At 62.5% G+C, this 115,343-nt stretch carries 76 protein-coding genes (2 of these 76 running past the window's edge); 41 read left to right on the top strand and 35 right to left on the bottom strand.

Annotated features, from left to right (window positions below; translation table 11 throughout):
- A protein-coding gene (gene groL, locus J2X24_RS02555) for a chaperonin GroEL (RefSeq protein ID WP_209716098.1) crosses the window boundary here: on the bottom strand, positions 1 to 884 show its 5' portion. 763 nt of this gene lie to the left of the window's left edge; 884 of the gene's 1,647 nt are visible here — the first part of the coding sequence; the start codon lies at positions 882 to 884; its stop codon lies off the left edge, out of view.
- Positions 885 to 916: 32 nt separating this feature from the next.
- Positions 917 to 1,204: a co-chaperone GroES gene (gene groES, locus J2X24_RS02550; RefSeq protein ID WP_192621960.1), complete on the bottom strand. Its 288-nt coding sequence runs from the start codon at positions 1,202 to 1,204 to the stop codon at positions 917 to 919.
- A 350-nt stretch (positions 1,205 to 1,554) separates the two neighbouring features.
- Between groES and J2X24_RS02545 the strand changes: the two genes are divergently transcribed.
- The gene (locus J2X24_RS02545) at positions 1,555 to 2,673 is read left to right on the top strand and encodes a hypothetical protein (protein ID WP_209716095.1); all 1,119 of its coding nucleotides are present in this window, start codon (positions 1,555 to 1,557) and stop codon (positions 2,671 to 2,673) included.
- On the opposite strand, the gene J2X24_RS02540 is transcribed toward J2X24_RS02545, so the two are convergent.
- Entirely contained in the window at positions 2,660 to 3,517 is an 858-nt protein-coding gene (locus tag J2X24_RS02540) for an endonuclease/exonuclease/phosphatase family protein (RefSeq protein ID WP_209716092.1), read from the bottom strand. The two genes, J2X24_RS02545 and J2X24_RS02540, sit on opposite strands and share 14 nt — an antisense overlap.
- Before the next feature lie 253 nt (positions 3,518 to 3,770).
- Here J2X24_RS02540 and J2X24_RS02535 point away from each other — a divergent pair, with 253 nt between their 5' ends.
- From J2X24_RS02535 to J2X24_RS02510, 6 genes are all read left to right on the top strand, one after another.
- Complete coding sequence (locus J2X24_RS02535; protein WP_209716089.1) at positions 3,771 to 4,361, top strand: gluconate 2-dehydrogenase subunit 3 family protein; 591 nt, start codon at positions 3,771 to 3,773, stop codon at positions 4,359 to 4,361.
- A gap of 106 nt (positions 4,362 to 4,467) precedes the next feature.
- A complete protein-coding gene (locus tag J2X24_RS02530; RefSeq protein WP_209716086.1) occupies positions 4,468 to 6,162 on the top strand; it encodes a GMC oxidoreductase in 1,695 nt (564 codons plus the stop codon).
- A gap of 156 nt (positions 6,163 to 6,318) precedes the next feature.
- The gene (locus J2X24_RS02525) at positions 6,319 to 7,143 is read left to right on the top strand and encodes a sugar phosphate isomerase/epimerase family protein (protein WP_209716083.1); all 825 of its coding nucleotides are present in this window, start codon (positions 6,319 to 6,321) and stop codon (positions 7,141 to 7,143) included.
- A gap of 60 nt (positions 7,144 to 7,203) precedes the next feature.
- Entirely contained in the window at positions 7,204 to 8,913 is a 1,710-nt protein-coding gene (locus J2X24_RS02520) for a GMC family oxidoreductase (protein ID WP_209716081.1), read from the top strand.
- Entirely contained in the window at positions 8,910 to 9,611 is a 702-nt protein-coding gene (locus J2X24_RS02515) for a gluconate 2-dehydrogenase subunit 3 family protein (RefSeq protein WP_209716078.1), read from the top strand. Before J2X24_RS02520 ends, J2X24_RS02515 begins: the two co-directional genes overlap by 4 nt.
- 116 nt (positions 9,612 to 9,727) lie before the next feature.
- Positions 9,728 to 10,408 (top strand): 3-keto-disaccharide hydrolase, encoded by a 681-nt coding sequence (locus J2X24_RS02510; protein ID WP_209716075.1) that lies wholly within the window; start codon positions 9,728 to 9,730, stop codon positions 10,406 to 10,408.
- Here J2X24_RS02510 and J2X24_RS02505 read toward each other — a convergent pair.
- Complete coding sequence (locus tag J2X24_RS02505; RefSeq protein WP_209716072.1) at positions 10,405 to 11,268, bottom strand: DMT family transporter; 864 nt, start codon at positions 11,266 to 11,268, stop codon at positions 10,405 to 10,407. The two genes, J2X24_RS02510 and J2X24_RS02505, sit on opposite strands and share 4 nt — an antisense overlap.
- Before the next feature lie 647 nt (positions 11,269 to 11,915).
- Here J2X24_RS02505 and J2X24_RS02500 point away from each other — a divergent pair.
- The 4 genes from J2X24_RS02500 (at position 11,916) to J2X24_RS02485 (ending at position 18,617) form a co-directional block, all read left to right on the top strand.
- On the top strand, positions 11,916 to 15,167 hold the full coding sequence (locus J2X24_RS02500) for a TonB-dependent receptor (RefSeq protein WP_209716070.1): 3,252 nt from the start codon (positions 11,916 to 11,918) through the stop codon (positions 15,165 to 15,167).
- Positions 15,168 to 15,349: 182 nt separating this feature from the next.
- The gene (locus J2X24_RS02495; RefSeq protein WP_209716067.1) at positions 15,350 to 16,075 is read left to right on the top strand and encodes a SapC family protein; all 726 of its coding nucleotides are present in this window, start codon (positions 15,350 to 15,352) and stop codon (positions 16,073 to 16,075) included.
- A gap of 17 nt (positions 16,076 to 16,092) precedes the next feature.
- On the top strand, positions 16,093 to 17,124 hold the full coding sequence (locus J2X24_RS02490; RefSeq protein WP_209716064.1) for a cupin-like domain-containing protein: 1,032 nt from the start codon (positions 16,093 to 16,095) through the stop codon (positions 17,122 to 17,124).
- Positions 17,125 to 17,138: 14 nt separating this feature from the next.
- Positions 17,139 to 18,617, top strand: coding sequence for a tryptophan halogenase family protein (locus tag J2X24_RS02485; protein ID WP_209716061.1), 1,479 nt, complete (start codon positions 17,139 to 17,141; stop codon positions 18,615 to 18,617).
- Positions 18,618 to 18,715: 98 nt separating this feature from the next.
- Here J2X24_RS02485 and J2X24_RS02480 read toward each other — a convergent pair whose 3' ends face one another.
- Both J2X24_RS02480 and J2X24_RS02475 read right to left on the bottom strand, forming a co-directional pair.
- A complete protein-coding gene (locus J2X24_RS02480) occupies positions 18,716 to 20,788 on the bottom strand; it encodes a putative bifunctional diguanylate cyclase/phosphodiesterase (protein WP_209716059.1) in 2,073 nt (690 codons plus the stop codon).
- A gap of 18 nt (positions 20,789 to 20,806) precedes the next feature.
- Positions 20,807 to 23,053, bottom strand: coding sequence for an ATP-binding protein (locus J2X24_RS02475; protein WP_209716056.1), 2,247 nt, complete (start codon positions 23,051 to 23,053; stop codon positions 20,807 to 20,809).
- A gap of 252 nt (positions 23,054 to 23,305) precedes the next feature.
- Between J2X24_RS02475 and J2X24_RS02470 the strand changes: the two genes are divergently transcribed.
- Positions 23,306 to 24,193 (top strand): hypothetical protein, encoded by an 888-nt coding sequence (locus J2X24_RS02470; protein ID WP_209716052.1) that lies wholly within the window; start codon positions 23,306 to 23,308, stop codon positions 24,191 to 24,193.
- On the opposite strand, the gene J2X24_RS02465 is transcribed toward J2X24_RS02470, so the two are convergent.
- The 3 genes from J2X24_RS02465 to J2X24_RS02455 all read right to left on the bottom strand — a co-directional run bounded on the left by J2X24_RS02465 (position 24,190) and on the right by J2X24_RS02455 (position 27,995).
- Entirely contained in the window at positions 24,190 to 24,621 is a 432-nt protein-coding gene (locus J2X24_RS02465) for a hypothetical protein (protein ID WP_245344372.1), read from the bottom strand. The two genes, J2X24_RS02470 and J2X24_RS02465, sit on opposite strands and share 4 nt — an antisense overlap.
- An 88-nt stretch (positions 24,622 to 24,709) precedes the next feature.
- Complete coding sequence (locus J2X24_RS02460; RefSeq protein ID WP_209716049.1) at positions 24,710 to 26,248, bottom strand: glycoside hydrolase family 28 protein; 1,539 nt, start codon at positions 26,246 to 26,248, stop codon at positions 24,710 to 24,712.
- A 298-nt stretch (positions 26,249 to 26,546) separates the two neighbouring features.
- Positions 26,547 to 27,995 (bottom strand): Gfo/Idh/MocA family protein, encoded by a 1,449-nt coding sequence (locus J2X24_RS02455; protein ID WP_209716047.1) that lies wholly within the window; start codon positions 27,993 to 27,995, stop codon positions 26,547 to 26,549.
- A 113-nt stretch (positions 27,996 to 28,108) separates the two neighbouring features.
- Here J2X24_RS02455 and J2X24_RS02450 point away from each other — a divergent pair, with 113 nt between their 5' ends.
- From J2X24_RS02450 to J2X24_RS02430, 5 genes are all read left to right on the top strand, one after another.
- Positions 28,109 to 29,641 carry a glycoside hydrolase family 43 protein gene (locus tag J2X24_RS02450; RefSeq protein ID WP_245344371.1) on the top strand — a complete coding sequence of 511 codons (1,533 nt, stop codon included), beginning with the start codon at positions 28,109 to 28,111 and terminating at the stop codon, positions 29,639 to 29,641.
- Positions 29,638 to 31,191 carry an MGH1-like glycoside hydrolase domain-containing protein gene (locus J2X24_RS02445; RefSeq protein WP_209716040.1) on the top strand — a complete coding sequence of 518 codons (1,554 nt, stop codon included), beginning with the start codon at positions 29,638 to 29,640 and terminating at the stop codon, positions 31,189 to 31,191. Before J2X24_RS02450 ends, J2X24_RS02445 begins: the two co-directional genes overlap by 4 nt.
- Before the next feature lie 83 nt (positions 31,192 to 31,274).
- Positions 31,275 to 32,963 (top strand): methyl-accepting chemotaxis protein, encoded by a 1,689-nt coding sequence (locus tag J2X24_RS02440; RefSeq protein ID WP_209716037.1) that lies wholly within the window; start codon positions 31,275 to 31,277, stop codon positions 32,961 to 32,963.
- Between the two features lie 88 nt (positions 32,964 to 33,051).
- Positions 33,052 to 33,405, top strand: a complete 354-nt coding sequence (locus tag J2X24_RS02435) for a DUF2147 domain-containing protein (RefSeq protein ID WP_209716034.1) — start codon at positions 33,052 to 33,054, stop codon at positions 33,403 to 33,405.
- Positions 33,406 to 33,453: 48 nt separating this feature from the next.
- The gene (locus tag J2X24_RS02430; RefSeq protein WP_209716031.1) at positions 33,454 to 33,900 is read left to right on the top strand and encodes a response regulator; all 447 of its coding nucleotides are present in this window, start codon (positions 33,454 to 33,456) and stop codon (positions 33,898 to 33,900) included.
- Positions 33,901 to 34,083: 183 nt separating this feature from the next.
- Here the strand turns inward: J2X24_RS02430 and J2X24_RS02425 are convergent, their stop codons facing one another.
- From J2X24_RS02425 to gntR, 6 genes are all read right to left on the bottom strand, one after another.
- On the bottom strand, positions 34,084 to 36,408 hold the full coding sequence (locus J2X24_RS02425; RefSeq protein WP_209716028.1) for a glycoside hydrolase family 88 protein: 2,325 nt from the start codon (positions 36,406 to 36,408) through the stop codon (positions 34,084 to 34,086).
- Positions 36,409 to 36,520: 112 nt separating this feature from the next.
- Complete coding sequence (locus tag J2X24_RS02420) at positions 36,521 to 38,356, bottom strand: hypothetical protein (protein ID WP_209716025.1); 1,836 nt, start codon at positions 38,354 to 38,356, stop codon at positions 36,521 to 36,523.
- Between the two features lies 1 nt (position 38,357).
- On the bottom strand, positions 38,358 to 39,599 hold the full coding sequence (locus J2X24_RS02415; protein ID WP_209716022.1) for an alginate lyase family protein: 1,242 nt from the start codon (positions 39,597 to 39,599) through the stop codon (positions 38,358 to 38,360).
- Positions 39,600 to 39,778: 179 nt separating this feature from the next.
- Positions 39,779 to 42,880: a TonB-dependent receptor gene (locus J2X24_RS02410; protein ID WP_209716019.1), complete on the bottom strand. Its 3,102-nt coding sequence runs from the start codon at positions 42,878 to 42,880 to the stop codon at positions 39,779 to 39,781.
- A gap of 617 nt (positions 42,881 to 43,497) precedes the next feature.
- The gene (locus J2X24_RS02405; protein ID WP_209716016.1) at positions 43,498 to 44,055 is read right to left on the bottom strand and encodes a gluconokinase; all 558 of its coding nucleotides are present in this window, start codon (positions 44,053 to 44,055) and stop codon (positions 43,498 to 43,500) included.
- A 576-nt stretch (positions 44,056 to 44,631) separates the two neighbouring features.
- A complete protein-coding gene (gntR, locus tag J2X24_RS02400; protein WP_245344370.1) occupies positions 44,632 to 45,669 on the bottom strand; it encodes an HTH-type transcriptional regulator GntR in 1,038 nt (345 codons plus the stop codon).
- A 370-nt stretch (positions 45,670 to 46,039) separates the two neighbouring features.
- On the opposite strand from gntR, the gene J2X24_RS02395 reads away from it, so the two are divergent.
- Positions 46,040 to 49,042: a glycosyl hydrolase family 28-related protein gene (locus J2X24_RS02395; RefSeq protein ID WP_209716013.1), complete on the top strand. Its 3,003-nt coding sequence runs from the start codon at positions 46,040 to 46,042 to the stop codon at positions 49,040 to 49,042.
- A gap of 8 nt (positions 49,043 to 49,050) precedes the next feature.
- On the top strand, positions 49,051 to 49,821 hold the full coding sequence (locus tag J2X24_RS02390; protein ID WP_209716010.1) for a ThuA domain-containing protein: 771 nt from the start codon (positions 49,051 to 49,053) through the stop codon (positions 49,819 to 49,821).
- A 152-nt stretch (positions 49,822 to 49,973) separates the two neighbouring features.
- Here J2X24_RS02390 and J2X24_RS02385 read toward each other — a convergent pair whose 3' ends face one another.
- From J2X24_RS02385 to J2X24_RS02375, 3 genes are read right to left on the bottom strand one after another with little or no spacing between them, the layout of a single operon-like run.
- The gene (locus J2X24_RS02385; protein WP_209716007.1) at positions 49,974 to 50,735 is read right to left on the bottom strand and encodes an SDR family NAD(P)-dependent oxidoreductase; all 762 of its coding nucleotides are present in this window, start codon (positions 50,733 to 50,735) and stop codon (positions 49,974 to 49,976) included.
- Positions 50,736 to 50,743: 8 nt separating this feature from the next.
- Positions 50,744 to 51,943: a hypothetical protein gene (locus J2X24_RS02380; RefSeq protein WP_209716004.1), complete on the bottom strand. Its 1,200-nt coding sequence runs from the start codon at positions 51,941 to 51,943 to the stop codon at positions 50,744 to 50,746.
- A 3-nt stretch (positions 51,944 to 51,946) separates the two neighbouring features.
- Entirely contained in the window at positions 51,947 to 54,325 is a 2,379-nt protein-coding gene (locus tag J2X24_RS02375) for a glycoside hydrolase family 2 protein (RefSeq protein ID WP_209716001.1), read from the bottom strand.
- Between the two features lie 482 nt (positions 54,326 to 54,807).
- Here J2X24_RS02375 and J2X24_RS02370 point away from each other — a divergent pair, with 482 nt between their 5' ends.
- From J2X24_RS02370 to J2X24_RS02350, 5 genes are all read left to right on the top strand, one after another.
- Entirely contained in the window at positions 54,808 to 56,193 is a 1,386-nt protein-coding gene (locus J2X24_RS02370; RefSeq protein WP_209715998.1) for a glycoside hydrolase family 88/105 protein, read from the top strand.
- Between the two features lie 102 nt (positions 56,194 to 56,295).
- Complete coding sequence (yghU, locus tag J2X24_RS02365; RefSeq protein WP_209715996.1) at positions 56,296 to 57,168, top strand: glutathione-dependent disulfide-bond oxidoreductase; 873 nt, start codon at positions 56,296 to 56,298, stop codon at positions 57,166 to 57,168.
- 266 nt (positions 57,169 to 57,434) lie between these two features.
- A complete protein-coding gene (locus J2X24_RS02360) occupies positions 57,435 to 58,451 on the top strand; it encodes a methionine ABC transporter ATP-binding protein (protein WP_209715993.1) in 1,017 nt (338 codons plus the stop codon).
- Positions 58,448 to 59,119, top strand: coding sequence for a methionine ABC transporter permease (locus tag J2X24_RS02355; RefSeq protein WP_209715990.1), 672 nt, complete (start codon positions 58,448 to 58,450; stop codon positions 59,117 to 59,119). The genes J2X24_RS02360 and J2X24_RS02355 overlap by 4 nt, the downstream gene beginning before the upstream one ends.
- Before the next feature lie 9 nt (positions 59,120 to 59,128).
- Positions 59,129 to 59,926 carry a MetQ/NlpA family ABC transporter substrate-binding protein gene (locus tag J2X24_RS02350; RefSeq protein ID WP_209715987.1) on the top strand — a complete coding sequence of 266 codons (798 nt, stop codon included), beginning with the start codon at positions 59,129 to 59,131 and terminating at the stop codon, positions 59,924 to 59,926.
- Positions 59,927 to 59,935: 9 nt separating this feature from the next.
- Here the strand turns inward: J2X24_RS02350 and J2X24_RS02345 are convergent, their stop codons facing one another.
- From J2X24_RS02345 to J2X24_RS02320, 6 genes are all read right to left on the bottom strand, one after another.
- Positions 59,936 to 61,876: a glycoside hydrolase family 84 protein gene (locus J2X24_RS02345; RefSeq protein WP_245344369.1), complete on the bottom strand. Its 1,941-nt coding sequence runs from the start codon at positions 61,874 to 61,876 to the stop codon at positions 59,936 to 59,938.
- A 76-nt stretch (positions 61,877 to 61,952) separates the two neighbouring features.
- Entirely contained in the window at positions 61,953 to 63,458 is a 1,506-nt protein-coding gene (locus tag J2X24_RS02340; protein WP_209715980.1) for a tryptophan halogenase family protein, read from the bottom strand.
- 3 nt (positions 63,459 to 63,461) lie between these two features.
- Positions 63,462 to 63,863 (bottom strand): protein-export chaperone SecB, encoded by a 402-nt coding sequence (gene secB, locus J2X24_RS02335; RefSeq protein WP_209715977.1) that lies wholly within the window; start codon positions 63,861 to 63,863, stop codon positions 63,462 to 63,464.
- 9 nt (positions 63,864 to 63,872) lie between these two features.
- On the bottom strand, positions 63,873 to 64,481 hold the full coding sequence (locus J2X24_RS02330; RefSeq protein WP_209715974.1) for an aspartyl/asparaginyl beta-hydroxylase domain-containing protein: 609 nt from the start codon (positions 64,479 to 64,481) through the stop codon (positions 63,873 to 63,875).
- Between the two features lie 95 nt (positions 64,482 to 64,576).
- A complete protein-coding gene (locus J2X24_RS02325; RefSeq protein WP_209715971.1) occupies positions 64,577 to 65,272 on the bottom strand; it encodes a hypothetical protein in 696 nt (231 codons plus the stop codon).
- Between the two features lie 10 nt (positions 65,273 to 65,282).
- A complete protein-coding gene (locus tag J2X24_RS02320) occupies positions 65,283 to 66,863 on the bottom strand; it encodes a tetratricopeptide repeat-containing sulfotransferase family protein (protein ID WP_209715968.1) in 1,581 nt (526 codons plus the stop codon).
- Between the two features lie 509 nt (positions 66,864 to 67,372).
- On the opposite strand from J2X24_RS02320, the gene J2X24_RS02315 reads away from it, so the two are divergent.
- From J2X24_RS02315 to J2X24_RS02280, 8 genes are all read left to right on the top strand, one after another.
- Positions 67,373 to 70,186 (top strand): TonB-dependent receptor, encoded by a 2,814-nt coding sequence (locus J2X24_RS02315; RefSeq protein WP_209715965.1) that lies wholly within the window; start codon positions 67,373 to 67,375, stop codon positions 70,184 to 70,186.
- A gap of 404 nt (positions 70,187 to 70,590) precedes the next feature.
- On the top strand, positions 70,591 to 72,237 hold the full coding sequence (locus J2X24_RS02310; protein WP_245344368.1) for an alpha-L-fucosidase: 1,647 nt from the start codon (positions 70,591 to 70,593) through the stop codon (positions 72,235 to 72,237).
- Between the two features lie 124 nt (positions 72,238 to 72,361).
- Positions 72,362 to 75,001, top strand: a complete 2,640-nt coding sequence (locus J2X24_RS02305; protein ID WP_209715962.1) for a beta-mannosidase — start codon at positions 72,362 to 72,364, stop codon at positions 74,999 to 75,001.
- Positions 75,001 to 77,574, top strand: a complete 2,574-nt coding sequence (locus J2X24_RS02300; protein ID WP_209715960.1) for a glycoside hydrolase family 3 C-terminal domain-containing protein — start codon at positions 75,001 to 75,003, stop codon at positions 77,572 to 77,574. The genes J2X24_RS02305 and J2X24_RS02300 overlap by 1 nt, the downstream gene beginning before the upstream one ends.
- A gap of 11 nt (positions 77,575 to 77,585) precedes the next feature.
- Positions 77,586 to 79,436, top strand: a complete 1,851-nt coding sequence (locus J2X24_RS02295) for a glycoside hydrolase family 35 protein (protein WP_209715957.1) — start codon at positions 77,586 to 77,588, stop codon at positions 79,434 to 79,436.
- 8 nt (positions 79,437 to 79,444) lie between these two features.
- Positions 79,445 to 80,875 carry a glycoside hydrolase family 125 protein gene (locus J2X24_RS02290; RefSeq protein WP_209715954.1) on the top strand — a complete coding sequence of 477 codons (1,431 nt, stop codon included), beginning with the start codon at positions 79,445 to 79,447 and terminating at the stop codon, positions 80,873 to 80,875.
- Positions 80,876 to 80,882: 7 nt separating this feature from the next.
- Entirely contained in the window at positions 80,883 to 83,177 is a 2,295-nt protein-coding gene (locus J2X24_RS02285) for a GH92 family glycosyl hydrolase (protein ID WP_209715951.1), read from the top strand.
- Between the two features lie 13 nt (positions 83,178 to 83,190).
- Positions 83,191 to 84,204, top strand: a complete 1,014-nt coding sequence (locus J2X24_RS02280; RefSeq protein ID WP_209715948.1) for a glycosylasparaginase — start codon at positions 83,191 to 83,193, stop codon at positions 84,202 to 84,204.
- 158 nt (positions 84,205 to 84,362) lie between these two features.
- Here J2X24_RS02280 and J2X24_RS02275 read toward each other — a convergent pair whose 3' ends face one another.
- The 6 genes from J2X24_RS02275 to J2X24_RS02250 all read right to left on the bottom strand — a co-directional run bounded on the left by J2X24_RS02275 (position 84,363) and on the right by J2X24_RS02250 (position 92,067).
- The gene (locus tag J2X24_RS02275) at positions 84,363 to 86,537 is read right to left on the bottom strand and encodes an endo-beta-N-acetylglucosaminidase (RefSeq protein WP_209715944.1); all 2,175 of its coding nucleotides are present in this window, start codon (positions 86,535 to 86,537) and stop codon (positions 84,363 to 84,365) included.
- Between the two features lie 12 nt (positions 86,538 to 86,549).
- Positions 86,550 to 88,640 carry an alpha-L-fucosidase gene (locus J2X24_RS02270; RefSeq protein WP_245344367.1) on the bottom strand — a complete coding sequence of 697 codons (2,091 nt, stop codon included), beginning with the start codon at positions 88,638 to 88,640 and terminating at the stop codon, positions 86,550 to 86,552.
- A gap of 107 nt (positions 88,641 to 88,747) precedes the next feature.
- Positions 88,748 to 89,488, bottom strand: coding sequence for a GntR family transcriptional regulator (locus J2X24_RS02265; RefSeq protein WP_209715938.1), 741 nt, complete (start codon positions 89,486 to 89,488; stop codon positions 88,748 to 88,750).
- A 162-nt stretch (positions 89,489 to 89,650) separates the two neighbouring features.
- On the bottom strand, positions 89,651 to 90,382 hold the full coding sequence (locus tag J2X24_RS02260) for a GntR family transcriptional regulator (RefSeq protein WP_209715935.1): 732 nt from the start codon (positions 90,380 to 90,382) through the stop codon (positions 89,651 to 89,653).
- A 15-nt stretch (positions 90,383 to 90,397) separates the two neighbouring features.
- Positions 90,398 to 91,159, bottom strand: a complete 762-nt coding sequence (locus J2X24_RS02255) for a copper homeostasis protein CutC (RefSeq protein ID WP_209715932.1) — start codon at positions 91,157 to 91,159, stop codon at positions 90,398 to 90,400.
- On the bottom strand, positions 91,156 to 92,067 hold the full coding sequence (locus J2X24_RS02250; RefSeq protein ID WP_209715929.1) for a glucosamine kinase nucleotide-binding domain-containing protein: 912 nt from the start codon (positions 92,065 to 92,067) through the stop codon (positions 91,156 to 91,158). The genes J2X24_RS02255 and J2X24_RS02250 overlap by 4 nt, the downstream gene beginning before the upstream one ends.
- Positions 92,068 to 92,372: 305 nt before the next feature.
- Between J2X24_RS02250 and J2X24_RS02245 the strand changes: the two genes are divergently transcribed.
- Entirely contained in the window at positions 92,373 to 93,482 is a 1,110-nt protein-coding gene (locus tag J2X24_RS02245; RefSeq protein WP_209715926.1) for a LacI family DNA-binding transcriptional regulator, read from the top strand.
- On the opposite strand, the gene J2X24_RS02240 is transcribed toward J2X24_RS02245, so the two are convergent.
- The 3 genes from J2X24_RS02240 to J2X24_RS02230 are packed head-to-tail and all read right to left on the bottom strand — an operon-like array spanning position 93,444 to position 96,879.
- The gene (locus J2X24_RS02240; protein WP_209715924.1) at positions 93,444 to 94,382 is read right to left on the bottom strand and encodes an ROK family protein; all 939 of its coding nucleotides are present in this window, start codon (positions 94,380 to 94,382) and stop codon (positions 93,444 to 93,446) included. The two genes, J2X24_RS02245 and J2X24_RS02240, sit on opposite strands and share 39 nt — an antisense overlap.
- Positions 94,382 to 95,566 (bottom strand): glycoside hydrolase family 88 protein, encoded by a 1,185-nt coding sequence (locus J2X24_RS02235; RefSeq protein ID WP_209715922.1) that lies wholly within the window; start codon positions 95,564 to 95,566, stop codon positions 94,382 to 94,384. The genes J2X24_RS02240 and J2X24_RS02235 overlap by 1 nt, the downstream gene beginning before the upstream one ends.
- 11 nt (positions 95,567 to 95,577) lie before the next feature.
- Positions 95,578 to 96,879 carry an oligosaccharide MFS transporter gene (locus J2X24_RS02230; RefSeq protein WP_245344366.1) on the bottom strand — a complete coding sequence of 434 codons (1,302 nt, stop codon included), beginning with the start codon at positions 96,877 to 96,879 and terminating at the stop codon, positions 95,578 to 95,580.
- A gap of 222 nt (positions 96,880 to 97,101) precedes the next feature.
- On the opposite strand from J2X24_RS02230, the gene J2X24_RS02225 reads away from it, so the two are divergent.
- Genes J2X24_RS02225 through J2X24_RS02210 form a run of 4 tightly spaced genes read left to right on the top strand, consistent with a single transcriptional unit; the run spans position 97,102 to position 102,030 of the window.
- Positions 97,102 to 97,242: a hypothetical protein gene (locus tag J2X24_RS02225; RefSeq protein ID WP_209715919.1), complete on the top strand. Its 141-nt coding sequence runs from the start codon at positions 97,102 to 97,104 to the stop codon at positions 97,240 to 97,242.
- A complete protein-coding gene (locus tag J2X24_RS02220) occupies positions 97,226 to 99,178 on the top strand; it encodes a glycoside hydrolase family 97 protein (protein ID WP_209715916.1) in 1,953 nt (650 codons plus the stop codon). Before J2X24_RS02225 ends, J2X24_RS02220 begins: the two co-directional genes overlap by 17 nt.
- A gap of 3 nt (positions 99,179 to 99,181) precedes the next feature.
- Positions 99,182 to 100,927: a glycoside hydrolase family 43 protein gene (locus tag J2X24_RS02215; protein ID WP_245344365.1), complete on the top strand. Its 1,746-nt coding sequence runs from the start codon at positions 99,182 to 99,184 to the stop codon at positions 100,925 to 100,927.
- 41 nt (positions 100,928 to 100,968) lie between these two features.
- Positions 100,969 to 102,030, top strand: a complete 1,062-nt coding sequence (locus tag J2X24_RS02210; RefSeq protein ID WP_245344364.1) for a LacI family DNA-binding transcriptional regulator — start codon at positions 100,969 to 100,971, stop codon at positions 102,028 to 102,030.
- Positions 102,031 to 102,188: 158 nt separating this feature from the next.
- On the opposite strand, the gene J2X24_RS02205 is transcribed toward J2X24_RS02210, so the two are convergent.
- A complete protein-coding gene (locus tag J2X24_RS02205) occupies positions 102,189 to 103,655 on the bottom strand; it encodes a glycoside hydrolase family protein (RefSeq protein ID WP_209715911.1) in 1,467 nt (488 codons plus the stop codon).
- A gap of 529 nt (positions 103,656 to 104,184) precedes the next feature.
- On the opposite strand from J2X24_RS02205, the gene J2X24_RS02200 reads away from it, so the two are divergent.
- The gene (locus J2X24_RS02200; RefSeq protein ID WP_245344363.1) at positions 104,185 to 107,106 is read left to right on the top strand and encodes a TonB-dependent receptor; all 2,922 of its coding nucleotides are present in this window, start codon (positions 104,185 to 104,187) and stop codon (positions 107,104 to 107,106) included.
- Between the two features lie 232 nt (positions 107,107 to 107,338).
- A complete protein-coding gene (locus J2X24_RS02195) occupies positions 107,339 to 108,733 on the top strand; it encodes a DUF2264 domain-containing protein (protein WP_209715908.1) in 1,395 nt (464 codons plus the stop codon).
- 212 nt (positions 108,734 to 108,945) lie between these two features.
- Here the strand turns inward: J2X24_RS02195 and J2X24_RS02190 are convergent, their stop codons facing one another.
- Positions 108,946 to 111,273, bottom strand: coding sequence for a hypothetical protein (locus tag J2X24_RS02190; protein WP_209715905.1), 2,328 nt, complete (start codon positions 111,271 to 111,273; stop codon positions 108,946 to 108,948).
- Positions 111,274 to 111,665: 392 nt separating this feature from the next.
- Here J2X24_RS02190 and J2X24_RS02185 point away from each other — a divergent pair, with 392 nt between their 5' ends.
- Positions 111,666 to 112,535: an alpha/beta hydrolase family protein gene (locus J2X24_RS02185; protein ID WP_209715902.1), complete on the top strand. Its 870-nt coding sequence runs from the start codon at positions 111,666 to 111,668 to the stop codon at positions 112,533 to 112,535.
- Positions 112,536 to 112,901: 366 nt separating this feature from the next.
- Positions 112,902 to 115,343, top strand: the 5' portion of a protein-coding gene (locus tag J2X24_RS02180) for a TonB-dependent receptor plug domain-containing protein (RefSeq protein ID WP_209715898.1). It continues 423 nt past the right edge of the window; only the first 2,442 of its 2,865 coding nucleotides appear in the window; it begins with the start codon at positions 112,902 to 112,904; its stop codon lies beyond the right edge, outside the window.

Below are 115,343 nucleotides of genomic sequence, written 5' to 3'. Positions count from 1 at the left end.
AGGACGGCGATGTCTTCCAGCATGGCCTTGCGGCGGTCGCCGAAGCCAGGGGCCTTGACGGCGGCGACGCGCAGGCCGCCACGCAGACGGTTGACGACCAGGGTCGCCAGGGCTTCGCCTTCGACGTCCTCGGCGATGATCAGGAGCGGACGGCCCGACTGGACGACGGCTTCCAGGATCGGCAGCATGGGCTGCAGCGACGAGATCTTCTTGTCGAACACCAGGATGTACGGGTCTTCGAGGACCGCTTCCATCTTGTCCGGGTTGGTGATGAAGTACGGCGACAGGTAGCCGCGGTCGAACTGCATGCCTTCGACGACGTCCAGCTCGGTTTCGGCGGTCTTGGCTTCTTCGACGGTGATGACACCTTCGTTGCCGACCTTTTCCATGGCGCGGGCGATCATTTCACCGACTTCGGTGTCGCCATTGGCCGAGATGGTGCCGACCTGGGCGATTTCCGCGTTGGTCGTGACCTTCTTCGACGAGGCCTTGATCTGCTCGACGACGACGCCGACAGCCTTGTCGATGCCGCGCTTCAGGTCCATCGGGTTGCGGCCCGAGGCAACCGACTTCAGGCCTTCGACGGCGATGGCCTGCGCCAGGACCGTGGCGGTCGTGGTGCCGTCACCGGCCTTGTCGTTGGTCTTCGAGGCGACTTCGCGGATCAGCTGGGCGCCCAGGTTTTCGAACTTGTCCGAAAGTTCGATTTCCTTGGCGACCGAGACGCCGTCCTTGGTCGAACGCGGGGCGCCGAAGGACTTTTCCAGGATGACGTTGCGGCCCTTGGGGCCCAGAGTGACCTTCACCGCATTGGCGAGGATGTTGACGCCGCGCAGGATCTTGTCGCGCGCGTCCGAAGCAAACAGTACGTCTTTAGCAGCCATTGTTCGTGACTCCTTTATGGAAATTCAAAAGATTAGGATACGATGCCGAGGATGTCGGATTCTTTCAGGATCAGCAGGTCTTCGCCGTTCAGCTTGACCTCGGTGCCGCCCCACTTGCCGAACAGGATACGGTCGCCGGCCTTGACGTCGAGCGCGACTTGCTCGCCCTTGTCGTTACGGGCGCCGGGGCCAACGGCGACGACTTCGCCTTCCTGCGGCTTTTCCTTGGCGGTGTCCGGAATGATGATGCCGCCCTTGGTCTTGGCTTCTTCTTCAACACGCTTGACCAGGACGCGGTCGCCTAACGGGCGAAAGCTCATGGGATATCCTCCAGATGAAAGTGTAAGTGTGTTAGCACTCGATTGGTGTGAGTGCTAACGGCGCGCTTGAGGTAGTCGCGAGGTCAATTTGTGTCAAGAAGGCGTAAGTGGAATTTTTTGTGAAAGCGATCTTACGAACTGAAATATTGCTGTTCCAAATAATCACATACCATACCGTCCTTTTTTGAAATGGTAGCGCTTTGTTTACCACGTTTCGGCTAACGCAGTCAGAGCAATCGTTTTCTGTGATCACATCGTGGTTGTGGCGGATGACGTTCAGGGGGCAGGACATTGACACGTTCTAGGTTTATTGACGGCGCCGATAGCGTTCAGAGCGCAAGACCGATGTCATGCTGATGGCGTCCAAGTCCAAGCGCGATTTTCGCAACCTGGCCAATATCACCGAAACGGCCTCGACCAGCCGCATCCTCAACCTGGCGCATGTCCACAGCCAGAGCGCCAGTGACCCGGACTACGGCATCAAGCCCTTCTTCAGGAATGGCAAGCTGAACAAGGCGGTGCTGATCAAGCACACCCTGCGTCCGAACGAGCTGGAGCTGTTCCAGAAGCCGCGCCGCTCGGCGACCAAGATCATCATGCCGTTCGACCCCAACGACCTGCGGCTGGGCGGCGAGGCCTTCTTCATCAATCAATACGGCTACGACCGCAGCATCCGCGCGCTGCTATCGACATCGGACGGCCAGGGCCAGACGGATATGGAGACCCTGGCGGTGCTGGACACCCTGCCGTCGCTGGACCCGTTCCTGCTGCGGGAATCGCTGGCGCGCAAGGGCATCCAGCCGGCGGCCTGTTACCTGCGCATCTCGGCCAACGACATTTCCAGCATGATCACCTTCGCCAACCAGGAAATCGAGCGGCTGATCAATATCGCCTACCAGGACGGCGCCAAGGCGGCATCGATGCGTTTTACCGGCAAGATCCTGTCGGACAGCCTGGACAAGGAGCTGGAGCCGCTGAAGGCGACCCTGCGCTTGAGCCCAAGCCAGTTCGCCGACGGCATTTTTTCGTGGCGCGGGTTTCTCTATTTCAAATGGCGCCACCTCGACCTGCAGTCGGAACTGCGTGCGGTCATCGACGGCCTGGCGAAATACCAGCCGATCGGGCTGATCGACGCCGAGGTGAAGGAACTGCTGACCACCGTCCGGCCGCGCCTGGCCAAGCGTATCCTGACGGCGCTTGGCAATGTCGGCAACATCCTGCATCACTATGACGCCTCATATGCGGCGCTGATCGAAGGCCATGATCCGGGACCGTTCCGCCAGTTCCTGCTCGATGGACCAAAGATGTTCTTCGAACTGGGTGAGCACGTCGGCATACTGACGCACATCGCGTCCTTCTGGTCGTACCGGATGAGCGGCGGCCCTGCGCGGCGGCTGACGCCGCTCGACTATGCCGACACCCTGCTCGACTTCGACGAAAGCCTGTCCTGCGTCTTTATCGGGGATTAGGTAAAGCCAGGTCCGCCACGACCGGGAAGTGATCCGAGATGACCTTGCCGTCGAACGAGTCGGTGAGGACGCCATATCGGATCACGACTGTGTCGCGGCTGACGAAGATGTGGTCGATGGCGTCGCCGGATTTCGCGATGTCGAAGCCGTTGAATGTGCCCCTCGGTCCGAACGCGGTTTTGGCGAGTGTGTGGGCATCGGCCAGCTTCAGGCCCTTGTCGTCGGTCAGGACGCGATAGGGTGCGCTGTCCGGGCCGCTGTTGAAATCACCCAGAACGACGATATCGGCCTTTGGCCAGATGGGCGTGGCTTCGATCTGCTTGGCGCATTTCTCACGCGCGACGGCGCCGATATGATCGAAGTGGGCGTTGCGTACGTCCAGCAGCCGGCCGGATGCTTTCTCACGCAGGATCAGCCGCGTAAGGGTGCGCGGCAGGTTGGCGTCGTAATCCTTGCTGGGGACATTGGGCGTCTTCGAACACCAGGTGGTCTCCGCCTTGACCAGGTCGAAGCGGTCGGTGCGGTAAAGCACCGTCGTGGTTTCGCCCTCGGCCTCGCCGTCATCGCGCCCAACGCCGTAGCGGCCATAGCCCGGAAGATCCGCCACCAGCGCATCGACCATGGGCAGCAGGGCTTCCTGAAGGCCGATAATGTCCGGTGCAAGGAAGGCGATCTGGCGCGCCATGTGGGGGCGGCGTTCCGGCCACGGCGGCACGTCGGACGGATTGTCGTAGCGGATATTGTAGCTCATTACGCGCAAAGGGTCCGCTTTGGCGGTTTCGGCGGCGGCGGGCAGGGCAAGCGCGAGCAAGGCGGCAAAGGCGAGAACAGGCTGACGAATCATGGCGGACCTCCGGAACTTGGCGGTTGTTTAGCAGAGGCGTGATGACGCTATTATGGCGGCCTGGACCACATCGCGGCAACCCGCTGGCGCCGCGGCGACATCGATGACCTTAGGCGCGTCATGGTCTTGTGGCTACGAAGAATCCATGCTTGTATGCCGCCGGGCGCGGGGGAGACGCGTCCCCACAAAATGGACGGGCTCCGGGACGCCCGCCGATAAATGCGTGCAAACAAGCGAGGAAGCGGCCCGCGATATGTCCTTTGATACAACCCCACAGGGGGACTCCCTGCATCTGAACCGGCGCGGCCTGCTGGGCGTCGCCGCCTTTGTTACCCTTTTCGGTTCCGCCCTGATCGCTCCCCTGGCGCGTGCCGCCGAAGCGGATGCGACCGGCCTGACCGGTGGTTTTGCGCCATCGCGAAAAGTTCTCAATCCGGCGCAGCGCGCCGTCCTTGAGGCCGCCAGTGAGCGCATTGTGCCCACGACCGATACGCCGGGCGCCATCGCCGCCGGCGTCCCCGACTACATCGAAATGATGCTGGTGGATTTTTTCACTGCGCCGGAACGCGATAGTTTCATCAAGGGGCTGGATGCGCTTGCCGCCCACAGCGCCGGTTTCGCCAAGGCCAAGCCGGCGGATCAGGACGCTGCCCTGACCGCGCTGATGACCGGCAAGGTGACGGCGGCGCCGGCCGATTTCTGGGCGTCGCTGCGCCAGATGGTTCTGACCGGCTATTATACTTCGGAAACCGGCGTCACGATCGAGCGGTCCTACCTGCCGGTGCCCGGCGAATATGACGGCCACTACCCTTACGCCAAGGTCGGCCGCATTTTTGCGGGCTGATATTTCATCGTATCGCCAGCCCGGGCCGTTGTCGCCGGGCGCATGGCTGTAAATTGTAATCGAATACAAAGCTCGCGCAGACGAGCTTCCCCGGAGGTTAAAGACTATGGCTCAGGCCGGAACATATGATTTCGATGCGATCGTCATCGGATCGGGAATCAGCGGCGGGTGGGCCGCCAAGGAACTGACCGAAAAGGGCCTGAAGGTCCTGATGCTCGACCGCGGCCGCATGGTCGAACACGGCGACTACCCTTACGACGGCAAGGGCGCATGGGAGATGCCCTATCGTGGCCGGGTGCCTAAGGAACTCGTCGCCAGCGACTATTTCCAGAGCCGTTTCGGCGGGGCTGATGGCTCCGACCGCATCCAGTACTTCAACAATGACCGCCTCAACCCGTACGCCTACGAAGACTCGAAAGCCTATCGCTGGGTAAGGCCGGCGATCTTCGGCGGCAAGTCGATCACCTGGGGCCGGGTGTCTTTACGCTGGAACGCCGTCGACTTCGAGGCCAACAAGAAGGACGGCTACGGTAATGACTGGCCGGTGCGTTACGAAGACATCGCGCCGTGGTATTCCTACGTGGAAAAGTGGGCGGGCATCGCCGGTTCGAAGGAAGGCCTGGACGAACTGCCCGATGGTGAATTCCAGCCGCCGCACCCGATGAACATCGCCGAGGAATGGGTCAAGCCGCGCTTCGAAGCCGCCAATCCCGGCCGCAAGCTGATCCATATCCGCAACGCCAACATGACCGAGGACAAGCCGGAGCAGGGGCGGACGCGCTGCCAGAACCGGTCGCAGTGCGCGCGCGGATGCTCGTTTGGCGCCTATTTCTCGACCCAGGCCTCGACCCTGCCGGCGGCGATGGCAACAGGCAACCTGACCGTCATGCCGGACTCGGTGGTGACCAGCCTTGAATACGACGAGAAAGCCAAGCGCGTCACCGGCGTGCGCGTCGTCGATGCCAATACAAAGGTCGGCAAGGTTTATCGTTCGCGCATCGTCTTTGTCTGCGCCTCGTCGAATTCGTCGGTCCACCTGCTGCTCAATTCGCGCGCCGAAGGCCGCTCGGACAGCTTCGCCAACCGGTCGGGGACGCTCGGCCGCTACGTCATGGACCACATCTTCCGCGTCTCGGTCGGAGGCCAGGTTCCAGGCTTTGAGGACACAATCGAATATGGCCGTCGTCCGGGCGGCATCTATGTGCCGCGCTTCCGCAATCTCGGCCGCGCCGGCGAAGAAGAGGTCGGTTACCTGCGCGGCTTCGGCTATCAGGGCGGCGCTGGTCGCGGTCCGGCTGATCCGGGCGGCTTCGGCGCCCAGATGAAGGACGGCATGCGCAAGTACGGTCCGTGGAACTTCGGCATGACGGCCTTTGGCGAATGCCTGCCGTACAAGGACAATACCCTGACCCTGCATCCGACCAAGGTCGACCGCTATGGCGTGCCGCAGCTCATCTTCAACGTGACCTTCCGCGAAAACGAGCACAAGATGATGGCCGACGCGCTGGAGACCGGCAAGAAGATGCTGACGGCGGCGGGCCTCAAGAACGTCTACGGCAACCAGGACGTCCATGTGCCCGGCGACGCCATCCATGAAATGGGCGGGGCGCGCATGGGCAACGATCCGAACGATTCGGTCGTCAACAAGTGGAGCCAGCTGCATGATGCGCCGAATGTCTTTGTCACCGACGGCGCGCAGATGGCCTCGACCTCCTGTGTCAATCCGTCGCTCACCTTCATGGCCTTTACGGCCCGCGCCGCCGACTATGCCGCCAAGCAGTTCAAGGCGGGTGTGATTTAATTATCCCCCCTCTCCCCGTTTACGGGGAGAGGGCCGGGGTGAGGGGCCTCTTTCCGCGCGTGTGGAAGGTTCCATTGCCCCTCATCCGGTTCGCTCAATCGCGAACCACCTTCTCCCCGTAAAACGGGGAGAAGGGAATCAGAAAGGAACTTCACAATGACCGTTCGACTCTCCCGCCGCCATTTCTTCGCAGGCGCAGCCGCCCTGTCCGCCGTTGGAATGGGCGGCGCTGCCTTCGCCGGCCTCGGCGGCAAGCCGTTCAAAAAGATCGGCGTCCAGCTCTACACCGTCCGCGATGCCTTGAACGCCGACCCGGCCGGCACGCTGGCCAAGGTGCGTGCCATTGGCTTCGACGAGGTCGAAACCGCCGGCATGGCCGGCAAGTCCGCCAAGGAATTCCGCGCCTTGCTGGACGGCGCCGGGCTGACCTGCGCGTCGGGCCATGTCGGCTATGCCGACTGGTTCAATCGCCCCGAAGCCGCGCTCGACGACATGGCGGCGCTGGGCGCGAAATACGCCGTCCTGGCCTGGCTTGAGGGCGACCAGCGCAAGGAATGGGTCGCGCTGGGCAAGAAGATGAATCACTGGGGCGAGCTGTGCAAGGCGCGCGGGATGACCATGGCCTATCACAACCATGACTTCGAGTTCCAGAACACGCCGGAGGGCCTGCCCTTCCACCTGCTGCTGGAACACACCGATCCGAAGCTCGTGGCGTTCGAACTCGACTGCTATTGGGCCAGCTTCGCCGGCCACGATCCCGTCCATGTCCTGCACGAGCACGGCGACCGCATCCGGCTGCTGCACGTCAAGGACAAGGGCGCTGACGGCAAGATGACGCCGGTCGGCCAGGGCACGATCCCGTGGGCCAAGGTCTTCGAAGCGGGCAAGAAGGCGGGCGTGACCAATATCTTCGTCGAGCACGACAACCCAGCCGATCCGTTCGCCAGCATCACGGCCAGCATCAAGTACCTGAAGGGCTAAGAGACGGTCAGCGCAATAAAGGCCCATAAAAACAACCGGGTCAGTGAGGAAAAGGGGAATATGGCCGCGTCAACATTAAACGCAGACGTCATCATCGTGGGTTCGGGCGCAGGGGGCGGCATGACCGCCTACGCCCTGACCCGGGCGGGTATCCGCTGCTTGGTGCTCGAGGCAGGGCGTAATTACGACCCCGCGACCGAAATCAACATGCTGGGCCAGGAGCACGAGGCGCCGCTGCGCGGCCAGGGCACGACGGACAAGCCATTCGGCTTCTACGACGCCACGATCGACGGCGGCTGGCGCGTGCCGGGGGAGCCTTATTCGGTCGCCAAGGATACAAAGTTCGAATGGTGGCGGGCGCGGATGCTGGGCGGACGCACCAATCACTGGGCGCGTCACGTGCCGCGCTTCGGCCCCTATGATTTCAAGCCCTTTTCGCGCGACGGCCTGGGTGTCGACTGGCCGATCTCTTATGACGACGTTGCCCCCTGGTACGACAAGACCGAAGAGGTCGTCGGCATCTGGGGCGCGCCGAACGGGCTGGAAAACCATCCCGACTCGCCGCCGGGCATCGCCCATACGCCGCCCAAGCCGCGCGCCTACGAGCTGCTGATCAAGGCGGCCGCCGGCGAACTGGGCATTCCGGTCGTGCCATCGCGCTATGCGATCCTGACTAAGGACAAGCCGGACAAGGTCGCGCCGCGCAGCGCCTGCTATTATGCCAGCCCGTGCGGACGCGGCTGCAATATCGGCGCGGCCTTCCAGACGACGACCTCGCTGCTGCCCATGGCGATGGCGACGGGACGGCTCAAGATCGTCACTAATGCCATGGTCTCGAAAGTCCTGATGAAGGGCAAGGACCGGGCCGAGGGCGTCGAATATATCGACAAGACGACCGGCCAGACCCATCAGGTGCGCGCCAAGGCCGTCGTGCTGGCCGCCAGCGCGTGCGAGACCTCGCGCCTGCTGCTCAATTCGCGCAATGCCGACTATCCCAACGGGCTGGCCAATTCGTCGGGCCAGGTCGGACGCAACCTGGTCGACACGGTCGGCGGTGGTGTCTCGGGCTTTATCCCCGGGCTGGAAGGCCGGCCGGTCTATAATGAGGAAGGCGCCGACCAGGCGCACATGTACATTCCCTGGTGGCTCTATAAGGAGCAGGCCGAGGGCAAGCTCGACTTCGCGCGCGGCTATCATTACGAAATCGGTGGTGGCTTCCGCGTGCCGGGGCCCTGGACCGGCGGCGCCGACCTGCCCAATGTCAATGGCGCGGATCTGCGCGCCGCGCTCAGGCGCAAGATGGGCAGCCGCGTCAGCCTGACTGTTCGTGGCGAGATGATCCCGAACAAGGACTGCTATGCCGAGATCGACCCCAGCCTGAAGGACAAGTGGGGCATCCCCGTCCTGAAATATCACTGGAAGTGGTCCAGCCAGGAAATCAACATGGTCCGGCACGGCATGGTGACGGCGCGCGCCATCATCCGCCGCATGGGCGGGACCGTCTACAAGCCCGAGGAGACGGCCGAGGAAAATATCAAGGACGGCGGCGTCATCATCCACGAAGGCGGCACGGCGCGCATGGGGGCCGATCCGAAGACCTCGGTGCTCGACCAATGGCAACAGTGCTGGGACGTGCCGAACCTGCTGGTGACCGACGGTGCGATGCTGGCGTCCAATCCGCACAAGAACCCGACGCTGACCATCATGGCGCTGGCCTGGCGCGCCAGTGAAAATCTGGCCGCCAAGCTGAAGGGAGGGGCCTTCGCATGACCCTCACACCCACACGCAGGCACACCCTGCAATGGATGTTTGCCGGTCTGGCCGCCGTGCCGGCTCTGCCGCAACTGGCCATGGCGGCCGATGGCGTCACGGGCGCACTGGACCCCAGGATCGCCTGGCCGAACCTGGAGCTGCCGGTCAATGCCTCGCTTGGCTACGGCACCGATCCGAACCTGATGGAGCCGTCAGCGCCGTGGACTTTGATCCTCAGCGCGCGGCAAAAGGCGGTGCTGAACCTGATCGGCGACATCGTCCTGCCGCGTGAAGGCGAGGACCCAGGCGCCGGTGAACTGATGATCGCCGACTTCATCGATGAGTGGGTCAGCGCGCCTTACGAAGGCCAGGCGTGGGACCGGGGGCTGGTCATGAACCTCCTGGCCTGGCTCGACCTGCATGCCCGCGGCTTGTCGGGCAAGGACTTCCTCGATGCCGGCAAGCCCGTCCAGGACCTGATCGTCGCCGAACTGATGCGCGATCCGGTGCCGCAACACCTGTTCCAGGCGTCTTCGGCCTTCCACCGCCTGCGCGGCCTGATTGTCGGCGGCTACTGCACGACGCCGGAAGGCAAGGCCGCCATCGGCTATATCGGCAATACGCCCATCATCGGCGAATGGCCTGGACCGACCGACGAGGCCATGGCGCACCTGCGGGGCTTGCTGAAAGATCTGAAATTGCCGGTGACGGTTTAGATCGGAATGATTTTAGATGGAAGCAATCATCCCGATCTAAGTTTTTGCTTTGTCGCGATATTTATGGCGAAAACCGCTTCACACTTTTCGCCATATCGCTCTGGAGGAGGTCAGAAATGACGACACGACGTTCGATGATCCTGATGGGTGCGGCGGCGCTGCTGGCCGCGCCAGTGGTGGCTTGCGCGGCCGAAGCGCCCTGGACGCCCTTGTTCAACGGCAAGGACCTCAGCGGCTGGCGGCTCTACAAGGGCGGCGCGGCAGGTGACGGCTGGGCGGTCGAGGACGGGGCGCTTACGCTCAAACACGCCGGTGGCGGCAATATCGTCACCGAGGCCGAATATGGCGACTTCGAGCTGGAATTCGACTGGAAGATTTCGAAGAACGGCAACAGCGGCGTCATGTACTTCGTCCGTGAATTGCCGCAGGCGGCCCAGCCGTACCATACCGGGCCGGAATACCAGGTGCTCGACAATGCCGGCCATGCCGATGGCAAGATCCCCTCACACACGGCCGGCGCCATATACGACCTGGTCACGCCGTCAACGGACGCCTCAAAGCCCGTGGGCGAATGGAACCACGCACGGATCGTAGTGAAGCGCGGTCACATCGAACATTGGCTGAACGGCAAGAAGGTCGCCGAGTCGTCCTACGGCGACGCGAAATGGAAGGCGCTCGTCGCCGGGTCGAAGTTCAAAGCCATGCCCGACTTCGCCACCGAACCGATGGGGCGCATCTGCCTCCAGGACCACGGCGACCCGGTCTGGTATCGCAATATTCGCATTCGCAAGCTCTAACCCTGCGAGAGGTGAAGCGTCGCCACGCCGGCCACGACGCAGGCGACGCCAATCCAGCCCGCGCGGCTGACCTTTTCGCGCGTGAACAGCCAGGCCAGCACGACAGTGATCGCGCTGGCCGCGGCGCTGAGCGCGGTCGCAACGGCGATCGATCCGCCTGCCTGGCCGAAGGCGAGCGCCAGATAGCCCCCACAAGCCAGAAGCGCCGAGGCGAAGACCAGGGCCGTGTCCTTCAGGCTGGTCATGCGCACGGATTGCCTGCGCACCAAGGCCAGCAATGCCACGACCAAGGTCGCGAACAGATAGTGGATCCAGATCGTTCCCACCGCGCCGAAGACCGGCACGGAATATTTGCCCTGCAACCAATAGGCGATGCCGTAGAACAGGGCCGAACCGCTCGCGGCCAGCCAACCGGAATGCTTTGACTGCGCCTTGTCCTTGCCGTCTGGCGATGGCGAGGCCGCCAGGACCGCGCCCACGCCGGCCAGGGCGAGTCCAGCGCCGGCGGCCGGGGTCAGGTCTTCGCCCGTAACGAACGAGAGCATGGCGCCGACAGCGCCGTAACAGGCCATGACGGGCGCGACGACCGCGACCCGGCCTTTGGCAAGTCCGTGATAAAGGCAGGCGGTGCCGGCCATGACCATCAGGCTGGAGCCGAGCAGGATGAGCCACTGCAGGGGCGGGACGCTCAACCGCACCGGGTGCACGAAGACAGCCAGCGTCAGGAGCACGGCCATCAACGCCTGTCCCCATAGCATGGTGCGCAGTACGCCGGTTTCCTTGTTCGCGAAGCGCGCGACCAGATTGGTCACACCGTAGAGCAGGGCAGAGGCTGCTCCGAACAGGATGGCTTCGTTCATCGATACGCCTCAAATTGACTTGGTGAGGCGGTACAATGTGGCAGCGCCCGGCCATACAATCTCCAGGTTGACACATAAAAACACCATGCAGGCGAAAGACTCGCCCTATAAAGAAATCTTTAACACCCTTGGCGGGAATATCGTTTCGTCCGTTACCGCTCACTGCGTCACAAATGTAACAGATACCGAAAGTGTGAATGCATGCGCCTCAGAGCCGATAAATGGGAATTGACAGCGCAGTCATTTCGCCTTATCCCAATAATAACAATGGTACCGCTCTCAAAGCAGGTATCGTAAAAACGAAGACAGAACTACCCGCCGTGAAGATGCGGGATTGAAATATAAAATTTGGGAGACGAAATCAAAATGGAGACCTTTGCGGACTTTTGACCTTATTAGTTCTGGAAGCGAAAGCTCCCATTAAGAATTGATAGCGCTAACATCGGTAATTCGCGGCATGCGTCCGCGAATTGTGTTGGCTGTTCCGTCTGCAATACTGGTTGAGACTCAATCCAAATTTTAAAAAAGCTTCGCCCGCCTACGAGTGGGATGAGGATGTGCGCATCGTCGCGGCTTGCCTACAAAGGCAGGATAAAAAGCGGCCGGGCGAGCGCGCTGGTAAAACAGAGAAATGGGAGACAGATCCAATGACTACTGTATCGCGTAGCAAATTGAAGGGCGCCGTGCGCGGCGCCTTCCTGGGCGGCGTATCCACGCTCGCCCTTGTCGCCATGGCCGGCACGGCTATGGCCCAGGACGCCCCCGCCGCCCCGGCAGCGGATTCGGACGTCGTCGTCGTCACCGGCGTTCGCGGCTCGCTGCAACGTTCGATGAACATCAAGAAGAACGCCACCGGCGTCGTCGACGCCATCTCGGCGGAAGACATCGGCAAGTATCCGGACACCAACCTGGCCGAGTCGGTCCAGCGCATTCCCGGCGTCTCGATCGACCGCGTCAACGGCGAAGGCTCGAAGGTCACGGTGCGCGGCTTCGGCCCCGGCTTTAACCTGGTGACCCTGAACGGCCGCGTCATGCCGACCGCCTCGATCGACCTGATCGGTACCGGCAACGCCTTCGCGGGCGGCGGTTCGCGTAACTTCGACTTCTCGAACATCGCTGCTGACAGCGTTTCGGGCTTCGAAGTCTACAAGACCGGCAAGGCCCACGTCGCTTCGGGCGGCATCGGCGCGACGCTGAACATCAAGACCCTGCGTCCGATCGGTAAGTCCGGTTCGACCGGCGTTCTCGGCATCAAGGCCCTGCACGCCGACAACCTGGTCGACGGCAAGGACTGGACCCCGGAAGTCACCGGCGCCTACAGCTGGACCAATGACTCGAAGACCTTCGGTCTGTCGCTGTTCGGCCAGTACACTGAGCGTGACAACGCCACGCGTCAGGCGACCCAGAACAACTGGAACCTCGACACCCGCGCCCAGTTCTATGATCCCAACAGCGGCCGCCTGCGCTATGCCGCCGACAAGACAACCCTGCTGACGCAGATCACCAATGCACCGCCGGCCGGTTCGCTGGTCGCCTATCCGAACGACAGCCGTTACGCCCTGTCGCAGACGCACAACCAGCGCACCAATATCGGCGCGACGGCGCAATTCCGTCCGGCCGAAAACTGGCTTCTGACGGTCGACGCCCTCTATGTCGAAAACAAGGGTACGGAAGAGCGCGCCGAGCAGACCAACTGGTTCAACCGTCCCTTCGACCAGATCAAGTTCGAGCAGGGTGAATCGGGCATCTACAACGCCCTGTACCTTCAGGAAAACCTGAACGGCACCAAGGACATCGGCTTCGAACAGCAATACCTCGGCCAGAAGAACACGCTGCAGTCCATCGGCTTCAACGCCCGCTGGGACATGAGCGACAAGGCCACCCTGACCTTCGACGTCCACAGCTCCGAAGGCAAGGCGACGCCGGATCTTTCGAACGGCACGTCGTCCGTCATGATGTCGATCGGTGCACCGGTCGTGAAGGACCACTCGGTCGACTTCACCAGCGGCATTCCGGTGCAGAAGTACACCGTATGGGACGGCAATCCGGTTTACCGGACCAACTCTGCCGGTCTGCTCGTCAACTCGGCTAACGTCGCCATCGTCGATGCCAACGGCAACTACCTGGCTGGCTTCTCGGCGGCGGACCGCGTCATCGCCAGCTATCGCGGCAACAACAACGGCAAGATGGACGTGGGTGACCTGGGCAGCCAGGTTGCGCGCACGGCGACCAACAGCCAGCAGCACAAGGTCGATCAGGTCAAGGTTGACTTCAGCTATGACTTCGACGGCGAAAGCCGCTTCGACGCCGGCGTTGATTTCAGCAAGGCCAGCATGACCACCACCACGGGCAGCACCTACCAAGCGCTGGGTGACTGGGGCATCGGCAATCCGGGCGACATCGCCCAGTACGCGCCGGGCCTGGTCGAGACCTACGACCTGGGCAGCCTGTTCGAAGACTTCGATGTCGGCCAGGCGGACATCGCCTTCCGCGGTAATGCTTTGGACATCTATCAGGCCATGGCGGCGTCATCGCTGTACAACGCAACGATCCCGACGGCGGCCATGACGTCGAACACCGTCGAAGAGCAGATCATGGCGGCCTATGGCCAGTTCACCATGAAGGGCGACTTCCTCGGCCGCCGCGCCACGGTCGTTGCCGGCCTGCGCTACGAAAAGACCGACATCACCGCTTCGGCGCTGCAAAGCACGCCGATCGCCATCCGCTGGACGGCCGACAACGACTTCACCGTCGACAGCAGCTCAGCGACTGTCGCTCAGGAATACAAGTCGGACTACAGCAACTGGCTGCCCAGCCTCGACATCTCGTGGGAAGCCATGGATGACGTGATCGTGCGCGCCTCGTTCTCCAAGACGATCGCTCGTGCGGCCTACGGCAACCTGTACGCCACGACCGCTCCGGGCACGCCGCCGCGTCCGACCGCCAACGGCACCAATCCGACCGCGACCCGCGGCAACCCGGCCCTGCTGCCGCTGGAATCGTCGAACGTCGACTTCTCGGCTGAATGGTACTACGGCCGCGACAGCTACGTCTCGCTCGGCTTCTACAACAAGGACGTGAACAACTTCGTCGGCACCGGCCGCATCCAGGCGAACCCGTTCGGCCTGCGTGACCCGTCGTCGGGCGCAGCCGGTTCGCGTTCGGGCATCGCCAAGGACATCCTGGCTGGCATCAACCAGTCGACGACCGACGTGAACCTGTTCACGATGACGGCGCTGTACGACCACTACCTGAAGACCGGCAGCAGCGACGCCACGGCCCGCAACCAGGCTCGCTCTGACTACCAAGCCAACCTGGATGGCTCCGGCAACCTGAACCAGACCTATGTCGACCAGGTGCTGAAGGCCTATGACCTGGTGGCCGACGCCAACGATCCGCTGTTCGTGTTCGAGACCAATATCCCGGTCAACAACAAGACGGCCAACCTGCACGGCTTTGAAGCTGCCTTCCAGCACTTCTTCGGCGATACGGGCTTCGGCGTCTCGGGCAGCATGACGACGGTCAACGGTGATATCGGTTTCGACAATTCGGCGCCTTCGGGCACGCAGCAATTCCCGCTGCTCGGCCTGTCGAACACCTATAACATCACGGCCATCTACGATAAGGGCAACTGGTCGGGCCGCGTCTCCTACAACTGGCGCGACGAGTTCATCTCGGCGACCAACGTAGGCGCTCAGGGTGACCCGCAGTACACCGAAGCGTTCGGCACGATCGACGCCTCGCTGAACTACCAGATCACGGATAACCTCCAGGCGACCTTCGAAGGCCTGAACCTCAACAAGGCGCACATCCGTATCTTTGGTCGCGACAAGACCAACATCTACTTCGCCCAGGAACTTGACTCGCGTTACCAACTGGGTCTGCGTTACAAGTTCTAATCTTTCGTGACGGCTCTGGCCGTAACGGGAAAAGGCCGCGGCTTCAACCGCGGCCTTTTTCTTACCCGCGTGTTTGACACGCGAGCCGCGATGACGTCAGGTATGGTCGTCGTGGTTCGGATTGTTGTTTAACCCGAAAACCGTGTACGGGTTTTGGCGTATTACTCCCAAGGATTACATGCATGACCCAGGTCGTTCTGCTGGATAATGTCGAGCACCATGATTTGCGGCTGATCACGCGTTTTGCGCCGGACCTTGGCGACCGGGTGAATCTGGTTCTGGTCGTCCCGACCGAATTTGCCGAGGTGCAACGCGAATACCCAATTCTGTTCCGCCGCTCGGAAAACGGCACTTTCCAGGCCTTCGCTTTGCTGGGGTTCGAAAAGGACGAAAATCTTTACCTCGACGACAATGGCTGGCATGCCCAGTATATTCCCGCCATGCAGGCGCGCGGTCCGTTCCGCATCGGGTTCCGCCAGCAGGATGGCCAGGGTGGCCGAGGCGAACCGATGATCATGGTCGATCTCGATCATCCGCGCATCAGCCGCACCGAAGGTGATCCGCTGTTCCTGCCGCACGGCGGCAACGCGCCGGCCTTCGAGCGCGCCGTCGAGACCCTGCGCACCCTGCATTCGGGAGTCGAGGCCAGCGATGCCATGTTCGCCGTTTTCGCGGAGGCGGGGCTGCTGGCGCCGGTCGAAATCAATATCCAGTTCGACGAAACGGCGCGCTACACGCTTCCCGACTTCTTTGCGATCAGCGAGGAGGCCTTGTCGCAGCTTGACGGTGAAACCCTGCAAAGACTGAACCAGTCGGGCTTTCTGACCCTGGCCTACTGCGCTCTCCTGTCGAAGGGCAACCTGGCGCGGCTGATCGATCTCAAGGCCAGGCGGCGCCAGAATCTGTAGTCCCGGACCGTCGTTCAATGCCTCTTACTTCACGAACCGTGCGGACTTTTGACGGCACGCCACCGGATCAGGTGCCGTTCGACCAATTGATGGCCGAGCAGCAGCCTACCGTCCTGAAAGGCGTGGCGCGTGACTGGCCGTTGGTACGCGAAGGCCTTGCGTCGCCGGCCTCGGCCATGGCCTATCTCAAGGGCTTCTATCAGGGGCGCCCTGTCGCCGCCTTTACGGGCGAACCAGAGATCAAGGGGCGTTTTTTCTACAATGATGACGTAACGGCGCTGAACTTCCGGGCGGAGCGCGCCCGGCTCGATGAGGTGCTCGATCAACTGGCGGCGCACCTCGACGATCCGGCGGCGCCGTCCCTCTATATCGGCTCAACCGATCTCGATCTTTATCTTCCAGGTTTGCGTGCGCAAAACAGCCTTGTCCTGAACCACCCGATGTTCACGGCGCAGCCCTATCTGGCCAGCATCTGGATCGGCAACCGGACCACGGCGACGGCGCATCACGACATGTCGCACAATATCGCCGTCTGCGTCGCCGGACGGAGACGTTTCACCCTGTTCCCGCCGGAGCAGGTCCATAACCTCTATCCGGGACCGCTCGATCCGACGCCAGGCGGCCAGGTCGTCAGCATGGTCGATTTCCGCGACCCGGACTATGACCGCTATCCGCGTTTTCGCGACGCCGTGGCCAATGCCGAGGTCGCGGATCTTGAGCCGGGGGATGTGCTCTTCTATCCCGCCCTGTGGTGGCACCATGTCGAGGCGCTGGAAGCCTTCAACATCCTGGTGAACTACTGGTGGAACACGGCGCCGGCCTATATGGACACGCCACAGAACACGCTTTTGCACGCCATACTGTCATTGCGCGACCGCCCTGAGGCAGAGAAGCAGGCGTGGCGGGCCATGTTCGACTACTATATTTTCGGTCCCGCCGGTCAGGCCGGGGCGCATCTGCCCGAACAGGCGCGCGGCCTGCTGGGGCCACTCGACGACATGAAGGCACGCAGGCTTCGCGCCATGCTGCTCAACAAGCTGAACAGATAACCGGGGAATTCGACGTGAGCGGACAGGCCGTAAGGAAGGTGGTCATTGCCGGCGGCGGGACGGCCGGCTGGTGCGCGGCAGCGGCGTTGAGCAAGCTTCTGGGCCCGTTGCTCGATATCACGCTCGTCGAATCCGAAGAGATCGGCATCGTCGGCGTCGGCGAGGCGACCATCCCGACCTGCCGGACCTTCCATCACCTGCTCGGTATCGACGAGCGCGAGTTCCTGCGCGCGACCAATGGTACCTTCAAGCTGGCCATCGCCTTCGAGGACTGGGCGCGCAAGGGCGACCGTTATATCCATTCGTTTGGCGAGATGGGCAAGTCGTCGTGGATGGCGCCCTTCCACCACCTCTGGCTCCAGGCACGCGCGGAAGGCGTCGCCGGTCCTATCGGCGAATACGGTTTCGAATACCAGGCGGCCGAAGCCGGCAAGTTCCAGACCGGCGAAAACGCCAGGATCAACTATGCCTACCACTTCGATGCCGGACTTTACGGCCGGTTCCTGCGCGGCATCAGCGAAAAGGCCGGCGTCAAACGTGTCGAAGGCCGTATAGAAACCGTCGCGCAGGACCCGGAGAGCGGCTTCATTACGGAACTGGTGCTGCAATCGGGGGAGAGGATCGCAGGCGACCTGTTCATCGACTGCACCGGCTTCCACGGCCTGCTGATCGAAAAGACGCTCAAGACAGGGTACGAGGACTGGAGCCGCTGGTTGCCGACCAATCGGGCCGTGGCGGTCCAGACCGAATCTCACGGGGCATTGACGCCCTATACCCGCGCCGCGGCGCACGATGCCGGCTGGCGCTGGCGTATTCCGCTGCAGAACCGGGTTGGCAACGGCCTGGTCTATTGCAGCGACTACCTGTCGGACGATGCGGCGCGCGACCGCCTGTTGTCGCTGGTTGACGCCCCGGCCCTGATCGAGCCGCGCCTGATCCGCTATCAGACCGGCCGCCGGCTGAAGTCGTGGAACAGGAACTGCGTGACGCTTGGGCTGTCGAGCGGCTTTATCGAGCCGCTGGAATCGACCAGCATCCACCTGTTCCAGATCGGCGTGACGCGGCTGATCCAGCTGTTCCCGCTGGCCGGCATCACGGACGCCCTTGTCGATCATTACAATGCCCTGTCGCGCAACGAACTGGAAAAGGTGCGCGATTTCGTCATCCTGCATTATGCGCTCAATGAGCGCGAAGAGCCCTTCTGGCGCGACCGGCGCGGGATGACGCTTCCGGACACGCTTATCGAACGCATCGCCCTGTTCACCGAAAGCGGCATCGCCTACCAGGCGCCGGACGACCTGTTCCGCGTCGATTCCTGGGTACAGGTCATGCTGGGGCAGCGGCTGGAACCGAAACGCTGGCACCCCGTCGGCCAGATGATGGGCCGCGACCAGATGGCGGCGGCGCTGGGTAACCTCAAAGGCGGCATTGCCCGCGCGGTGGCGGGCATGCCGACCCATGAGGATTTTATTCGGCAGTATTGCGCGGTCTGATTTCTCGAGCGATATGCCAAAAAGTGTGCAGCGGTTTTTGGCTAAATATCGCGACCAAACAAAAACTTAGATCGGCATGATGTTTCCATCATACCGATCTAAGCCGCTTTCACGCCAACCGTCTTGCCCAGCAGGGCCGGGACCTCGCCGGCGGGAATAGCGCGGCTAAGCAGGAAGCCCTGGATGCCGGGGCAGCGTTCCTCGCGCAGGTGGTCGAGCTGTTCCTCGGTCTCGACGCCTTCGGCGACGCAATCGAGGTCGAGCTGGCGCGCCAGGTCGAGGATGCTGTGGACGATCGCGGCCGTCGAGTTGTCGTTCATCATGTCGCGCACGAAGCTGCGGTCGATCTTGATGCGGTCGAGCGGGAAGCGCTTCAGATAGCTCAGCGACGACCAGCCGGTGCCGAAGTCGTCGAGCGACAGCTTCACACCCATGGCCTTCAGGTCGTGCATAATGCGCATGGTCGCTTCGGTATCGTCGAGCGTCAGGCTCTCGGTCAGCTCCAGTTCCAGCCATTCCGGCTTAAGGCCGGTATCGTCCAGCGCCTCGCGCACCGTGCGAATAATGTCGCCACGATAGAACTGCTGGGCCGACAGGTTGACGGCCATGCGAAGCGGCGGCAGGCCCTGGGTCTGCCACGCCACGTTCTGGGCGCAGGCCGTGCGCAGCACCCAGCGGCCAACCTCGACCATCTTGCCGTGTTCTTCCAGAAGCGGAATGAACAGGCCGGGCGGGACCGTGCCTTCCGACGGATGCTGCCAGCGGATCAGGGCTTCGACACCGGTGATGCGCGACTTGTCGAGCGAATATTGCGGTTGGTAATGCAGGACGAATTCGCCGCGTTCGCAGGCGCCATGCAGGTCGTTCGACAGGGTGTGCCAGCGTTCGGCCGCCATGCTGAGGTCGCGGGTGAACAGGCGATAAGTGCCGCGGCCCTTCTTCTTGGCCTGATACATGGCGGTGTCAGCGGCCTGGAGCAGGGCGGCCGGGTTGTCGCCGTCGCCCGGATACATCGCGATGCCGATGCTGGTGCCGATGCGCAAGTGATGGCCCTGAATGACTGCGGAGGGTTGCAGGACCTCGAGGATGCGCTGCGCCAGGCCTTCAGCGTCGGCGACGTCGGTCAGGCCTGAGGCCGCGATGACGAACTCGTCGCCGCCGAGGCGCGCCGGGGTGTCGGTTTCACGCAGCACGCTGCGGATGCGCCTGGAGACCTCCTCCAGCAGGCCGTCGCCGACGAGATGGCCCAGGCTGTCATTGATGTGCTTGAAATGGTCGAGGTCGAGCAGCAGCAGGGCGACCTGGGTCTGGTCGCGGCGGGCGTGCGCCATCGCCTGGTTGAGGCGATCGAGCAGGAGGGTGCGGTTGGGCAGGCCGGTCAGGGCGTCGTGCAGGGCCAGGTAGCGCACGCGCGCCTCGGCCTCCTTGCGCGCCAGGACGTCGCGGAAGGTGCATTGCGCCAGCAGACGCGTGCCGGCGCGGTAGGTGGTGCCGACGACCTCGACGCTGACAGCCGTGCCGTCGGCCTTCTCCCATGACCATTCTTCCCACTTCATCTGGCCGGTGGCGCGCAACGCATCGACCATGGCCGTGCCGCCGCTTAAGCGTTCGAGGATGGCGACGTCTTCCACGCGGCGGCCACGGACCTCGGATGAACGGACGTCCAGCATCTGAGCGCACTGGCTGTTCAGGTCGTGGACCGTGCCCTCTTCGCAGTCGAGAACCAGTATGCCGTCGCCGGCGGTTTCGAACAGGCGGCGGTGGCGCAGTTCGGAGTCGCGCAACCCCTGCTGCGCTTCGCGCAGGGCCAGGTGGGTGCGGACGCGCGCCAGCAGTTCCTCGACCTGGAATGGCTTTGAGACATAGTCGACGCCGCCGGCGCCGAAGGCCTTGACCTTGCTGTCGACGTCGGTCAGCGCGGTCATGAAGATGACCGGGACGTCGCGCATATGGTCCTGCTGTTTCAGCCGCCTGCAGGTCTCGAAGCCGTCGAGGTCCGGCATCATGATGTCGAGCAGGACGAGGTCGGGCTGGACGTAACCGATGCGTTCAAGCGCTTCCAGGCCACCCAGAGCAACGAGGACTTCGTAGCCGTGGATTTCGAGATGGTCGACCAGGACGCCCAGATTGAGCGGATTGTCGTCGACAACAAGAATGCGTTGCTGAGTCATGTCTTTACTCCCCGCCGGTTAAGCGGCGGTCCTCTGGTAGGCGTACTGTTCGATCAACCGCAGGACGGCTGGTGATTGGTAGGTGGCGGTCAGGGCGTCGAGGCGCCCGGCAAAGGCTTCGTATTGCGGGCTCATGGCGATAATTCCGGGCAGTTCCTTGCGGATGGCGCGCAGATTGCCGGCGCGCGCCAGATCCAGCAGGCGGTCGAGCACGTCGGCTGGCGGCGCGACCATGGCGGCCTCGGTCTGGCTGGCGGGGGCGACTGCGTCCGCGTCCCCGGCCGACAGCAGGTCCGCGATGCAGGCGGTCAGCTGGTCGAGATCGACCGGTTTGGCCAGCAGGCGGTTGGCGCCCGCCGACAGGGCGGCGGCCTCCGCGTCCTGCGACGGGTTGGCGGTTATGATGATAACCGGGATGGCGGCGGTGGCGGGACGGGCGCGCAGGCGGGTGACGGCTTCCAGCCCGCCCATGACCGGCATTTCCACGTCCATGAGGATAATGTCCGGGCGGTGCGCGGTGGCGCGCTCGATGGCCTCGCAGCCATTGACCGCTTCGGAGATGCGGAAGCCCAGGGCCGATAGCGACGTTTTCAGCAAAGTGCGGTTGGCTTCGACGTCCTCGACGATCAGGACGTCGTAGCGCGCGCCGTCGATGGCGACCGGTGCGCGTGTCTGGGAAGCGTCGTCACCGTCGTCGGCGCAGGCAAGCGGGAAGGGGGCTTCGACGCGGAAGCGGCTGCCTTCGCCGGGCCGGCTTTCGACGGTGATTTCGCCCTGCATCATGGTGACGATCTGGTGTGTGATGGCCAGGCCCAGCCCGGTGCCACTGCTGCGGTCGATGGCGTTGCCGGCCTGTTCGAACGGGCGGAAGATGCGGCCGATCTGCGCTTCGGGGATGCCGATGCCGGTGTCCTGGACGTCAAAACGCAGGCGCGCCGCGCCGTCGCCGCAGGCAACAACAGAGACATCGAGCCTGACCATGCCATGGGTGGTGAATTTGATGGCGTTACCCAAAAGGTTGATCAGCACCTGACGGACGCGCTTCTGGTCGGCGACGACGTTATCAGGCACATCAGCAGCGATGGTCACCGCGAAGGTCAGGCCTTTCTCCTCAGCCCGCAGGCGGACCATCTGGCCGACGGTCTGGACGCAGGCCCGGATGTCGAAGGCGGCGGGCAGCAGTTCCAGCTTGCCCGCCTCGACCTTGGCAATATCCAGGATGTCGGTGATCATGGTCAGCAGGTGTTCGCCCGAATGATGGATCGTCCGGACGGCCGCCATCTGCTGGTCGGTCAGCGTGCTGACCTTCAGCAACTGGGCGTAACCCAGTATGGCGTTCAGGGGCGTACGCAGCTCGTGGCTCATATTGGCCAGAAACTGGGACTTGGCGGCACTGGCGGCTTCGGCGGCGGCATGGGCGCGGGCCAGCACGGCCTTTTCCTCGGCCAGGCGCAGGCGGCGGGCTTCATAGCCGCGGCGCAGGTCCAGAAAGCGGAAAACCAGGAAGCCGCCGGTCAGGACCAGCCAGACCCCGAGGATGATCAGGTACCATTGGGCCGTCGACAGCGAGGCGCCGCTGAAGGTGATGCGTTCGACAGAGGCATTGAAATGGCCAATGGCGATGTTGTTGCCCGATACCAGTTCGACGGCCAGGACTTCGGACAGGTCGGTATCGACGTTCTCCTTGGTCAGCTTGTGCCTTTGCAGCCACCAGGTTTCCGGAATGAGCTGGCCTTCCGACAACGCGATCTCGTTCATGCCGTTGACGACGTCGAACTCGGCCATGAGCGGCATGGTCTGGTCATCGACCTTGCCGGTCAGCGATTTCGGCAGGCGGGTCTTTACGACGATCCGCATGCTGTCGCCGACGCCGGCATAGGTCATGCGTATATGGAGCTTCTGGGCATAAGACAGGTCCTTGCCCTTGCCGTTCTGAACCAGGCTCATCCCGTAGCCGCAGAAGGGGTAGGGCGCGCCGGGCTTCAGGTCGCAACCCCATTTCAGCGGGCGCTGCATATCCGTCTTGATGTCCGTCTTGCCGTTTTCGCCGTCGTCGGCGTAGGTGTAGGGATAGAAGACCTGGGTCGGAACGCGGCCGTCCTTGGGGGTAAAGATCAGCTCTTTATTGGTAACGGCGCCCTGGCCCAGCACGGCCGCGAAGGTCAGCGCCAGCAGCATGAAGATGACCGCTTCGACCCTGAGATGGCTGTAGTGCAACCAGCCGCCGGCCGGACGCGATGGCGCGGGACAGAGGCCGTCTGACATTGGCGAGACGGAGGGCGATTTTTTCGCTTCCGTGGTCCGGGGTGAACGCGTGTACAAATGATCCTGCTCGGCTAAGCGGCAATGCCTTCTGGCATAAGGGCTTACCTCGGTGATAACATTGAATATTTAGCAAATGATTAGTGTCGCAATTATCGGTTACATGCTGCCCGGAACGCATGAATTCCGTTTGTTATTTGTTTACCATTGACAATTCCGGCGGCTGTTCTTCAATGCGTGCCGTGGGAGGGGACCATGACCACACGCCTGACGTCCTTGATCGAAGCCGCGGCCGGCCTGGCCATCGATCCGTTGATCGCCAACGGCGCCTACAGCGCAGCCGTGACGATCCTCTGCGCCGTCGTCGCTGTGGCGCTGACCGTGATCCTGGCCTGCCTCATCATTCCTGTGCGCCCTTACGTCGCCGTCGATCCTGTGCCGGGTCGCAAGCTCAAGGGACCGGGCCCCTTTTTTCCGGCGCTGGCGACACCGCAGGGCCGTCTTCAGGCCGATGGCGTCGACACCATCGGCAAGCTTGACGTGTCGCGGCTGGTCGCCGACAGGTTCAACCGCGGCCACGCCAATAAATACCTGGTTGTTGACCTGAACGAGGCTGAGGCGCAAGGCCGGGCACTGATCTATGTGCAAAACGCGGTCTATGTGTATCCTAAGGAATTCTCGCCCGACCGCACCTATCGTGTCCAGATCAGCCACCCCAGGACCGGGATCTTCGCGCTCAACCTGCGCATCCGCCCGCGCATCACCGCCAGCCGCTTTGACGCGCCCGATGGCAACGGCCCTTATCTGAAAGTCGCCTTCAGCGCTGAAGCGGTTGCGAAGTACCATATCCTCAACGAGATCATCGATGAGGTCTGTGATATCCGTTTTGACGAAGCCCTATCGCCGGCCCAGACGGCCTGGTTGGCGCTGCGCGGCATCCACCCCGAAGCCGACATCAATATTGGCGCCCTGTTCGTCCTGATCGGCGTGCCGGTGACGCTGATCAGCACCTTCCTGTGCAAGTGGCTCGACCGGGTGAATCCGGACATGCTGATCACAGGAGGGATTTACCTGGCCTCGTCACTGACCGCCCTGCTGGTTGTGTACCTCATTCGCCGCCGGGCGGTGATCGGCAAGCGCTAATGCGCCATCTCGATGTCCTTGCGCGCTGACACCGAGGTGATGATAAAGCCCGCGACCGTTTCCATCAGCACCATGGCGGTCAGCAGGAAGAAGGTCGAAGTCGCAAACGCCCGCAGCAAAAGGAACTCGACCAGGCATGCGATAAACAGAAACATGTTGAGCACGTGCTTGGCCAGCACGTCATTGGCTGAGCGGCTGGATGCGATGACGCCGAAGAAAAGCGCGATGAGCGCGACCAGCAGGATGATGTCGCTGGTCTGGAACAGCCACTGTCCGCCTGAGGCGGGCATCGGGATCTGGCCGACCGGGCTGCGCAAAGAGGTGCTGACCGTGCTGGACGCCGTCGAAAACCCGCCCGTGCCCATGACCAGCAGATTGTAGATGATGACCGGAATGGCCAGCAGCGGAAATGATCTGAGGATGGACATTGCGCACTCCTGAGCGGTGTTCGGCGCAGTTTGGAAAACGCCCGCCAAGGATGCAATGTGGCTGTCCGGGATGTCTGTAAAGGGAGGGTTAGCCCTCGGTCTTGTTCACACACAGGTTTTGTACCGTCGTCAGCACAAACTCCGGGCGCGGGTCCGGGATGACGGGCGTGACCTTGTAATTGACCAGGGTCAGGCTGTTCACATGCCGCGCCCACAGCCCGTAGGCCGGGGCATCGCCGCCGATAGGCTCACCCGTCGCGTCCTTTCCCACTCCGCCAAAGTGTTTGTCGATCATGTGAGCGTCGGGGTAGGCGCCGCGGAGGTCAGGGATTTGATCCTCCGTCAGCCAGTGCGACGATGCGCGCTGGCCAAGGCTGACGTCACGCAAGGCGATGTCTTCGATCGGCTGTTCGGGCACGCTGAGGAAGTAGGAGCCGCGCGCGCCGTTGTCATTGCCCGTGATCCTGTCGAAGACGATACGGCGTAAGCGTCCGATGGCGGGTTTTGGCTGTTCCGGCCGGACACGCCCGCGGTTTTCCAGGCGCAGGAAGAAAGGGCTTTTGGCGCGGACGATATTGATGTCGTGGGCCAGCAGGTTTTCAACGCGGCCGCCATCGACCATCTCCCACGAAAAGCCGGAGTCGGCATCGACCGTCTTGATGCGGCGCATCTCTTCGGAAATGCCGCCGATTTCGCAGTGGCGGACCAGGACGTTGCGGAAGACGCTCTGGCTGTCGGTGCCGTACTTGATGGCGTTGCACGAGGTGTAGAAGACGTTGTTTTCGATCAGCACATTTTCGGTTGGCGTCTGGGCGGCGCCTTTGAAGCATAGTGCGTCGTCGCCGGAGCTGACATAACAATGGCGGACAATGACATTGCGGCAGCCATCGATATCGATGCCGTCATTGTTGAAATTGGCCTGGTTTTCGACGCGCAGGCGTTCGATCAGGAGATCGTCGCAGTTGAGGTAGTTCTGCATCCAGCACGGCGAATCCTTGAGACTCAGTTGCGAGATATGGACCTGCCGGCAGTCGATGATGCGGATGAGGAAGGGCCGACCGGGCGTGCCGTGGATGGTCTCGTCGCCCTTGAAATTGTGGCCGCGCCCGTCGATCTCGCCTTCGCCGCTGAGCGCGATATTGGTCAGCCCTTCGCCGAAGATCAGCGACTGGTTCATGCCCATATTGCTGTCCATGACGGTCGGGCGCTTAGCGACGCGTTCCGGCCAGTCCCTGAGGTCGAGGCTGGCGACCAGACGCGCGCCCTTGGCGATCTCAATGCGGATATGGTCGCGCAGATCGAGGGTGCCAGAGACATAGTCGCCCTTGGCCAGGCGGACCGTGCCGCCGCCTTGGGCCGCCGCGGCGTCGATCGCTGCCTGAATGGCTTTGGTTGCTAAGCCCTTGCCGGTATAACCGTGCGCTTCGGGCGTCACAACGCGGTCGGGGCCGCTCCATGGCTTCAGGCGCTTGGTCAAGTCAACGGCCATCTGGTCGAGATCGCGGCGCAGGTCATCGGCCCATTTCGGCCAGCCGGCAGGGCAGGTCTGCGCCTGTGCGACGTTGGCCATTCCCAACGATGCCGTTAAGCCGATACCGAATACGCGACGTGAGACTTGTCCGGACATGTGATCTCCCTCGCGCCGTTATGATTGACGTTTTGACAGGCGCAGGTCACGGTAGCGGTATCAATTATGCGCGACCAGAGTGGATTGTCACTGAGCATTTTTTACAAAATCCATAGCGGATTTTGGATGAGACACGCGTCTAACTTTCTTAGTGGTCGCATGCTTGGTTCGAAGAACCGGTATCCACTTTTTCGAAGCATGCTCCGCAATTGGCCCGACGCTCCCCCGCCGGCCCCTTCGATCTGAGCCTTCGCAGGAGCGCCGTCCCATGTCCGCGCCTTTATCCCGACGCGCAGTTCTATGCCTTGCGCACCGGCATGGGCACCGGCTGGTCGCCGCCGGGCATGGCCGGCCAGTCCGGGCTTTGCAGGCCCGTGACCAGGCTGTCGATCTTGACCGGCTGACCGGTCTCGAAGCAGCGATTGGCGGCCACGCCGATCAGGATAGATGCTGCGCCGCCGCGTTCGTCCGCCGCCCGCTTGAGCGGATCGGCCGGCGCCGCCGGATTGAACAGGTCGTTGAGCATCACCGCGTCGCCGCCGCCATGGCTGCCCGCGCCGCTGCGCAAAGGAATGTCCTGGGCGGTGCCACGCAGCGGAATAACGCGCAAGATCCCACGTTCGGTCTCGCTCTGGGCGTTGCCGGACCCCGCCGTCGTCGCCTGTTCATTGAGCGAGTGTTCCAGCCGGCCCTTGGTGCCGTTGAAGGCAATGTTATAGCCTTCCCAGGCGTTGAAGGCGTTGAGGCTGTAGCTCAGGGTCGCGCCCTTGGCGTAGCTGACGACGACATTCATCGTGTCTTCGATATTGATCTCTGGGCGCCACACGCACTGGTCGCGGAAATAGCCGTCGTACTTTTCATTTTCGAGATAGAGCGCCTTCAGGCCGGCATCCTTGGTCAAGTCGAGTTCAAACGTACACGCTGCCTTTTCCGGGCAGGTATGGCAGCGCTCGTGCGGACCGGAAAGGCCCAGGCGCCTGGCCATCTGCGGCGTATAGAAGTCGCGTTTGCCGACGGCCGAGACGGCGACCGGCATGTCGGACAGCCACCAGTTGACCAGGTCGAAATGGTGGGTCGATTTGTGGACCATCAGTCCGCCCGAAATCGCCTTGTTGGAATGCCAGCGGCGGAAATAGTCGGCGCCGTGGACGGTGTTGAGCAGCCACTGGAAATCGACCGACAGGATGTCGCCGATGACACCGCTCATCAGCAGTTCCTTGATCTGGGTGCGGAACGGCGAATAGCGGTAGTTGAAGGTGACGCGGATATGGCGGCCGCTCTTCTTAACGGCATCGAGAATGGCCTGGGCCTTGGCGGCGTCGGTGGTCATTGGCTTTTCGGTGATGACGTCCAGGCCCGCATTGAGCGCTTTCAGGATATAGTCAACGTGATAGGCGTCGGGCGTGGTGACGATGACGGCGTCGGGCTTGGTTTCCCGGACCATTTTGTCGAAGTCGGCGGCGGGATAGGCTTTCGGGACAGGCGCGCCGGCCCTGGTGGCGCGGCCGGCGACATAGTTCATGCGGCCCGGATTGGTGTCGCACATGGCGACGATGCGGTTATGATCCTTGTGCTCGCCCCAGATGGCGTCCTGGAACATGCGCGATCGGCTGCCGCAGCCGATGATCGCATAGGCCTTGCGCGTGTCGGCGGCACGGGCTTTCGGCGTGGCGGCTATGGCGATGCCGGCGGTGGCACCCGCCAGAATGCTGCGGCGGCCGAGATTTGGTCCGGTCGGTTCGGTCATGTCTCTTCCCTGTATTATATGTTTTATCGGAGGTTCGAATGAATACCACACCGCGCGTAGGGTCAATATCGCCTCTGGCGATAATTGCGGCTGCAATGCTTTGCGTGGCACCGATGGGCGCGATGGCTATGGCGGGCGAGCGAACGTACCAGAATCCGGTATTATATGCCGACTATTCGGACCCCGATGTCATTCGCGTCGGCAAGAGCTATTACATGGTCGCTTCGACCTTTCACTGGTCGCCGGGCATACCGGTGCTGAAGTCGGACGATCTGGTCCATTGGAAAATCATCGGCCATGTCCTGCCGAAATTGCCGTTCGCGCCGGAATACGACATGCCGGGGCCCTATGAGCTGGATGACACCAAGTCGAAGCCTGTCACGGGCACCAAGTACGCTTCGGGTGTCTGGGCGCCGTCGATCCGCCACCACGACGGCAGGTTCTGGGTCTATTGGGCGACGCCGGACGAAGGCGTCTATATGTCGACGGCCACCGATCCTGCCGGCCCATGGGCGGCACCGGTGCATGTGATTGCTGAAGCAAAGCTGGAAGACCCTTGCCCCTTTTGGGATGAGGACGGTCAGGCGTGGCTGGTCCACGGCAAGGTCGGGGCGGGGCCGCTTGTGCTCCATAAGATGAGTTGGGACGGCACCAGGGTACTTGACGAAGGTAAGGTGATCGCCGAGGACAAGGTGCGGCTGCCCATCCTGGAAGGGCCCAAGTTTTATAAGCGCAACGGCTGGTACTACATCTTCGCGCCGATCGGCGGTGTCGGCACGGGACCGCAGGCTGTGGGCCGCGCGCGCAGCGTCGAAGGGCCTTACGAGTGGAAGGATGTGCTGGTTCCCGGTAATGGGCTGAAAGGGCCGCATCAAGGCGGCTATGTTGAAACACCGTCCGGCGAGGGCTGGTTCCTGCATTTCAACTCGACCGAAGCCTTTGGCCGCATCGTCCATATGCAGCCGGTCAAATGGGTCGATGACTGGCCGATCATGGGCGATAACACCCAGCCTGTGTTGACGCATAAGGCGCCCGATACCGGCGCGTGGAAACCCAAGGACCAGTTGCAGGACAGCGATGAATTCAGCGGCAAGATGCTGGGCCTGCAATGGGCGTGGAATCACAATCCGGACAATAGCCGTTGGTCGCTGAGCGCGCGGCCGGGATGGATGCGGCTGAAGGCGGGCGCGGCCGAGCACCTGACGACATCGCGCAATACGCTGACGCAGATCCTGCAGGGGCCGCGGATGCAGGCCCATACGCGGCTAGATGTTTCCGGGCTGGTGGACGGGCAACGCGCGGGTCTGACACTGTTTGGCGTCAGGCCGGTGTGGATCGGTGTGGTGAAGGACGGCGGCGTGACGCGCGTGACCTTTGCTTCGGCGGGCGTCGAGATGCCGGGGCCGGAGGTGATGGGTAAGACGCTCGATCTCCAGGCCGAGGTGACGTCGGATCAGATGGTTCGGTTCAGCTATAGCGCTGATGGCAAGACGTTTGCGGCGCTGGGCGAACCCGTCCTGTTGTCGAAGTTTTCGTGGTGGAAGGGCTCGCGGCCGGGCCTGTTCACCTATGTCAAGGCAGCGCCTGGGACGCAGGTGTCAGGCCATGTCGATGCCGACTTCTTCCGCGTAAAGGTGACACGATGAACCGCCGGGAATTTTTGGCCGCCAGCGCGGCAATGGCCATTGCGCCGGTCGCCGTGGCGCTGACCGGCAATGCGCCGTCCTACACGACCCAGGACGTCAAATGGCAGGCGGCCTATGACAAGGCCTTGGCGGTCCTGCACAAGAACGTCCAGGTCATGCCGCGTTACGCGAAGCCGGTGCTGATTGAAGGCGCCGACTATGCCGGTATCTGGATGGAGTGCGGCCCGCACGAAGCCCTGGTCTACCGCAAGTTCCGGCCCGATGTGGCGCGCAATTCGCACGAGGTCTTTTTTGAGCTGCAACGCATGGACGGGCAACTGCCGTGCAATAACAAGGTGACCGAGACGGGCTTTGGCCAGATCCAGATGGTCGTGCCGATCGCGGCTACGGCGTGGGAACTGGCGCGGGCGACCGGCGACGAAGCCTTGCTGGCGCACGCCTATAGCGCCTGTTCGGCCTGGGATGCGTGGCTGCTGAAATACCGCAATACGCGCGGTACCGGCCTGACCGAAGGCTTTTGCACCTACGACACCGGCCACGACAACAGCCCGCGTTGGAACGGCATTCCGCCGCAGTGCCCGAACAAGGACGCCAAGGCCTTTGTGCCGGGTCTGGGCGTGCCGCGCCTGTCGCCGGACCTGTCGGCCACGACCTATGGCGCGCGGTTGGCGCTGGCGGAGATGGCGAAAGCCCTGGGCAAAAGCGGGGAGGCCGATCGCTGGGCGGAAAGCGCCGATAAGATGCGGCAACTGATCCTGTCGAAGCTCTATGCCGCAGAAGATGCGGCCTTCTACGATCTGGACGCCAATGACAGGTTTGTCCGCATTCGCGGCGATATCCTGACGCGGGTGTGCAGCGAGCATGTGCCGGATCAGGCGCTATTCGATGAGCTGTGGACGCGGCAGATCCATAACCCCAAGGCCTTCTGGACCGCGTATCCCTTGCCGTCGATCGCGGCGGATGATCCGGCCTTTGTGCGGCCGATTCCGAAGAATTCATGGGGCGGGCCATCGCAGGCCCTGACGGCGCTGCGCGCGCCGCGCTGGATGGACCACTACGGCCGCTCGGCCGAGTTCAGCCATATGATGACGCGGTGGTGCGAAGCCATCATCAACGACATGACCTTCCGCCAGCAGATCGATCCGGTCGACGGCACCTTCACCAAACAGGGCGACGAGCCCGACTACTCGCCGGCGGCCCTGGTCATGATGGACTATAGCTGGCGGCTGGCAGGCGTGACGGAGGAGGCCGACGCGCTCCACTGGAACGTCCGGCCGGGCCACAGGGCGTCGATGGGCGCGCGCTTCCGCCTGCCGCTCGATGGCGGCGGTACGGCCGAAATGACCTATGACGCCAGGGGCGCGAGTCTGAGCCTGCGCGGCAAACAGATCGCACAGGTCAAGGGCACGGCGCGGCTGATCACCGCCAAGGACGGTCGGCCTTTGGCGCTGCTCGGTATTGCTGAAAGCCCGCAGACGGTGACGCTCGCGCTCGATGGCCGGCCACGGCGAAAGGTGACGTTGAAAGCCAACGAGCGGCTCGCGCCTTAAGCATTTGCATACCAATATCGTTAACACTCGCCCCCGCGCGTCATGCGCCAAGAACATATTCTTAAAGACCGCAGGGGAGTGCCATGCTGAAGCTTTCACACATATCCGTCGCGCGAAAACTTCAGCTGATTCTCGCCATGGCGCTGATTGCCTTTGTTGCCGTTTCGGCCGTGTCGCTGATGGATTATCGCGGCGTCATGCTGCGCGACCGTATGGACAAAACGAGGAATGTCGTCGAAGTCGCCGGCAGCGTTATCCGCGCCCAGCATGAACGTTTCAAGCGCGGCGAGATCGGCGAGGACGAGGCCAAGGCCGCTGCCGTCGCCCAGGTGAAGGCGCTGCGATACGAGGGCGAGAACTATTTCTGGATCATCGACGACAAGGCCAACATGATCATGCATCCGTTCAAGCCTGAGCTTGACGGCACGGATGCCTCCGAGATCAAGGACCCCAAGGGCGTCAAACTCTTCTCCGAAATGACCCAGGCCGTGGCCAGCGGCCGCGACGGCTTTGTGCGCTATTGGTGGCCCAAGCCCGGAATGGACAAGACCAAGCCGACGGCGAAAATCTCCTACGTGTCTCGTATCCCGGAATGGGGCTGGATCGTCGGTTCCGGCATCTATATCGACGACGTCAATACCGCCTTCCTGGCGCAACTGACGAAGTTCGGCGCCATAGGGTTCTTTACGCTTCTGGCGCTGGGCGGCGTCAGCTGGGTCATTGCGCGCGACATCCGCCTGCCGCTGGGCCAACTGACGCGCGGCCTGTCGGCCCTGGCCGATGGCAGGGAACTGCCGTCGCTGGGCGATGAACGCCGCGACGAAATCGGCGACATGACGCGCTCTCTGCTAAACCTCAATGACCGGTTGACCGCCGCTCGCCGCCTCGAGGAGTCGCAGAGCGCGGACGCCCTGGCAAAGGTCGAGCAGAAGGGCCGCCTGGAGGCTGAGATCAATGCCTTCCGCGATACGGTCGGCGACATCATGGGTCGTCTGGGCGGCGCGACCGAAGACCTGAAGCTTGCCTCGGATGACATGAACCACATCGTCGCTTCGGTGCATGACAAGGCACAGACCGTGTCCGCCGCCACCGGCGAGACCTCGGGCAGCGTCCAGACGGTCGCCGCCGCCGCCGAGGAAATGTCGGCTTCGATCCGCGAGATCGCCAGCCAGACGGGCTCGTGCTCGATTGCCATTCGTGACGTCGTCGCCCAGATGGAACGCGCCTCGACGACTTCGCACAAGCTGGAGGAGGCGACCAAGCGCATCGTCGAAATCGTCGACCTGATCCAGAGCATCACCGGCCAGATCAATCTGCTGGCGCTGAACGCCACGATCGAATCGGCGCGTGCGGGCGATGCCGGCAAGGGCTTCGCGGTCGTCGCCAATGAGGTCAAGCAACTGGCGACCGCGACCGGCCGCGCCACCAGCGAGATCACCATCAATATCGACAATATCCGCGAAGTGTCGGCGGATGTCATCCAGGTGCTGAACACCATCTCCAAGGGCGTCGATACGGTCGATGCCATCGCCGTCAGCATCTCTTCGGCCGTCGAAGAACAGAGCGTCGTCACTGCCGAGATCGCGGCCAATATGAACGCCGCTTATCGCAATACCGACCGTGTCAGCAACGATATCGGGGACATGAACCGGGCCTCGGACGACGCCACGGTTTCCGCGCAGAAGACGGCGTCGTCGGCGCACATCCTGTCCGACCAGACCGAAAACCTGAAGCGTGAAATCCTGACCTTCCTGGACCGGGTGTCCGCCTGAGGCCTGGTGACGATCATTATTTTGCCGGCTTTTATCCTTAGGCAACCGACTGCGTTTAGGATGCAGTTGAAGCCGTACGGGGAATGTTATGCGTAAGCTATGTGTGGCCGCCATAATGGCCGGAGTGTTCGCAAGTGGCGCGGCTTTGGCGGCCGACGGCGTGCATGGGCTGTGGAAGACCAAGGACGGAGTCACGGCCGAGATCACGCCGTGCGACCAGGGATCGTGCATTACGTTGAAGACCGGACGCTTCGCCGGGCGTAAGATCGGCTATCTGAAGCCCGCCAATAACCGGCTGGAAGGCCGCATTACCGATCCTTCGGACAACAAGACCTATGACGGCCACGCGAAGGTCGCCGGCGACACGCTGAGGCTTACGGGGTGCGTCATGAAAATACTTTGCCAGACGCAGGTCTGGACACGTCTGCCGCCGCGCGGTTAGGTACGGATCGGTGTTGGGTGGCGCTTTTGCTTGATGGGAGTGGCGGGTATGAAGGAAGACGGGCGCCTCAGAATTCTGCTTATCGAGGACAATCCCGGCGACGCCGTGCTGTTTCGCCGGGCCCTGGGCAAGCAGAACGACCGTATCGAAATCGTCCACGTCGAAACGGGCGAGGCAGCGGTCGCAACGCTCGAAAATCCTGACGCGGGACCTTACGACCTGATCTTTCTGGACCTGAACCTGCCAACCATCAGCGGCATGGACGTCCTGAAAAACCTCAAGGCCGAGATTACCCTGCGCGCGATGCCCGTCGTCATTCTCTCAAGTTCGCAGGACAGGCGCGACATCAATGCCGCTTATCAGAACTTCGCCAGCGTCTATCTGGTGAAGCCCAACGATATCGCGGGCTATGACAAGCTGGCCCGCTTCATCGATGAGTGCTGGTTTGGTATGGCGGCGATGCCGGACCTCCAGGACGATGCCTTGAGATTTTAGAGCGATATGGCGAAAAGTGTAAGCGGTTTTCGCCTTAAATATCGCGACAGAACAAAACGGCAAAGACAGGCGGCCTATGGGACCGCCTGCCGTGCTTATACCCTACAATGTGACAGGTTTGCGAAAAGTGCCGGGCGCCATGCGAACCTGGGAATGTGTGGCGTCCCCGCACCGTTCAGGCGCCTATTTCTTCTTCGCGGCTGTGACCACGCGCGCCGGCTTGTTCAGCCCGTCGAGCGTTGCGGTGATGTATGACTTGAAGCCGGCCAGGTCGCGAACGCCGCTATTGTCCTGTGCCCAGGTGGCGGCATAGGCGTACTTGATTTTCGACGCGTCCTTGAACGTCACATACAGCGTCTGGCCGTCGTCATTGAAGCGCGAGGCGACGGCGTCTTCCGGATAGAAGAGCACCATGCCGAGATCGTCGCCGGCCAGGCTCTGCTTGCCCCATGACGCGACATAGCCCCACTTGCCCGACGGGGCGTCGGACTTCAGCACCGTGACGTCCTTGTGGTGGACGATGCCGGCGGCCATGGGTCCGGAATTGCCGGTGGCCCTGGCGTCGACATAGGTCAGGGCCGAACCCGAGCGGATTTCGTAGTTGGCGGTCAGCGTCGCCTTGCCGTCATTGAAGCCCTTGGTTTCGACGATGGCGCCGGCCGTCACCGGCCCGTGTACATTGGCTTCGGCGGTGATCTTGCCCTTGCCGAGTTGTGTCGCCTTGCCGTTACGGACCTCGCCGATACTGCCCATGCCGAGGCTCTGGTTGACCTGGAGCACGTCCTGGCCCCAGTCGGCCATCTTATGATAGTCGTCCGCCCCCTGACCGATCGTCTGCAGGATTGGGCGCGGCAGCTTCTTACCGTATATGTCGCCGGCATAGCGCTCGTCGAGATAGAGGCGATAGGCGGCCTTGTCGGACTCCCAGCCAATGCCCTCATAGGCGATCAAGCCGTCATGAATAAAGTGGTCGGCCGGGACTTCGTACTTGTGGCGCAGGTAGTAGACGCCGCCCTTCAGCACAGTGTTGTCGAGCTTGCCGCCTTCCTGGACGTTGAGAATGGCCTGGGTCTGGCGCGGCAACGGCGCCTGGACGGGCAGGAAGGACACGCTTGCGGTCTGGCGGGCCTTCAGCGGCAGGGCGAATTCGATCGCCTTGGTGGCCGGATCGAACTGGGCCGCGTAGGTCTTGCCGCCGCTGATGACCGACCAGCCGCCGGTGCTCTTGCCGGAGTGGCCGAGCGTGGCCACCGGCACGCTGACAAAGGCGGCGGGCTGGTCGAAGGCGGATGGGTTCTCGACGCTGACCGTGGTCTTGAGCGCCGCGATGGGCGTCAGCTTCATGTCTGCGATGGCCGTGGCCGCCAACAGAAACGCGCCGACGCCGTAAAAATGCGTCTGGCTGTATTCGACGGCGTCCGGGCGGTCGCTGACCGGCTGGACATAACCCAGCTTGCCGTCGGGATGCACAGAGCGCACCAGCGCCGTCCAGCCCCTGCGCAGGGTCGGCTCATAGGTGGCGCGATCGAGAATGCCTTCATTGATGCCCCAGGCGAAGCCATAGGTATAGAAGCCGGTGCCGCTCGATTCCGGCAGGGCCGTTGCCGGATCGCTGAGCAGGGACGGCGACCAATAGCCGTCCTCCTTCTGGATGCTGGCCAGTTTCGCCGCCATCTCCTTGAAGACCTGGATAAAGCGCGGCCGGTCGGGGTCATTCTTTGGCAGTTGCGGAATGATCAGCGCCAGGCCGGCGAACACCCAGCCGTCGCCGCGTGACCAGAAGACCTTCTTGCCGTTGATATCGCGGCGGTCGAAAAAGCGGCTGTCGCGGTAATAGAGGTGCTCGTCCTTATCGTAGAGATAGTCGTGCGCCGCCCAGTATTCTTTCTTGGCAAATGAGAGATATTTCGGATCACCGGTCAGGCGCGACAGCTCCATCCACGCCGGCGGCGACATGAAGAGGGCGTCGCACCAGCACCAGCGCTTGTCGCAGGCCACGCCCTTGGGGCCATAGTCGCTGTGCGCCAGATCGACGCCTGACGGCGCGGCCAGGATGTCGTCGAAGCGTTTGCGGACATTGGCGATCGATTCAGGCCCGGCGCCGTTTTGCGAAGCCCACAGGTAGGACTGGCCGATGACATGGTCGTCGGCGTGGTAGACGCGGTCGCCCAGGGCCCAGCCATTGGCTTCACCGCGCGCCAGGATCGCCTGCTTGAACTGTGGCGATGCGCTGTGATCAGCCAGCTTGGTCAGGCCGACGAACAGCGCGCCCTGTTCCCAGCTTTTAGGGCCGGGATAGCCGCGCGCCGCATTGGGCGTCAACCCTGCCGCCAGGGTCGCCAGCTGCCAGTCGCCGACCTTTTCGGCCAGGGCGATGACCTCGGCGGAACTCCACGGCACGGGCGCGGCGGACGGTACGGACTGCACGGGCGTGGGTGCGGCGGCAATGGCGGCGGGCGCGGCGGCGGCCAGGCTGAGGCCAGCGAGGAGCAGGGCTTTGAAGGTCATGGTTTCCTCTCGTTTTTTGTATTGATATCGCGGATCGCCAAGCTGTCCATAGCCATGTGCGCCGGTTATCCGTAATTATTATCGGAACGGCGTATCATATATTGATGATGTGTCAATCGTAGGTAAGGGTCCAGCTGACCGTTAGCGGCGCGGACAACGGCTTTGCCGTGATCGTGCATTTCAGCGTCGAGGCAAACGCGCCCTCGGGTGTCTGATAGGCGCGATCATTGACGGTCTTCAGTTCGCAGGCTGGAAAGCCGGTCACGGAAAAGGATCGCGCCGCGCCCGGGCCATAGGTGACGACCCATGCCTTGCCCTTGCGCTTGAGCGTGCCGGTCGAGAAGCTGGCGAATTCCATATCTATGCTCTGGACGTCGAGGGTTTGCGCAGGCGTCAGAATATCGGTGCGAGTGATGGCTTTCGCTTCGAACCTGTAGGCGGTCTTGACCTTAAGCCGGGCGTCGGGTTGCGGCTTGGACTGTCCCAGGCGGTCGCTCTCGGTCTGATGCCAGGCGACGGTCTTGCCAATGACCTTGACGTTGCGGAAATAAGCCAGTGGCGCCAGTTTCGTCCCATCCCTCAGCGTCACGTGCGGCGCCAGTTGCGGGAGACCGGAATCGGCGACGGCCGCCACCAGTCCGGGCGAAAACGGAACCGGGAAGTAGGGCGAGTTCATATGCTGGCCCTGGCCACCATTAATCAGCGCCAGACCGAACATGCGGTCACCGTCGCGGCGTGTGATGAGGGCGCGGTCGTAGTCGCCGCGCGCAAACCAGGTTGTGGTCAGTTCGGGCTGCGCCCGCCGCCACGCCTTCAGGTCGGTCGTCGGCGGGCGGTCCTTGTAACCCAGCTCATTCCACAGGGCATTGGTGTAGAAATACTGCTGGGCCAGGCTGAGGTTCTCGCCCAGAATCCGGTGCTTGCCGCGATAAGCGTCCGTGCGCCGGCCCTTGTCCCACAGATTGACCGACCCGGTATCGGCATCGACCCAGAAGCGCATATATTTGTCGGCCGAGACGGAAGAATAGGTGTAGGCCGCGTCCATCTCTTCCGGCGTCAGCACGCCCATCTTGGCGGCTATGGCCAGGACCTCGACGAGCGACGTATCGCCATAGGCGCCGATGCTGCGGCCATATTCAAAGCCGTCGCCCTGGGCGTTCAACCGCGCCAGAACCAGTTTCGCGGAGCCGCGCAGCCAGTCGCGGACCTGCTGCGGCGGTGTCATGCCAAGCTTGATATGGTGGTGGGCGATCTCGGCGATTAGCAGCACGCTGTAACGGTCAAAGCGGCCGTCGCCTTCGGTCTCATCGGCAAAGCCCGATTCCGAAAAGGTGCGATAGTGACCGAGCACCTTGGTGACCAGCGCGTCCTTGCCCGTGGCGTCTTCCCAGCCGAGTTGCTGGCGCAGGCCGGCGATCGAAAAGGCGACGCCGTAATAGTTGTTGGGCAGGTCGATCAGCGACAGGTCCGGCCGCACAAAGCTGCGCCAGTCGAGCTTGGTCTTCAATTTTTCCAGAGTTTCGGAATCAACGCATTGCTCCAGCAGGCCGGCGTCCTTCAGCTGCTTGAGCGCCGAGATGTAGTAGTAGATGCCCCAGGTCTCGACCTTGTCGTGGATCGTCAGGCGCGATAGTTCGCGGAAGCCTTGCATGTACTGGCCAAAGCGCGGATCGTTGCGCGGAGTGGTCACAATAAGCCACGCCATGCCGTTGGCGATCTTGCCGGACAGGAACTTGTCGCCCCCAGAATCCTTGGAAGCATCGAAGACGCGTTGGCCGTCGATGACCAGGTCGCGTTTTTCCGAAATCAGCTTGACCAGCAGGGCTTCGGTCTGCGGCACCATACGGGTGGTGACGGTGTCGTTGAAAGCCGGCGTCGCAGCAAATGCGGGCGCGGCGAGCACAAACGGCGCGGCTGCGGCGGCAGCCTGCCAGGTTTTCAGAAACATCTTAGCGGGCCTTGCTGGGGAGGGGCGGCGTGAACAGGTTGGTGCGGGCGGCGGCGTGCCTGTCGCGATAGAGCATCGCTTTTTCGCTTAAACGCGGATCGTTATAGCCACGGGCAGCCCGCAGAAGCGCGTCATAGAGATCCTGAGTGTTCATATCGATCTCCTGCCACGTCCAGTCCTTTTCGCGACCGGCGTAGGATGCGGCGAACGCCGTGGCGGACTTCAGCCCGCGGCCGTCGGCGTCCTGCCACGACCACAGGTCAACGCCGACGCATTCGCCAAGGGTGGCGAGATCATAGGCGGCGTGCAGCGTCCACATGGCGTAGTGAAACGACCGCGTCCGCGCCAGTTCGCGCGGGAGCGTGCCATCGGGCATGAACTGGACCTTGATGCGCTTTTCCGTAAAAGCGGAAATAACGCTTTTGGCGATGTCGGGCTTGCCGGCGAACAGGGCGAATTGGGCGACCTGAAGGTCGTACCAGATGGCGTGGTTGTTGATCGTCTCCCCCTCGGCAATGCCGTTCTTCGAGGTTTGCAGCCAGGTGACATAGTCGCCGAACCATTGGCGCAACCCGGTCAATTCGGAGGATGATAGCGCCCCTGATGGCTCGATCAGGCCGATGGCTTCGATGACGGTCAGGAACTGGGCGCTGTCGATAATGCCGTAGGGCCGGCCGGGGGTTGCGCCCGGCACGCCTTGCGCGAACTCCAGATGCGGGTTCATGCGCGTTTCGGGCGCCAGAAACCAGGTGCGTAAGGTCAGCGCTGCGCGCTCGGCATAGCGCTTGTCGCCGGTATAGTAATAGGCAAGCCCAAGGCTCTCGACGGCTGAGCCCATGGCGCCCAGCCGGCTGCGGTCAAAGGCTTCGGTAGCACGTTCCGGGTTCACCTCGCCGTCGCGGTTGACATAGGGCATGCCATCGGGCTTGGACGGATCGGGCCAGAAATAGGGCGCTATGCTCATATAGTCATGTTTGTCGCCGCTGGGGGGCGTGCGAGTCTTGTCGGTGACGCTCCACGGGCCGCGCGTAAGCGAGCGGTCGGCATCAAGGATGAGCTTGGTATAGGCCGGATTGGCCTGGATGTGCGCGCGGCTTTGTACCAACGCGTCGGCCCTCCAGGTAAAGGTGCGGCGGCCGTTGAACGTGGCGCTGTAGCCCTTGGCGGCATCGCATTTGGGGGCCGAAAGGGCGGGAGAGCTTCCCAAGGCCAGTGCCAGGGTTAGATACAGGGCATTACGCATGGTTGATCACCTGCTGAGGATTCTGATTTTAGCAGGAAGCGTTCACTCACCCTATACCTCCCCAGCAAGCTGGGGAGGTATGAAACAAACAACGCTCCCGGCTGAAATCAGAAGAAAAAGGACGGAGCGGCTATGAAGAACCGCTCCGCCAGTACGGGGAGGTTTAAGCCCCGCTGCGCTTAGAAGCTGGCGCGCAGCGTGACCTGGTAGGTGCGGCCGTCATAGTCGATACGGCGCGGTAGCATGGGGTCGACTTCGTATTCCGACCGCGTGGCGTCGGTCAGATTGAAGGCGTCGACCGACACGGAAACCCTGTCGGTGAGGTTGTAGGAGGCCGAAGCGTCGAGCTGGCTGCGCGCCTTGACGGTGCGGGCGTCGCCGACGAAGCTGTTGCCGGCGGCCAGGTCGTAGTCGCCGCGGTGGTTGAACACCAGGCGAACGCCAAACTTCTTGGTTTCGTAGTAACCGATCAGGTTGAAGTTCTCCTTCGACACGCTGGGCAAGGTGATAGGGTTGCCGGCATTGTCGACACCGTCGATCGTGGTGTGCGAGTAGTTAAAGGCGCCGCCGAAATCCTTCCAGAAACCCGGAAGGAAATCGAGGTTCTGCTGGACGGTGAACTCAAGCCCGCGCACGGTCATCGGGTTCTGGTTGGTGCGGCCGCTGACATTGACGATGGCGTTCTTGGTCGCCCCGCCGGCGCCTACAAAGGTGTTGGAGCTCTTGCACTGGGGCGAGCCGGCGCTGTTGTCGATGGTAAGCGTCCCCAGGCCAAAGTCGATGCCGTTGATCAGGCCGTCCGACGGACACAGGATGTTCTGGTCGGTGATCGGCCCGATGTAGCCCTCGATCGACTTTTGATAGAGCGCCATCGCGACCATGCCGCCCGGGCGGTTGTACCATTCAATCGACAGGTCGAGCGAGTCCGAGGTGTAAGGCTTGAGGTCGGTGGCGCCGATGGTGACCGTATAGACCGGATCGACCGGCGGGGTCAGCACTTCCGGCGCCTGGACGAAGGTGATCGGCACGATGTCGCGCGGTTGCGGGCGGACATAGGTCGAATAGGCGGCGAAGCGAACGACGATGTCGTCGGTCATGTCGGCGGCGACGATCAGCGACGGCAGGACATAATCATACTCCTGCTTGTAATTACGCGTCGTCATCGAGTGGTTGACCGGCGCAGGCAGGGCGGCAAGCGCGCTCGTGCAGTTCTTGCAGTCCAGGGCGACGATGTCGTTCTTCGTGCCTTCATAGCGCAGGCCGAAGGTGCCGCGCAGCGGAACCGAGCCGATCGTCGTCGCGAACTTGGTCATGACATAGGCCGAGGTGATGTCGGCGGCGCTGGTGAAGTTGTTGTTCCAGTAGTTGCCGTCCCAGTAGTTGTTGACCAGGCCATAGGGAGTCAGGAAAACGCCGGTCGCCGGATCGATCTTGAACTGGTCGGGCAGGCCGTTGGGGTTGGCGGTCGTACGCGGATCGGTATTGACCGGCGTGATGGCGGCCAGCGTCCGTTCGATGTCGATATCCATCCAGTTCTTCGAATAGCCTGGCGCCTGGCCACCGAAGAAGTCGTCGGCATAGGACAATTGATGCGCCATGTCCGGCGTGATGTTCTGGGTGTTGGTGCCCAGTGCGGTGTTGCGCGAACCGGTCGATTGGAACTCACGGTGTTCGAAGCGCAGGCCGAACTGCACGCTGGTCAGGAAACTATCTTCCTTGAAGAAGCGTTCGGCGTCGAGCTGCAGGGCGTTGAGTTCGTTGGTCGCCATGCCGTTGGTGCCGGTGACGCCGAAACGGTGGCCGGCAACGGTCGCCGCCTGGCCCGGCATGCGCGCGCCGGCCTGGGTCGGGGCCGTTGCTGACGCTGGAATACCATAGCCGCCGGTCGGGATATGGGTGGCCAGTGGCGTGTTCAGCACCGCCGTATAGTTCGACAGGTCGTCGCCGCCCAGATCGACCGAGGTGGTGATGCCGTTCAGGCCGCTTTGGTTGCGGAACGGGTTCTGGACGATATCGAGCTCGATCTGATTCGACAGGGCTTCGGCTTTGGACAGGGTCAGGTTGCCCGACACGCGCCAGGCTTCGTTGCGGAACTCGACGCTGGGGTTGATGGCCCAGGTTTTATTGTTGGCCGGCTCGGAGCGGATCGAATCGAAAGTGTTGATGTTCTCGGCGCTGAAGCTGTTGACATAGGCGCGCGGCCCGTTCGACGTCTCGACGATATAGGGCGTGCCGATCGATGTAATCTTGGCGACGGCGGAAGTGGCGGTCAGCGCTGTGTTGGTGCCCTGGCCCGGTCCGGCGTCGATATAGCGCAGGTGGTTGGTCGCTTCTTCCAGGTTACGCTCGGTATAGAAGGCGTTCATGCCGACCTTCCAGTTGTCGGCCGGCTTCCATTCGAAGCCGCCGGCGCCGGACAGGAGCGTGCCGGAGTTGAACTTGACTAGCTGGCGCGTCTGCGACGGGTAATAGACCCCGCCCGGATACTGCGCCATCAGGGCGGCGAACTGCGGGTTGGCCGTGGTGTTGGTCGCCGACCAGGCGGCTTGGTTGCCGTACTGGATGGCGCCGATGCGGTTGGCCCACGAATTGACGGTGATGGTGTCGCGGCGGAATTTCTCGTCCTTGAAGGCGACGACGCCAAAGACGGCAAAGTCGCTCGAGAACTTCTTGTTATAGCCGATGGTGGCCAGCGGGCTGCCGAGATCGCCGAGCGAATTGTATTCATAGGACAGCTTGACGAAGCCGCCGGTCTTGCGCGCCAGGGCCGGGGCGATCCGCAGGTCGATATTGCCCGACAGGCCGCCCGCCAGGTCGGCCGAGGTCGGCGACTTGATGACGGTGATCGAGGTGAAGATGTCCGACGCAAAGGCACCCAGCGGCGTCGAGCCGTTCAGGATCGGGTCGGCGAAGGCGCCGCCATTCAGCGTCGTGCGCGCAAAGGTGCCGGGCAGGCCTCGCAGTGAGATGGTGGCGTTGCGGCTGTCGGCTTCGCGATTGATCTGGATGCCGGGGATGCGCTGGACGGCTTCGCCGACGTTCAGGTCGGGAAAGCGGCCGAGGCCGTCCGACGAAATGCTGTCCGAGATCTGGATGGTATCGCGCTTGGTCTTGACGGCGTCAGCGTAGGATTTGCGGAAGCCCGTGACGACGACCACGTCGTCTGCGGGTGGCGCGGCGTCCTGCGCAAAGGCCGGGGCTGCGCAGGCCAGGGCCAGAAGGCTGACCGATGCCAGGCCGTGATAGCGCTTCGGGCATCGCTTGATAGCGAAATGTCTCATATTGGTGTCTCCCTGCTTTCATTTTCGGACGCCTGCTACCGGTGTCATGACAAGTTTGACAAATTGGTCAGGCATCTTATGGGGCAGCCATATCGCAGATCAGCCACATGGTCCAGATATGGCAACGAAAAATCCCATATTTTGACCTTCTGGTCAGACATCTGTACCCAAATAGTCACAAATTCGAACCGATCGTTTCGATATTTGGAACGATCTTGAAATTGTATGATTTTGCCTGTGGAAACGCTTCCATTCGAGAAATGTCAGGCCGCACAATATGCCGCAAGGGAAGCCTGTTTGAGCGAAGCGCGTTGATAATGTTAAGGTGCTTGTTGGCGTCCGGCGCGAACCTGAAAAATGGAAGCGCTTTTGTGGACAGCAATCGGCCTTTCAACCAAGACTTTATTGGTAAGGCCATTATTCGAAGAAATGCCGGTTGTTTGGCCATGATTTGGGCCCCAACAGGTGCCGTTTCGCGGGCACATGAAATACCAATATGAGACCTATAGTCTACGAGACGGGATGTGATTTTGCGCCATGTACTTTGAATGCGGCAGCCATGCGCGGTCGGCTGGCAACCGGTGCCAGGGCATGTATCGTGGCTTTTTCGGCGGATATCAGACCGTGCGTAACCGCACTTCGCTCAGGATGTTATGGACGACGGCGTCCGGATTGTCGCTGCCGGGCACGGAGATCACCGGCTCGTCGTCGTCGGGCGGTTCGAAGGTCAGAAGCTGGCTGTCGAGCAGGCCGGGCGGCATGTAGTGATTTTCGCGGGCAGCCATGCGGTGAGCGATCATAGCCGGGTTCACCAGCGGGTGGACGAACAGCAGGGGGGCGCGCGACATGCGGACCAGATAGTCGCGATAGGTGCGCCTCAGCGCCGAGCACGACACGACGCAGCCCGATTGCGCCCCATCATTGATGACGCCGGCGATCCGTTCCAGCCACGGCCAGCGGTCGTCGTCGGTCAGCGGAATGCCCGCGCGCATCTTGGCGACATTTTCCGCCGAATGCAGGTCGTCGCCTTCATGAAAGCGGCACCCCATGGCCGCGGCCAGTCGCAAGCCGATGGTGGTCTTGCCGGTGCCGCTGACACCCATCACGACCAGGGCCAGCCGCGCGCCGGATTCCGTGGGTGCGGGGATGCCGTAAGATATTTCGGGGCTGGGCATGGCGCTTCCGTGACGCGAAAATGGAGCTCAGAAAAAAAAGACGTTCCCGACACCCAGGGATGAGTTCACTGTCGGGAACGCTAAGGTTTTGGCAGGCCGTCAGTTGGGGAGACAACTGACGCCAGTCGGCCTTGCGGAGCGGGTGCAACTTCTCTGTCCGCCGGGGTCTGGAAGGGTAAGCGTGTCTCTTGCAATACGGGCGATCCGGCATGTCGCGGAAGGTCAGATTGGCGTCGCTCGGGTCGTTTCTTTCGCCGCGGCGCCAGCGGCTGCGTCCATCTGTGCCGTGATCGAGTTCCCTGCAAAGTCCCTTAATTCGTCTTTGATGTACCTTTCAGCTGAATGACAGCGCTAACATTGCAGGTTCTGACTGTTTACGGGTTGTTAGAGTCGATGTGATCGACAAATGAGCACCAAGTTCCTTTAATTACTTATTCATTGCCTGCCACAGCGATCGCAGATGGTGCCTGCGATAAATCGAGTGATGACAGCGCTAACATAAGGAAACATGATAATCAAGCCAGAATGAAGTTCCGGTTCAAGCCGATTTATCAGGTCGCATGGCCGGTTGGCGGCTCAGGCGCTCTCACGCAACTTGAGTTCAAAGCCTAAATCCAGGTGTTGCTTAGGAAGCGCGCGGCCTTCGAGCAGGGCCATCAGCATGTTGGCCGACTGGGCGCCGACCTCGTAGCGGGGCGTGGCGACCGATGTCAGCGCTGGCACGGTGCAGGCGGACGATGGCACGTCGTTGAAGCCGCCAATGGCCAGTTGCGCCGGCACGGAGATGCCGCGGCGCTGGCATTCGAACAGCCCGCCTTGAGCCAGGTCGTCGTTACAGAAAAAGACGGCGTCGGTGTCGGGTGCCTGACGCAGCAGGCGGTTGAGCAATATGCCGCCCAGTTCAGTGGAGGAGGGGTCGGGCACCAGCAGTTCACGATGCGGCTGATAGAGGCCGGCCTTGACCAGGGTGTCGCGATAGCCGCGGCTACGCGCCAGGGTGCGCGAATCCATCTGCGAGCCGATAAAGGCGATCCGCGTCCGCCCCGAGGCGATCAGGTGCTCGGTCATGGCTTCGGCGGCCGCTTCCTGCGAAAAGCCCACGCTGTACAGATCGTCCTGGTCGGAAAGCTCCATCATGTGGACGACCGGTATCTTGAGCTGTTCGATCAGTCGCCGCGTCGATTCGCGATAGTTGAGACCGGTCAGCAGGATGCCGTCGGGGTCGAAGGCCAGATAGGCGCGGACCAGGGCATCCTCTTCTTCGGAGGAATAGTTGGTGACGCCCAGCAGCATGTGATAGCCCTTGGGACGCAGGACTTTTTCGATGCCGTCCAGGGTTTCGACGAACACCATGTTGCGTAAAGAGGGCACCAGGACGACGATGTTCATCGATCGCGCCGAGGCAAGCGCGCTGGCGGCACGGTTTGAGACATAGCCCATGTCGTAGGCGATGCGCTGGATGCGTTCGCGCACATCGGGCGCGACCTTGCCGGGATAGCGGAACGACCGCGACACCGTAATGGTCGAGACGCCGGCCTTCTGGGCGACGTCCTCAAGCGTAACACGCCCGGTACTGGAGGCTCTGGCCTTGGGGCTTGTCGCGCTCTTGATCAAAAGTCACTCCGTAGTCGGTCATTCCAAGGATAGCGCTAACAGAGTCTGTGCTCTGTGCAGTTGCTGAAACCGGCCTGGCCGAATCAGCATGATGCGAAGCGCGAATACGCGATATAATCTGATCTAGAAGGCTAAATAGTGGGTTATGTCAATTCATCGTCTGTTAAATGGGCACCTGCCGCTGTATTGCTGAGCGCTCGCATTTAGATATCGTATACTCAGGCTAATAGTCATATAAATATGTAATATCGGTATTGCGACCATTCGGCGATCCGAGGCAGGTCTATATGGCTAAATTGGTATAACCACGGTTTCCAAGTCTGAAATTTTATGTTAGCGCTGTCATCAAAGATAAAATGGGAGGATACCAATGCGAGTGCTGCTGACCGCCACCGTGTGCGCGTTTCTGTCCGTCATTCTGCCGGGAGAGGCGAGCACCGCCGCACCGAAACCGGCCTCTCAGTCGGCCTACGAGATCGCCCCCGACGATCCCCGCGCCATCCGCGTCCAAGGCAGGGGCGACGGTATTGCCGATGACACTGCGGCCATCCAGGCGGCGATCGATCAGGCCAAGGGCGGCGGTATCGTCTTTCTGCCTTCGGGCCGATATCGTCTGACGCGCAGCCTTAATGTCTGGCCGGCGGTGCGCATCTTCGGCGTCGGCCCCAAGCGCCCGGTCTTTGTCCTGGCGGACAATACGCCGGGCTTCCAGACCGGCGTCGCCTCGATGATCGTCTTTACCGGCGACGACCAGTACAATGTCGGCAAGGTGCCGGTACCGGTCGCCAGCTTTGTGCCATACAGCGAAACCATTCGCGACGCCAATTCCTCGACCTTCTATTCGGCGATGAGCAATGTCGATTTCGAGATCGGCCAGGGCAATCCCGCGGCGACGGCCGTGCGTTTCCGCATGGCGCAGCATGCCTTCTTGAGCCACATCGACTTTCATCTCGGCTCCGCGCTGGCCGGCATCTATCAGGCCGGCAATGAGGGCGACAATCTGCGCTTTTTCGGTGGCCGCTATGGCATCCTGACCGAAAAGACCTCGCCGGCCTGGCAGTACACCCTGCTCGATTCCGAATTCGACGGCCAGTCCGAAGCGGCCATTCGCGAGCACGAGGTCGACCTGACCCTGGTCAATGTCAAAATCCGCAACACGAAGACAGGCATCGAGATCGACGAGGGATATAGCGACTCTCTCTGGGGCAAGGATGTCCGCTTCGAGAACCTGTCGAACGCCGCAGTCGTCATCAGCAATGAGGACAGCGTCTTTACCCAGGTCGGCTTCGACAATGCTCAGGCCAAGGGCGTGCAGGTCTTCGCCCGGTTTCGCGAAAGCGGCAAGACGGTAGCGGGCAGCGGGCCGGCCTATATCGTCAAAAGCTTCACCCATGGCCTGACCCTCCCGGCTTTAGGAGCCACCGGGACGTTCGAAACGCGCGTCGACGCCAAGGCAGTCGCAAAGTTGCCCGCCGCCCGCCCGCCGGCGCTCAAGCTGCTGCCGGCGGTCAAGCAGTGGAAGAGCGCCCGTGACCTGGGCGCCAAGGGGGACGGGATCGCGGATGACACGGCAGCCCTTCAGGCGGCGATTGACAAAAACCGTGTCGTCTACCTGCCGGCCGGCCATTATCGCGTCAGCGATACCCTGCGCCTGCGGCCGGACAGCGTGCTGATCGCGCTGCATCCCAGCCTGACGCAAATCTATCTCGAAGACAGCACGCCGAACTATCTCGGTGTCGGCGGCCTTAAGCCGATGATCGAAAGCGCCAGGGGCGGGAATGCCATTCTGTTCGGCTTTGGCCTTTATACCGGCGGATACAATCCGCGCGCCTCGGCTCTCGTCTGGATGGCCGGCGTGGATTCGATGGTCAATGACGTCAAGATCCAGGGCGGATCGGGTACGCGCCTGGGCCACGGCAAGCGTATGGACATGTCCGACCCCAAGAACCGCTGGGACGGTCAATACCCCAGCATCTGGGTCAAGGACGGCGGCGGCGGTACATTCAATGCAGTCTGGACGCCCAACACCTTCTCGCAGGCCGGTCTATACGTCACCAACACCAAGACGCCCGGCTATGTCTACCAGATGTCGGCCGAGCACCACGTGCGCGCCGAGATCGTCCTCGACGGCGTCGAAAACTGGGAGTTCCTGGCGCCGCAGACCGAGCAGGAGGTGCGTGATGGCCTCGACGCCCTGTCGACCGAGATCCGCAACTCGCGCAACATCCTGTTCGCCAACTATCACGGCTATCGCGTGACGCGGTCGCTGAAGCCGGCTTACGCCGCGGTCAAGCTTTATAACGCCTCCGACATTCGCTTCCGCAATGTCCACGTCAACGCCGAAAGCGGCTATGCCACCTGCGACGACGCCGGCTGCACGACCTATCTGCGCGCCAGCAAGTTTCCGTTCGAGAACGCTATTGTCGATGTCAATAGCAAGGCCGAGGTCCGCGAGCGCGAATTCGCCGTGCTCGACGTGCCCGCGACACCCAAGGTGGTCCAGCCCGACACGTCAGCGGTCAAAAAAATCGAAGGCGGCTTCTATTCGATCTCGGGGGCGGCGACAGCTGCCGACGGTACGCTCTACTTCGTCGAGCGCCAGTTCCACCGCATCTACAGCTGGTCGGCCAAGTCGGGCCTGTCGATCGTCCGCGACGCGCCGCTCGATCCCGTCAACCTGGCCGTGGCGGACAATGGCGACATACTTGTCCTGTCGTCGGAAGGTCCCGCCGGCAATGTCTACAGCTTCAACCCCAAGGTGGCGGGCTTCGACATGGCGCTGGTGGCGAAGACGCCGGTGGCGGCGCGCAAGGATGCCCGGACACTCCTGCCAGGCAATTTCTGGAACAATGGCGAGTTCCGCGACCAGCTCGATCCGAAAACTCTTCGGTTCGCGACCCTGGCGGAACTCTTCGCCAGGGACGTCCAGACGGCCAAGACGCACGAATATGTATCAAAGGATGGCAGCCTGGTCCTGCCGGCCTTCCGCATGCTGCAGCAGGGGCCGACAAACCACTTGGGCTGGCGCTGGTCCGATACGCTCCAGACCTATGGCTTTACGGGCGGCAAGATCGGCGAGCGCATTGTCTTCACGAATGGCTCGGAGAACAAGACCTATAGCGGCGTGGTCGCCGAAGGCGGCGCCTTGAGCGACCTCAAGGTCATCGCCAATCGCGGCGGCGAAAGCGCGGTCCTTGGTCCCGACGGCAAGCTCTATGTCGCCAATGGCCAGGTCTTTATTTATGACAGTGAAGGCAAGGAAGTCGGCCGGATCGATACGCCGGAACGGCCTCTGCAGCTGATCTTCGGCGGTCCGGATATGCGGACCCTGTTTATCCTCAGCCACCACGGCCTTTACGCGATCGAGCGATAGGAAGTTACATGCGACGTTTGGTAGTGATGCTTGTGGCGGTGCTGGCCGTCGTGTTCCCGTCAGCCGGTTGGGCGGAGAACCAGTTCAAGCTGCTGGTCCTCGCCATGCCCTCCAAGTATCACTACGAATATATCCCGATCGCGCGTGACAGCATGGAAAAGATGGCCAAGTTGCACGCCTTCGAGGTCGTGTGGACCAACAGGCCGGAGGACCTTGAGAAGGATATGGGGCAGTACGCGGCGGTCATGCTGCTGAATACGCCGATCGAGGACCTGAGCCCCGCCCAGCGCGGCGGCTTTGAGACCTATATGCGTTCGGGCGGCAATGCGATGGTGGTGCACCGTGCGGCCATCGCCCTGCCGGCGAACAGCTGGCCGTGGTACGAAAAGCTGGTCGGCCGGACCGTCGGCGTCCATCCCATGTTGCAGACGGGCGTCGTCACGGTCGTCGACAAAACCTTTCCGGCGACCTATGGCGTGCCTGAGCGCTGGCTGTGGAGCGACGAGTTCTACACCACGACCAATCCCCACAATGTGAAGATCCACACGGTGCTGGGCGTTGATGAAGACAGCTACGATCCGACCAAGATCTGGCCGGGCCAAACCGTCAAGCCGATGGGTAAGGACCATCCGATCGCCTGGTATCATGCTTACGAAAAGGGTCGCGTCTTCGTCACCACGCTTGGGCACAATGGCGAAATGTACCGCGACCCGCAGTATCTGAGCCATATCTTTGGCGGCGTCTACTGGACGGTCACCGGACGGATGGCGGCACCGTAAGTCCCCCTTCCGTCATTTGCTCCGCAAATGCCACCTTCCCCGTAAACGGGGAAGGAATTGATTAAGCTCATTTTCGTTTCCTTCCCCGTTTACGGGGAAGGTGGCAGCGAGCCTATGCGAGCTGACGGAAGGGGGACCTTACGGTGCCTGGCCTAAGGCATATATTGCCCACCATTGATATGGATGATCTGGCCGGTGATGTAGCCGCTCATCTGCTCCGAAGCGAGGTAGAGCAGGGTGCCGGTGCAGTCGTCGGGCGTGCCGACACGCTTGAGCTGGGTGGCGTTCTTCATGGCTTCCATGCGGTCGGCCGGCGTGGCCGCGTGGAAGGGCGTTTCGATGACGCCAGGCGCGATGGCATTGACGCGGATGCCGCGTCCGGCCAGGTCGCGCGCCATGTGACGTGTCAGGTTATGAATATAGGCCTTGGCGCAGGCATAGTGGCCCGAACCCGGCCCACCGCCGTCATTGCCGGCGATCGAGCCGACATTGATGATAGTGCCGCCGCCCTGGGTTTCGATCAGCGGCACGGCGGCTTGAGAGGCGTTGATAACCGAGCGGACATTGAGGTTCATGACGTTGTCGTAGAGTGCGTCGTCGATCTCCATGAAGGGTTTGCGGCCGCACAGCGAACCGGCATTGTTGACCAGGATGTCGAGCTTGCCCAAGGCCGTGGCGGCCTCGGCGACCATCTGGGACGCCGTCTTCGGATCGGTCAGGTCGGCCTGAATGAGCGCCGCCTTGCCGCCGAGATCGGTGATGGCCTGTACGACCTCGCGGGCGCCGTCCGCGTTGGCGCCATAGTGGACGGCGACCGCCGCGCCGTGCCTGGCGAAACCGATCGCCGCCGCGGCGCCGATACCGGAGGAGGCGCCGGTAACCAGCACGGCCTTGTCTTTGAGGTCGGTAAGCATTGAGATCCTTAGTTTATTGGAATGACGATCAGCGACAGCTTCTTGCCCTCGGTCAGGAGGCCGGACTGGACGAGCAGGCGCGTATTATCGGCGCTGAAGCTGGGGTGCAGGTGGTCGGGCTTCATGAAGTGGCCGGTCGACAGCAGCTTGCGTTCGCCGCTTGCGCGGTCGATCAGGTAGAGGTCGCCGTTGAAGGTGTCGCCGGCGGCGTAGCGGCCGTCATAGGTCACGCCATTGTGCCAGAAGCTGCGTGCCTTGGACTTGAACGGCACCTGGCCCAAATTTTCGATGTCGCCGGTGCGCAGGTCGATGACCATGATGCCGGTTGCCCGCTGCGACAGTTTTGGCGTGTGGCCCAGGAGGTTGAAGATGACGTGGTCAGCGTCGGCGAACTGTTCGTGGGTCACCCAGTCGTCGGGCGATTCCCGGAAAACTTCGCGATTGCCGGTACCGTCGGCATTGACGATCCACATGCGTTGCGGCGCGTCTCCGCCTGTTTCCCAGCAGTAGAGGATTTCGCCGGGCTTGAACGGATTGGCCTGGACGTGGCCCATGCGGAACTCGGACTTTATGACGGTCCGCGTCTTGCCGGTGGCGATGTCCATGGCAAGAATCCCGCCCGGCACCTGCGGCACGGGGCCGCCTTGCGCGCGCGGCGGCGCCTTTTGCTGGTCGAAGCCGAAATAGGCGGTCTTTTCATCGGCATCGAGGGTAAAGCCGCCGGCATTGATGAAGCCATCCGGCAGCTTGCCGTGGCTGGTCTCATAGCCTTCGGCCTTCAGCTTGCCGGCTTTTGAATCGGCCAGCAGCGCCGTCAGGTCGATCGACTTCAGCACCGGGGTGTCGCCCTTGCGCAGGTAGAAGACGCGGTTCGACAGCCGCGCGACATTGATCGAGCCGATATCGACGCCCGGGCCGTCGGTCAGTTGTACGATGTCACCCGTCGTCTCATTGACGGCAAAGATCTGCGGTGATCCGGCCCGTTCCCCGGAACGGAAGACGATATTGACGCCGTCCTTGGCCCACTGGGGATGGGTCGGGTAGATCTTAGCGTCTCCGACCGCGCCCGAGGTCAGCAGCGTCAGCGGTCGGCCGGTGACCGCGTCGGCGATGACGCGCTTTTCGGACGGATAGCGCTTGCCGACCTCGGCCAGGGCGGGCGTGGCAAGGGCCGCGATCATGGCGGCGATCAGGAGTGCGGAACGCATGGTCTACTCCTTTACGTCGATCGTGGCGGTCGCGGGTGTCAGGCCTTCGCCAGTTACCTTGACCTTGATCGCGCCCTTGCTGTCAATAGCGCGGACCATGACCAGCGCGCGGCCGTTCCAGGCATTGCGAACCGGCGACGAAAAGACGGTTGAATCTGTTGGCGAACCATTGTCGAAGGCCGCCAACTGGCCCGCGCCCTCGACCGACACGGTCAGCTTGTGAGCGGCATCGGGCACGCGCACGCCTTTGGCATCGACGACCTGGACGCGTATATAGCCCACATGGTCGAAGCCGCGCGCGATGCTCTTCTGCTCGGCCTCGAGGCGGACGGCAGCGGGCTTGCCGGCGGTCTTCAGCTCGTCCTGCGTCACCACCTTGCCCGACGCGTCATAACCGACGACGCGGATCATGCCCGGCGCATAGTGCACATCGTACTTGATGGCGCTGTCGTCGGCGTTCTTCGGCTTCCTGCCCAGCGACTTGCCGTTGAGGAACAGCTCGACCTCAGGCGTATTGGCGACGATCTCGACCTTCTCGGTGTGCGCCGCCTGGTCCGCCGGCGTCCAGTCATTGAGCACGCCCGGGCCCTTGGGTTGCGGCATGGCGATGCCGACCATGGTCGGCAGCTCGGACGTATCGATGACTTCCGTCACGCGGCGGCCGATCCTGGCGACGGGTGTTTCAGCCCACCACGAGGCGCGCTCCCAGCCGATTGGCTTGACGGCGTCGGTGCGGTCGACCAGGCCCGACGGGTTGGAGATGAATGGCCAGCCGGCGCGGTCGGCCTCACCCAGGTAGTCGGCGCCGGTCCACAGGAACATGCCGGCATAGGGGGCGTAGTCGCGCACCGGCAGCCAGTTCGCGCGGTTCTTGCCGTTCTCGGTGCCGATGATCTTGCGGGTCGGCTTATCCTTGTGCGCCTGGGTCAGCTCGTTTTCGCGATAGTTCTGGCCGACCACGTCCAGCATGTCGGCCAGGCCGTTCTTGTAGTCGCCTGATGTGTTGGGCCGGAACAGCGCCATGGTCACGGGGCGCGACGGGTCTTCGGTGTTGAAGATGGGCTTGAGGCGCGCGATGATCGATTTGGCGACGACGGGGTAGGGTGTGTCGTGGATCTCATTGCCGATCGACCAGATGACGACCGACGGGTGGTTGCGGTCGCGCTTGACGAAGTCGCGGGCGTCGATCGACGACCAGTCGGTGAAGAACAGATGGTAGTCGTAAGGATTCTTGGCGACCGTCCACATGTCGAAGGCTTCGTTCATGACGACGATGCCCAGCTTGTCGCACAGGTCAAGAAATTCCGGGCTGAATGGGTGATGGGCGGTGCGGATGGCGTTCACGCCCAGCGCTTGCAAGCCCTTCAGGCGGCGCTCATAGAAACTCAGCGGCACGGCCATGCCGAAGGCGCCGCCGTCGGCGTGGATGGCGGTGCCCTTCAGCTTGACGTTCCTGCCATTGATCCAGAAGCCGGTGTCGGCGCGGAATTCGATCTGGCGCACGCCGAAGGTCGCCGTGTCGGTTTCCAGCGTTTCGCCCCCAGAACCGCTAGAATTGTCCGATACGATCTTGAGGCTGGCCGTATAAAGATTGCCCTGGCCGATATCCCAGAGCTTTGGATTGTTGATGGCGCCCTCGGCCGACAGCTTGACGGACCGGCCGGCGGGCAGGGTAAGCGTGCCGCCCTTGAATGTGCCCGCGGGCTTGCCGTCCGGGCCGGTCAGGCTGACTTCGATGTGCGCGGTTTTTTCCGACGTCGTGCGATTGATGATGGCGCTTTCGACCTTCACTGTGGCGTTGTTGGCATCGATCTTCGGCGTCGTGACATAGGTGCCGTGACCGTCGACATGGACGTCGCCGGTGACGATCAGCCGGACATGGCGATAGATGCCGCCGCCGGCGTACCAGCGTGAAGCCGGCTGGGCAGTGGTGTCGGCACGCACGGAAATGACATTGTCGCCGTCCCACTTCAGGTGGTCGGTGATCTCATAGCGGACGCTGGAATAGCCGTTGGGGCGGTGGCCGACGTGCATGCCGTTGATCCACACGCCGCCGCGATCCATGACGCCGTCCAGCTCAATGAAGACACGTTTGCCCTTGTCGGCGGCGGGCAGGGTGAAGCTCTTGCGGTACCAGGCAACGCCGGTCGGCAGCCAGCCACCCGAGCCTGTGGCCGGGGCGTACTGATCGAAGGGGCCCGCTATCGACCAATCGTGCGGCAGGTCGACCTTCTGCCAGTCGGCCATGGGCGTGGCGACCTGTTCAGCGCCGGCAATATCGCCCTTGGCGAAGGTCCAGCCAGCGTCGAAATTGCGCGCCTCGCCGGCGGCCGCCGGAAGGCCCGCCAAAAGCGCCGCCATTCCGACAATGGAAACGGCCATTCTGTAATGAGATTTCATGTTCCGCCCTGCTTTTAATGCCCGTTATTGAAACGCGCGGCGGGGAAGCTTCCGTCGAACGCGCCTGCTTGGTCATGAGTAAAAATCAATATCAATCATGTCAACAGTTTGTTTTTCGATTTGTAATCGGTAACAGGGGGCGTTTTATTCGGTATTGTCCGACATAATAAGCATTTTGCGTCACGCTTGATCAAAAGGTTGCAAGTTTGGCATATCGCTGTCATACATGAAAAATTGTACGATATTTGCGCATGATGGCTTGGCATATCGTTCCGAATTTAATATGATTAAGATCAATTATCGGAACGATTTGGTCCGTTTGCGCTTTCGCGTTTGAGTTCTTAACTCCCCGTTTGGAACTCACGACTGGCCGTCCCTCCTGAAGACCGGAGGGGCGGCCCTTTTTCCTGCGTGCTGTGTAATCATCCAGTGGACGCCCGATCCGCATGGGAGAGGAAACGAAAATGAGACGCCAATTCTGCTTGTCCCTGGCGGTCGCCGTCATGCTTGCCGCTCCTGCGACTGACATCTCCGCTGCCGCGCCCGCGACCGAGGCGCCGAAAACGCCGGCGGTCCGGCCGGATGCCATCCCCGATCGCGAGGAGACCCTAAGCATTCTCAGGCGCTCGGCATCGGCGGAGGTCGCAAGGCTGAAAGGCATCGAGGACGGCGCCGCGCCGCGCCGCTTTGGCGTCAGCACCAACTGGATTTCGGCGACCTTCTTCGTCGGCGCCATGAAGCTGACGCAAACGACCGATGCGCCGGACGTGCTGGACTATGGTCTCAGCACCGCCCGTCGCTTCAACTACGGCCATCAGGGCGACGGCGCACCGGTCCACCTGATCAATGCCGACGATCAGGCGATCGGCGATCTCTATCAGGCGATCTATCTGCATACCGGCTCGCCCGGCACCTTGCTGCCTTTGAAACAGCGTCTCGACTACACGCTGCCCTATCTGACCCTGTCGCCGCAGCCGAAAAAGCTGGTCTGGTGGTGGTGCGACAGCCTGTTCATGGCGCCGCCGGTCCTGGCGCGCATGTCGGCCATCACCGGCGATCCCAAATATATCCAGGCCATGGACGTCCAATGGTGGCGCACCTATGAGCGTCTCTACGACACCGAGCAGCATCTCTATGCCCGCGACGAGCGCTTCATCGAGCGCCGGTCGCCCAACGGGAAGAAGATCTTCTGGGCGCGCGGCGAAGGCTGGGTGCTGGCCGGTCTTGCCCGCGTGCTGGAGGTCATGCCCGAGGACTTCCCGACGCGGCCGCGCTACATCGCCCTATACCGTGAGATGGCGGCAAGGATCGCCTCATTGCAGCAGGCCGACGGCCTGTGGCGCTCAAGCCTGCTCGACCCGGACGCCTTTCCCGAACCGGAAACCTCTGGGACCGCGTTTTACACCTACGCTCTGGCCTTCGGCATCAACCACGGCATTCTGGAGCGCGACAAGTACCTACCGCACGTCCTGAAGGGCTGGGCCGGCTTGAACCAGTACGTCCTGCCAAGCGGCATACTGGGGCAGGTCCAGTCGGCCGGCGACCAGCCCGTGCCGACCCGGCGCGAGACGACGGCGCTTTACGCCAGCGGCGGTTTCCTGCTGGCTGGCCTCGAAGTCGCCAATCTCGGCCGGCCGGTGTCGGCCCTGCCGATCAAGCTGCCGGAACCCGCCCAACTGCAATATCACGCCAGCGACATGCGGCCGACCGTCATACCCGCCAACGCGACGCCGGAGCAGCTTAAGGAGCTTGCCCGCCGTGAAGCCGAGCGCGAGGCGGTCAAGCTTCTGGCCTTCGACCCGATGGTCGACGATCCCGCTTATATCTCCCCCGTGGCCGCGAAGCGCTAAAGTAACGGAAAAAATGCGCTGGTGCCCGCTTGGCTAACCTTGCTGGTGGGCGGCGCGTGACCATATCTGTGCTTCCACATGTTACATATTGGAGAACACGTCATGGCCGACAGCGATCCCGCCAACAATCAACCCGCCGGCTATGTGCCGCCCAGCGTCTGGCAGTGGGACAAGGGCAATGGCGGCCAGTTCGCCAATATCAACCGGCCGATTTCCGGTGCGACGTCCGACAAGGACCTGCCGGTCGGCAAGCATCCGCTGCAACTCTATTCGATGGGGACGCCCAACGGCATCAAGGTCACTATCCTGCTCGAGGAATTGCTGGCGGCAGGTTATTCCGGGGCTGAATACGATGCCTGGCTGATCAAGATCGGCGACGGCGACCAGTTCGGCTCGGGCTTCGTGTCGGTCAATCCGAACTCCAAGATCCCGGCCATGCTCGACCGTTCGACCGATCCGCAAACCCGGTTGTTCGAAAGCGGTTCGATCCTTTTCTATCTCGCTGAAAAGTTCGGCGCCTTCCTGCCGACCGAGCACTACAAGCGCGCGGAGACCATGAACTGGCTGATGTGGCAGATGGGCTCGGCACCGTTTGTCGGCGGCGGCTTCGGGCATTTCTACGCCTATGCGCCGTTCAAGATCGAATATGCGATCAACCGCTACGCTATGGAAACCAAGCGCCAGCTGCATGTGCTGGATACCCAGCTCGGCAAGACGGAATTCGTTGCCGGTGACGACTACACCATTGCCGACATGGCCATCTATCCCTGGTACGGCGGCATCGTGAACAACGCCTATTCGGCGGCTGAGTTCCTGTCGGCCGGCGACTATGCCAATATCCGCCGCTGGATGGATCAACTCGAAGCCCGGACCGGCGTAAAGCGTGGGCGTCTGGTCAACCGCGCCGCCGATGGCCTGGCCGAGCGCCACGACGCCAGCGATTTCGATCGTCTGCTGGCGCCTGCTGCCGGATAACGTGCGAAAAAAAGACCGCCGTCGGGGGATCGACGGCGGTCAGTCACAACCTCTGGGATGAGGCAACGGGAAGAAAGCCATGAAGCTTCATAATTCCTATAAAATTTGTGTTGATTTAGCACAAGTCAGAAATATCCAATCATCCCTATAGAATGGCTTCATTGGCTGAGCGGAGGCCCGTCATCTGCCGCGAAAAGCCGACCGCTTTTATTTGAATTTATGCGACAGGTGTTGCGGGACGGCGCGGCACGGGCTATGCGCAGGGGATGGTTTCTATTGGATCGACCTTGTCCGCCATTTCGTTCGACCACGTTGGTAAGCAGTTCAACGCCTCTGGCCGCGCGCAGGCGGCGCTGAGCGACGTCACCCTGGACATCGTGCCGGGCGAGGTGTTCGGCATCGTCGGCGCCTCTGGTTCCGGCAAGTCGACCCTGGTGCGGCTGATCAACCGGCTGGAGCGCCCGACTTCGGGCCGCGTGCGGGTCGGCGGCCAGGATCTTGCCGGGCTGAACGCGCGCCAGCTGTCGGACCTGCGCCACAAGCTGGGCATGATCTTTCAGCAATTCGGCCTCTTGTCGTCCAAGACCGCCCGGCAGAATGTGTTGTTCGCCTTGCAACTGGCCAAGCCAAGGCTCGACGTCGCTGACCATGCTCGCGTCGACGACCTGCTGGCGCGCGTGGGTCTCAGCGATCATGCGCACAAATATCCGGCCCAGTTGTCCGGCGGCCAGAAGCAGCGCGTCGCTATTGCCCGGGCGCTCGCCAATTCACCCGACATCCTGTTGTGCGACGAGCCGACCAGCGCGCTCGATCCGGAGGCGACGCAGGGCGTGCTCGACCTGCTGGCGGAGCTCAACCGCGACCTGAAGCTGACCGTCGTCCTTGTAACGCACGAGATGGACGTGGTGCGCCGGATCTGTGACCGCGTCGCGGTGCTCGATCACGGCCGCCTGGTCGAGGCGGGGCCGGTGTCACAGGTCCTGTTCCGTCCGCAAAGCGAGGCGGCGAAGGCCTTGATCGCGCCGTTGATCCCTAACATCCCGCCATCGGCCGGCGCACAACCGCGCCTGCGCCTGACCTATTTCGGCGACATCGTCACCAGCGATGCCTTGAGCGCGGCCACACAAGGGCTGGACGTTCGCTTCAGCATCGTCGCTGGCCAGGTGTCGGCGCTGAAAGACACGCCCTATGGCCAGCTGGTCGTCGAGCTGGAAGGGCCGGGGCGGGCCGCGGCGCTGGAGCGGCTGGCGGCGCGTGGCGTAAGCGTGGAGACAATCGCATGAACACAGCGGATTTCTTCCAGAACATCGACGGCGTCGAAATCGCCCTGGCCAGCTGGGAAACCGTGGCCATGCTCTTCGGTTCGCTGCTGTTCAGCGTCGCCCTGGGCCTGCCGCTCGGCGTCTGGCTGTTCGTAACATCGCCGCGCGGCCTGTCGCCCAACCGCGTGCTTTATGGCCTGCTCAGCCTGGTCGTGAACGTGCTGAGGTCGATCCCGTTCGTCATCCTGTTCATCCTGCTGATCCCGGTGACACTGGCGCTCGTCGGCACGTCGCTGGGCGTGCGCGGCGCCATTCCGCCCCTGGTCCTGGGGGCGGCGCCCTTCTTCGCGCGGCTGGTCGAAACCGCCTTGCGCGAAGTCGACCGTTCGGTCATCGAGGCGACCCAGGCACTGGGCGCCAGCAACCGCCAGATCGTCCTCAAGGCGCTTTTGCCCGAGGCCATGCCGGGCCTGATCGCGGCCGTGACGGTGACCGCTATCGCCCTCGTGTCCTACACGGCCATGGCCGGCGTGGTCGGCGCCGGGGGCCTGGGTGACCTGGCCGTGCGCTATGGCTATCAAAGATTCCAGACCGACGTCATGGTCGTCACCGTGGCCTTGATCGTCATTCTTGTTCAGGCGCTGCAGATGGGCGGCGACGCGCTGGTGGCGCGGTTTCACAAACGATAGGAGGGTCGTATGACCTCACGCCGTCTCTTCCTGCTGTCCGCCCTGGCGGTCACCGCCTGCGCCAAGCCCGAAACCAAGGGTAACGTGCTGACGGTCGCGGCCACCGCCGTGCCGCACGCCGAGATCCTGAAGGCCATCACACCGGACCTGAAGGCGCAGGGCATCGATCTTCAGGTGAAGATCTTTAACGACTACGTCCAGCCGAACCTGCAGGTCGACCAGAAGCTGATCGACGCCAACTATTTCCAGACCCTGCCTTATCTCGAAGCTTTCAATAAAGAGCGCGGCACGAAGCTGGTGACGGTCGCCGGCGTCCATGTCGAACCGTTTGGCGCCTATTCGAAGAAGGTCAAGACCATTGCCGAATTGAAGAACGGCGCGGTCATTGCCCTGCCGAACGATCCGACCAATACCGGTCGCGCCCTGATCCTGCTGCACAAGAACGGCCTGATTACCTTGAAGGATCCGAACAATATCGCCGCGACGCCCAAGGACATCGCCGCCAATGCCAAGCGCTTCGTCTTCAAGGAACTGGAATCGCCGTCCCTGCCGCGCGTGCTGCCTGAGGTCGACCTGGCCCTGATCAACACCAATTACGCGCTCGACGCCAAGCTCAACCCACAATCGGACGCGCTGATCATCGAAGGTCCGGATAGCCCGTACCTCAACTATCTGGTGGCGCGTCCGGACAATAAGGACGATCCGCGCATCAAGGCGCTGGCGGCCGCCCTGACCTCACAGAAGGCGCGCGACTTCATCGCCGCCACCTACAGGGGCGCGGTGATCGCCGCGGCCCCGCTCGGTTAGAAATAAGAATCAAGGCTGCCGGACGTAGACCAGGGACGGCGCTTCACGGATGAAGGTATCGAGGACGCCATCGGCGACCTTGACCGGCCCGTCGACCCGGACGGCGCCCGGGATCGAATTTATGGCTTCGGCGCGCCGGGCCAGGGTCTCGGCCTCGGCAAAGAGACGGGTTGCGGTGGCGTCACTGTCATCCAGGGCTGCGCGCAGGCCGCTGACCGTCAGGGCGAGGGCGCGTCCCCACAGCTCGGTCGCGTCGAGCCAGGGTTTGGCTTCGGCGGCAAAGCCCGGGACGACCACGCCCGCTCGGATCAGGTCGGGCGCAGCCGCCAGATCGTCGGCCTCAGCCGCGAGCCTTGCCAGCGCTTCGTCGCGCTCAGCCGCGGCCCCGACCGCCAGCGCGTCGCGGGTGTGGTCGATCAGCGCTTTCAGACGCGGGGCCTGGGCCTGCCAGGGATGCGTGCCGAAGGTCGGAGCCAGATGCTGGGTGTCGAAGAAGGTGAGCAGCGCCGCCGTCACCCGGGGATCGCCGCCCGCCAGATACCGCGCCGAGGCGTTCCAGGTACGTTCGGCGTTGTAGTCCTTGTCGTTCCATGCAAAGGCGACCAGGCCCATGACGGCTGGCCGGCTGGCAGCCTCCTGGTTCATCGGATTGGAGACGATGCCGCTCAGTTCCGCCGACAGGCCGCCCTCGCGGCGGTCATAGGGCGCCAGCAGCAGGCGGCCAGCCGATTCCTTGTAGTCGTTGACCGGATAATTGTCCCACAGCAGCGTCTTGCGGCCGAACGCCTTGGTTGCATTGGCCGCGTCCTTGACCGAGATCGACGGCGGCACGACGTCGGTGCCCGTCCACTGCACGGCGACGCGTGGGTCGAGCTCAGCGCGCAAGGTCGCCTTGTACGGGCTTTCGGTGGTGTTGTAATATTCCGTCGGCACCATCATCAGCGAGCCGCGGTCATTGGCGGCAACCAGATCGGCCTGGACTGCGTTGAGCAGCTTCGCCTGGGCGCTGGCCGCAGCCTTTTCGCTGGGCGCGCCGAAGGCGGCCTCGTCACCCGCGCAGTTCCACTTGGTGTACTCGATATCGTCGAGCGCGACGTAGAAACCGCGCACGCCGATGCCGCGCAGGGTCCTGAACTTGCGGCGGATGGCTTCGAGGTCGGCCGGGTCCGAATAGCAGATGGTCGGCCCCGGCGAGAGGGCATAGACGAAATTGACGTGGTGGCGATTGGCGATCTCGACCAAGCCGCCCAAGCCTTTCAATGTTTCGGCGGGATAGTCCTCGCGCCATTTGTCGCGCGCGAAGACCTCGTCCTTCGGGCTGTAGATGTAGGTGTTGGCCTTCATACCGGCCAGGAAGGTGATGTGGTCGGCGCGTTCGGTCATCGACCATGGCTTGCCATAGAAGCCTTCGATCGTGCCGCGCACCGGCATGGCCGGGTGGTCGGCGACCGTGATGGCGGGCAGGGCGCCGTCGCCGACGATCTGGCGCAGGGTCTGGGCGGCATAAAAGACGCCGTCAGGGTCCTTTCCGGCCAGTACGATCAGCGCGCCGCTATCGACGGCCGCGGTGGCGAGCACATAACCCTCGTCCTGTGCCGGCGCGACTGCCTGGGCGCGGGCCAGGGCGCTGGCCAGCACCGGCGTATCGCCGGCACCGAGCACAACGTAGGTTGCGTCAAGCGACACCGGCAGGCGGTTGGCGGTCCGAAAGTGCTCGACGCCCGCCCGGGTCAATATCTGGCGTATCAGCGCTTCGGTTCCGATGTCGGGCTTGCCGGCCTGGACAAGCACGACGGTCTTGCCGAGCGCCAGATCCTTGCCGGTCAGTTTCGCGGCCACGGGCGTGGGAAAGATGGCGGGCAATGTCCCGGCGCCGGCGGGCGCCGCAAGCGACACAGCGGCGCACGACAACAGCGTCAGGAGGCCACAGATTACCGGGGATGCGCGCATGAAGGGCCTCATTGTCCGTTGTAAAGGTTATAACCACTTCTATATTTTTAATACCAATTGGACGCAAGCCGATAAACTAATAACGGAGACTCTCAAGGACCTGACGGTGCGTCGGCATCGTGTCCACGGCGTGCCGGATGGCGGCCGCCAGCCTTCGTAGAGTGTCATCGACGGCGGCCGTTTCGTGGATGTCGGACAAGGGGTCATATCCTGTCGGCAGGACATTCTGGCCGATCAGGACGGCTAACCAGCTCGCCGGCTGGAACAACTCGCCGGGCGCAAGGACGATACGCGAACTGCTGCGGAAATGGTCCATCTTGCAGGCCAGGCTGTCCGGCACATCCATGAACCTGCAGTACTTCCAGAAGGCGGAATCTTCGCGATCCGTCGCCTTGTAATGCAAGATGATGAAGTCGCGGATAGACTGGTACTGGGTCTCCATCACGCGATTGTACTGCGCGCTCAGCAGCGGATTGAAGGTCCGGTCGGGCCAGTAATCCAGCAGTTTGACGAGGCCGGAATGGATCAGGTGGATGCTGGTCGATTCCAGCGGTTCGAGAAATCCCGACGACAGGCCAATCGCCACGACATTCCGGTTCCAGCTCAGCTTGCGGCGGCCCGTCTGGAAGCGCAGGAACTTCGGCTCGGCCAGCGGCTTTTGGTCGAGCGTCTCAAGAAGCAGGTCTCCAGCCTCATCGTCGCCCATGAAACCTGATGAAAAGACATGGCCATTGCCGATGCGGTGCTGGAGCGGAATGCGCCACTGCCAGCCGGCCGAATGGGCGGTCGAGCGCGTATAGGGCGTTATCGATGGGGCGCTTTCGCTGGGGACAAAGCCAGCGCGGTCGCAGGGCAGCCAGTGGCTCCAGTCCTCGTAACCGCTGCCCAGCGTCTTTTCGATCAGCAGGCCTGACAGGCCGGAACAGTCGATGAAGAATTCGCCATCGACCGTCTGGCCGTCCTCCAGATGCAGGCTGGTGACATGGCCGCTATCCGCGTCTTGTCCGACGTGGCCGATCTTGCCTTCCACCCGGCGGACGCCGCGCGCTTCGGCGTAACGACGCAAAAAGGCGGCGTATAGCCCGGCGTCGAAATGATAGGCATAGGCCAGCTCGGACAGCAGTGAGCCGTCGCGCGGCGGGATATTGAACCGGTCGGCCCTGGCCGCCATGGCATTCAGCGAATAGGTCTCGAAGTTTTCGGTGTGCCCTTCCAGGCGCCGGCGCGTCAGATAGTGTTCGAAGCCTGTGCGGCCGATCGGCTTGCCGATATTGCCGAAGGGGTGGATGTAGCTTGTCCCGACCTTGCCCCAGTTGACGAACTCGATCCCCAGCTTGAATGTCGCCTGGGTGGCGGCGATGAAGTCGCGTTCGTGCACCTCCAGCAGACGGTTGAAGCGCCGGATGGCGGGGATGGTCGCTTCGCCGACGCCGATCGTGCCGATCGCGTCGGATTCGACCAAAGTCACGTCGACCAGCTTGCCCTTGAATGTCTGCGACAGCAGCGCAGCCGCCATCCAGCCGGCGGTGCCGCCGCCGACGATCACGACCTTCAGCTTCGGTCCCTCATGCCCCGGCAGCATGAATTACCGCCCCAGCTGGGCTTCGAAATCGATCGGGTCGATGATCAGCGGCGGGAAGCGGCCCTTCATCAGGACATTGTCGATGGCTTCGCGGGCATAGGGCAGCAGAACCTCAGGGCACAGGGCGCCGACGATCCGGTCATAGGCCGGCCCGGACGTTTCGGCGATCTGGAAGATGCCCGCCTGGATGGCCTCGATCATGAAGGCCGTGCGGCCGGCGCTGGTGGCGATGATCGACATCGTCAGGACGACCTCGGTCAGGTTGCCCGGAATGGCCTCGTGCTGGGTCTTCATGTCGACCTTGATCTGGGGCTGCCATTCCTGGGTGAAGATGGCGGCGCCCGATGGCGCCTGAAAGGACAGGTCCTTCAGATAGATCTGGCGGATGTGAAAGGGTCTGGGCACGATGAAACCTCAGGCGGTGATGGGGCCGTCGAGATCGAAAACCGTCTCTCCAGGCTGGACATAGTCAAGTATCAGGTGGACGCGGCCTTCCGTCCCGTCATTGCGGACGGAATGGGTACGGCGGTTGTTGATCTCCCACAACTGGCCTTCGGGCATGTGGAACCGCAACTGGCCGACGCAAAACAGGCTGTACGGATTGGAGATGACGGGCAGGTGAATCCTGTGGCAGCGCTTGAGCGACTCGCCCTCGTCGATGTGCGGCTTGATCTCAGCCCCGGCGGGCAGCCGGGTCAGGATGGCGCGGATGAAGTAGCCGGGGCCGTGCTGCTCGGCGACGCGGCGCTGGCGAAGGGTCTGGAGATAGAACTGACGGATATGCGCCATGACCGGCTCAAGCATCGGCTGGAAGACGGCAAAGGCCGCGTGATGCGTCGGGTCGGTGTGGCGGAAATCAGAGTCGGCGATCAGCTTGATCGTCTGGGTGCTGGCGTGGGCATTAAACGCCTTTTGCCGGCTGCCGTCGGCATTCCACGCATCGTCACCCAGCGCGGCGACGGCCGATTTTAACGCGGCGATGTCGAACTGGCCCAGTTGCTGGGCGTCATAGGCGAAATTCATGGAAACGACCGCACCCCGCAGCGTATTCTGTAAAAGCTACACATATGTAGATACCAATGTCCATTTAAATCATAACCTTTGCGCCTGGCAGGATATCAGGCGTCGCCAAAACAGTAGCCGTAGGCGGCGATCACGCTGCCATCCATTTCGGCGACCAAGGCCCGCGTTTCCGGCGTGTAATAGGACGGATAGGCGTCGTGCCGGCTGGTATTCAGGTCGGGCGTCGCCTTCAGGAACCGGTGCATGCGTATGGTTTCGGACGCACCGAGCCCTAGCGGAGCCTCCGCCAGCGACTGCCGAAGCGTTTCCGTCCGCAGGACCAGGGGCGCCGCCGCACCGGCATACAGACGGTCGTGCAAGAAACTGTAGAAGCCAAGCCCGCTGCCAGAGATCCTGGCAATGCACGACCGGGTGAGGTTGAGGCCATAATTGACGAAGCTTTCCGGGAAGGCGTCCGACAATTGCCGGATGCGCTCAGGGTTGCTTTCCAGCGTCACCAGGTTGCGGATCGTCGTGGCGAAATCGGCGGTGCCGCCATCGCTGCAGATGAGAAAGAGCGGATTGGGCCGTTCCTGGCCCTGCTGGAAATGATACCAGGAGACGTAGTAGGCCCAGGGATTACGCACCGTGCCCACGACGGGCAGCGTCCTCAGCGACTCGGGGATCTGGTTGTAGGGCAGGTGATAGCCGATCCGCCGGGCCGAGGGCACGCAGGTCATCAGCATCTGGTTGACATAGGTGCCGCCGGACTTGTGCAGGTGCAGGAAGACGAAGGTGTCGCAGACGATCATGGCGGCCCGGTCAGGTCACAAAGCCGAGTTCGCGCAGGCGCGCGTGCAATGGCGCCAGCTGCGCCTCGTACTTCTTCCACGCGCCCACGCCCTGGCCATTGATCGGATTGCGTACCTGGACGGCGCTGGCGGTGGAGACGCCGCCCTTGGCCTCGTGCGGCTTCAAGCAGCCCTCTTCGAACGGCAGGCCGCACGCGGCGACCAGACGGCGGATTTCACTTTCGGGATCCTGGATCAGGCCTTCGAGCGAGATCCGCACCAGGCCGTCGCCGAGAACATCCTGCCAGTGGGCCATGAGGTCGCGGAAGTGGCGATAGTGTTCCGCCAGGTCGTCCTGCGCATAGGACCAGCCATAGGCGCCGGTGAACAGGACCTTATAGCAGCCGAACAGGGCGTCCATCGGGTTGCGGTCGAGCGCGATAATCGTCGCATCGGGAAAGGCGCGTTTGATCAGGCCGGCATATTCGTGGTTGGACGGCAGCTTGTCGATAACATAGGGGCTGCCGTCGTGGAGGAAGGCGGTCTCGCGCGTGTAGGCTTCGGCGATAGTGAGCGGATCGAGCGCCACCGCCGCTTCGATGACGCCGGGCGCCAGGCGCCGCGCGCCGGGGACATTGGCCAGGCGGTGGGTGACGATGCCGAAGGTCTTCAGTTCGCCTAGGGCCTGGACCTGGCTGTGAGCGGCCAGGATGCGTTCGACCAGGGTCGTGCCTGACCGCGGCAGGCCGACGATAAAGATGCGTTTCGGACCGCTGCGGGGGCGGGTGTCGGGTTGGGCGCTGAACGCTTCGGCGGGGAGGTGCTTGCGCCAGGCGGCCACGGTCTCGGCCTCTTCCTCCGCCGACCAGGCTTCGATCTTGCGCCCCAGTTCGGCGCCGACGGTCAGGCAGTCCCAGGCGGCGTCAAGTTGGCCGATGTCGTCATACTCTTTATACAGTGTATAGGCGACGCGGCACGCTTCGAGGCTGGAATGGCACGCCAGGCCTTCCAGAATGGCGATGTGATTGTCGCCGGCCGTCCAGCGCCGCAGGTTGGCCAGGTTGTAATAGGCGGCGATCGGCGGAGTGGGGGACAGGGCGATCGCCTTGTTGAAGGCGGCTTCGGCCTGCGCGATATCGCCCAGGGTCCGCCAGGCGCTGCCGAGATTGTACCACGACTCGGCGTGGTTCGGATCGATGCCGGTGGCCTTGAGCGCGCAGGCCAGGGCGTCGTCGTGCAGCCCGCCGTGCGTAAAGGTATAACTGACGCGGACCAGGCTCGGCACGTCGTTCAGTCCGATGGCGACGGCGTCTTTGGCACAGGCGATGGCTTCGGCCATGCGCCCCTCGCTGACCAGCGGCTTGCCGCGCAGCGCCAGCATCTGGGCGCGCGTAGCCGAGTTGCGCGGCGCGCAGTCGGCAGCCTTCTGAAAGGCGGCTTCCGCATCCGCCATCTGGTCGAGGGCACAAGCGGCCGTTCCCCGCAGCCACCAGCCTTCGGCCGATGTCGGATGAGTCGCGGTGGCGATTTTCGCGGCATTAAGGGCGGCAGGCATGTCCGAACGCCGCATCGCCTCGTGGGCCGTCCGGATCGCAGTCGTCAGGCCTGCCATCCGGCACTCCACTCTCTAAACAGTTTCACGCTTTGGCAGCCCTGTTGTCCTGTGCCAAGAACGTCATTCGCGTTCACGGCCCTAAGAATGTTATGACATCTTTTGGCCGTGTCAACAGGCCCTGCACTGCCTCTGCGGCAGGTTTTTCCGGCCGCCAGAGTGACAAGGAAGCAACAGCGTCAGGCTTCTCTGCATTAGGACCAAATTGTGGTGGAACTCCCTGCCAACGAAGGGCCCCTTAAGGTAATATTCTGTTTTGTAATACTTTTTTATTTTGTGTGCCCAGTTTGAAAGGTCATGACATCGCTGTCTGTTGGTATTAGGTGCCAGTGAAATATGACATGATCTTAAAACTTACAATTTGACGTTTTTGGTTTTTTATATGTACAAAATATTTCAGCAGTGGATGCGGTTATGAGTCCAATGGTCTTATCATTGGTGCTGTGAACACGGGCAGCTGCCACAACAAACGGGATGCAGCCCTTATGAGGGCATGTGGAGATTAGGGAATGAGAACAAAAACAAAGGCATTGATCACGACGGCTCTCGCCGGGGCCCTGATTGCGGGCAGCGTGTATGCGCAGGACGCCGCCACCACCGCTACCACCACTGGCGACGCTTCGTCTGACGAAGTGGTCGTCGTCGGCGTCCGCAAGAGCCTGCAGAAATCGCTGACGACCAAGCGCCGGGCGTCGGCGCATATTGATGTCATCACGGCGGAAGACGTCAGCAAGTTCCCGGATGTCAACGTCGCGGAATCGCTGTCACGCCTGCCGGGCATCACGGTCGACCGTTCCGGCGGCGGCGAAGGCGAGCATATCGCCATCAACGGCATCAACTCGCGCCTGATCAACGTCACGCTCAACGGCAACCCGATGGCCACGGCAAATTCGGGCGCCAACAACCAGGATACGGGCCGCAGCTTTAACCTCTCCAACCTGGCGCCGGAACTGATCGGCGACGTTCAGGTTTTCAAGACCACCGAAGCGCGCCTGGATGAAGGCGGCATCGGCGGCACGATCATCGTCAATTCGCGCAAGCCTTTGTCGCTGCCGGCCAACACCCTGTCGCTCAGCTTCAACTACAACCAGAACCAGCGTAACAAGGAAAGCGATCCGCGCTATTCTTTGTTCTACTCGACCAAGGACGACAGCGGCCGCTTCGGGATGCTGTTCAACTATTCCTATAACAAGGCGGTCCTGGGCTCGGGCTCGGTTTCGACGGCCTATCAGGACGTCTGTAACGCCTCGCGCTGGGGCGGCTGTACGTCGGGCGCGTTTACGACCCCGGCTTCGCTGCCGACCGTTTCCAGCGGCCCGGCCCTGAAGCCCGGCATGCTGGTCCCGCAATATCTGTGGCTGCAGTCGTCGATGCAGAACCGCGAGCGTCAGACCGGCCAGCTCGCCTTCCAGTACCGTCCGAACGAGGATCTGGAATTCAACCTGACGGGCACGACGATCCAGAGCGACTATTCCAGCTATGCGCAAACCTTCCAGACCGACCTGAGCGTCAACTGGAACGAAGGCGAAGCCTGGGATGCCCGCACCAGCGGCGGCACCGTCATCAACCCGACCAAGATGACGTCCGTAACGACCAACGAATCGGGCGTTACCGGCGGCACCGGCCGCGTCGCGATCCGCATGGACGAGTACTACAAGAAGTCGAACCTCACGACGGACACGATCAACCTCGAAACGCGCTGGACTCCGGGTGACTGGGACTTCATCGCCAATATCGGTACGTCGAAGGCCATCGGCGGCGTGCAGCCGGAATACTTCCTGAGCTTCTATGGCAATACATCGGCGACCTGGGCTATTACTCAGGACGGCGCGACGCTGAACCTGGCGACCCCCGCGACCAACCCGGCCATTTTCAAGACTCGCCGCCAGGGCCAGCAGGCCGGCTTCGTGAAGACGGCGGAATCGCTCGACCAGTACGACTACATCAAGCTGGACGCCAAGCGTTACGTCCAGTGGGGTCCTGTCACCGAGCTGCTCTTCGGCTTCAAGCACCAGAAGCACATCAGCGAAAACACGCCGCACTTCTTCAACACGACCTTCCTGCAAACCGGCTCGATGTCGGACTTCGACACCTACATCAGCGACCCGGTTCTGGTCGACGGTCTGGGCTCCGAAGGTGACCTGAAGTCGTTCGTCGCCATGACCCAGCAGGCCGTGATCGACTACTCGGTCGCCAACAAGTCTCCGGGCAACGCCAATGGCGATTTCCGTGACGCCGGAAATCTGTGGGATACAACGGAAACGACCACCGGCGCCTACATCCAGGCGAACTTCCGCCATGGCAAGTGGCACGGCGACGTCGGCGTCCGTTATGCCAAGACGGAAAACGCCCAGACCTATCGTTCGACCATGGACTACTATCCGTGGTCGGAAGAAATGATCTCGATCGACCGCAGCTACGACGACTTCCTGCCGTCATTCAACGCCGCCTACGACCTGACCGATGACATGATGATCCGCTTCTCGGCCGGCAAGGTGATGTCGCGTCCGACCTTTGCGGACATGTCGGGCCAGGTTGAGTACAGCCTCGACCGTTATTCGACCATCGGCACCACTGCGGGCGGCCCGGCCAACGACTTCTTCGGCGGCAGCGGCGGCAATCCCGACCTGCAGCCGTACCGCGCCACCAACTATAGCGCGTCGTATGAATGGTATTTTGCCCCGAACAGCCTGTTCAACGTCGACCTGACCTACAAGGACGTCGAAAGCTACATCGTCCGCAAATATACCTTCGTCGACGTTACCCTTCCGGAAAGCGCCCTCAACTACTGTCTGGGCACAGTTGGCCGCGTCTGTAACCGCGTCGAAAGCATGCTGATCAACGCTCCGTTCAACGGCAGCAATGCCAAGATCCCGGGTGTGTCGGTCGGCTGGCAGGGCGACATCGCCTATGGTTTCGGTATCCAGGCGAACGTAACCTGGCTCGGCGAAGAATATGGCGCGTATACCGACAAGTATAACCCGACGCCGGCCAAGTTGCCGATGCCGTACCTGTCGAAATGGAGCTACACGGTCTCGCCCTACTATGAAAAGGGCCCGATCCAGGCGCGTATCTCGTACACCTTCCGTTCGAAGTACACGACGACGATCGGCAGCGAGCGTACCGCGCCGTCCTATGTCGACGGCTGGGGCCAGCTGGATGCCTCCGCGTCGTATAACGTGAACGACAAGCTGTCGTTCAACGTCGCGGCGCAGAACATCCTGGACGACATGCAGCATCCGTACACCACCGGCGGCTTGCCGCTGGCCTGGAGCAAGTACGGCACGCGCATCACCTTCGGCGTGACCTACCGCGTCCGCTAGTTACCCCTGGCGCCCCTTTATTTCTTCCCTAAGGGGCGCCGCCTTCCTGAAACCGCCGCCACTCCCTAAGGCGGGCCCGACCAAGGCAATGCTCCCTGTTGCCCTTACCGCGTCCGTACGAAATTCCGGTTCCTTGTGTGTCTGTCCGGTCGAGTGTGAAGGTTCTGGGAAAACGGCTGTGCCCGGAGGGATTGGTGATCCCTCGGATTCCTCCGGGCGCCGCCGCAGTTCAAGTAGTGTTCGCGTCTGATAGCCTATCCCCGGACTGTTTCAGCGTGGTTCCCAAGGCACGGTTTCGTGCCAAGATTCACGCTGAAACTTTTTTATTGACGCCGCCGCGTCATGGGAGCCGTTTCGGAGTCTGGCTGGATCGTACACTGCCGGTAAGCTCTGGAGACGCACGCATGACCCCCGACACGCCCCGTTTTTCACGTCGCAACCTGCTCAGCGGTCTTGCCGCCGTGAATCTGATGGGGGCGGGACTGACCGTACCGGCGCGCGCCGCCCCGGCCCCGTCTCCGGCATCAAACGACAATACGACGCCCGACCAGCGCGACCAGGCCTGGCAAAAGGCCGTTGCCAAGTTCACGCCCGAGCGCAAGCGCTGGCTTTCCGAAGTAGAGAAGGGCGGCCGCACCGGCCCCTTCCGTCCCGACTGGGGCTCACTGCAAGGCTTTACCTGCCCGCAATGGTATGCCGACGCCAAGTTCGGCATTTTCATCCACTGGGGCGTCTATTCGATCCCGGCCTTCGGCGGCGAATGGTACTCGCGCAACATGTACAAGCGCGACAACCCGGCATACGAGCACCATATCAAGACTTACGGGCCGCAGACGAAGTTCGGCTACAAGGACTTCATCCCGATGCTGAAGGCCGAGGCCTTTGACGCCGGCGACTGGGCCAAACTGTTCAGCGCCGCGGGCGCCCGCTATGTCGTGCCAGTTGCCGAACACCACGACGGCTTCTCGATGTTCGACAGCAAGTTGTCCGATTATACGGCCGTCAAGATGGGTCCCAAGCGCGACGTGCTGGCCGAAATCTCCAAGGCCGTGCGCGCCGAGGGCCTGCACTTTGCCCTGTCGTCGCACCGCGCCGAAAACAACTGGTTCTTCGACGAAGGCCGCAAAGCCCCCTCGGACGTCTCCGATCCCGCCAATGCCGGCCTCTATGGCCCGGCCCAAAGCCGCATCCTTGGGGCAGGGGGCGATGCCGACCTGTTCGGCGACTACACCCATGTCTCCGATGCCTGGCTCGACGACTGGCTGGCGCGCCAGGCCGAGCTGGTCGAAAAGTACGATCCGGAACTGGTCTATTTCGACTGGTGGGTCGGCCAGCCGGCCTTCCGCGAAGCCATGCCGAAATTCCTGGCCTGGTATTACAACAAGGGCGTGCGCGAAGGGTCTTCGGCCATCGTCAACTACAAGCTGGGCGGCTTTGCCGACCATACCGGCGTGCTTGACATCGAACGCGGCCAGGCGCCCGGCATCCGCAAGGACACCTGGCAGACCTGCACCTCGATCAGCGACAAGTCGTGGGGCTATATCGAAAACGACACCTTCAAGTCGCCGGCGCAACTGGTTCACCTGCTGGCCGACGTTGTGTCGAAAAACGGCAACCTGCTGCTCAATGTCGGCCCGCACCCCTCAGGCCGTATCCCCGATGGCGCCCGCGATACGCTGATGCAGATCGGCGCGTGGCTGAAGGTCAATGGCGATGCCATCTATGGCGCGCGCCCGTGGGTCACATTCGGCGAAGGCCCGACCGAGACGGCGTCCGGCAGCTTTGCCGAGAGCAAGGCACGGTCATACACGGCGCAGGACTTCCGCTTCACCGTCAAGGATGGCGTGCTGCACGCCATCCAGATGGCCTGGCCCGACGAAGGCTCCGCGACCATCACCTCGATCCGCAGCGACTATCCGGTCAAGCGCGTCAGCCTGCTGGGGACGGATGCGCCCGTGGCCTTCCGTCAGGACGCTTCGGGCCTGGTCATCACGCCGCCGGCCAATGCGCCGCGTCAGCTGGCCTATGTCTACCGTATCGAAACGCGCTGAATTTTTGCTTGTCGCGATATCCAGCCGAAAACCCCAGAAACACTTCTCGGCACTTTTCGGCATATCGCTTGGAACTGGCGCCGGGCCTGTTTCGTCACACTCTAATCTGAACTGAGGCCGTGCCATGTCGAAACCCGTATCCGGAAGCCTGCTATCCATGACCTTCTTTTTCCTGGCGGCCAGCACCACGCTGGCGGCGGCGCCAACCGTGCAAAAGCTCAACACCGGCTGGAGCTTCCGCCTGGCGCCGGATGAGGCAGCGCGCGCCGATCATCCGTGGGCGGCTGAATGGATGAAGGCCACCGTGCCGGGCACGACGCAGAGCGATCTTCTGGCGCTGAAAAAGCTGCCTGATCCGTATGTCTCCGACAACGAAGCCAAGGTGCAGTGGGTCGGCTTGTCCGACTGGCAATACCAGACGGAAATCACCGTCAGCGAAGAGACGCTGAAGCGCGACCACGTCGAACTGGTCTTTGACGGGCTCGATACGTTCGCCGAAGTGTCGGTCAATGGCACCAAAGTCCTTGCGGCCAACAACATGTTTCGCGGCTGGCGCGTGCCGGTCAAGGGCATGCTGAAGGCCGGTGTCAATACCATCACGGTCGATCTCGACTCGCCGCTGAAAAAGATGAAGCCGCTGGTCGCTGACATGCCTTACGTCATGCCGGGCGCCTACGACTCCTTGTTCGGTGATGAGCCGCTGGGCCGCAATTCGTCGACCTATGTGCGCAAGGCCGGCTATCATTACGGCTGGGACTGGGGCCCGCGCATCGTCACCCTGGGTGTCTGGAAGCCCGTCAAGCTCGAGGCCTGGGACAATGCCCGCCTGGCGGATTTCCACGTCGCGCAACTGCACCTCGACGACACGGTGGCGGCACTCAACGCGTCCTTCGATATCCAGTCCGACAAGGTCCAGACCGTCCGCGTCCGCACCGACATCACCGCGCCCGATGGCACGGTCAAGACGGTCACCCACGACGCTTCGCTCTTCCCCGGCCTGACGCCTGTCACCGTGCCCGTGCAGATCGAGAACCCGCAGCGCTGGTGGCCGGTCGGCCTCGGCAAACCGAACCTCTATACGGTCAAGGCAACCGTATATCAGGGCGATGAGGTGATCGGCGAACATACCCGCCGCATCGGCCTGCGCACGACCGAAATCCGTCGTCAGAAAGACCAGTGGGGGCAAAGCTTCGAGCTGGTGATCAACGGCGTACCGGTCTTCGCCAAGGGCGCCAACCTGATCCCGTTCGACATGATCCCGACGCGGGTGACGCCCGCCCAGCAGGACCACATCCTGCAATCGGCCGTGGACGCCAATATGAACATGCTGCGCATCTGGGGCGGCGGCACCTATCAGGACGACCACGTCTACGACAAGGCCGACGAACTGGGCCTGATGATCTGGCAGGATTTCATGTTCGGCGGCGCCATCATCCCCTATGATCGCGACTTCCGTGAAAACACGCGCGTCGAGGCGGTCGAGCAGGTCAAGCGCCTGCGCAACCACCCGTCGATCGTCATCTGGGCCGGCAATAACGAAGTCCAGACCGACTGGGAAAACTGGGGTGGCGGCACGGCTGAACTGAAGAAGACGGCGACGCCGGAAGAGCGCGACCGCATCGTCACCGGCATGGTGCGCATGTTCGATCAGGTGCTGCGTGGGGCGGTCGATCAAAATGCGCCGGGCACCCCCTATTGGGCGTCGTCGCCGTCGACCGACTATGACGGCCCGGCCGACCAGGACAGCGACGGCGATCGCCACTACTGGAGCGTCTGGGGCGGCAGCAAGCCGGTCGAGGAATATCTCAACGTCACGCCGCGCTTCATGAGTGAATACGGCCTGCAATCCTTCCCGGTGATGGCGACGATCCGGTCGTTCGCCACGGACAAGGACATGGCGCCCGAAGCGCCGGTCATGCGCGGGCACCAGAAGTTCGACAAGGGCAACGGCAATAAGCGCCTGATGCTCTACATCGAAAACAACTATGGCACGCCGAAGACTTTTGAGGACTTCGTCTATCTGTCGCAACTGATGCAGGCCGACGGCATCGAACTGGCCGGCCTCCATCACCGCGCCATGCGACCGCGCACCATGGGCTCCCTGTACTGGCAGATGAACGATGTCTGGCCAGGCGCGTCGTGGTCGAGCATCGATTATTACGGCCGCTGGAAGGCCCTGAACTACCGCGCCAAGCGCTTCTACGCGCCGCTGGCGGTAGGTGCCCTGCGTCGTGATGGCATGACGGAACTGAACCTGCTGTCGGATCTTACGGCAGACAAGGCGGTGACCTGGCGCGTGCGCGTCGTTGATTTCACCGGCAAGACGATTCGCGAAAAGACCGGCCAGGCGACCGTCAAGGCGATGACCAGCGTGGTCGCCGCAAAGTTCAGCGATGCCGACCTGTTCGACGGCGTCGATGCGAAATCGGCGCAGGCGGTGGTTGAGGTGCTCGATGGCCAAACCGTCATTGCCAAGACCCATACTTACGCGACCGCGACCAAGTCGCTGAATTGGACCGATCCGAAACTGACATGGCAGCTCAAAGCCGCTGCCGGCGGTTTCGACCTGACCCTGTCGGCCAAGGCGGCGGCGCGCGGCGTGTGGATCGATACCGGCACGGTCAAGGCGCAACTTTCCGACAACAGCTTCGATCTGGCCGGCGGCGAAACCGTCACTGTCCGTATACAGACGGATGCCTCGGTGGCGGCTCTGAAAAAGGCGCTGACGGTCAAGTCCTACTACAATTCGGCAAAGGTGAACTGATGCGCCGGGTTCTTCTGTCCTGCCTGATGGCCACGGCGCTGACGCCGATCGCTGTCCTGGCCGCGCCTGCGGCCAAAGACCCCGAGGCGACCATCCAGCAGATGACCCTGCCTGAAAAGGTCGGTCAGCTTCAGGCGGCAGCACCAGCTATTCCGCGCCTGGGCGTCACGGGCTACAACTGGTGGAATGAAGGCCTGCATGGCGTGGCGCGCGCCGGCTGGGCGACCGTTTTCCCCCAGGCGATCGGCCTGGCGGCGACCTGGGACGAAGCCCTGCTGCACGATGTCGGCGATGTCGTGGCCACCGAAGCGCGCGCCAAGTTCAACGCCGTCGGCGCCAACAAGGACCATGGCCGCTATCAGGGCCTGACCATCTGGTCGCCCAATATCAACATCTTCCGCGATCCGCGCTGGGGCCGGGGCCAGGAAACCTATGGCGAAGACCCGCACCTGACCGGCGCGCTCGGCACAGCGTTCGTGAAAGGGCTGCAAGGGCCTGATCCGCTGCACCCCAAGACCATCGCTTCGGTCAAGCATTTCGCCGTCCACTCGGGCCCCGAAGCCGGCCGTCACGGCTTCGACGTCGACAGCTCGCCCTATGACCGCGAAACCACCTACCTGCCGGCCTTCCGCCAGGTGGTGACCGAAGGTGGGGCCCAGTCGATCATGTGCGCCTATAACTCGCTGCATGGCGTGCCGGCCTGTGCCTCCGCCGACCTGCTCGATACGACGCTGCGCAAGGACTGGGGCTTCAAGGGCTTTGTCGTCACCGACTGCGACGCGGTCGAAGACATGTACGCCTTTCACTTTTACCGCCCTGAGCCGGAAGAAAACGCCGCCGAGGCGCTGAAGGCCGGCACCGATCTCAACTGCGGCAAATATTACAGCCACCTCGAAGGCGCGGTGAAGCAAGGACTGGTGAGCGAGGCCGAGGTCGATACCGCCGTCCGCCGCCTGTGGACGGCGCGCACGCGACTGGGCCTCGATGGTGCGCCCAGCCCGTATCACACGATCGATGCCAAGCAGATCCATACGCCGGCGGCTGCGGATCTGGCGCTGAAGGCGGCGCGTCAGTCGATCGTGCTGCTGAAGAATGACGGCGTCCTGCCGCTGAAAGCCGATGCGAAGATCGCGGTCGTTGGCCCCAATGCCGACACGCTCGAAGTCCTGCGCGCCAACTATCACGGGGCGCTGATCGATCCCGTGACGCCGCTGGCGGCGCTGCGCAAGACCTACAAGTCGGTCGCCTATGCGCAAGGGGCCAATGTTGCCGAAGGCGTCGCCATTCCTATCCCGGAAACGGCCCTGTCGTCCGGCAACCAGCGCGGCCTTAAGGGAGAATATTTCGACAATCCGGACTTCAGGGGCAAGCCCGTCCTGACGCGCACCGACCGGACGGTCAATCTCGACCTCTATAATGTCGCGCCCGTCAAGGCCTTGGAAAACAAGCCCTACAGCATCCGCTGGACGGGAGAGATCACCCCGCCGGCGGCCGGTGACTACACGCTGAAGATTTACATGGAGCGCTGCTGGGAGTGCGACAACAAGCATGACGCCGTCACGCTGCTTGTCGACGACAAGCCCGTCATCCAGGACCTAGGCGAAGGTAAGACGCTTACCGCCGACATCCGTTTCGACGATGCCCGGCCGCGTAAGGTCCGGCTTGAGTTCCGCCATGTTGGCGGTGACTGGGGCGTGCGCCTGCAATGGCAGGCCCCGCAGGACGCCCAGATTGCCGAGGCCCTGTCGGCCGCAAAAGACGCCGATGCCGTGGTCGCCTTTGTCGGCCTGTCGCCGGACATCGAAGGCGAGGAGCTGTCGATCCTGGTCCCCGGTTTCGATCGCGGCGACCGCACCGACCTCAGCCTGCCGGCGCGCCAGGACGCCCTGCTGAAGGCGCTGAAGGCCACGGGCAAGCCGCTGATCGTCGTCAACCTGTCCGGCGGCGCCGTCGCGCTTAACTGGGCCAAGGACAATGCCGATGCGCTGCTACAAGCGTGGTATCCGGGCGAGGCGGGCGGCACGGCCATCGCCGAAACCCTGACCGGCCAGAACAATCCATCGGGCCGGTTGCCCGTCACCTTCTACCGGTCGGTGCAGGACCTGCTGCCCTTCATCGACTACCGCATGGACAACCGGACCTATCGCTACTTCACCGGCGATCCGCTCTATGGCTTTGGCTACGGCCTGTCCTACACCACCTTTGGCTACAGCAATATCCGCCTGTCCGAAGGCACATTGGCGGCCGGGCAGGGGCTGAAGGTCACCGCCACCGTGACCAATACCGGTTCTGTCGCCGGTGACGAGGTCGCCCAGCTTTACCTAACGCCGCCGGCCGATGCACAGAAGCTGAAGTACAGCCTGGCGGGCTTTACCCGTCTGCACCTCAAGCCCGGCGAAAGCCGTGACGTCACCTTCGACCTGACGCCCCGCGACCTGTCGACCGTCAGCCGCCGGGGTGAACGCGCCCAGCGGCCCGGCACCTACGGCCTCTTTGTTGGCGGCGGGCAACCCGGCCCATCTGGTGTCAGCAAGGACGTCATCCTGACGGGCACGCAAGCCCTCCCCAAATAGTGAGTACTTTTATGACCACCCGCAGAGACCTCCTCGCTGCCATGACCGCGTTTTCGGCCGCCGCCGCCGGTCTCATTCCTGCCGGCGCCGCCCTGGCTGCCAATCCGCGTTTTGGCATTGTCGGCGATGATTTCGTCCTCGATGGCAAGCCGCTGCACCTGATGGCCGGTGAGATGCACTATCCGCGCATTCCACGCGAACTTTGGCGCGACCGCCTGCGCAAGCTGAAGGCCCTGGGGCTGAATACCCTGTCGACCTATGTCTTCTGGAACGCCCATGAAAAGCGTAAAGGCGTCTTTGACTTCTCCGGCAATCTCGACCTGGCGGCGTGGATCAAGACGGCTCAGGAAGAGGGCCTGTGGGTGCTGCTGCGCCCAGGCCCCTATATCTGCGGCGAATGGGACAATGGCGGCTATCCCGGCTGGGTGCTGAACGATCCGGACATCCGTCCACGTTCGCTCGATCCGCGTTACATGGACCCGTCGGGCGAATGGCTGAAGCGCATCGGGCAGGAGGTCGCGCATCTGGAGATCGACCGCGGCGGTCCGATCCTGATGACCCAGGTCGAAAACGAATATGGCTCATTTGGCAACGATCTGACCTATATGCGCGCCGTTAAGGATCAGGTCCGTGCGGCTGGTTTCCAAGGCGCGCTCTACACGGTCGATGGCGCGGCTGTCATCGAGAACGGCGCCTTGCCGGAGATGTTCAATGGCATCAATTTCGGCACGCACGACAAGGCGCGCGTCGAGTTCGAACGCTTCGGCAAGTTCAAGACGTCCGGCCCGCGCATGTGCACCGAACTGTGGGGCGGCTGGTTCGACCACTTCGGCGAAATGCATTCGTCCATGCCGATCCCGCCGCTGATCGACAGCCTGAAATGGATGCTTGAGAACAAGATCTCGATCAGCTTCTACATGCTGCACGGCGGCACGTCGTATGGCTTCGACGCCGGCGCCAATTTCGACAAGAACAGCAAGACCTATCAGCCGGACATTTCCAGCTATGACTACGACGCCATGCTGGATGAAGCCGGGCGCCCGACGCCGAAGTACGAAGCCGCAAAAGCCTTGTTCCAGACCTTCCTACCCAAGGAGCGCTTCACGGCGATGCCGGAGCCGGAAAAGGCGATCGACATCACGCGATTCCGCCTGCATGAAAAGGCCTCACTGACGCAACTGCTTGGCAAACCGGTGACGGCGAAAAGCCCGCGCACCCTGGAACAGCTCGACCAGCCGCATGGCATGATCCTCTATCGCCACAAAGCAAAAACAGCCGTCAAAGGCGCGCTAACCTTCGGCGAAGTCCGTGACTATGCGTTAGCGTCGGTGGCCGGCGTGCCGGCGGGCGTGCTTGATCGCCGCTATCACGAGACGCAGATCGATATCGCCGCCAAAAAGGGCAACACCATCGACGTCCTCGTCGATATCATGGGCCGCATCAATTACGGCGATCAGATCGGTAAGGACCAGAAGGGCTTGATCGGCGACGTGACCCTGAATGGTACGGCACTCGAAGGCTGGGAGCACTATGGCCTGCCGCTCGATGACCTGAGTGCTTTGCGCTTTTCGACCGCGCATGTCGCCGGTCCGGCCTTCCACCGCGGGTCTTTCGATCTGAGCGAAGTGGGCTACACCTTCCTCGACATGCGCGGCTGGGGCAAGGGCTATGCCTGGGTCAACGGCCATAACCTCGGCCGCCACTGGTCGGTCGGCCCGCAGCACGCCCTGTTCGTGCCGGCGCCGTACCTCAAGGCTGGTCGCAACGAGATCATCGTGCTGGACCTGCACGACGGCGCCGAACGTTCGGTCGCCGGCGGCAAGAACCAGATCTGGGACCGTCCGGGTCTGGTGCAGATTTAGGAGCGCACATGCAACGCAGGCAACTCATCCTCGGTCTGACGGCGGCAGCGACCTTTGCCGCCACGCGCGCACTTGCCGAAATCCCGGCCATGTCGCCGGTCGTCGCCAGCGGCAAGCGTCCGCCGGCCGCGACGCGGAAATTCCCCAATGCCTCGGTCGAAGCCGTCATCAAGAAGACGGTCAAGACGATCAAGGACCCGGAACTGGCGCGGCTGTTCGAAAACTGCTTCCCCAACACGCTCGACACCACGGTGACGACAGGCACGGTTGACGGCAAACCCGACACCTTCGTCATCACCGGCGACATCAATGCCCTGTGGCTGCGCGACTCTTCGGCCCAGGTCGAGCCCTATGTCGCCCTGGCGGCCAAGGATGCTTCGCTCAGGACCATGTTCCAAGGCCTGTTCCAGCGGCAGGCGCGCTGCATCCTGATCGACCCCTACGCCAACGCCTATATGCGCGACCCGACGGCGAAAACCGACCTATCCTGGTCGCTGACCGACCAGACCGACATGAAGCCGGGCGTCGCCGAGCGCAAATGGGAGATCGATTCGCTGTGCTATCCGATCCGCCTGGCCAACCAGTATATCGAGGCAACCGGCGACACGACGCCGTTCGATGAGACGTGGCAGGCCGCAATGCGGATGGTGCTCAAGACCTTCCGCGAACAGCAGCGGAAAGACAATGACGGACCCTACCGCTTCAACCGCACGGCATCGGAACCGACCGAGACCCTGCCGCGCGGCTATGGCTGGCCGACCAAATATACCGGCCTGATCCATTCCGGCTTCCGGCCGTCGGACGACGCCTGCACCTATCCGTACTTCATCCCGGGCAATGCCTTTGCGGTGGTCAGTCTGCGCCAGTTGGCGAAACAGGCCGACGCCATGGGGCTCGATCCGGCCTTTGCCGTCGACTGCCTGGCCCTGGCTGGCGAGGTCGAACGTGGGCTCTATGTCTACGGCCGCACCAAGGACAAGGACGGCAACGCCATCTGGGCCTACGAAGTCGATGGTTTTGGCAATGCGCTGTTCATGGACGACGCCAATGTACCGAGCCTGCTGAGCCTGGCGTACCTTGGTTTCTGCGCCAAGGACGACGCCATGTACCTGCGCACGCGCGCGGTGGTGTTGAGCGATCGCAATCCCTACTATTACGACGGCAAGGTATTGAAAGGCGTCGGCAGCCCGCATTCCGGTTTGAACACCGTCTGGCCGATCTCCCTGATGATCCAGGCCCTGACGTCCAACAGCGACGACGAAATCCGCGAGTGTCTGCGGATGCTGAAGGTCGCGGCCGGTCCGCGCGGCTTTATGAACGAAAGCGTCGGCAAGGATGATGCCGCAATCTTTACGCGGTCGTGGTTCGCCTGGGCCAACAGCCTGTTCGGCACCCTGATCACGCATCTGGCGGCCGAAAAGCCGCACCTGCTGAGCTGAGGTCGTGATGCTGTCCCGCCGTCAGGTCCTTGCCGGAACCGCGTCGATCGCCGCCTTGCCTGCGTTCGCCTGGGCCGGGCCGGTCAATCTGTGCGACCACGTCGATCCGTTTATCGGGACCGGGGGACACGGGCATCTCTATCCCGGCGCCACCGTGCCGTTCGGCATGGTGCAGTTGAGCCCCGACACCAGCAATGACCGCTGGGATTCGTGCTCCGGCTACCATCAGTCGGACGGCTCGATCATGGGCTTTTCGCATACCCACCTGAGCGGCACCGGCTGCCCCGATATGCTCGACGTCCTGCTGGTGCCGGCGACGGGTGAGGTGCATCTGGAGCCCGGGCCGCTCGATAATCCGGATTTGGGGTACCGCTCGCGCTACGACCGCGAAACGGAAACGGCGCGGCCCGGCTATTACAGCGTCCACCTGACCGACACGCGCATTCGCGCCGAACTGACGGCGACGAACCGCGCCGGCCTGCATCGCTATACGTTCCCGGAAGGCGAGACCGGACACATCCTGCTCGACTTCGTCCATGGCGGCAAAAAGTGGTGGGGCGAGAACCGCGAGATGGTGCTCGACAACGCCCACCTGCGCCTGATCGGCAACGACACCATTGTCGGTGGCCGTCAGGTGTTTCAGTGGGCATCGGGACGCTGGATCTTCTTTGCCATGAAGCTGTCGCGGCCCATATCGCGCGTGCAGTTCTATAGCGACAACCAGCCGGTCGAAGGCACGCACATCACCGGCAAGAACCTGAAAGCCGCGCTGCATTTCCCCGATGCTGGAGACGAGCCATTGCTGATCAAGGTCGGCATTTCCGCCGTCGATATCGACGGCGCCCTGCGTAATCTCGACGCCGAGCTGCCCGACTTCGATTTTGACCGCGTTCACGCCGCCGCCCGCAACGCCTGGGAAGGCGAACTATCCAAGGTCAAGGCGACCTTCAGCGACGATGTCGATCAGCGGATATTCTACACCGCCCATTATCACATGCTGCTGGCGCCGACTGTTTTCCACGACGTCGATCGTCGCTATCGCGGCATGGACAACGCCGTCCATACGCTGAAACCCGGCGAAGCCAACTATTCGACCTACAGCCTGTGGGACACCTATCGCGCCGTCCATCCGTTCTTCACCCTGACGCAAAGCGAACGCGTGCCGGGCATGGTCGGCGGTCTGGTGCGCATGGGCCAGCAGAGCCCGGCCGGCGTGCCGATCTGGCCGTTGCAAGGGCGCGAAACCGACATGATGATCGGCTACCACGCCGCCGCCGTCATGGCCGAGGCGGCCGTCAAGGGCTTCAAGGGCATCGACTACAAGGCCGGTCTCGAAGTCCTGAGCAAGCGCGCCTTTGTCGATGATGTCCATGGCATGGGGCTCTATCGCCAGCTTGGTTACATTCCGGCCGACAAGGTCGACGAGGCCGTGTCGCGGACGCTGGAATATGCCTACAGCGACTGGTGCACCTCAAAGCTGGCGGCGACCATCGGTGCGCGCAAGACGGCGGAGGCGTTGAAAACGCGGTCGCGCAACTACCGCAACCTGTTCGACCGCGATATCGGCTTTGTCCGCGGCCGCCGTGCCGATGGAAGCTTCGTGACGCCGTATAATCCGCATTCGCTCGGCCACGATCAGACCAAGTGGCGCGACTATACCGAGACCAATGGCTGGCAGGCGACCTTCCTCAATCAGCACGACATCTACGCCTACGCCGAGCTGTTCGGTGGTCTAAAGGCCTATGAGGCGAAACTGGATGCCCTGTTTGTCGAACCCGCCAATGCCGAGGAAAAGTCGCTGGCCGATATCACGGGGCTGGTCGGGCAATACGCCCACGGCAATGAGCCCAGCCACCACGTTGCCTATCTCTATGCCTACACCGGCAGCCCGTATAAGACGCAAGGTAGAGTCCGCCAGTTGATGCGCGACATGTATCGCGCGGCGCCCGACGGCCTGGAAGGCAATGAGGACTGCGGCCAGATGAGCGCCTGGTACCTGATGAGCGCGCTGGGGCTTTATCCGGTCGATCCGGTCAGCGGCAACTATGTCTTCGGCTCGCCGCTGGTGCGTAAGGCCGAGGTCGCCCTGGCCAGGGGTAAAAAGCTGGTCATCGAGGCGCCAGCCAACACTGCCGCCAACATCTATGTCCAGGCGGTAAGCTGGAACGGCAAACCCTATACCAAGAGCTTTATTCGCCACGCCGATCTGGTGCGTGGCGGGACTTTGCGCTTTGATATGGGACCTGAGCCCAACACACAATTTGGCGCCAATATGGGCGACCGTCCACCTTCCTTTACCTGAACCGGGAACCGACATGACCGACCGCCGCGATTTCGTCAAAGCCTCACTGGTGGCCTCCGCCCTGAGCGGTCTTGCCGGCACCGCGAAGGCTGCAAGCCCCGTAAAGCCCGTCGTTGTTTCGACCTGGGACTTTGGCGTTGCCGCCAATCAGGCGGCGTGGTCGGTGATCCAGGGCGGCGGCCATGCGCTCGATGCCGTCGAAGCCGGTGCGCGCGTGCCCGAAGCTGACATGAAGAACCACAGCGTTGGCCGCGCCGGCTATCCGGACCGCGATGGCCACGTCTCGCTCGACGCCTGCATCATGGACGAACAATGGCGCTGTGGCGGTGTCGCGGCGCTGGAACACATCGCCCATCCGATTTCGGTCGCGCGCCGTGTGCTGGAAAAGACGCCGCACGTCCTGCTCGTCGGCGATGGCGCGCTGCAATTCGCCATCGAGCAGGGCTTCCCGAAGGAAGAACTTTTGACGCCGGAATCCGAGGCCGCCTGGCGTGAATGGCTGAAGGTGCAGAACTATCAGCCCGTCGCCAATAGCGAGATGTCGACCTATGGCCATGTGCCCAACAGCAAGATGCCGGGCGATGAGCACAATCACGATACGCTGGGTATCCTGGCGCTTGACGGGCAGGGACGTCTGTCGGGTGCGTGTACGACGTCGGGCATGGCGTGGAAGCTGCGCGGCCGCGTCGGTGACAGCCCGATCATCGGTGCCGGCCTCTATGTCGACGGCGAAATCGGTGCCGCGACCTCGACTGGTGTCGGCGAAGAAGTCATCCGCAATGCCGGCAGCTTCCTGGTCGTCGAGCTGATGCGCCAGGGCCGGTCGCCGCAAAAGGCCTGCGAAGAAGCGGTCATGCGTATCGTCCGCCGCCGCCCGGAAGCCGCCAAGACGCTTCAGGTCGGGTTCCTGGCCTTGAACACAAAGGGCCAGGTCGGTGCGTTCGCCATCCAGAAGGGCTTTGTCTATGCCCAGCGCGATGCCAAGGCGACAGATACAGTCGTGCCTGCGAAGAGCTTCTTTGCTTGATTTAGCACCGAATATCCCCCTTCCGTCATTTGCTCCGCAAATGCCACCTTCCCCGTAAACGGGGAAGGAACGATTTGAATTGTCTCACTTAATTCCTTCCCCGTTTACGGGGAAGGTGGCAGCGAGCCTTCGGCGAAGCTGACGGAAGGGGGGCCTTTTTAAGCCCAAGTAAACGTGGTTGTTGCAGATGGCGCTTTTGCTGCGCCGTTGACGATCGGCGTCAGCGAAAGTGTCGTTGTGCTTGCCTTGCCGCGCGGCAGGTTGGCGACGTAGTAGGCGTCGCCGCTGATCCGGCCGAGCCAGACGCGGTCGGCAAACAGGTCATAGGCATCGACGCCGGCATCCGCTGTCCATTGCAGGCGCAGTTCCGCCGACTTACCGCCCGACAGGACGCGAGCCTTCTCAATCCGGAAGCCTTGCGGTGCGGCGGGCGCGGCGGCGGGACGGTCGCTCAACGACAGCTCGCCGATATTGACGGCATAAGCGCCCGTGCCTTCGAAGCCGAGCGAAACGGTGACGAGTGTCCGGCCGGCAAACTGACCGAGGTTCCCACTCCAGCGCAGCCAGCCGTTTTTCAACGCCTGACCGCCGGTGACCGCAACCCACTCGACCTGAGCCGGCGCGTCCTTGAACACCAGGCCGACCTTCATCTTGCCTTTGCTGCCGCCCTTATAGACCAGGCCAACGGTCGACGATGCCGACAGTGCGACTTCGGTCTTGTAGAGGCGCACCTCGGTCGGTTGATCGAGCGTGCCGGCAACGCGCAGGGACGATCCGCCATCCCAGGCATCCGTAAAGTCGTAGTCGACGTCCAGAGCCGCACCCTTGGTCCACCACGCCCAACTGGGCAAGATGTCCTGGATGCCGAGGTTGAACCAAGCGGCTCCGCCCGTCTGCACGCCCTCATGGAAGAAGCGCGCGCCTTCGCCGGTATTGAAGCGCGTGACGAAGGGCAGGGTGCCCACGACCGAACGCTCAACGATGAAGTTGGCGACACCATAGGTGATCGGCAGGCGAAGCTGGTCGCTGGCCTGGCCGGGCGCCTGATAGTCGGTATAGACCTTGCGGCGTTCGGCATCGCCATAGATGGCCAGTTGCGCCGGCGTCGGGTTATTGCCATTGGCAGGGCTGCCGGTCTTGCCGGACCAGAAGCTCTGATGCAGGCGATACCAAGACTTGCGCACCAGATTGGGGTCGGTCAGGCTGAGCAGTTCCGTGCGGTCGGCCGCCGTCGGCGCCTTCAAGGCTTTCAACTGATCGACGCGGGCGCGGCGCATTTTGCGCAGGCCATCCTCGACGCTGTATATCTGCAAACCGCCCTGCGACGGGCCGCCGTTCGGCGTGATGACGCGCGGCGCGACCAGGCCCATATAGCCGGGGCCCGGATAGAGTTGCAGGCCGTAATAGATGTCGTTTTGCTCATAGCCGCCTCCGGTCTTGGCGGGATCGGCCAGTTCGGTCAGGGCGTGGCCCGAACAGCAGCCACGCGTCAGGCCGTAATTGCTCCAGCCCTGGTCGATCATCATCGAGTCGGCGCGGGGCTCCGACGCCTTGCGCTCGCTGCCGTCGACGTGCGGCGGGCCGGGCCAGACGGATTTCACGTCGGTATAACCGTCGTAATACTGGATGTGGAAGTCGTTGAGGCCCGCCTGCTGAGCCGCCGTCTTCATGTCGGCGATCAGGTCCTGGATGGCGCGGGCGTCTTCGGCCGTATAGCTTTCGAAATTGACGAAATAGCCGTCAAAGCCGAAATACTGGCACAGCTTGACCAGCTTCTTAGCCACTTCGGGCCGTGGCAGATCGGTGCCGTTGAACATGCGTACGTCGGGTTGGAAGACGCAGCCGAGGCAGATGGCGCCGTTGCGATGCGCGGCATCGACCATGGCCGGATTGGGCACCAGGCCGGTGGTGTTCCAGCCGACGACGACGTCCTGGTATTGCCAGAAGCGTTCGACATGCGGGCGGCTCTTTGCGCCCGTCTGATAGCGGGCGCGGTTGAGATCCTCGTCCGGGCCTTCCAGCGTCAGATAGGCGGCGAACAGCGTCGCGGCCGGAACCTCGGGCTTGAGGCCGGGCTGCGCCTGGGTGGCGTTGAGCGGCGCGATACGGGCGGCGCGCTTGACGTGCGAGCGGTAAAACGGCGCGTTCGGATCGGTTTCAGGATCGTAGGCCTTGAAGACGTCCCAGGCTTCGCCGGGCGCGTTCAGCGGATAGACCGGGCTGATCGACTGGCTGTCGGCGGCATGGCTGAGGCCCGGCAGCAGGGCGGTGACCGCGGCGGTGGCGGCGGTCATGCGGAAGAACTGACGGCGGTCGGCGGAGAAATGGGACATTTTGGCTTCTGCTTAACGGGTGATGATACCGATTTTTCCAACGGCGATCACCGGCTTGTCCTGCACAGCGCGTGGCAGGCGGATGCGCACGTATCGGCCGGATTTAGGTGTCGCGAAGCTGATACGCTGTCCGGTCCGGTTGGCGGCGATATTGGAGAATTCGCCTTCGGCCGACATGTCGCCCCATTGTGCGCCATCGGCACTGACCCAGACTTCATAGCCGGCCGGCGGCCCCATGCGATTGACGCGGTCGATCCCGAGCGAAATGTTCTGCACGGGCGGAGCCAGGACGAATCCCTTGACGTCGAGTGTCTCGCCAAGATCAATGATGGCTTCGATCGGCTGTCCGTCAGGTCCGGTGAAGGTCTCTCCCCGAAGCAGGGCGTCGGGCGTGTCGATATTGGATTTAACGACGGTCCAGTTTGCCGGCGACACGTCGAATTCAACCGTTGTCACCGCGCTAGCCACCCCCGTCCGGTCATCGCGGGCCATGGCCTTGACGACGCCCCCCCGCGTCAAGGCAAAGGGCGCACTGTAAGCCGTGCTGCTGGCGGTCGGTTCGCTGCCATCGGCGGTGTAGAACAGGCTCTGTCCGGCCGCCGTGGCCGTCAGGGTGACCATGCCTTTGGAATCACGGCGGACAATGGGCTCTTCCAGGACCGGCGGCATGAGGAACAGGCCAAAATTGCCGATGACCGGCGAGGCGGCCGCCGTCAGGATGCGCAGGCGGACCCTAGAGGCGGTCACCGGCGCGGGCAGCCGGATCAGGCGCTCGTGGCCAATGGAGGTGTGGCGGGCGACTTCGCGCCAGCCCTTGGCGTCAAAGACATCGACGGCGTAGTCGTCGACACGGACGCCGAGCCGGATGTCTTCAGCAAAACGAATGACATCGAAAGTCCGCACGGATGGCAGGGTTATTTCCGTCCAGGCGCCCGCGCGATCGCTGTCCTTGGCCGCCCAGAACTTGCCGGGCTTCAGAATATTGGTGGCGGCGTAACCGCTGCCGAAGGCTGTGGACGCTGTGACCGTGCCGCCGGCCGCCAGATTGCGGGAAAAGGTTTTGTCGATGATCGCCTTCCAGGCTTTCAGCGACATGACGTCCGCGTCCGGTACGCGGCCCCGGCGGTCCGGCGCCAGATTGAGCAACAGGGTCGTGCCGCGGCCAATCGACTCGAAATAGATCTTGGTCAGGTTGGCCGGCGTGCGGGGCTTTTCGTCCGCGTGCCAGAACCAGCCCGGCCGTATGGAGACATTGGTTTCGGCCGGGTTCCAGATCGGCCCGCCGCGCACCCCCTTGTTGCCCTTTTCCTGGGTGTAGGGCGTGGTATCGACCGTCGGCCAGCAGGGATCGCCGGCGTGGCCTTCTTCGTTGCCGACCCAGCGCACATCCATGTCGGCGTCAGCGAACATGACGGCGTCCGGCTGGTTCTTGCGCACGATGGCGCGCACCGTGTCCCAACCATAATAGGTCGGGGCATGGATGCGGCGCGTTTCACGGGCGCCGCCATAATAGCCGTCGCCGCCATTGGCGCCGTCGAACCAGACTTCGAACAGTTTGCCATACTGCGTCGTCAGTTCGCGCAGCTGGTTGTGGTAATATTCGACATAGGCAGGGTGGCCGTATTCGGAGTGATTGCGGTCCCAGGGCGAAAGGTAGACACCAAAGGCCAGGCCGTGGCGCCCACAAGCCTCGGACATCTCGCGGACAATGTCGCCCCTGCCGTTCTTGTAGGGGCTGTTCTTGACCGAATGCTCCGTGTAGGCGCTGGGCCACAGACAGAAGCCGTCGTGGTGTTTGGCGGTCAGGATCAGGCCCGTCAGGCCACCGGCCTTGGCCGCTTCGACGATCTGGTCGGCGCTGAAATCGGTCGGATTGAACAGGTTGACGCTTTCGTCGCCATAGCCCCATTCCCTGTCGGTAAAGGTGTTGATGGTGAAATGGACGAAGGCGTAGGCCGTCCGGTTGTGCCACCGGTACTGGCGCGGTGACGGCGTGGCGCCGTAGGCCTTCGGTGCGCTGCCGGCGGCCAGGGCAGGCAGGGGCGCGCTCAAGCTCGCTGCGGTCCCGGCCAGGATAAGGTGGCGTCGCGTGAAACTCGTCATGTCCATTCCCCTGTGTCCCGGTTTTGTCGAGCCGGTCGAATTGGTCATGACAACTTATCGCGGCCATGGAGATTGGCAACGATAAAAACGATTTTTCTTATGAAAATTTAAGCGATGTGGCTCAATTCGGACATCAGGTCGTAGGCATCGCCACGATAGTAGGATTGCGTGTATTCCGCCGGGCGGCCATCGGCCAGGAAGCCGCGCCGTTCGATCAGCAGGCCGGGGGAGCCGACCGGGATTTCCAGGAGCTGCGCCTGTTCGGCGTTAAAGGCCACGGCGCGCAGACGTTGCAGGGCGCGGACCGGGCGGGTGCCGGCGGCTTCCAGCGCTTCATAGAGCGAGTTCGTAACGGCATCGAGTGACGGCAGGCAGTTGGCCGGCACGGTGGCGTAGTCGAGTCCCATCGAGGTGCCGTCGGCAAAACGCATGCGATTGAAGCGGAAAACCGTTGTGCCGGGCGACAGGCCCATGGCCAGCGCCTCTTCCGGATTGACCAGGCCCGCCGATTTCGACAGCCACTTGCTTGACGGCACGCGGCCGCGCGAAATCATGTCCTCCGTGAAGGACGACATCTTGGAATAGCTCTTTTCGACGCGCTTGTTGACGAAGGTGCCGGCGCCCTGGCGGCGCGTCAGAAGACCTTCATAGACCAGGCCGTCGACCGCCTTGCGCACGGTGATTCGCGAGACCTTGAACTCCTCGGCCAGCTCGCGCTCGGTCGGAATAGCGGCGTCCGGCGCCAGCCTGCGGCTGGTGATGGCGTCCCTCAGCGTATCCTGCAACTGGAGATAAAGGCTTGCGGCCTTGGCGCCCGACTCCGCCGGTGCACGCTTGGTTGACGACATGGAGGCTCCCGACTCACGATCGAAGTGATGCGTTGATATGACCAACATACACACGTGTTATTTTCACATATGACAGTTGGTACTATTGCATCAACTCCAATAATGACAGGTAAAATCTCCCCGTACACGTTTTTTACCGAAGAATGGCCTGGACGCCTGGAGTCAGGCCAGGGTGATTTCCGCCATCAGGTCGGACATGTCCCCGCGATACCAGGCCTTTGTCAGTTCGGCGGTGCGGCCGTCGTCGAGGAAGCTGCGGCGCTCGATCAGGAAGCCGGGGACGCCGGCAGGGACGCCCAGGAGATCGGCCTCAGGTGATTGCAGGGTTACGGCGCGCAGGCGCTGCAGGGCGCGCACAGGCCCCATCCCGCAGGCCCGAAGGGCGTCCTCAAGCGATTCGGCGACGTTCAGCGCGCCCTTGCCGAGGTAATGCGGCACCAGGGTCGCCTCGACACCGACGGCCGTATCGGACGCATAGCGGGTCCGCTTCAGACGGTGGATGCGCGCGTCGGGCGCCAGGCCCAGCATCATGGATTCGTCGGCGGAGACGATCCCGGTTTCCGTCATAAGCCAGACGCTGCGCGCTTCCGGGCTATTCTTCATGATGTTTTCGGTGAAGGAGAAGCCGCCATTGGCGGCCGCGGGCCGCGACGCAATGAAGGTCCCGGCGCCGCGGCGGCGCACCAGCAGGCCTTCGCGTTCGAGGTCCGACAGCGCCTTACGGACCGTCAGGCGCGATACGCCGTATTTTTCCGCCAGGGCGCGCTCGGTCGGCAAGGCGGCGTCGCCGGCATATTCGCCGTCGCGGATACCGTCGCGCAGGATGCGCTCGACCTGCATGTACAGTGGGCCATGACGCGGTTCGGAACTATCGATGGCCGAGAAGAATGTCATGGTGTCTCCTCCTTTTCAGCGGACGGCCGCAACGGTGGTCGGCGCGCGCACGGCATTGCTGAGCAGTGTCACCAGCCGGGCATCCGTCTGGCGCAGGTCAGGATCGGCAAAGCCGAAGCGGACGGCGTCGGTGTCGGGGCTGGGGTCAACGCGACTGCACGAAGCGTGGACAGCCGTGACACCGGTAAGGCGGATGATGTCGCTGACCGTATCGGCCGTAACACCGACGCCCGCGATGATCTCGGTCGCGCCGCCACCGGGCAGGGCGCTCGCCGCCACCAGCCGGGCGATGGCGTCCGTCCCGGCCAAGGCGGTATCCGCGCCGCCCGAGGTCAGGATCGCGTCGATCGCCAGCGACTGGACGATCGCCAGGGCTTCGAGCTGATCCGGCACCAGGTCGAAACTACGGTGCAGGGTCAGCTTCAGTTCGAGTGCATGGGCGTGGCGCGCCAGGCGCTCCAGCAGGGCGGTGTCAAGCGCGCCATTGGCGTGATTGCAGCCGATCACCACCCCTTCCAGGCCCATCATGGCGACGGCGTCGATGTCGTGCAGCATGACCGAGGCTTCGACCTCGGTATAGACGAAGTCGCCTTGGCGGGGGCGGATCATGGCGCGTGTCGGGCAGCCTGTGGCGGCCGCCATGCGCATCAGGCCGAGATTGGGCGTCAGGCCGCCGACGCCGAGGCTGGCGCACAGTTCGATACGATCGGCGCCATAGCGCGTGGCGACATTCAGGCCTTCAGGGGTGTCGACGCAGACTTCGAGCAGGGCGGTCATGCGGACTGCCTCTGCGGGATGTCCCGGCCCGTGGCCAGCAGGATCGCGCCGCTTAAGGGATCGCGGCGCGGTTCACGCAGACAGGCTACGACGTCCGCCGCCAGCCACGGCCGGATGTGCTGCCCCAGCCCGCCCATCAGGCAGACGCCCGGCGCGCCGAGCGAAACGAGATGGCGGATATAGCGGTCGATATCGCCCGCCAGGGTGCCAAGCAGCGACAGGGCGACCGGATCGTCCTGCCGGGCGTGGTCGAACACCATGGGGGACAGGCCGCCATATTGGGCCGGTGTCGCGCTTTCCGACCAGTCGACCGCCGCCGCGCCGCTGCCAAACAGGGCGATCAGGGCTTGGGTCAGCGGACTTTCGGGGATCAGGCCATCCAGCGTGTTTAGCGCCGCCTTGACCGCGTCTCGGCCGAGGGCGGCCGACGAGCCGCGCTCGTCGAGGACAAAGCCCCAGCCGCCGATCTGGCGACCCTGGCCATCGGCAATGAGGTAGCTGCAGCTGCCCGTGCCGGCGATCTGGATGGCGCCGTCACCGCCGGCGAACGCGCCCAGACAGGCAATGTGGGCGTCGCTGGCGATCGTCACGGCGCCGAAAGGCAGGACCCCGAAAGTCAGAGAGTGGGCGCGTGTCTCATAGGCATCCTTCTCGGTCAGAACGCCGGCCAGGCCCAGGCCCGCCGCTGCCGCCGGCAGGATGTCGCGCGTCAGGCCGGCCGCCTGCAATGCGGCGTCGATCGCTTCGGCGATGTGAGACCACGCCAGGTCAAGGCCCAGACGGATATTGGCGGGACCGCTCTCACCCTCGGCCAGGACCTGTCCGTCCGCGGACTGCAGCCGCACCCGGCAGCGCGTTCCGCCGCCATCCACGCCGATAATATAGGGGGAAGGCCTCAGTGGAACCATTACAAACGCAATCCCCCAAATGGCCCGGCCTTCCTGATGGACAATGGCCAGGTGCTTGTGTGCTTACCAATTTCTATATTTGTCATATCAAATTCGGCTTGTTTGTCTATAAAAACATTGTCGAATGTAAAATTCGATGGGCACGGCAAGCCTTGACCGATATCGATAACATTACCGTTCAACGCGGTTAAAACACATGGCTTTCAGGCCGGGGCGAAGCAAATCTTGATAAATGGGTGTTAGAATCTGCATTATCGCGATATTGATAACATGGGGTGAGCCAATAAGATGAGCGGATATCAAGGATGTCTTCGAGCGAGATGAGCCAGAAGCTGCCCCCTGAGGAAGGTCGCAACCTTACGATCCACGATGTCGCGCGTCACGCGGGTGTGTCCGCCATGACCGTTTCCCGGGTCATCAGTCGCAAGGTAAACGTCCGGGAACCCTTGAGAAGCAAGGTTCTTGCTTCGATCGAAGCGCTGAACTACTCGGTCAACGAAGCCGCGCGTTCGACGCGCGCCGGGCAGGCAAAGGTTACGCTCGGGATCCTCTATTCGAACCCGTCGGCGGGATATCTCAATCAGATATTGCTCGGCGCCCTCGAAGAAACCTCGCGGGGAGGCGGGCAACTACTACTGGAAAGCTGCGACGGCTTGCAGTCGCAGAAGAAGGCCATGGAACGGCTGATACAGAAAGGCGTGGACGGAATCATCCTGCCGCCGCCACTTTGCGATTCGGCGCCCACTGTCCATATGCTCAAACGCGAAGGCATTCCGGTCCTGGCGCTGGCGACCGCCGCGCCTCTGGAAGACGTGTCGGCCGTCCGGATCGACGACTTCGAGGCCGCGGCGGCCATGACGCGCTACCTGATCGAACTCGGCCACAAGCGGATCGGCTTCATCAAGGGCGATCCCCAGCACACACCGACGCTGCAAAGGCTTCGCGGCTTTCAGGCGGCGATGGCGGAGGCCGGGCTTGACATCGAAGAGAGCCTGATCGCGCCGGGCATGTACACCTATCAGTCCGGGCTGACCGCGGCCGAGCAATTGCTGAACCTGCCGGACCGGCCGACGGCGATTTTCGCCTCGAACGACGAGATGGCCGCCGCCGTGATCTCTTTGTGCCACGGCATGAAAATCAAGATTCCCTATGACCTGAGCGTTTGCGGGTTCGACGACACGCCGCTGGCGACCACCATCTGGCCGCAGATCACGACCATCCATCAGCCGCTGGCCGAGATGGGCCAGGCCGCGGTCGCGACCATCGCCGACAAGATACGGGAGATCCGCGAAGGCAAGACGCTGCGGCCGCGGCAGCTTGTGATGAAATATACGCTCCAGGAGCGTGCCTCGACGGGGCCCGTGCCCCGCCCGGAACTATTTGGGGTTTACGAAGGCGGTATCCTTCCGCGCTAAGGCTTCCTCAAGCGACCAGAGGCGCGCCGCACCGCGTACGCCTGAGGAATCCCCCCATTGCGCGGGAACGATGCGGGCCGACCAGGCGTCGGAAAAGACGTGGGCGCGAATGATCCCGGGCAGGCGTTCATAGATCTCCGCCACATTGCTGAGGCCGCCACCGACGACGATGACGTCCGGATCGACGACATTGCAGATCGTGGCCAGGGCCCGCGCCAGGCGGCTGACAAACCGGTCGAAGGCGTTTTCAGCCTTGTCATTGCCGGCGCGCGCCTGGGCGATGATGTCGACCGCATTCATGGGCTGGCGCGCGTGCGAGAGGTAGTCCCGCTGCAGGCCCGACCCGGATATCCATTGTTCCAGACAGCCATGCTGCCCGCAATAGCAGCTCGGTCCGGGATTTTCCTGAACGGACGGCCAGGGGAGGGGATTGTGGCCCCACTCGCCGCCGATCCCGTTGGCGCCCGCGATCAGCTTGCCGCCGACGACCAGCCCGCCGCCGCAGCCCGTGCCGAGGATGGCGCCGAAAACGACGGCGCTGCCCGCGCCGGCGCCATCGACGGCCTCGCTCAGGGCAAAGCAGTTGGCGTCGTTGGCCAGGCGGACCTCGCGCATGAGCGCTTCGCTGAGGTCCTCCCTGAAGCGCTGTCCGTTGAGATAAAGCGAGTTGGAATTGCGCATCACGCCGGTGGTGGGCGAGACGGAGCCGGGCGTGCCAACGCCAACCGTGCCGCGCCGCCCTGCGGTTGTCTCGATCATCCTGACCAGGTCGCGGACAGCCCTGACGGCATCGTCGTAATTGCCCGGATTGGCGCGCCGGATGCGGGTGACGATGGTCCCGTTGCCGTCCAGGGCGGCGGCTTCGATTTTCGTCCCGCCAAAATCAATGCCGATCTGCATTACCAATAGGGCACCCAATTCTGATGGAGGCGGACCAGGGCTTCGAGGTAGAAATAGTCGCCCCAGATACAGTACTCATCGACGCCGATCCGCTTGGGCATGTGATAGACGCCGTGCTTCAGAAGGCCGTTGCCGGGATCGCCGGCTTTCGATGCATAGTCACGCGCCAGGGATTCGACGATCCTGACGGCGGCATTGTGGTACTTTGCCCCTTCGGTTTCCGGCATGAAGGCCGCCAGTTCGAGCAGGCCGCAGGCCGCGATGGCGGCGGCGGACGAATCGCGTTGCACGCCTTCGGACGTGTAGATCAGGTCCCAGCAGCACACCTGGTCGTCGGGAAGGCGGGCCAGGAAATAGTCCGCGAGGTCGGCGCTGGTCGCGATGAGCGTCGGGTCGTTGAGGTAGCGATAGTTCAGCGGAAAGCCTGAAATGCCCCAGGCCTGGCCGCGCGCCCAGCACGAGTGGTCCGATGCCCCCTGGTGGGTCGAGCCGAACTTCGGTTCGCCGGTGACCGGATCCATATGGAAGGTGTGGAAGGTGGAGTTGTCCGGCCGGACGATAAAGGTCTGAGCCTTCCTGATATGGTTCGTCGCGGCGTCCGAAAAGCGGGCATCGCGTGTTTCCGCCGCTGCCCAGTACAGAAGCGGCAGGTTGAGATTGCAGTCGATGATCATCCGGCCGGCCTCGTCGGGATCCGTCAGGTCGCCCCAGGCCTGGATGATGCCGGCTTGCGGGAGGTAGCGGTCGAGCAGCCTGTCAGCGGCCTCCAGCGCCGCGCCGCGGGCCTTCTGCGAGCCCGTAAGGCGGTAGGCCGCGACGCAGGACAGCGAGTAGAGGAAGCCGAGATCGTGATGGTTGATGTTTATCCGCTGGAAGACACGGTCATGAAAACTGTCGACGTGCCGTTCCGCCACCGCGCGGTAGCGTTCGGCGCCGGTCAGTTCGTAGGCCAGCCAGAGCATGCCGGTCCAGAACCCGTTGGTCCATTCCGTGTTGTCCATCGGCCGGTACATACCGCCGATGCTCGATGGCTCGGGCCAGGCATCCGTGAATGCCGGCAGTACGCTGTCGATGCGCGCGAGGGCGGCCTCGATCGCGGCCGTCAGGAAGGCAGGCGGCTCAAGGTTCCGGGTGCCCGGAGCGCTTGACTGGCGGGCGATTAGACTTGGGGAGGCGAGTGACATGATGCAAAGCTTCAGGGAGTGACGTCGCCAGGCGTATCCGCTGTCCCCGCCGGCGGCGCGGCGGGGACAGCGCTGGCGGGGGTTTTCGCGGGGTCGCGGGCAAGTGTGAAAATGGACGCGGCCCAGCAGACAAGCGCCCCCAGGCCGATGACCAGGTAGGTATGCTGGAAGCCGATGAGGTCGTAGGCCTTGCCGACCGGCTGGGACAGGATGGCCAGGCCCAGCGAATGGCCGAAGCTGACGCCGACCAGGTAGATGGTGGATGAGACGCGGGATTCGAAATGGGCGGCGATGTAGCGGAAGATGGCGACGGCGAGGATGGGGAGTTCGATGGAATGCAGCATCTTCATGCATGAGATCAGGACAGGCCCCGTGACCAGGCCGGAGCCTGTGATGCGGATGATCATGATCCCCGATGCCAGCAGCAGGCCGCGCTTGATCCCGACGAAGTTGACGATGAAGGGGGCGATGAAGAACATGCCGGCCTCGACGAAGATCTGGGCCGAGTTCAGCCGGCCGAACATTTCGCGGCCCATTTGCTCAGTCGGGAACTGGGAGGCGTAATAGACCGGGAACTGCTGGTCGAAGACGAGATAGAGGTTGGTGACGCCCAGGATCAGGACCATGAAGCCCCAGAACTTCGGCAGGCGCAGGACTTCGAAGGCGTCGCGGACTTTCAGCGACGAGGAGGCCGAGACTTCGTCGGGGCTGGTCCCGATCCTGACGAAGGCAAGCGCGCCCAGCAGGACGACGGCCGTCGCCGAGGCGATGAAGAAGTTGATATGCGGATCGATATTGAACAGGCTGCCGGAAAAGAAGGCGGCGCAGGCGAAGCCCAGCGAGCCCCACATCCGGACGCGGCTGTACTCGAAGCCGTACTTGCGGCCGACGCGGTCCGTGAACGATTCGAGGGCAAAGGATCCGGCCGCGAAAGTCAGGCCGATATAAGCGCCGCCCAATGCCGCGCCGAGCATCAGGTTTGATTTCAGGAGCGGTTCATAGACCCAGATAAAGAAGAAGCCGCAGGCGCCAACCATCAGCGCCAGGAACAACAGGACATGGCGGCGATAGCCCACCTTATCAGAGATGAAGCCGTAAAGCGGCTGGCTGATCAGGGCGGCGATGAAGTTGGCGGCGAACACAATGCCCGTCTGCTCGCCGGTCAGGCCAAGCGAGCTTTTCAGCCAGTTCGACAGCAGTGAAATGCTCATGGCCTGTGCGCCGAAATAGGCGAACATATAGAGGCTCAGGAGCGCATAGATTTTTCGACTGTCCTTGCGTTCCGTCAAAACTGTCGGGGAAACTGCCATCATTACCTGCCTGCGCGCCGGAGCTCTATGTCCGGACTGTTATCGGTTGGTTCTGATATCGATATCAGACGAAAAAGCGATTGTATATAGTCCGATATCAGATTCTTGCGACCAAGAGGTTACTCAATACATAGTATGGCCGAAAACGCGCCACTCCCATATGGTCGCAATCAAACTTTCGGGTTGATATCGATATCAGGTTGTGTAGGTTAGGCCAAACAGCAGATGATGCGTGTGAAACCGGGCAAGATTCCGTTTTCAGACGGGCTTCCGGCGCGCATCGAGGTGGAACGGACCGTGAGCGCCGTGCGGACTTGCGGCGCGCTTAAAGCACAAAAGGGGCAGGACAATGCCGACACGTCGTGAATTGGTCGCCATGGCGGCTTTCGGAGCCGCGGGCGCCAACCCTGCTCCGGCCGCCGCGAAGACAGGGCAGCCGGCCGCCTTTTCGGTCGTCTCCCCTGACAGCCGGCTCAAGGTCGAGATCAGGGTTGCCGGGGAACAGCCGTCGTGGCGGATCGCCTATGACGGCAAGACGGTCCTGTTGCCGTCGGGCCTCGGCCTGTGGCTGGCCGGCAAGCAACGCCTGCTGGGCCACGGCGCGCTCGACGTCATCAGCGCCACGACGGCGAAGATCGCCGGAAGCTGGGCGCCGCTTCACGGCCAGTCGAGCCGCTACGACCAGTCGTCGAACGAGTTCACCCTGACGCTGTTCGACCGCGGGGCGAAGATTCGGTTCGCGATCATCGTCCGTGTGCTGAACGGCGCCGCGGCCGTCCGCTATCAAATCCTGGACGCCCCGGGCACGAAGACCGTCAGGCTGGCGGGCGAGCGCACCCTGTTTCAGTTCCCGGCCGCCGCCCGCGTCTATGCGAGCCGCGACGAAGGCGATGTCCACGTCTCGTCCCAGGCCGCGATGGCGCCCTTGGAACATCCCGACCTGACCGCATCCTCCGACAAGGGACGGCTGGCGGACCTGCCGCTGACCGTGGAGGTCGGCAACGGGCTGTACACCGTGGTGGCGGAATCTGACCGCCTGCATTATCCGAGGTGCATGGCGGCGCCCTTGTCGGCACAGGCCATTGTGTCTCACCTTATGACCTATCCCGGCCGGGCGACTGGCTGGGGAGGCCAGGACGATACGCCGCCGCAGCCGGAATTCGATATCGAGATCGGCCAGAAAACCCCCTGGCGTGTCGTCATGGTGGCGGACAGCGCCAAGGGCCTGATCGAACGCCATCACGTCGTCCCGACCCTGGCGACGCCTAACCAACTGGGCGACGTGTCGTGGATCAAGGCAGGGCACATGTTTCGCATCATGAAGCCCTATTCGACCGAGGCGTCCCTGCGCGCAGTGGATTTCGCTGAAGCGCGCAGGATCAAGTACGTCCTGTTCGATGCGCACTGGTATGGCGACGGCACGGATGCCTCGGAGCCGACCTATCCCATCGCCGCGCTCGATCTGCAGAAGGTCATCGACTACGCCAAGGCGAAGGGCATCGGGGTCGTGCTCTATATCGACCGCGTGGCGGTGACCCGCGCGCTCGAGGACATGTGCCGGCTGTACCAGAAGTGGGGCGTGGCGGGCGTCAAGCTTGGCTTCATGTGGGAGGGGCGGCAGGTCGATGTCGATTTCATCTACAAGGTCGTCAAGGCGTTCGGCGACCACGGCATGGTCGTCAACCTGCATGACAATCTGAGGCCCGCCGGCCTTGAGACCACCCTGCCGAACTATCTGACGCTTGAAGGCGTCAAGGGCAACGAGCAGTTCCCGCCGGCCCGTCACAATGTCACCCTGGCCTATACCCGGTCGATTGTCGGACCGATCGATTACACGATCTGCTACGCCGAGGAACGCAACCAGACGACCAATGCGCACCAGCTGGCGCTGGCCGTCACCTGCTACAGTCCGCTGTCGATGCTCTACTGGTACGACAAGCCGGAGAAGTATGCGAGCAAGCCCTGGCCTGAGCTGGCCTGGTTCGATGCCGTTCCGACGACCTGGGACGAAACCCGCGCCATCGCGGGCGAGATCGGCGAATATGTGATCATCGCCCGGCGCAGCGGCGACGCCTGGTACCTGGGCGCCATCACCAATGAGATGGAGCGCCGCGTCGAGATCGACCTGGCTTTTCTCGGCCAGGGCAACTGGTCGGCCACACGGTACATGGATGGCAAACTCAGCCGCCCCGCCAACAGGACGCCGGTCGTCATCCAGACGGATGCCGTCACGGCGGCGACGCAGCTGAAGCTGCAACTGAACGCAGCCGGTGGGCAGGCCATCCGGTTTACGAGGACATAAAGCATGCTGTTGAAGCCGCTCCTCCTCGCGGGCCTGTTCGGCCTTTCCACTGTGACGGCGGCCCATGCCGCCGAACCGCCGCTGGTCCGCCCGGACCACAGCATGCCGGCGGGCATCTGGACGCCCGACCAGGGCGACGGCACCTACCGCAATCCGGTGCTGCAGGGCGATTATTCCGATCCGGACGTCGTCCGGGTCGGCGAGGACTACTACCTGACGGCGTCGAGTTTCACCAACGTGCCGGGGCTTCCGATCCTCCATTCCAAAGACCTGGTCAACTGGACGCTGATCGGCCACGCCCTGAGCCGGAATGTGCCCGACGCCCATCACGCGGTGCCGCGCCGGGGTGGCGGCGTGTGGGCGCCGGCGATCCGCCATCATGGCGGCAAATTCATGATCTATTACCCCGATCCGGATTTCGGCATCTATGTCGTGACGGCGACGGACCCGAAAGGGCCCTGGACCGCTCCGGTCCTGGTCGATTCAACCAAGGGCGCCATCGACCCGGCGCCGTTCTGGGATGACGACGGACAGGGCTACCTGGCGATGGCGTTTGCCGGATCGCGGGCCGGCTTCAGCAATGTCATCCGGATCAAGAAGCTCAGCGGCGACGGCACCCGGACAATCGACGACGGCGTCAATGTCATAGAAGGCGACAAGCTGCCCAAGGTTCAGACGTCGCAGGGCCTTAAACCCTGGTTCACGACCGAGGGGCCCAAGCTCTACAAGCGCGACGGCTGGTACTACATTTTCGCGCCCGCCGGCTCCGTCAAGGGCGGCTGGCAGGGCGTCTTCCGCTCGCGGGCGATCCTGGGCCCGTACGAAGGGCGCAGCGTGATGGACCAGGGGGATACGGAGCTGAACGGTCCCCACCAGGGCGCCTGGGTCGACACCGTTTCGGGGGAAGACTGGTTCCTGCATTTCCAGGACACCGATTCCTATGGCCGCCGCGTGCTGTTGGAGCCGATGGCCTGGGGCAAGGACGGTTGGCCGGTTATTGGTCAGCGCCAGAAGGGCGCCGCGTTCGGCCAGCCGGTCCATGGTTTCAGAAAGCCGGCGGCGCCGGTTCAACCCGTCGCCGTACCCGTCGTTAGTGACGATTTCGCCAACGGCTATCATCTGGGTTGGCAGTGGAGCGCAAATCCGGCCGAGGATTGGGTCGACCGGTCGGTCCAGGGCAGGTTGCGGCTGAAGGCCGTTTCCTCGTCGGCAAATCTCTGGGAAGCCGGCAACCTGCTGACCCAGAAGCTTCCGGGCATGACGTTCAGCGCGACGACCAGGCTGTCGCTGGCGGCCAATCTGCCGGGAGAACGCGCGGGACTGCTGGTGCTGGGCTATGACTACGGCTGGATCGGTCTCGAAAAGACCGCGGACGGGGTTCGCCTGGTCCAGGTCAACCGCCCGCGCGCCAATGCCGGTGGGACCGAGACGGTGCTGACGGCGCCGGTCAAGGTGGAGGGGCCCGTCTGGGTGCGCGTCAGGTTCGAACCGGTGACGGTCGCGGAGCCCGTTCCGAACTTTCCCGATTACTGGCCGTCCATGCTGCGTTCGACCCACGCGCGCGTGACCTTCAGCTTCAGCCTCGATGGGAAGACATTCACATCTATCGGGCCGGGCATGACGACCCAGCCGGGACGCTGGGTCGGCACGCAGGTCGGACTATTTGCCCAGGCGGCTTCCGGAACGCCTGCCTTTGTGGCGACGCGCGTCGGATATGCCGAGTTCGAAGGTTTCGCCGTGACCGAATGACGAGCGGGTTAAGGGTAGATACGGTGCGCAAGGAAAAAGCGTTGAAAAACAAGGTGGCGCCGGATCAGGGCGGCAACATTACGATTCACGACGTCGCAAGGCATGCCGGCGTCTCGTCCATGACCGTGTCGCGCGTTATCAACCAGAATGTCAATGTACGGGAACCGCTGCGGGAGCGCGTCCTGGCGTCGATCAAGGCGCTGAACTATTCGATCAATGTCGCCGCCCAGTCGACGCGTGCGGGCGTTGGCGGCGTCCGTATCGGAATTCTCTATTCCCACCCGTCTGCATCCTACCTGAATGAAATCATGCTCGGCGGCCTTGAGCACGCGTCGAAGCTCGGCGCCCAGTTGATCCTCGAAAAGTGCGGCGGCCTGCAATCCCAAAAGAATGCGGTCAACAGGCTGGTAGAAGCCGGTGTCGATGGCGTGATCCTGCCGCCGCCGTTGTGCGACTCTGAGCCGACCGTCCAAATGCTGAAGCGCGCCGGTATCTCGGTGCTGGCCCTGGCGACGGCCCGGCCATTGCCGGACGTGTCGGCGGTGCGAATAGACGACTTTCAGGGGGCGCTGGCCCTGACGCGGCACCTCGTTCACCTCGGCCATCGCCGCATCGGTTTCATAAAGGGCGACCCCAGCCACACGCCGACCGATGTGCGCTACAAGGGCTTCCTGGCCGGCCTTCTGGAAGCCGGCCTACCGCTGGCGGAAGACCTCGTCCTGCAGGGCCAGTTCACCTATAAGTCGGGCCTGGAGGTTGGCCGCGACCTGCTCGACCGGGACGACCGGCCGACAGCCATTTTTGCCTCGAACGACGACATGGCGGCGGCGGTGCTGGCGGTCGCCCATGGCATGGGGATTTCGATACCCGATGAGCTGAGCGTGTGTGGGTTTGACGATACGCCGGTCGCGACCACGGTCTGGCCCCAGCTCACCACTGTGCATCAGCCGATCGTGGCCATGGGCCGCAGCGCCGTGGGCACCATCCACGACAAGATTCGGGAACTGAAGCAGGGCGAGGACAGCCGGCCGACCCATCAGCTGATGAAGTTCATGTTGATGCACCGGGGCTCCACGGGACCTGCGCCGGACAAGCGGCTGTAGTCGCGAAAGCGGCCGACGCTGAGGCGCCGGCCGCTAGGCGATATGGCGAAAAGTGCCAAGATGCGTTTTTTGGGGTTTTCGCCTTAAATATCGCGACAAAACTAAAACTTAGATCGGTATGATGTTTCCACTTAAAATCATACCGATCTAGATAGACCTTACTTGAAAGTGACGCCTTCGACGAATGCGCCGATGTCGAGCAGCCCCGGCTCCGCGCCCGTGATCTTCTTTCCGGCAACGGTCACATTGTCGATCGTGATGTCGCGCACGGCTCGGTCGGGCGCGTAGCCCCGGATGAGAGAAGCGGTCGCCGCGCCCTTGCCGGTGTACGCGATGTTGCGAAGCGTGACGCGCTCGATACCCCGGCCGGCGCTGGTATTGTACTTCTTATTGTAGAGGACCTGGAGGCTGAACAGCTTGCCTTCCTCGATGCGCTCGACGCGCCAGTCTTCGAACGTAACGTCGCGGACAAGATTGTCGTCGCCGACCATCAGTCCGATGGCCCCCTGGTAATCGTCCTCGTCCTCGTCGTGGTCCAGCACGTCGATGTCGCGGAAGACGACGTGTTCGATCACTTCGGGCGCCGGGTGCGCGGGGGATGGCGTATTGCCGTGGATGCCGATCATGACATTGTGCGCGATGTCGGCCCACAGGGTCGAGTTGGTGACGGTGACGTCGCGCGTGTCGCCCCAGGTGTCCCAGCGGTGGTTATAGAGGGTGATGTTGTCGTCGGAGGTGCGGATGAAGGCGCCGGATATCCTGACCCGCTGGCAGCCGAAATGCCCTAGGCCGTCGGACCACTGGCCGCCGCCGATCGTGCGGATATTCAGTTCCTCGATATCCTGGGAGGCGTGGCACGCCATGGTTCCATTGGTCTGATTGAAGAAGATCAGCCCGTCCAGCGTGATCTTTCTGGAGTTCCGGATCTGCATTCCGCCGGCGCCGTCAAACAGGCCGTTGCTGATCACCTTCACGTTTTCGACGCCGTCGATGATCAGCGGGCTGCGCAACATGGCCGAGCCGTCGATATAGACGGTGGTGTTCGAACGAAGCCGCAGTTCGCCGGAATAGATGCCCGGGCCGAAATAGACGACGGGCTGGGTCAGGTCGGGTGTCTTCGCCTGGCCGATATCGTAGGGCGAGGCCGGGCGCTGCGGAAAGGCCGGCCAGTCGCGCCGGATGGCGTGGGTGAAGAGGTGGAGGTTGTGATGGCGATCACCATCGAACTCTATGCTGAGGTTCTCCGGCTTTTGCAGGGTGAAATAGACGATGCCATCCTTGACGGTGTGTTTCACCCCCTTGGCGGTCGGCCGAATATCGACTTTCGAGAAGGCGCCGTTGTTCTTCTGGATAGAGACCTCAACGGGGCCGTCAAAATTGAAGTAGACCATGGAGGCGTCTTTTTGCGGCCGGTCGTAGTCGACCTTGACGTTGTATTCGTACAGGTCCTGCCATGGGCCGCCGGGCGTGCGGACGCGGACGGTGAAATCGTCATTGTGGTGGCTGTAACGGACGGGCTGGGGAAAGGGAAACACCTCGACCTGGGATGTCGCCGCTTCGGCGCCCGCCGCCATTATGCCCGTCAGCAAACACACTGTGGCGGTGATGAAGGTCCTCTTGCCCATGCGGCATCTCCTGTGGTTTTCGGCGCCCTGTCAGCGGGCTGTCCGGTTGTTTTGGATATCGATATCAAATTGTCGAAGCCCTGTCACTTTGTACCGTCTCATTTTCCGCAAATTAAGCTCCGGCGGACGATGGTTTTGCCGGCGACAAAGTCCCAGGATATGAAATTCCGGTGATTTGAAGCGATGATTTAATCGCCTGGGCAATTTAATTGTACGACATTTGAAAAATTTAATTTATTATTATAAATCAATACAATATTCAACATATCCCATAGTGACAACGTTATCAAATGGTATTATTTGCATAGATAAATGTGTTTAAAATGTCTCATGTCGATTTGTGGTACGTGCTGCCGGATTGACGCCTTCTGAAGCCGGGTGTATTTCGAAAATAACTGGTATCGATATCAGAAAGATCCTGATTTTTGGTGCGAGACAATCCAGCATCCGTCCTTGGGGCGGCGGAAACGATAAGAGTGCGGGCGCGGCCACAGGCTGACGACCACCGCGAACAAAAAGAGGAAACCAAATGAAGAATATCCGGTCTTTTTCAATGCAGGCGTTGGGGCAGGTATCGGGCCTGGCCTTGCTCGCGGCGCTGATGGCGTCCGGCGCCTATGCCCAGGACGTGCCGGCGACCGGTGACACCGCGTCCGAGGATGTGGTCGTCGTCACCGGCATGCGCGCCAGCGCGCGCTCGAACGTCTCGCTGAAGAGAAATGCGTCCGAAGTCGTCGATTCGATTACAGCCGAAGATATCGGCAAGCTGCCCGACAACAACGTGTCCGAGACCCTGACGCGTATTCCAGGCGTCCAGGGCTACCGGTATGCGGGCGAGGGCGCTTCGCCCGTTGGCGCCGGTTCGGGCGTCACCATTCGCGGCCTGTCGGGCCAGACGGCGTCCCAGATCAACGGCCGCGTCTACTTCACCGCCGGCAACCGCGAATTCAACGTCGAAAGCGCCATTCCGGCCATGATCGCCGGCATCGACGTCTACAAGAACCCGTCGGCGGAGCATATCGAAGGCGGCATCGGCGGTCTGGTCAATATCCGCACGCGCAACCCCAGCGATTTCAAGCGCCTGACCGTCTCCCTGGGCGCGACGTTGCGCTATAATGACCTGGAGAACGGCTCGGATCCGGAAGTGTTTGGTCTGTTCGCCAACAAGTGGGATCTGGCGGACGGCGGCCGTATCGGCTTCCTGGCCGCGGCCGTGACGTCGGAAAGCACCGGGCGCTCGGACAACAACCCGGCCAATGGCGGTCCGAACTTCAAGCGCGCCATCCGCGCCGACAGCGCCGAATACGCGACGACTGCGGGGGCAAATCAAGCCTATGCCGGCCGTTCCGATACCTGGTTCCTGGCGAATGTCCCGACCACGGGTGTAAACCAGCCGAACCTGACCGGCCTGACCGCGGACCAGATCAGCAATGTCATGGTCGGCACGGCGCTGACGAACAACCAGTTCCAAGAGACCATCTATCGTACGCGCAAGGGCCTGAGCCTCGCCGCCGACTACCGCGTCAACGAGTCTTTACGCTTCTACGCCGACTACAACTACACCTACTACCAGTATCACCAGAACTACCGCGGTTTGAACTCGGTCGACAGCCAGACGGTGCAAGGCCTTACGACGTCGCCGTTCGAGTATACCGAAGGCCTGGCCAACCGTAACAGCAACGGCGGAAGCGACGACGTCCTCGTTTCCAAGCGCCTGTCGGGCGCGACCTTCCTGAACTCGAGCCTGACCTCCGTCAGCGGCGACGAGCATACGCCCTATACGACCTGGACGGCCGCCGGCGGCGTCGAGTGGTCGCCGACCGCGCGCCTCAGCCTCAAGGCGGACGTCATGTACATCAAGGCCGACCGGACGGTCGACAACCGGTCGATCAACATGGTGTCGGGTGCCGGCAAGACGTGGAATATCGTCCGTGGCGTCGACGGCGCCCCGCATACGTTCGATATCGTCGGGGCCAGTCTCGCCGATCCGGCCAACTGGGTCCTCAAGGACTATCAGAACGGCAATCACTCGGTCTGGGACGACAGCGGTCATGCGATCGCGCTCAGCGGCAAGTACGAGTTCGACGGCGCCCTGAAGGCGATCAAGTTCGGCTTCCGTAACGCGCACCAGGAAAGCATGTTCAAGAACTTCAACGTTTCGGCCAAGCCGCTGACGACCAACGGCCTGGTGCTGGCGGGCGACTTCTCGAACGCCATCTATGGCACCAGCGTGCAGGACCTGTTCATCACCACGCCCGGCAACTTCATGCGTGGCGATGCCGGTTATCCGGGCGGCTTCCTGGCGGTCGATTCCGATGCGCTGCTGGGTGACAATATCCGCAACCGCTTCCCGCAAGCCGGCATTCCGGCCGACGCCTCGCTGCCCGAGGCCGTGGCCAGCCGCCGCTTTGTCGAAGAAGACACGAATGCCGTCTACCTGATGGGCGAGTTCGAACTGTTCGACGCCCGGCTGAAGGGCAATGTCGGCGTGCGCTACGTCACGACCGATGGCCATGCCATCGCCGGCCTGCCCAGCACCGGCCTGAGCCAGACGACCTCCTACAGCAACACGCTGCCATCGCTGAACGCGACCTACTACTTCGCGCCGGACTTCCTGCTGCGCTTCGGCTACGGCAAGGGCCTGACGCGTCCGGGCCTCGACCAGCTCAACCCCAGCCTGACCTATTCGACGACGTCGGGCACGGGCGGCGCCGGCAATCCGAACCTGCGGCCGCAACTGGCGGACAGCTACGACCTGTCGCTGGAGCGCTATTTCAGCAGCACCAACTACTTGTCGGCCGCCCTCTTCCAGAAGGACATCGACAGCTTCTTCTACGGCATCGCCACCTGTGAAACGATCGCGGGCGCGCCGGCGCCGACGCCGGTGACGCCGACCGGCTGTCCGTCGCCCCAATACCTGGTCACGCGCACGATCAATGCCGAGCCGGGCTGGGTCAAGGGGATCGAACTGGCGGGCCAGTACTTCTTCGATGACCTGGACGGCATCTGGAGCCACTTCGGCGTGTCGGGTTCCTACACCTATGTCGATACGGCGCTGCCGGTGAACTTCGGTACGGCGGCCGCCCCGCGGTTCGTCGTCCTGCCCCAGCCGATGCAGTCGAAGCACAATTACAGCCTGTCGGGCATCTACGAAGACAGCAAGCTTTCGGCCCGTGTCGTCTACACCTGGCGGTCCGACGCGATCCTGTTCGGCGCGGCGACCAATCCGATCGATGGCCGCTACATCAAGGCCTATGGCGTACTGGACGCCTCGCTGAACTACAAGATCAACGAGCAACTGACCGTCTCGCTGAACGCGCTCAACCTGACGGACAGCGCGTTGAACCGGAACGTCGGTGAGCCGAATGGCTACGAGACCGATATCGAGCGCCAGCACTATCTGAACGGCCGGAACTACAATATCAGCCTGCGCTATAAGTTCGGCGGCTAAGGGTGAAGGTACGGCAGCCCTGTCATCTGAGTATTGATGTGGGGCTGCCATTATTTGTGATGTTGTGTCAATAACTTGGCATGATGGGTGATTGCGGCGGGTTAGGTCTACGACTTGCCTCCACCCTTTCCTGGATCATCAAATCGCTCCCTAGGTTTGATGATTAACTTCTGCCACCGCAGCTCAATTCAGCTGCGGTTTCTTTTTGTGCCATTGTGGAGATACCGGGGTCATGGTCGAACTTGGGACATCGGCCGTCGAGGGATACGGCGACTTTATACCGATACGGCCTCCGGGCGCCGAGGATCGCCGCATTGCCAATCGCTTCCTCAGCCAGGCCGGCGATGACCTGGCCCGCTTTACCCGGCTGTTCGGCTATTTCGTCGCCGGTTTCTACCGGCATGCCATCCCTGGCTTCGCGCGTGTGCATTATCCCGGCATGCCGAGCATCCGCGGCCATCGGATAACCGGACTGGAGGGCTTTGCGCGTACCGCGCCCCTGCTGGCCGCATGGCTTCATTCCGGCCGTCCGGGGGTTTTCGAAGGCAGGGATCTCATCGAAAGCCTTGCGCAGGGGCTCCTCAGGGGAACCGATCCGGCCAGCCCGGACTATTGGGGAGATATGGCGGACGACGACCAGCGCATGGTCGAGGCCGCCGACATTGCGCGCACCGTCTGGCTTAGCCGGAACCAGCTGTGGGACAGGTGGAGCCGCGCCGAGCGGGAACGGGTCGCCACCTGGCTCCTGCAGGTCAACGGATCCCAAATCCGCGTACGGAACAACTGGTTGCTGTTCCCGGACGTCGTCAACGCCGCCCTGAACGCGCTCGGCTGGCCGGCGCCTGACGGTTATGAAAACTATCTTGAATTCAAACGCCTGCATTACCGCGAGCGCGGCTGGTTCTTCGATATTCCAGAAGGTATCGATTTCTACAATTGCTGGGGCATTACCTACGACCTGTTCTGGCTGAGACAGCTGGCGCCCGCGCTTGATAGTAGGTTTCTGAACGACGCCATCCGGCAGTCCGGCGATCTCACGGCCCACCTGATCTCCCCGGAGGGGATTCCGATCATGGGGCGAAGCGTGTGCTATCGCACCGCCGTTCCCGTGCCAGTCCTCGCCGCCGCGCATCTGACCCCGACCGGGAACTGGCCGGGACTGGCCAGGCGTGCGCTCGCGGCTGTCTGGGACTATTTCGTGCGCAGAGGCGTCCTGACAGACGGAACCCTGACCATGGGCTATTTCGGCAATGACCCCAGGCTCATCGACGGTTATACAGGACCGGGCAGCAGCCATTGGGGCCTGCGGAGTCTCGTCCTGGCAATGATGTTTGATGACGCTGCGCCGTTCTGGAACGCCGAAGCGGAATCGTTGCCCGTCGAGCGGCGGGACTACAAGCTGCGCCTGCCGAGACTTGGCTGGATGGTGACCGGAGGCCAGAAGTCAAAGGACATCGTCATTACGATTGCCGGCAATCATCGCCGCAGGGTTCGGCTTGAGCCGGTAACCCTGAAAATGCTGCGCGAAGAACAGGCGCGTGAGACGCCCCGCCGCCCCAAAAACCACGCCGCGAAATATCTTGCACGCAGCTATTCAGCAAAATGTCCCTTCATGGTCATGCTGTAACGAACGCTTGCTAATCCGCGAAATTCAGTCCTTCGACGAATGGTCCGATCCTGAAATTTCCCTCTCCGGAGGCCCGTACCTTGCTGCCCGCAATGGTCAGGTTCTCGATCCGGACGGCCTTAATGGTGGTCTCCTGTGAAAGATCCGAGATGACGGATGCGCTCGGCATGCCTTTGCCGCGAGGGACGCAAAGCCCTGTGTCACAAGGTGTCTCATTTTTCGTCACCGAGGAAGATGACGGCGGTCGTTCCCGGTTTCAGCGCCAGCGCCGGTATCGCCGGTGGAACGACGGCGCCGGTGACCAGTTCCTTGACGGGCTGTGTCCGGGCCGGCAGGGCCACGTCGAAGGACTTGGCCGCGGAGGCGTTGATCGCGATGAGGTAAGGCCCGTAGGTCAGCTGGTAAAAATCCGCGCGGCCGGCATAGGGGCTGTCCTCGCCCGGGATATATTGCGTGCCTTCCGGAAGTTTCGCGACGGGGTTCTGCTCACCGGCCGTCCAGACGTCGCCATCGTCGGGATACTTGACGGTGAAGCGCATGCCATTAATGTGCGGATTGTTGGGGCGCGTGAAATAGAGGCCGCTGGGTTCGAATTCCTGCCGGTCCAGAGCCACGGTAGCGATCCGGTCGGTTTCAGGCGTGATGTAATGCACCCGGCCGACACCGCTGATCGCGTAGTTTGCCCGCCAGTACAGGGACGCATACAGGATGTCGCCGCCATTTTTCACGGCGACGACGCCGTTTTCCTCGTCCGTGAAAACGAAGTCCGGCTGGCCCTCCGACATGGGCAGGCGATAGGGCTGCGGGGGCAATCGGCGAAGCGTTTCATAGTCTTCGATGACGTCGATCAGCCCGATGGTGGCGCGCAGGGTCTTTGTCGTCATCATGTGTTCGATGCTTGGAAACAGCTGGTTGTCCGCCATCTGCTGCTGGGCGTAGGCAATCAGCTTCGGATCCTGTGTCGCGACGGCGACCTGGAGCGGCGAGGCGTCCCAGGACGGCCTTTGCCCGTATATGACGTCGCCAGGATAGTGCATGTCCCGCCAGCCGATCCCGGTTTCCAGGCGCATCGACCGGAAGCCGTCGCCGTCGGCGTGGGGGATGCGGAAAACCGCCCGCGCCTGCGCGAGTTTCACCAGCTGATCGCGGATCATGGCGTCACCGGCCTGCCCCCTGGCGGGGCGTGTCGCGTCGTAAATTTCCGCGACCCAGTCCAGGACCTCGCCATATCCTCCGACATAGCCCAGTTCCTTGGTCAGGCCCTTGCGGGTGGTTTCGAAGTAGTTCTTTGGGACGGAAAACCGGGCATCGCCCTCGGCCGCGGCATAGGTTGGCTCGCCCTTGTCGTTCAGGCTGCCGGTCCAGGGCCGCAGGCCGATCGATTCGTAGAAGAACGGCAGAAGCCGGTCTCGCGGCTCAGCCCGGGCGCTGCCTATGGCGATCAGGCCTTCGTTGTTGTTCCAGATGCCGTAAAGGTCCTTGATCATTGACTGGTTGGTGTACAGCCGGCGGTGCTTCCTGTTCCAGTCCAGGCTATGGAGGAACATGGCCTCATAGGCGTCGCGGCGTCGGATAGGGTGGCCGCCCGGCCCGGTCAGGGGCTGGTCCAGCTCCGTCTGGATGTGCGGCCCGACGATTTTAAGCGCCTCACCCAGCAGGCCGAAACCGAACCATCCGGGGTTGGGCGTGTTGACGTCGTTCAGTGCTATGTCGGGATTGGCCAGGAACCGCGCATAATAGGCGTCGGCGCCGGCAAGGATGGCGGCGACGGTTTCCGGCCGATGATAGCCGTCGGTCCATTCGGTCTCATAGGTCTTTGCAAGGAAGCTGATTTCCATCTGGTGCGGCGCGCGGCCTCGCAGCCGCCAGAGCTGTTTGATCTGGTCATTGACCCGTGCCTTCACCCGGGTCAGCACCTCAGGCGATGTGGAAGGGTTTATCGGATAGGGCGCGGGCCTGCCGTCGTCTCCGAAAGAGGGCGCCATCTTATCGGCGTGGACGGCCAGGGCATAGAAGCCGCGCGACGGCTCGGTCATGGCGCGCTGAAACTTCGCGATATCGCCGCCGTACCGCCAGATGGGGCCGGTCGCCCGGATATGGCAACTGATGCGGGACTTGCCGGCGGTCAGGGCCACGGGGAGGGGATGCGTCACATAGTGGAAATGACCGGGCTTCACCTTGCCGTGGGTGCCCTGGTCGAGGATGTCGATGTCGCTCAGCTGGCGATAGCCGACCTGTTTGCCGTCGCAATAGAGCGTTGCCCGGTTGGCGGAATCGTCGGAGCCCCATAACCGGACCGTCAGGTAATTCTGCCGGCCGCCCTCGACCTTGAGCTGGAAGGCAACGGACCCGCCGCGCCATTCATCCGTATTGCCTGGCGTATTGCCTGGCCCCGGCTTCAGGGGCAGCAGTCTTCGCGCCGGTTGCCCAAGTCCGCCGCGGATCACGTCGCTGGTCTCCGCCGTCACGAGGTGGGCGCGTTCGGAGGCCTCATCGCCGAAAACAAGGATGTCGGTGGGCATGGCGGCCAAACCGGTCAATGGTATCGCCGTGCCGAGGAGTGTAACCGAGAGCGCGCCTAGAGCGATATGGCGAAAAGTGCCAAGAAGCGTCTTTGGGGTTTTCGCCTTAAATATCGCGACAAAACAAAAACTTAGATCGGTATGATGTTTCCACTTAAAATCATACCGATCTAAGACGGCCTGGCCCGGCCTGCGCGCCAGGAATGTTTTTCGTGTCATCTTGCCTCCCGCCGGCCGTTCAATGTCAGCTTGTTCTGATATCGATAACAAAATCATTCGTTCAAACGCTGTTGTCAAGAGCCTAGTCTGAGTGAAGGCAACGAGCATTCTTGGGAACTAGGAGGCCGGGATATTGATATCGATATCTTTCTCGCTCAGTATGGACCGGATCACGCGTGCGGGAGAATGTCATGCCGGAAGTGAAGCGGGTAAGCGTCGAAGGTCTAATGGAGGCGGATGAGCGGATTGTGCTGTCCGAAGGGGCGCCGAACCGGCTGGAAGGTGTCTGGCCCGACCGCCGGTTCTATGCGGTGAGCCGCCTGGAACTGCATCTTTACCGGTCGCCCAATGCGCCGCGCGCCAGGGCGCTGGTCTATCCCGGCGGCGGCTATCTCGATCTCGTCCATGACAAGGAAGGTGTCGCGGTCGCGTTATGGCTGGCCGGGCTTGGCGTCGACGCCTATGTCGTCACGCATCGCCTGCCCGGCCAGGCCGATCCGTTGAGCCTTAAAACCTGGCCTTCCGACATTGCGCGGGCCGATGGCCTGGCGTGCCTGGACTATCTGCAGTGGTTGCCGCAGTTGCCGCTTCTGCACGTTGGCCTTTCGTCCGGGGGTCACCTGGCGGGCGTCATGGCGTGCCAGGACCACCCGGTGCGAGCGGCCGGACTGATCGTGGGATATGCGCCGTTGAACGCCAATCATCGAAATTACAAGGCGCCGGCCGGCAAGCCTGACTATCCTCCGGTCGAGAAACAGGCCTTCTACGATCGCTGGCCGATCGGCGTGGCGGGCGAACCGCACGGTATTCCCGCTGTTCCGGCCTTCCTGGTATACGCCCTGCGCGACGAACCGGTTCCGCTTGAGCACGCTCTCAACTTCCTTACGGCAATGCGACGCTCCGGCGGTGATGTCGAGGCGCATATCTTCCCCGACGCGCCGCACGGATTTGCCTTGCGTGACCTTGACGGCACCCACGGGCAGTGGCCGGAGCTGGCCGGGCAATGGATCACGCGAACGCTTGCCAGGGGCGAAGCGGCCCTTTCACCTAAAGGCCCGTAAGTCATGTGTGGCTTGAGATATCGCGGAGCTGCTAGATATCGATATCAGATATTGGTATCAGGTGTTTTGATGCGTAACGAACAAGTGCTCGAATGTGTCGGATTGGCAACAAGGCAGCAAGTGTGCATAAAATTCCTTTATTAATCAAAGGTTATGTCGCGCGGATTGCACGTTGAGGCAACGCATACGAGTGCCGGAAGTGGCTTTCTCGCGTTTGGCGGCGTTGACAGGCGCAAAAAATATCTGATAACGATATCAGAACTCGGCGCCCGGACGGGTAAAGTTGTTATCGATAACTTTCCGCTTCGGAAGCGGGGCGGGGGTCAAAAAACGTGTCGGGCGGACAGCCCGCTGGGAGGAAACAGGATGAAAAAGACACTCGCCCCTATCGGGCACGGTAAACCTGTGCATGTTTCGCGCCTCGCATTGGTCGCGGCCATAGGCATCGGGTTGGTATCGGCCGGCGCCGCCGCCGCGCAGACGACGAATGCACCGGCCGGCGAGGGCGAAGGCAATGATGTCGTCATCGTCACCGGCTCCCCCGTGAAGACCAAGGCGAAAAAGGCAAACTCGTCCTACTCGGTCCTGACCGAAGATGACATGTCGAAATTTACGCCCATCAGTGCCGACGATATGTTGCGCGACATGCCGGGCGTGGTGGTGGAAACCAATGACGGCGTCGCTCGCAACGAAGTCTTCACCCGCGGCATGACGGTGGGCACGGGCGCCAATACCTCGGGCTACTTCTGGACGACGATCCTGGAAGACGGCCTGCCGGTCGTTCCCTTCAAGTTCAGCGGCTTCCAGGACGGCTATTTCAACCGCACGGACCCGTCGACCGGACGCGTCGAGTCGGTGCGCGGCGGGTCTTCGGCCACGGCCATCACGACCGGCATGGGGTCGACCTTCAACTACATCACCCGCGACATCCGCAATGAAGCCAATATCATCGCCAAGGTCGGCTTCGAGGGCGAGGACCTTCACCTGTCGTGGAAGGAGCTTCAGGGCTATTACGGGTGGCTGAACAAGGCGGGCGATCTCGGCTTCTCGCTCAGCGGCTTCTATCGCACGTCGACGGGCCAGGTCGATCCCGGCTACAATCTCAATGACGGCGGCATGCTCAAGCTGAACTGGGTCAAGAAGTACGAAACCGCCAACGGTTCCGGCAGCTTCAAGGGGACCTTCAAGCATCTTGACGATACCAATGCCGAGCTCACGGCCTTCTTCCAGCCGGCCTACGGCTATGAAAATTCGGAGCCGATCGCCGGGTTTCCGCGCGATCTCAATCTTTGGCTGAAGGGTGGACAGCAGACCGTTCCGAACTATTTCCGGCCGGGAACGCACACGCTCGATCCATCGAAGGGCTTCCGCTACAAGCAGGACGCGGCCTGGGTGCGCTGGGATCACCAGACGAACGGCCGCTGGGCCTTCGGCGGCAACTTCCGGCTCAACACGTCGACCTATCGCGGCCAGGGCTTCAAGACGCAGGATCTCGTCTCGCTCGATGCCGCCGGCGCCGGCCGCGAACGCTATGGCCTGAACATCAACAACCTTGATCGCACGCCCGGCTATTACGAGTACTACAACTCAGCCGGAACCCTGATGGCGCGCGTCGCCAACAATGTCGGCGGATCGCACCTGGGCACGAATTACCGCACGGGCGCCGCCTGTCCGACCGTGACCTCGGCGACGGCTCCGGGCCGCTGCATCACCTACAACATCCTGCCCAACCGTGACATCGACATGCGCGGCGGCGTTGTCACGGCGACGACGCCGCTGGCCAACGGCACCTACCCGTCGGGGACCGTGCCGGCGGAAGCCAGTACGCGGGACCTCGTCCTGCAGACGCGCATGGAGGACAATTACCGCGAGTCGCGCGACGTCGAAGCCGCCTTCACGGCGAACTGGGCCGGAGATTACTGGGGCTTCAACTTCGGCGCCTATCTCGCCAAGTCCGACCAGCTCAATGAAAACTGGGCCAGTGGTCTCGGCATGTCGGCCTGGGCGCATGAGGGAGTCGAGAACCTGAACGTCCGCTACGTGACCAATACCGGCACGGTCTATCAGCTGACCGACGCCGGCGGGTGGGGCAACTATGGTTCGGGCGCGTTCACGACGGTCCAGCAAAAGGCAACCATCGCCGAATTTTCGCCCTATGCCGGCATCAGTTGGTCGGACGGACGCTGGGATGTCAATTTCAGCATCAAGAACTCGCACTTCCACGCCGATACCTATTCGGAAACCTGGGACACCCGGGACCCGTCGGCGGCGACGCTTACCTATGGCGGACTGGATGGCAATCCTCTGACCGTCTACGACAATGTCGTCATGGTGAAGACCCCGTCGAAAGTCATCACGGCGGACAAGGAGGTGTCCATCACCAACTGGTCCTTCTCCGCCGGCTATAACTTCTCGCCCAAGCACAAGGTCTATTATCGCTACCTCGACGCCAAGCAGCCGGCCGCGGGCGTCATCAACCGCTACAGCTCGGCGGCGACCCTGGTCCGGCCGCTGGGCCCGACCGGTCTGATCACCGGCCACGAGATCGCCTACATTTTCGGCGACCGCCAGTTCAACGGCCAGGTGACCTACTTCTACCAGAACTTCGCGATCAACGACTACCCGACGGCGATCGACAAGGACAATGTCTCGACCTATCTGCTCCCGGAAAACTTCAACAAGAACTTCACGCGCGGTGTCGAAGCCTGGTTCAAGTGGAAGGTCATGCAGAACCTGGACTGGCAGTCATCCGTCACCTACCTCAACGGCAAGGCGACCGAGACCTATGTCTGGCTCAACACCGGCGCC

The organism is Asticcacaulis solisilvae (assembly GCF_017875235.1).
Lineage (GTDB): Bacteria > Pseudomonadota > Alphaproteobacteria > Caulobacterales > Caulobacteraceae > Asticcacaulis > Asticcacaulis solisilvae_A.
The sequence above is the reverse complement of the archived record's forward strand: the minus strand, read 5'-3'. Positions and strand labels throughout refer to the sequence as shown.

Excerpts from the sequence above, each read along its gene's own strand:
- J2X24_RS02545 (WP_209716095.1), top strand. The coding sequence starts at position 1,555 with ATGCTGATGGCGTCCAAGTCCAAGCGCGATTTTCGCAACCTGGCCAAT.
- J2X24_RS02295 (WP_209715957.1), top strand. The coding sequence starts at position 77,586 with ATGACCACCCGCAGAGACCTCCTCGCTGCCATGACCGCGTTTTCGGCC.
- J2X24_RS02330 (WP_209715974.1), bottom strand. The coding sequence starts at position 64,481 with ATGAATTTCGCCTATGACGCCCAGCAACTGGGCCAGTTCGACATCGCC.
- J2X24_RS02260 (WP_209715935.1), bottom strand. The coding sequence starts at position 90,382 with ATGACATTCTTCTCGGCCATCGATAGTTCCGAACCGCGTCATGGCCCA.
- J2X24_RS02240 (WP_209715924.1), bottom strand. The coding sequence starts at position 94,382 with ATGCAGATCGGCATTGATTTTGGCGGGACGAAAATCGAAGCCGCCGCC.
- J2X24_RS02405 (WP_209716016.1), bottom strand. The coding sequence starts at position 44,055 with ATGCCCAGCCCCGAAATATCTTACGGCATCCCCGCACCCACGGAATCC.
- J2X24_RS02465 (WP_245344372.1), bottom strand. The coding sequence starts at position 24,621 with ATGTCCATCCTCAGATCATTTCCGCTGCTGGCCATTCCGGTCATCATC.
- J2X24_RS02510 (WP_209716075.1), top strand. The coding sequence starts at position 9,728 with ATGACGACACGACGTTCGATGATCCTGATGGGTGCGGCGGCGCTGCTG.
- J2X24_RS02305 (WP_209715962.1), top strand. The coding sequence starts at position 72,362 with ATGTCGAAACCCGTATCCGGAAGCCTGCTATCCATGACCTTCTTTTTC.
- J2X24_RS02455 (WP_209716047.1), bottom strand. The coding sequence starts at position 27,995 with ATGACCGAACCGACCGGACCAAATCTCGGCCGCCGCAGCATTCTGGCG.
- J2X24_RS02395 (WP_209716013.1), top strand. The coding sequence starts at position 46,040 with ATGCGAGTGCTGCTGACCGCCACCGTGTGCGCGTTTCTGTCCGTCATT.
- J2X24_RS02415 (WP_209716022.1), bottom strand. The coding sequence starts at position 39,599 with ATGCGTAATGCCCTGTATCTAACCCTGGCACTGGCCTTGGGAAGCTCT.
- J2X24_RS02525 (WP_209716083.1), top strand. The coding sequence starts at position 6,319 with ATGACCGTTCGACTCTCCCGCCGCCATTTCTTCGCAGGCGCAGCCGCC.
- J2X24_RS02425 (WP_209716028.1), bottom strand. The coding sequence starts at position 36,408 with ATGACCTTCAAAGCCCTGCTCCTCGCTGGCCTCAGCCTGGCCGCCGCC.
- J2X24_RS02540 (WP_209716092.1), bottom strand. The coding sequence starts at position 3,517 with ATGATTCGTCAGCCTGTTCTCGCCTTTGCCGCCTTGCTCGCGCTTGCC.
- J2X24_RS02390 (WP_209716010.1), top strand. The coding sequence starts at position 49,051 with ATGCGACGTTTGGTAGTGATGCTTGTGGCGGTGCTGGCCGTCGTGTTC.
- J2X24_RS02375 (WP_209716001.1), bottom strand. The coding sequence starts at position 54,325 with ATGGCCGTTTCCATTGTCGGAATGGCGGCGCTTTTGGCGGGCCTTCCG.
- J2X24_RS02205 (WP_209715911.1), bottom strand. The coding sequence starts at position 103,655 with ATGGGCAAGAGGACCTTCATCACCGCCACAGTGTGTTTGCTGACGGGC.
- J2X24_RS02520 (WP_209716081.1), top strand. The coding sequence starts at position 7,204 with ATGGCCGCGTCAACATTAAACGCAGACGTCATCATCGTGGGTTCGGGC.
- J2X24_RS02300 (WP_209715960.1), top strand. The coding sequence starts at position 75,001 with ATGCGCCGGGTTCTTCTGTCCTGCCTGATGGCCACGGCGCTGACGCCG.
- J2X24_RS02290 (WP_209715954.1), top strand. The coding sequence starts at position 79,445 with ATGCAACGCAGGCAACTCATCCTCGGTCTGACGGCGGCAGCGACCTTT.
- J2X24_RS02245 (WP_209715926.1), top strand. The coding sequence starts at position 92,373 with ATGTCTTCGAGCGAGATGAGCCAGAAGCTGCCCCCTGAGGAAGGTCGC.
- J2X24_RS02490 (WP_209716064.1), top strand. The coding sequence starts at position 16,093 with ATGCCTCTTACTTCACGAACCGTGCGGACTTTTGACGGCACGCCACCG.
- J2X24_RS02450 (WP_245344371.1), top strand. The coding sequence starts at position 28,109 with ATGGGCGCGATGGCTATGGCGGGCGAGCGAACGTACCAGAATCCGGTA.
- J2X24_RS02480 (WP_209716059.1), bottom strand. The coding sequence starts at position 20,788 with ATGACTCAGCAACGCATTCTTGTTGTCGACGACAATCCGCTCAATCTG.
- yghU (WP_209715996.1), top strand. The coding sequence starts at position 56,296 with ATGGCCGACAGCGATCCCGCCAACAATCAACCCGCCGGCTATGTGCCG.
- J2X24_RS02315 (WP_209715965.1), top strand. The coding sequence starts at position 67,373 with ATGAGAACAAAAACAAAGGCATTGATCACGACGGCTCTCGCCGGGGCC.
- J2X24_RS02275 (WP_209715944.1), bottom strand. The coding sequence starts at position 86,537 with ATGTCCCATTTCTCCGCCGACCGCCGTCAGTTCTTCCGCATGACCGCC.
- J2X24_RS02220 (WP_209715916.1), top strand. The coding sequence starts at position 97,226 with ATGCCGACACGTCGTGAATTGGTCGCCATGGCGGCTTTCGGAGCCGCG.
- J2X24_RS02360 (WP_209715993.1), top strand. The coding sequence starts at position 57,435 with ATGGTTTCTATTGGATCGACCTTGTCCGCCATTTCGTTCGACCACGTT.
- J2X24_RS02230 (WP_245344366.1), bottom strand. The coding sequence starts at position 96,879 with ATGATGGCAGTTTCCCCGACAGTTTTGACGGAACGCAAGGACAGTCGA.
- J2X24_RS02320 (WP_209715968.1), bottom strand. The coding sequence starts at position 66,863 with ATGGCAGGCCTGACGACTGCGATCCGGACGGCCCACGAGGCGATGCGG.
- J2X24_RS02495 (WP_209716067.1), top strand. The coding sequence starts at position 15,350 with ATGACCCAGGTCGTTCTGCTGGATAATGTCGAGCACCATGATTTGCGG.
- J2X24_RS02380 (WP_209716004.1), bottom strand. The coding sequence starts at position 51,943 with ATGCGTTCCGCACTCCTGATCGCCGCCATGATCGCGGCCCTTGCCACG.
- J2X24_RS02215 (WP_245344365.1), top strand. The coding sequence starts at position 99,182 with ATGCTGTTGAAGCCGCTCCTCCTCGCGGGCCTGTTCGGCCTTTCCACT.
- J2X24_RS02355 (WP_209715990.1), top strand. The coding sequence starts at position 58,448 with ATGAACACAGCGGATTTCTTCCAGAACATCGACGGCGTCGAAATCGCC.
- J2X24_RS02445 (WP_209716040.1), top strand. The coding sequence starts at position 29,638 with ATGAACCGCCGGGAATTTTTGGCCGCCAGCGCGGCAATGGCCATTGCG.
- J2X24_RS02255 (WP_209715932.1), bottom strand. The coding sequence starts at position 91,159 with ATGACCGCCCTGCTCGAAGTCTGCGTCGACACCCCTGAAGGCCTGAAT.
- J2X24_RS02430 (WP_209716031.1), top strand. The coding sequence starts at position 33,454 with ATGAAGGAAGACGGGCGCCTCAGAATTCTGCTTATCGAGGACAATCCC.
- J2X24_RS02410 (WP_209716019.1), bottom strand. The coding sequence starts at position 42,880 with ATGAGACATTTCGCTATCAAGCGATGCCCGAAGCGCTATCACGGCCTG.
- J2X24_RS02350 (WP_209715987.1), top strand. The coding sequence starts at position 59,129 with ATGACCTCACGCCGTCTCTTCCTGCTGTCCGCCCTGGCGGTCACCGCC.
- J2X24_RS02420 (WP_209716025.1), bottom strand. The coding sequence starts at position 38,356 with ATGTTTCTGAAAACCTGGCAGGCTGCCGCCGCAGCCGCGCCGTTTGTG.
- J2X24_RS02235 (WP_209715922.1), bottom strand. The coding sequence starts at position 95,566 with ATGTCACTCGCCTCCCCAAGTCTAATCGCCCGCCAGTCAAGCGCTCCG.
- J2X24_RS02440 (WP_209716037.1), top strand. The coding sequence starts at position 31,275 with ATGCTGAAGCTTTCACACATATCCGTCGCGCGAAAACTTCAGCTGATT.
- J2X24_RS02195 (WP_209715908.1), top strand. The coding sequence starts at position 107,339 with ATGGTCGAACTTGGGACATCGGCCGTCGAGGGATACGGCGACTTTATA.
- J2X24_RS02325 (WP_209715971.1), bottom strand. The coding sequence starts at position 65,272 with ATGATCGTCTGCGACACCTTCGTCTTCCTGCACCTGCACAAGTCCGGC.
- J2X24_RS02435 (WP_209716034.1), top strand. The coding sequence starts at position 33,052 with ATGCGTAAGCTATGTGTGGCCGCCATAATGGCCGGAGTGTTCGCAAGT.
- J2X24_RS02250 (WP_209715929.1), bottom strand. The coding sequence starts at position 92,067 with ATGGTTCCACTGAGGCCTTCCCCCTATATTATCGGCGTGGATGGCGGC.
- J2X24_RS02200 (WP_245344363.1), top strand. The coding sequence starts at position 104,185 with ATGAAGAATATCCGGTCTTTTTCAATGCAGGCGTTGGGGCAGGTATCG.
- J2X24_RS02535 (WP_209716089.1), top strand. The coding sequence starts at position 3,771 with ATGTCCTTTGATACAACCCCACAGGGGGACTCCCTGCATCTGAACCGG.
- J2X24_RS02340 (WP_209715980.1), bottom strand. The coding sequence starts at position 63,458 with ATGCTGCCGGGGCATGAGGGACCGAAGCTGAAGGTCGTGATCGTCGGC.
- J2X24_RS02385 (WP_209716007.1), bottom strand. The coding sequence starts at position 50,735 with ATGCTTACCGACCTCAAAGACAAGGCCGTGCTGGTTACCGGCGCCTCC.
- J2X24_RS02515 (WP_209716078.1), top strand. The coding sequence starts at position 8,910 with ATGACCCTCACACCCACACGCAGGCACACCCTGCAATGGATGTTTGCC.
- J2X24_RS02475 (WP_209716056.1), bottom strand. The coding sequence starts at position 23,053 with ATGTCAGACGGCCTCTGTCCCGCGCCATCGCGTCCGGCCGGCGGCTGG.
- J2X24_RS02280 (WP_209715948.1), top strand. The coding sequence starts at position 83,191 with ATGACCGACCGCCGCGATTTCGTCAAAGCCTCACTGGTGGCCTCCGCC.
- J2X24_RS02460 (WP_209716049.1), bottom strand. The coding sequence starts at position 26,248 with ATGTCCGGACAAGTCTCACGTCGCGTATTCGGTATCGGCTTAACGGCA.
- J2X24_RS02225 (WP_209715919.1), top strand. The coding sequence starts at position 97,102 with ATGATGCGTGTGAAACCGGGCAAGATTCCGTTTTCAGACGGGCTTCCG.
- J2X24_RS02265 (WP_209715938.1), bottom strand. The coding sequence starts at position 89,488 with ATGTCGTCAACCAAGCGTGCACCGGCGGAGTCGGGCGCCAAGGCCGCA.
- J2X24_RS02285 (WP_209715951.1), top strand. The coding sequence starts at position 80,883 with ATGCTGTCCCGCCGTCAGGTCCTTGCCGGAACCGCGTCGATCGCCGCC.
- J2X24_RS02500 (WP_209716070.1), top strand. The coding sequence starts at position 11,916 with ATGACTACTGTATCGCGTAGCAAATTGAAGGGCGCCGTGCGCGGCGCC.
- J2X24_RS02270 (WP_245344367.1), bottom strand. The coding sequence starts at position 88,640 with ATGACGAGTTTCACGCGACGCCACCTTATCCTGGCCGGGACCGCAGCG.
- J2X24_RS02505 (WP_209716072.1), bottom strand. The coding sequence starts at position 11,268 with ATGAACGAAGCCATCCTGTTCGGAGCAGCCTCTGCCCTGCTCTACGGT.
- J2X24_RS02310 (WP_245344368.1), top strand. The coding sequence starts at position 70,591 with ATGACCCCCGACACGCCCCGTTTTTCACGTCGCAACCTGCTCAGCGGT.
- J2X24_RS02370 (WP_209715998.1), top strand. The coding sequence starts at position 54,808 with ATGAGACGCCAATTCTGCTTGTCCCTGGCGGTCGCCGTCATGCTTGCC.
- J2X24_RS02185 (WP_209715902.1), top strand. The coding sequence starts at position 111,666 with ATGCCGGAAGTGAAGCGGGTAAGCGTCGAAGGTCTAATGGAGGCGGAT.
- J2X24_RS02530 (WP_209716086.1), top strand. The coding sequence starts at position 4,468 with ATGGCTCAGGCCGGAACATATGATTTCGATGCGATCGTCATCGGATCG.
- J2X24_RS02470 (WP_209716052.1), top strand. The coding sequence starts at position 23,306 with ATGACCACACGCCTGACGTCCTTGATCGAAGCCGCGGCCGGCCTGGCC.
- J2X24_RS02345 (WP_245344369.1), bottom strand. The coding sequence starts at position 61,876 with ATGCGCGCATCCCCGGTAATCTGTGGCCTCCTGACGCTGTTGTCGTGC.
- groES (WP_192621960.1), bottom strand. The coding sequence starts at position 1,204 with ATGAGCTTTCGCCCGTTAGGCGACCGCGTCCTGGTCAAGCGTGTTGAA.